Below are 112544 nucleotides of genomic sequence, written 5' to 3'. Positions count from 1 at the left end.
TTGCTGCGGTAATTGATCACTTCCGCGGCGCCGAGCGCCCGCAGTGTCTCGGCCTTTCGCGCGCTCGAGGTGGTCGCGATGACCCGGGCGCCCGACACCTTGGCCAACTGCAACGCGAAGACCGACACCCCGCCCGAACCAAGGGTCAGCACCGTCTGGCCCGCCCGCACCGGCGTGGGTCCGCCGAGCGCGTTCCACGCCGTGACCCCGGCGCAGGGCAGCGTCGCCGCCTGTTCGTCGGGAATTGCCGCGGGGATGCCGACGACCGCTTCCCGCGACACCACCTTGTATTCGGTGAGCCATCCGTCCTGCCCGCTGCCGTAGCTGTCGGAGTTGGCGGTGGCCGGCATCGGGCCGCCGAACCACCTGGGGTGGAAGGCGCTGACGACCCGGTCACCCGGGCGGTAGTCGTCGACGCCCTCACCCACCTCGACGACTTCGGCGGCGGCGTCGCTGCAGGGCACCAGACCATGCCGGGCGTCGCGCACGTAACGACCCAGGGGGATGGCGATGTCCCGGTAGTTCAGCGAGACAGCCGTGACGCGCAGCAGCAGCTCGCCCCGCTGCGGCGACGGGACGGGTTCGTCGCGTAGCGCCAACCCGTCGAGTCCTCCGGCGGCGCCATCGAACCGGTACACGTGCATCGTCGAATACCTCTCTGCCGGTTACGGTGTCAACAAAGTGTGAGTTTGTATCGGCCCTCGTCGTAGGGGATCAGCGCGTCGTTGTGTCCGGCGCGGATCTTGTTGACGAAGTCGAGGTTGGCCAGGGCGGCCCGGCCGATCGCGGCGATGTCGAACTCGCCGCGATCGAATTGGTCGACGAGTTTCTCCAGCGAGGCGATGTCGGCGTGTCCATCGGGCGTGTTACCTTGCCCTTCAATGGTTTTGGTAAGACCGATTGAGCCCACGACGATGGTGGGCCGTCCGGTGAGCTTCTTGGTCCATCCCGCCAGACTCAATTCGCCGTCTATGCCGCTACGTTCGGGGAAGGCCGGTTGGTAGTGACGGCGGGTGGACGGATGGAAGATATCGACACCGGCTTCGGCGAGCGGGTGCAGGAGCGTCTCCAATTCGTGCGGGGTCTCGACGAGTCTCGCGTCATACAGGTCGGCTTTCCATTGGGAGAACCGGAAGCTGATCGGCGTCTGCGGCCCCAGCTCCGCGCGCAGGGCCGTCACCAGTTCGGAGGCAAACCGTGTCCTGTCGGGCAACGGGCCCCCGTAGAGGTCGACGCGCCGGTTGGTGCGATCCCACAAGAACAGGTCCGGTAGGTATCCATGGGCCCCGTGCACTTCGATACCGTCGAAACCCGCCCACTGCGCATCGCGGGCGGCTCGCACGTAGTTGCCGATGATTCTTTCGATGTCGTTGACAGACAGTGCTTTCCCGACCGGCTCACAGTAGAGGTCGATCCCGGACGGACTGACGGTCGGGACATCGGGAAACCTCTCAGGGTTGGGCCCGCGGTATACCCCGGCGTGCAGCAGTTGCGAGAAGATCGCCGCACCTTCGTCGTGGACGCCGTCGACCACGGTCTTCCAGGCCGCTTTCGCCTCGTCGCGGAAGTAGCTCGCCATGTCGAAGTCCAGCGCGGTGCTCGGATCGGGGATCAGTGTCGCCTCGGTGATCAACAGGCCCATGCCGCCGGCGGCGCGCCGACGGAAATACCCCGGATACTCCGCCGTGGGCACACCGTCAGGCGTTGCGTATCTGGTCATCGGCGCGAGCGCGAACCGGTTGGGCAACCGCACCGATCGCACCGTCAGCGGGGTGAGCAAGCCGGTGATGTCGACCATATCGTCTGCCATCGGAATTCCTTCCTGAGATCGTCAGCGGCAATGTGCCGTCGCCACCGCAAGCGGCGCGAGTCACCAGGTGAGCACCAGGCGCCCGCGGAGTCCGCCGGCTTCCAGTCGCCGATGCGCGTCGGCGGCCCGCTCGGCGGGCAGGGTGTCGGCGACGCGCAGGGTCAAGGCACCGGCCTCCACGAGATCTCGCAGAGTGCTGAGCACATCGGTGCGCGTGGTGTGTCCGGTCACGGACACCACGTGCCAGCTGATGGACCGTTCACCGGCGCCAACGTGCTGGCGGGCCGAGGTGACTGCGCCCCCGTCCCGGATCGCGGGCACGATGGCGTCGGTGTACAACGCCGCATCGACGACACCGTCCACCCCCGGGGGTACCCACTCGCGGATGCGCTCGGCCAGTCCGTCACCGCGGCGTACGACGACGTCTGCCCCCAATTGTTTGACGAGTTCGTCGTCGGTCTCGGCGGCGTCGGCAACCACCCGCAGCCCTTGATGTTTCGCAAGTTCTACCGCGTAGCCCCCCAGGGCTCCGGCGGCCCCGGTCACCGCGACGGTGCCGCCGGCGGGAACGGCCAGCGCTTCGAGCATCGCGTACGCGGTCACGGCATTCATCAGAAGAGTGGACGCCGCAACGGTTGTGGCGTCGCTCGGCGCCCGCACCACCGACCTGGAATCGGTCACGACGTATTCGGCATACGCGCCGACCTTGCCCATCGGGCTCAGCGTGAGTCCGACGACTCGCTCGCCAATGCCGATCGGACCACCGTCGGGGGCCTCGTCGAGAACACCGCAGAAGTCCCAGCCCGTCACGTACGGTGGATCGGGATAGCGGCCTCCCGGGAGAGTATCTGGCGGATAGTTGCGTTTCATCCATCCCGACCGTGCCGCCGTGTCGGCGGGATTGACCGCCGCCGCATGCACGCGTACCCGGACCTGCCCGGGCCCGGCATGGGGCTCCGGTAACTGCAAGGCCCGCAGTACTTCTGGGCCACCGAAATCGGTGTAACCGATTGCTTTCATACCCACCCCCAACCACATCTGTGTGGCCGATATTCCGGCATTTCTGGAGTATTCGCGGTACCTTTACATCTAATTCATGTGGGGGAGAAGCGCATTGGTGCATCTATCACTCGCCCATCGCGTAGAGCGATAGGCGTCTTTCGAAAGCTGTTCTGGTGGAGATGCTTACGCTGGAGCCGGTGACCGCTCGGGGACATTGAGCACCTTCTCGATGGCGGCGGGAACGTTCTCGACAGCCTCGGGGCCGCCTAGGGCCAACCGCATGAGATAGCCCGGCAGCACGCACAGCAGCAAGTCGGCGACGGCGGTCGGGTCGATTCGGACACCGGACTGAGGCGGCGCATCGGTGCTCAGCTTGGCGAGCGCGGTGCCGATGGCCTCGCGCAGATGCGCGGCCAGCGTCGCGTTGCGCAGGGCTTCCGACCACACCAGCACGGCGATGGCGGCGAAGCCGTCCTCGCCGTGACGGCGGGTGACGAAGTCGAGCACGGTCGCGATGGCCGCCTGCGGGGTGGCGCCATCGTCGATGGCTTGTCCGATGACGGCGACGACCCGCTCGAGGTTGTCGGCGGCGATCGCCTCGATGACAGCGTCCTTGCTGGGGAAGTAGCGGTACACCGCACCGGAGGACATTCCCGCCTCCTCGACCAGGTCGTGCATCGAGGCGGCGTGGAACCCGTTACGGATGAAGCAACGCCGCGCGGCCGCCAGGATGTGCGCGCGCCGCTCCGCGCGGTATTCGGGCGTGACTTTCGGCATACGGCTCAGCGTAGCACAAAAAAGCATGAACGTTCGCGTTTGACATCGTCCGACTCAGGGCACACCATAAAAGTGAATGTTCGTTCGCGTTATCCGACCCCTCGACCAGCAGCGGAGGTGACGGGCAGATGAGTGAGGCAAGCGACTTCGGGACGTTCGGCCGGTTCGTGGAGACACCGGTCGACCAGATGGACCCGGCCATGAAACAGGCCTACGAGTTCACCCGCGTGCTGCGCGGGCTCGTTCCGGGCCCCCACAAGATCTGGCTGGCCAACCCGGCGTTGTCCACGACGATCGCGCCGACCGGCGCCTATTTTCAGCGGCACTCCACGTTGAGCAAAGCCGAGATCGAGATCGCCACCCTCGTGGTCACCGCGCAGTGGCGCAGCGCGTACGCCACCTATGAGCACGAGATCATCGCCGAGCGCGCCGGCCGCCTCGACCCCCGGCGGGTCGAAGCGCTCATCGCGGGATCGCCGGCATCGTTCGACGACCCGCGAGAGCAGGTGGTCTACGAGTTGGCGTCCGCATTGGTCGCGCCACGGGTGGTGCCGACGGGTTTGTACCGGCGCGCCAGGGACCTCTTGGGCGACGCGGGCATCGTCGACGTGGCGGTGCTGCTGGGCTGGTTCACCATGGTGTGCCTGACGCTGGCCGCCTTCGACGTGCCGGCCAATGCCGAGGGGCTGGAGCAGTGAGCGGCCCCGCACATGGTCTGGGCGGCCGCCTCGACCTGGCCGACCGGGCCGCTCTCGACGACACCGCGCGGGAGTTGTTCGACGACATCACGGCCAACGCGCTGGCATGGGCGCGGCGCTGCGGATTCGCGGCGGCCACCGCAGACGGGCGCCTGATCGGGCCTTTCAATCCCAGCCTGCTCAACCCGGGGCTGTCCGCGGCATTCCTGAAACTGCAAGCGGCCGAACAGCAATGCACGTCGCTGGACCAGCGCACTCGGCAGGTGGTGCTCCTCACCGTCGGTTCGGTGTGGCGCGCCCCCTACGAGCTGTACGCCCACTCCGCGGTGGCCCGCCACGTGGGATTGTCGGAGTCGGTGATCGCCGAACTGGTCGCCGGCACCGAACCCGAGGCGCTCACCGACGACCAACGCGCCGCCCATCGCCTGGCCCGGGCGCTGTCCACCGATCATCACGTCGACGACGCGCTGTATGACGAAGCGAGGCAACGGTTCGGCGCCGCAGGGGTTTTCGACATCACCGTGCTGACCGGGATCTATCACACCGTCTGCGGCATTCTCAACGCCTTCGCAATTCCCGCTCCGGACGACCACTGACCATCGAGGATCACCATGCCGCTCCCACCGCTGCCCACCGTGACGCTCACCCCCGTGGCCCACTTCCCCCAAAAGTACTTCCTGGAGAACCTCGCCGTGCGCGCCGACGGCTCGCTGCTGATCACCGCCGTCCTACAGCGCGAACTGTGGTGGGTGCCGCCACCCCGGCCCGGCGCACTCGTCGACCCGGTTCTGCTGCACACCTTCGATTGCCCGGTCACGGGGATCGTCGAGGTCGCGCCCGACGTCTTCGTCGTCAACCTGACGCTGGCCTACACCACCGGGGAATCACACCTGGCCAGAATCGATCTCACCGACTGGGCGCCCGGACGACCCATGACGCCAGAGCTCATCTACACCTTCGACGAGCGAGCCCGCGGACTCAACGGCAGCTGCCTGCTCGCGCCGGGGGTGCTGGCGGTCGCCGACTGCTTCGCCGGCCTGATCTGGCGAGTCGACCTCGACCAGGATGCGCGGCAAGCCTCCGCGCAGGTCTGGCTGGCCCACGACACGATGGCCTTCGATCCCGACAGCGAGGTGCCGCCGCCCCCGCAACCGGGGGTCAACGGCGTACGTTACGGCCCACGCACCGGCTACCTGTACTACACCTCGACCGCGCAGAAGGTGTTCATGCGCGTCCCGGTCGACCCGTCGACGCTAAGCCCGGCTGGTTCAGCGGAATTCGTCGCCGCGATCGACAACGCCGACGACTTCTGCCTCGACGAACGCGCCGGGTTCGCATACGTCACCAGGCACCGCGCCAACACTCTCGACCGGGTGCCGTTGCAGCTGCGGCACGGCAGCGAGGTCCGCCACATCGCCGGTGACCCGTTCGACGACATCCTGGTCGGGCCGTCGAGCGCCGCCTGGGGCCGGGCGGACGGGGAGCGCGGCCGAATCGCCTACGTGACCACCGACGGCGGCACCACGGCCCCTCCCGACGGAGTGGTCCGGCGCGCCGCCGTGCTTCGCGTCGAATTGGACTACGCTGCAACGGCCCCGACGGGCGGCCCGGACGCATGACCCGGCACGTCGTCACTACCGCGCAGGCGTCGATCGACACCGTCGTCGACGGACACGGACCCGCCGTCGTCGTCATCCCGTCCTATGGACGCGACGCCGGTGGCGACTTCGACGCGTTGACCGCCGCGCTCGTCGCCGCGGGATACCGGGTGCTGCGTCCGCAGCCGCGCGGGGTCGCCGGCTCCTCCGGGCCGATGAGCGATGTCACCTTCGCCGACATGGCTGGTGATATCGCCGGGGTGATCGACGACTTGGCCGACGGGCCCGCGGTGATCCTCGGGCACGCCTTCGGCAACTTCGTCGCCCGCGTCACCGCCGTGCACCATCCCGACAAGGTGGAGGCGGTGATTCTGGCCGCTGCAGCCGGGAAAACCGTGGATCCACAGATTAATTCAGCCCCGATGCGCGCCGGTGACCTCAGCCTTCCCGACGCGGCCCGGCTGGACGCGCTGCGGACCGCCTTCTTCGCGCCCGGCCACGACGCCTCGATATGGCTGACCGGCTGGTACCCCGAAACCCTTGCAATGCAAGTGGCCTGCGTACACCACACCGATGTCACGCACTACTGGGACGCGGGGAACGCGCCGGTGTTCGAGATCATCGCCGCCCTCGACCCGTTTCACCACCGCGCCGAATGGGGCGACCTGCGCGCCCGCAATGGCGACCGCGTCAGCACCACCGTCATCGACGACGCCAGCCACGCCCTGTTCCCCGAACAGCCCGGCGCCGTTGGCGCCGCGATCATCGAGTACCTTCGTCGTTGAATCCGGTGTGAGGCGGCGGTGATGACGAACGACATTCATTCGATGGTGATCGCGTCGGACTACCGCGTCCCGGACCCCAGCCGGGTATGGCCGCTGCTCGAGCGCAGAAAGGCGGCCCTGTCCGACATCGGCGCCCACCACGTCCTGGTCTACACCTCGACGCATGACTACGGCCGCGTGCTGGTGATGATCGGAGTCCACAGCCGCGAGCCGATCGTGGAGCTGCTGCGCTCGCGGGTCTTCTTCGACTGGTTCGACGCGGCCGGCGTCGACGACATTCCGGCGGTCTTCGCCGGCGAGATCGTCGACAGGTTCGTCCCGGCGCCCACCGCGACGCCCGAGGCGCCAGGCGTCGTGGTCGCCACCATCGCGTCCGTCCACGACGTGTCGGCCCTTACCGCCGAAGTCGCCTCGGCCACCGACAGATTCGTCGCGGCCGGCATCCGCAAGACATGGATATTCCAGGCCTTCGATGATGAGCACGAGGTGCTGATCATGTCGGAGCTGCCCGACGAAGAGAGCGCGCGGCGATGGATCGAGCATCCCGACGCCGCGGCCGAGTGGATGTCCGGCGCCGGAATGGGGCCCTACCCACCGATATTCGTCGGCCGATTCACCAACATGATGCGCATCGAGGCGGACTGAGCGGCCAACGCGATGTTCGTGTGCCTGTGCAACGGAGTCACCAGCCAAGCGGTGACCGAGGCGGTCGAAGCCGGGGCCTGCACCACCAAGGATGTCGCCCAGGCTTGCGGAGCAGGCGCCGACTGCGGGCGTTGCCGGCGAACCGTCCAGGCGATGCTGCGCTCGTCCGACCCGGCCGGCGGACCCACTCGCTCTGGGCCCGGATGACACGGCGCCCCTAGCGGCGAACGCTGCCGTCCGGCGATGTCGGCTGGACGAGTTCGACGAGCAGCGGCGGGATTTCGAGCCGCGGCAGGACCACCTCGACAAGCACCATGCTGTCGCGGTGCTGCGCGGCCGCGGTCAAGGCGTCATCGAGCTCGCCGTAGGTCCGCACCCGGAACGCCAGGTGATCGGCCACCCCCAGCGCGTTGGGAATGTCCGTCCACTTCCAATTCACGATGTCGTTGTAGGGCGCCGTCTCTCCGTGGATCGCTCGTTCGACGGTGTAGCCGTCGTTGTTGACAACCACGATCACCGGAGACAGCCCCTCCCTCGAGAAGGTGCCGAGCTCTTGGACGGTGAGTTGGGCGGCGCCGTCGCCGATCAGCAGCACGGTCCGGCGGTCCGGATGTGCGACCCCGGCGCCCAGTGCGGCGGGCAGCGTGTAACCGATTGAGCCCCAAAGGGGTTGGCCGATGAATGTGACGCCCTGGGGCAAGCGGTGGTCGGCCATGCCGTAGAAGGACGTGCCCTGGTCGGCGAGGACCACGTTGCCCGGTGTGAGGGCAGTGCAGAGGCGGTCCCACAGCATCTCTTGCGTCAGCGGTTGATCGCGCGGCGGGGGCGGGGGCAGATCGCCGGCGGGTGGCGCCGCCACCGGCCGCGACGTGATCGGGCGCCTGGTCAGGATGGTCGACAGCGCCTCCAGCGCGGCGCCCATCTCCAGCGGCGCGAAGACCTCGCCGGCCACACTGCTTTGGTACTGCCCGACATCGATGGTCCGCGCCGGGTCGATCCGCTGGCTGAAGAAGCCGCTGACCATGTCGGTGAATACCACGCCGGCGGTCACCAGCACCGGTGCCTCCTCGATCGCGGCGCGCACCGCCGGGACGCTGGCCGAACCGGCGTAGATCCCCAGGTAATTGGGCGAGCTTTCGTCCAGCAGGCTCTTCCCCCACATCAGCGTGGCGTAGGGAACCACGTCGGCCGTCAGCAGCGCCTCGAGTTCCTTGACCACCTGCAACCGGTGCACCAGCAAGTCGGCCAGCACGGTCAGCTGGTTGTCGGCGATGAGCTCGGACGCGGCCTCGGCGAACAGGGACAGCGCGCGCGGGCTGGTGCCACCGGCGTAGCGGGGCAGCGGATCACCGGGCGGCTCGGTGGGGAAGCGGGCCACGTCGGTGGACAGCAGGATGTATCCGGGGCGCTTCTGCTCGCGCACCTCCGAGAGCACCCGGTCGATCTCCCGGCGGGCGTTCGCGGGCATGAGGTTGGCCTGGGCACAGGTGATCTCGCGGCTGACCCGGAAGAAGTGCTCGAAGTCGCCGTCACCGAGCGAGTGGTGCAGCGCGCGCCGGGTGCCCTGCGCGTCTTTGGACGGTCCGCCGACGATGTGCACCACGGGCACCTGTTCGGCATAGCTGCCCGCGATGGCGTTGGCCGCCGACAGTTCACCGACGCCGAAAGTCGTTACCACGGCTGACATTCCGCGTAGCCGGCCGTACCCGTCGGCGGCGTAGCCGGCGTTCAGCTCGTTGGCGTTGCCCACCCACCGGATCCTGCGGTGGGCGACGATGTGGTCGAGGAATTCCAGGTTGTAGTCGCCGGGAACGCCGAAGATCTCGGTGACGCCGAGTTCGGCGAGGCGGTCCAACAGGTAGTCGCCGACGGTGTAGACGGGCTCGGTCGCTGCCTCAGGCACAAGCACGACGGTACCTCGGTCGAATCCGTTCCGGGCGGGACGCCGTTTCAGTATCGTGCGGGCCATGGCACTCAAGGAATCCCGCGACATCGTCATCGAAGCCAGTCCGGAGGAGATTTTGGACGTCATCGCCGATTTCGAGGCGATGCCCGATTGGTCCGAACCCCATCAGAGTGCGGAGGTCCTCTCGACCGGCGACGACGGGCGGCCCAGCCAAGTGAAGATGAAGGTGAAGGTCGCCGGGATCACCGACGAGCAGGTGGTGGCCTACACCTGGTCGGACGACGCGGTGAGCTGGACGCTGGTGAGCTCCTCACAGCAGAAGGCGCAAGACGGCAAGTACACCCTGATACCGCAGGGCGACGCGACCCTGGTCAAGTTCGAGCTCCTTGCGGACCCGAATGTGCCACTGCCCGGCTTCGTCCTGAAACGCGCCGTGAAGGGCACCATCGATTCGGCGACCAAGGCGCTGCGCGAGCGGGTGCTCAAGGTCAAGAAGGGCAACTAACCGCGGTGGGCGACGGCGGTCCCCTCGCCGGGGTGAAGGTGATCGAGCTCGGCGGGATCGGCCCGGGGCCGCACGCCGGGATGATGCTCGCCGACCTGGGCGCCGACGTGGTGCGCGTGCGGCGCCCGGGCGGCCTCACGATGCCGCCCGAGGACCGCGATCTGCTGCATCGCGGGAAGCGGATCGTCGACCTGGACGTCAAGGCGCACCCGCAGGCGCTGCTGGATCTCGCCGCCAAAGCCGACGTACTGCTGGACTGTTTCCGTCCGGGCACCTGCGAGCGACTCGGCATCGGTCCCGACGAATGCGCGGCGGTCAATCCGCGACTGATCTTCGCGCGGATCACCGGCTGGGGGCAGGACGGGCCGCTGGCCCAGACGGCGGGGCACGACCTCAATTACCTCTCGCGGACCGGCGCGCTGTCGGCTCTGGGCTACGCTGACCGGCCCCCGATGCCGCCGCTGAATCTGGTAGCCGACTTCGGTGGCGGTTCGATGCTGGTGCTGCTCGGCATCGCGGTCGCCCTCTACGAGCGTGAACGTTCGGGTCAGGGGCAGGTCATCGACGCGGCGATGGTGGACGGCGTCAGCCTGCTCGCCCAGATGATGTGGACGATGAAGTCGACCGGGGCGCTGCGTGACCGGCGCGAGTCGTTCCTGCTCGACGGCGGTGCCCCGTTCTATCGCTGCTACGAGACCTCCGACGGCAAATACCTGGCCGTCGGCGCCATCGAGCCGCAATTTTTCGCGGCGCTGCTGACCGGCCTCGGCCTGTCGCCCGACCAGGTGCCCGGCCAGCTCGACATCGGGTCCTACCCGCAGATGTACGAGGTCTTCGCGAAACGGTTCGGCAGCCGGACCCGTCACGAGTGGACGACCATCTTCGCCGGCACCGATGCGTGCGTCACTGCGGTGTTGACGTGGAGCGAGGCGGCGGCCGACGAACACTTGCGGGCGCGGTCCACGGTGATCACCGACCACGGCGTCGACCAGGCCGCGCCCGGTCCACGCTTCTCGCGCACCCCGGCCGCACCGGTGGGTCGGCCACCGGCGGCCACCACGCCGCTCGCCGAAATCGACTGGTAGCCAGCCTGTTACGCCGAACCATTCCGCACCGGGGCCGGCATTGCTAGGTTGAGCGCAGTGGCCGTAAAAGCATCACGGGAATTTGTCGTCGACGCGCCGCCAGAAGTGGTCATGGAGGCGCTGATCGATGTCGGCGTGCTGGCATCGTGGTCACCGCTCCACAAACACATCGAAGTAATCGACCGTTATCCCGACGGTCGGCCCCACCATGTGAAAACCACGATCAAGATTCTCGGGCTCGTCGACAAGGAGATCCTGGAATATCACTGGGGTCCCGATTGGGTCGTCTATGACGCCAAAGGGACTTCCCAGCAGCACGGTCAGCACGTCGAGTACAACCTCAAACCCGAAGGTCTCGACAAGACCCGCGTGCGCTTCGACGTGACGGTCGAGCCCGGCCGGCCGATGCCCGCCTTCATCGTCCGGCGGGCCAGCGAAAGCGTTCTTGACTCATCGGTAAAGGGCTTGTGCGAATTGGTAAAGCACTTCAAAGGTTCGACGGAGCCGGAATAGTCAGCGGCTCGCGCTTTTGCCTTCGTCTGCGGCTGAGCGGTTGCTAACTTATTAGTAGTGGCCGTTCAAGCGTCGTCGGAAATCGTCATTGACGCGCCTCCGGAAGTGATCATGGAGGCGCTGGCCGACATGGACGCCGTGCCCTCATGGTCATCGGTGCACAAGCGGGTGGAAGTCGTCGACAAGCACCCCGACGGCCGACCGCACCACGTGAAGGTCACCATCGCGGTCACCGGCATCCACGACACGGAACTGCTCGAATACCACTGGGGGCCGGACTGGATGGTGTGGGACGCGCAGAAGACTGCCCAGCAACGTGGCCAGCACGGGGAGTACACCCTGACCAGGGAGGGCTACGACAAGACCAGGGTGCGGTTCGCCATCACCGTCGAACCATTTGCGCCGCTGCCCGAGTTCTGGGTCAACCGGGCCCGCAAGAAGATCCTCGATTCCGCGCTGGAGGGGCTGCGCAAGCGCGTGGTCGGGGGCCTCGGCTCGGCCGGGTAGCCGGCCCGTCACCGCAAGGCAGCCAGCCGCCTGATCGCCTCGTCAAGGGTGTCTTCGCGTTTGCAGAAGGTGAACCGCACCAAGTGATTCCACACGTCGGGATGCGAGCCCGCCGGATCGCAGAAAGGCGACAGCGGAATGGCTGCCACCCCGACCTTTTCCGGCAGCGCCGCGCAGAACGCGGTGCTGTCGTCGTAGCCCAGGGGGCGGGGGTCGGCGCACAGGAAGTAGGTGCCGGCGCTGTCGTGCACCTCGAAGCCGATCTCGGACAGCCCGGCGGCCAGCCGATCGCGACGGGCCTGCAAAGAGCTGCAGAGCGCGGCCACCCACGCGTCCTCGGTGTTGAGCGCGAGAGCCACCGCGGGCTGGAACGGCGCGCCGCCGACGTAGCTCAGGTACTGCTTGGCCGCACGTACCCCGGCGATGAGTTCTGCTGGGCCGCAAGCCCATCCGATTTTCCAGCCGGTGCAGTTGAACATCTTGGCCGCGCTGGAGATGGTGATCGTCCGCTCGGCCATGCCGTCGAAGCCGGCCAGCGGCAGATGCCGGTGGTCCCCGAACACCAGGTGCTCGTAGACCTCGTCGGTGATCACCAAGAGGTCGGCGGCGACGGCGACCTCGGCGATGGCTGCCAGCTCGGCCGCGCTGAGCACCGTGCCGGTCGGGTTGTGCGGGGAGTTGACGATCAGCGCACGGGTCCGTGGCGTCACCGCCCGGCGCAGGGCCTCGACGTCCAAGGCAAAGCCACGACCATGGGGCACCAGGGGCACGGCCACCCGGTGCGCGCCGGCCATCGCCAGCACCGGCGAGTAGGAGTCGTAGAACGGCTCGATCAGCAGGACCTCCGAGCCGGGCTCGATCAGGCCCAGCACCGCGGACGCGATGGCCTCGGTGGCCCCGACCGTCACCAGCACTTCGGTGTCGGGGTCGTATTCGATGCCGAAATGCCGCTGCCGCTGGGCGGCGATGGCGCGCCGCAGCGGTGCGATGCCGATGCCGGGCGGGTACTGGTTTTTTCCCTCGGCGATGGCGTCTTGGGCGGCCTTCAACATGGCCGCGGGCCCGTCCTCGTCGGGGAAACCCTGGCCGAGGTTGACCGCGCCGACCCGAGCGGCCAGCGCCGACATCTCGGCGAACACCGTCGTCGCGTACGGACGCAGTCGCGACACCGTCATGCTGGTCGAGCTTAGGGGGCTTCGGTGCTCGAATGTCACGCCAGTGTGGCGCTCGCCGTCCAGCGTCACGCCAGCGTGTCCCCCGCAAGCGGGGGTTCCCCAGCTCGGCTCACTGACCAGCGGTGATCGGCCCAACCAACAGGTTGGCCGGGCACTTTGTTAGGGTGCGGTATCTGGACCTACCTTTAATACGGATCCGAAACCCACTTGCGAAGAGGAACTCGACATGTCCGAAGAAGCCTTCATCTATGAGGCCATCCGCACGCCGCGCGGCAAGCAAAAAAACGGTTCGCTGAACGAGGTCAAGCCGGTGAACCTGGTCGTCGGGCTGGTCGACGAGCTGCGCCGGCGCAACCCCGACCTCGACGAGAACCTGATCAGCGACCTGATCCTGGGCGTCGTGTCCCCGGTCGGTGACCAGGGCGGCGACATCGCCCGTACCGCGGCGCTGGTGGCCGGCCTGCCCGAGACCACCGGTGGGGTGCAGCTCAACCGGTTCTGCGCCTCGGGGCTGGAAGCTGTCAACACCGCCGCGCAAAAGGTGCGCTCCGGCTGGGACGACCTGGTGCTGGCCGGCGGTGTCGAGTCGATGAGCCGCGTCCCGATGGGCTCCGACGGCGGCGCCTGGGCACTCGACCCGGAGACCAACTACCGGATCGGCTTCGTGCCGCAGGGCATCGGCGCCGACCTGATCGCCACCATCGAGGGCTTCTCCCGCGACGACGTCGACGCCTACGCGCTGCGCTCGCAGCAGAAGGCCGCCGAGGCCTGGTCGGGCGGCTACTTCGCCAAGTCGGTCGTGCCGGTGCGCGACCAGAACGGTCTGGTCATCCTCGACCACGACGAGCACATGCGGCCCGACACCACAATGGAGGGCCTGGCCAAGCTGAAGACCGCGTTCGACGGCATCGGCGAAATGGGCGGCTTCGACGACGTGGCGCTGCAGAAGTACCACTACGTCGAGAAGATCAACCACGTCCACACCGGGGGCAACAGCTCCGGCATCGTCGACGGCGCCGCGCTGGTGCTGGTCGGCTCGGAGGCTGCCGGCAAGTCCCAGGGCCTGACCCCACGGGCGCGCATCGTCGCCACCGCGACCAGTGGTTCCGACCCGGTCATCATGCTGACCGGCCCGACCCCGGCCACCCAGAAGGTCCTCGACCGCGCGGGACTGACCGTCGACGACATCGACCTGTTCGAACTGAACGAGGCGTTCGCCTCGGTGGTGCTGAAGTTCCAGAAGGACCTCAACATTCCCGACGAGAAGCTGAACGTCAATGGTGGTGCCATCGCGATGGGCCACCCGCTGGGCGCCACCGGCGCCATGATCACCGGCACCATGGTCGACGAGCTCGAGCGCCGCAACGCGCGTCGCGCGCTGATCACGCTGTGCATCGGCGGCGGCATGGGCGTCGCCACCATCATCGAGAGGGTTTAAGACCATGGCAGAGAACACCATCCAGTGGGATAAGGATGCCGACGGCATCGTCACGCTGACGCTCGACGACCCCACCGGGTCCGCGAACGTGATGAACGACGCCTACAAGGAGTCGATGCACAAGGCCGTCGAACGCCTTGTGGCCGAGAAGGATTCGATCACCGGCGTGGTCATCACGAGCGCGAAGAAGACCTTCTTCGCCGGCGGTGACCTGAAGTCGATGATCCAAGCCGGCCCGGAGAACGCGGGCGAGATTTTCGCCGAGGTCGAGGGCATCAAGCGCGACCTGCGGGCCCTGGAGACCCTGGGCAAGCCGGTGGTCGCCGCCATCAACGGCGCGGCGCTGGGCGGCGGCCTCGAGATCTGCCTGGCTTGTCACCGCCGCATCGCGGCCGACGTCAAGGGCCTCGTCCTCGGCTTCCCCGAGGTGACGCTGGGCCTGCTGCCCGGTGCGGGTGGCGTCACTCGTTCGGTGCGGATGTTCGGCATCCAGAACGCGTTCATGAACGTGCTGTCCCAGGGCACCCGGTTCAAGCCGGACAAGGCCAAGGAGATGGGGCTGGTCGACGAGCTCGTCGGCTCGGTCGACGAACTGGTTCCGGCCGCCAAGGCGTGGATCAAGGCCAACCCCGACGCGCACACCCAGCCGTGGGATGCCAAGGGCTACAAGATGCCCGGCGGCGCCCCGTCCAGCCCCGGGCTGGCCGGCATCCTGCCGTCCTTCCCCGCGCTGTTGAAGAAGCAGCTCAAGGGCGCGCCGATGCCGGCGCCGCGGGCCATCCTGGACGCGGCCGTCGAGGGTGCCCAGGTGGACTTCGACACCGCCAGCCGCATCGAGAGCCGCTACTTCACCTCCCTGGTCACCGGCCAGGTCGCCAAGAACATGATCCAGGCCTTCTTCTTCGACCTGCAGCACATCAACGGCGGGGGCTCGCGGCCCGACGGCATCGAGCCCGTCAAGATCAACAAGATCGGTGTGCTGGGCGCGGGCATGATGGGCGCCGGCATCGCCTACGTTTCCGCCAAGGCCGGGTTCGACGTGGTGCTCAAGGACGTCAGCCTCGAGGCCGCGCAGAAGGGCAAGGGTTACTCGGAAAAGCTTGAGGCCAAGGCGCTTCAGCGCGGCAAGACCACCGAGGAGAAGAGCAAGGCGCTGCTGGATCGCATCACGCCGTCGGCCGACGCCGCGGACTTCAAGGGCGTCGACTTCGTGATCGAGGCGGTGTTCGAGAGCCAGGAACTCAAGCACAAGGTGTTCCAGGAGATCGAGGACATCGTCGAGCCGAACGCTCTGCTCGGGTCCAACACTTCGACGCTGCCGATCACCGGTCTGGCGACCGGCGTCAAGCGGCAGGAGGACTTCATCGGGATCCACTTCTTCTCACCGGTCGACAAGATGCCGCTGGTCGAAATCATCAAGGGCGAGAAGACTTCTGACGAGGCGTTGGCCCGCGTGTTCGACTACACGCTCGCCATCGGCAAGACCCCGATCGTGGTCAACGACAGCCGCGGCTTCTTCACGAGCCGCGTCATCGGTACCTTCGTCAACGAGGCCTTGGCGATGCTCGGTGAGGGCGTCGAACCCGCCAGCATCGAGCACGCCGGCTCGCAGGCCGGCTACCCGGCCCCGCCGCTGCAGCTGTCCGACGAGCTGAATCTCGAACTGATGCACAAGATCGCGGCCGCCACCCGTAAGGGCGTCGAGGACGCGGGCGGTACCTACGAGCCGCACCCGGCCGAGGCCGTCGTGGAGAAGATGATCGAGATCGGACGCCCGTCGCGGCTGAAGGGCGCGGGCTTCTACGAGTACGTCGACGGCAAGCGCACCGGGCTGTGGCCGGGCCTGCGGGAGACGTTCAAGTCCGGTTCGTCGCAGCCGCCGCTGCAGGACATGATCGACCGGATGCTGTTCGCCGAGGCGCTGGAAACGCAGAAGTGCCTCGACGAGGGCGTGTTGACGTCGACCGCAGACGCCAACATCGGGTCGATCATGGGCATCGGCTTCCCGCCGTACACCGGTGGTAGCGCGCAGTTCATCGTCGGCTACGAGGGTGCGGGCGGTACGGGCAAGGAAGCCTTCGTGGCCCGTGCCCGCGAGCTGGCCGCCAAGTACGGCGACCGCTTCCTGCCGCCCGACTCGCTGACCTAGGTCTCGCAGTCGCTTTTGCGTGCGCTGACACGCGGGACATAAAACGTTGCGACGGCGTACGGCGTGTCATCGCACCTGGTTATGTGTCTCGATGCTGGAAGAGGTAGTACCGTGCCGGCGTCTTCTCGGCGCGGTCCAGCTCGCGCTCGTCGCCGGCCGACAGCATCGTCCAGGTGGGCGCGAAGCGTCGTTCCATCTCGGTGTGGTCGATGCCGCGCACTCCCACCCTGCCGCCGGGAACGAATGCGACGATCAGCAGTCGCGCATCGGGGCCCGCCACCGCGCTGATCTCCCGGACATAGGCCTCACGATCGTCGTCGCTCATGTTGTGCAGGCAACCGTTGTCGACAATCAACTCGAAGTTCGAACCGACGCCGGTCCGGCTCAGCTGTGTGACGTCGGCCTGGACGAAGTCGACCGCCGCGCCGGCGGCCCCGGCCTTGGCGCGTGCCCGCTCGAGGGGCTTGGCGACGAAGTCGACCGCGGTGACCTTCCAACCGTGCTGGGCGAGATAGATCGAGCAGTCACCGGTTCCGCACCCGACTTCGAGGGCCGAGCCCCGCGGGAGCGCAGGCGTGTCGGCCGTCCCCTCGACCAGGTTCCGCACGCTCTGCGCGAGCGGGTGACCGTCCCAGGGAGTGAAGCCGATGCGGTAGAAAATCCGAAACAGCGTCTGCTTGGAAGCCATACCCCACCCTAAGCGTGATCGCCGCGGGGTTACTTGGAGGCGGCGGCGATTCGGCGCCATTGCTCGCGCGGGAACACCTTCGGGTCGGCCAGCAGCACCTGGACGCACACATGGTCGGCGCCGGCCGAACGATGCTCGGCGACCCTGCGCATGATCGCCTCCTCGTCACCCCACGCGATGATGGCGTCGAAGAGCCGATCGCTGACCTGGGTGAGGTCCTCTTCGGCGAACCCGGTGCGCAGCAGGTTGTTGGCGTAGTTGGGCAACGCCAAATACGCCCGCAGCCAGTCGGTTCCGATGCGTCGCGCCTCGTCGGCGCTGTCGGTCAGGATCACCGTCTGCTCCGGCAGCAGCAGGGGGCCCTCGCCCAAAGTCGAACGGGCCGAGGCGGTGTGGTCGGGGGTGACCAGGTAAGGGTGGGCCCCGCGGGCGCGGGTTGCGGCCAGGGTGAGCATCTTTGGACCGAGCGCGGCGAGGACCCGACTTTCGGCCGGTACGGGACGTGGGGCAGCATCCAGCCCGTCCAGGAACGCCGCCGTGGCCGCCAGCGGTTTGCGGTACCGCCCGGGCTGGCCCGCGTCGATCAGCGGTGCGTGGCTGACCCCGATGCCGAGTAGGAAGCGGTCCCCATGTTCGGCGGTCAAGGTCGCATAGGAGTCAGCGACATCGCTCGGCGCATGCATCCACAGGTTGAGGATCCCGGTTGCGATCACGGTCCGCTTGGTGGCGGCGAGCAAGTTGCCGACCGCGTCGAACACCGGCCCGCCAACGTCGGGTATCCACAGCGCCGGAAAACCCAATTCGTCCAATTCCGCTGCCGCCTCAGCGGATTCAGACGGATTACCGTATCGCAGTTGGCTGCTCCAGATTCCCACACCGGCTAGTTCCATCGGCGGTCTTTCCTTTCGTTCGCTTGTAGGTCGGTCGCGCTGTAGTCGGGCACCGCCATCGAATCGTGCATCCGGACGCCGTTGGCGTTCAGCTTCGCCAGCGACCGCGAAAGCGACCCGGGCAACAGCGAAATCAGTCGGGCGCCATGGGTCAACGCCCACACTCCGAGTCGCGAGCCGGGGATGATGCCCTTGGCGGCGCCGCGCGCAAAGGCCCGGCTGCGGTGCACCGGTTCACGCATCTGCAATTCGTAGGCCGCGAACGCGCGCAGGTGGTCGCCGTTCGCCCCGGCGAGCTCTCCGGCCAGTACGTAGGCGCCAAGCACGGCAAGGCTGGTGCTGCCGCCCACCGCGGGTCCGGGGCAGTATCCCGCGTCGCCGACGAGGGTCACCCGCCGCCGGGACCATCGGTCCAGCCGCAGTTGGCTGATCGAATCGAAGTAGAACGTGGCCGTGCGGTCGACTTCGCCGAGCCAATCGTCCACCTGCTCGTGCATGTCGGCGAAAGTGTCGCGCAGGATTGCCTTCTGCCGCAGCGCATCCCGATGGTCATAGTCGAGCTCTTGTTTGGTGCGGAACAGGAAGACGGCGCGCGCGTCGTCCAGGTGCTCGGCGGTGTAGATTGCCGCGAGGCGGCCCACGCCGACGTGGCAGGTCATCTCGCCCTGGCCGGCCAGTGCCTTGGGCGCCGATACCACCGCCAGATAGCCGCCGAGGAATCGGGTGAGGTTGGCTTCGTCGCCGAAGGTCAGCTGTCGGACGTTGGAGTGCAGCCCGTCTGCGCCGACGACGACGTCGAACCGGCGGGCCGGGGCATCCTCGAACGTCACCTCGCCGTCGTGGTCGATCGAGGTGATCGAGTCCCCGAATAGGTACTCGACGTCGTCGCGACCGGCGGCGTAATAGATTTCGCTGAGGTCGTCGCGCATGATCTCCACGTGCCGGTCGGACGTGGCGGCGTAGATCTTGGTGAGGTCGATCTCGATGGGCCGGGGCCGGCCTTCCCGATGCATGGTCATGCGGTTCGTTCCGGTGGCGAGCGCCTCGATCTGAGGCAGGACACCCATCTCCGCCGAAATCTCCATCGCGGGACGGAACAGGTCGACGGCGTGGCCGCCGGTCTTGCGCAGGGTGGGCGCGCGCTCGACGACGGTGACGTCGAAGCCGCGACGGTTCAGCCAGTAGGCCAGCACCGGGCCGGCGATGCTGGCGCCGGAGACCAGTACGCGCACGCCGACCTCCCGCTTGCTTGTCGATGGGTAAGCCTAGCGGGGGCCTGGGGAGGGCTGCCCGCGGCAGCGGAGGGAATTGCCTTCTGCGCTGTGGCGGTGGGCGGCGGGTTAGAGTCCGTTGCTATGCGCTTCGGTCTCTTCATCCCGCAAGGTTGGCGAATGGATCTGGTCGACATCGAACCGGAGAAGCACTGGGCGGTGATGCGCGACCTGGCTGTCTACGCCGACAGCAGCGCGTGGGACTCGCTGTGGGTCTACGACCATTTCCACACCGTCCCACTGCCGACGGGTGAGGCCACGCACGAGGCGTGGTCGCTGATGGCCGCGTACGGGGCGGTCACGTCGCGGATCAAACTCGGCCAGATGTGCACCGCGATGAGCTACCGCAATCCGGTGTACCTGGCCAAGGTCGCGGCGACCGCCGACATCATCTCCGGTGGGCGGATCCAGATGGGCATCGGCGGTGGCTGGTACGAACATGAGTGGCGCGCTTACGGTTACGGATTCCCGTCGGCCGGCGTGCGGCTGGCCCGGCTGGACGAGGGCGTACAGATCATGCGTGCTGCCTGGCGCGACGGCAAGGTCAGCTTCGACGGCAAGCACTACCAGGTGGACGGCGCAATCGTTTCCCCTAAGCCGCTGCAGGACAACGGGATTCCGCTGTGGATCGCCGGTGGCGGTGAGAAGGTGACTTTGCGCATCGCCGCGAAATACGCGCAGTACACCAACTTCGCGCCCGAGCCCGAGGCGTTCGCGCACAAGTCCGAAGTGCTGGCGCAGCACTGTCAGCAGGTGGGCAGCGACTTCGAGGCCATCGTGCGGTCGGCCAACTTCAACGCGGTCGTCGGGACCTCCGACGCCGACGTCAAGGACAGGCTGCGGCGCGTCCGCGACCGGGTCGTCCGGTACGTGCCCGAGGCGGCCGCCGACGCGATGCTGGCCGCCGGCAGCGGACCCGATTCGGCGACGGGCACACCGGAACAGGTGATCGAGCGGATCGCCAAGCTCCGCGACCTCGGGTGCGAATACGCCATCTGCTATTTCCCGGAGGCCGCGTACGACCGCTCCGGCATCGAGTTGTTCGAGCGCGAGGTGATTCCCGCGCTCAGCTAGCCGTCAGATGTCGGAGGTGACATACCTCTTCTTGACGGGAGGCTCGGCCAGCAGCGGCGGCAGGTCGGTGAGGCGGCCTTCGCCGGCGCGAAACGCGCGATAGGCCTCGTCCTGCTCGACCGTGTCCCACAGTTCGTAGATCAGCCAGTGGGTTTCGTCGTCCTCGTCGACGAGCACGTCGGTACCGAGGTTCCCGGGAAACGCCCGGGTGTCTTGTAGAGCCCGGCCCATGACGTCGCGCGCCTGCGGCACGGCGTCGGGCTTGAATTTCAGTTCGAGTATCACCGTGACTGGCATGGTCGTCTCCTCGGTTGCGGCGGCGATCCCAACCTATCTGCCCGGCGCGGCCAAGAATGAGAATGCGGTTTCCACTTATCGGAAAGCTGTTATACGGTTCAGTGAGCAACATTCTGTCGGCACACCGTGGACGCTTCTGGAGGATCCCCGATGCAAAAAGCGCTCGCCCCCGAGATCTCGACCTGGCCCGACGAGAGCCCACAGCTGATCGGCAGCCGGTGCGGCAGCTGCGGCGCCACCACCTTTCCGGTGCAGCAGTGGTGCCCGCGCTGCAGCCTTGGCGAGATGACCGACGTGTTGCTGCCGCGCCGCGGAACCCTCGTCGCGTGGACCACGCAGGGCTTCCCGCCCGGGGCGCCCTATGCCGGCCCGACCGGCAAGGACTTCGTTCCGTTCGGCGTCGGGTTGGTCCAGCTTGATGACGTCATCCGGGTCGAGGGGCGGTTGACGGAGAACGACCCGGCCAAGCTGGAGTTCGGCCAGGAGGTCGAGCTCACCATGATTCCGCTGACCACCGACGAAGAGGGCGCCGAAATCATGACGTTCGCGTTCCAGCCGGTCTAGTGGCGATCGCAAGCGCGGCCCACCATCTACCCAGGAGAAGGTTGAGATGACCAACGATGTCGCCATCATCGGCGTGGGCCTGCATCCGTTCGGCAGGTTCGACAAGACTGCGATGCAGATGGGCGCCGAGGCGATTCAGTCGGCGCTGAGCGACGCCGGCGTGGACTGGAAGGACATCCAGTTCGGTTTCGGCGGCAGCCACGAGGTGTCCAACCCCGACGCGGTGACTCGCCTGGTCGGTCTCACTGGCATCACGTTCACCAACGTGTTCAACGCGTGCGCCACCGCGGCCAGCGCCATCCAGCAGACCGCCGACACCATCCGGCTGGGCAAGTACGACATCGGCATCGCCATCGGGCTGGACAAGCATCCGCGCGGCGCGTTCACCGACGACCCCGCCAAGCTGGCGCTGCCGCAGTGGTACGCCCAGAACGGGCAGTTCGTCACCACCAAGTTCTTCGGGATGAAGGCCAACAAGTACCTGCACGACCACAACATTTCGCAGGCCACCCTGGCGAAGGTGGCGGCAAAGAACTTTCGCAACGGTGCGCTGAACCCGAATGCGTTCCGGCGCAAGCCGATTGCCGAGGAAGAGATTCTCAATTCGGCCGTGCTCAACTACCCCTTGACCCAATACATGTTCTGTGCGCCCGACGAGGGGGCCGCGGCGGTGATCATGTGCCGCGCCGACATGGCGCACAAGTTCACCGACAAGCCGGTGTACGTGCGAGCCTGCGAGATCCGCACCCGCCGCTACGGTGCCTATGAAGTACATGCCACCTTCGCGCCGCTCGACGAGGACGTCTCCCCGACCGTCTACGCGGCCAACGCGGCCTACGAGGCGGCCGGCATCGGCCCCGAGGACGTCGACGTCGCCCAGCTCCAGGACACTGACGCCGGCAACGAGGTCATCCATATGGCCGAGACGGGCCTCTGCGCCGACGGCGAGCAGGAGAAGCTGCTGGCCGACGGCGCCACCGAGATCCACGGCTCGATGCCGGTCAACACCGACGGGGGGTTGATCGCGAACGGCGAGCCGATCGGCGCGTCGGGGCTGCGGCAGATGCACGAACTGGTGCGCCAGCTGCGCGGTGAGGCGGGCGAGCGCCAGGTGCCCGGCAGCCCGCGCGTCGGCCTGGCCCAGGTCTACGGCGCGCCCGGAACCGCCTCGGCGACCATCTTGTCGCTCTAGTAGCTGGCGGGCGCAGACGCAGCAAGCGGGGCGAGTTCAGCTCGCCGGGCCTAAATCGCCGGGCCCAGAAGGTCGTCGGCGTCCCGGATGATGTAGCCGTAGCCCTGCTCGGCCAGGAAACGCTGCCGGTGCGCCGCGTACTCGGCGTCCAGGCTGTCGCGCGCCACCACGGAGTAGAAGATGGCGCCACCACCGTCGGCCTTGGGTCGCAGCAGCCGCCCTAGCCGCTGCGCTTCCTCTTGGCGTGAGCCGAACGTACCCGAAACCTGCACCGCCACAGAGGCTTCCGGCAAATCGATGGAGAAGTTGGCGACCTTGGACACCACCAGCGTCGACACCTCACCGCGGCGGAACGCGTCGAACAGCTCTTCGCGTTCCTTGGTTCGGGTGGACCCTTGGATCACCGGGGCGTTCAGCTCGGCACCCAGCTCGTCGAGCTGGTCGAGGTAGGCGCCGATCACCAGCGTCTGCTCGCCGGGATGCTTGTCCAGGATCGACTTCACCACGGCGATTTTCGAATGCGCGGTTGAGCAAACCTTGTATCGCTCTTCGGGTTCCGACGTGGCATAGATCATGCGCTCGTTGTCGGTCATGGTGACGCGCACCTCGACGCACTCGGCCGGGGCGATCCAACCCTGGGCCTCGATGTCCTTCCACGGCGCGTCATAGCGCTTGGGGCCGATCAGCGAGAACACGTCGCCCTCGCGGCCGTCTTCCCGGACCAGCGTGGCGGTCAGCCCGAGGCGGCGCTTGGACTGCAGGTCGGCGGTCATCCGGAACACCGGCGCCGGCAGCAGGTGGACCTCGTCGTAGATGATCAGCCCCCAGTCGCGGCTGTCGAAGAGTTCCAGATGCCGGTACTCGCCCTTGGTGCGGCGGGTGATCATTTGATACGTCGAGATGGTGACGGGCCGAATCTCCTTGCGTTCTCCCGAATATTCGCCGACCTCGTCCTCGGTCAGTGAGGTGCGCGCCACCAGTTCGCGCTTCCACTGCCGCGCCGCGACGATGTTGGTGACCAGGATCAGGGTCGTCGCGCTGGCTTTCGCCATCGCGGCCGCGCCAACTAGCGTCTTGCCGGCCCCGCACGGAAGGACCACCACGCCGGACCCGCCGGACCAGAACGAATCGGTGGCCATCTGCTGGTAGTCACGCAGGTGCCAGCCCTCCTGCGCCAGGCTGATCGCGTGCGCCTCGCCGTCGACGTAGCCCGCGAGATCCTCTGCGGGCCAACCAATCTTGAGCAGCATCTGCTTGACGCGGCCACGCTCGCTGGGGTGAACGACGACGGTGTCATCGTCGATCCGGGCGCCGAGCATGGGTGCGATCTTCTTGTTGCGCAGCACTTCCTCGAGCACGGCCCGGTCCAGGCTCAGCAGCGTCAGGCCGTGCGCCGGGTGTTTGACCAATTGCAGCCGGCCGTAGCGGGCCATGGTGTCGACGATGTCGACCAGCAGCGGCTGGGGCACCGCGTAGCGCGAGAAGCTGACCAGCGCGTCGACGACCTGTTCGGCGTCGTGGCCGGCGGCGCGTGCGTTCCACAGCGCCAACGGTGTGATGCGGTAGGTGTGCACGTGCTCGGGCGCGCGCTCCAGCTCCGCGAACGGCGCGATGGCGGCGCGCGCCGCACCGGCCTGCTCGTGGTCGACCTCGAGCAGCACCGTCTTATCGGACTGCACAATCAACGGGCCGTCAGTCAATGGCGCGGCTCCTTTTCATTTCTCGGGTGATCCATTATCGGCCGTCGGCCGACACCACCGACGTGATGCGGTGGATGGCAAAGTCGCGCAGTCGCCCCGACGCCGAGTCGAAGGCCGTCAGCTGACCGCCCCGAACGGTGATCGGCGACACAACCCGCTGAGTGGCGACACCCGCGGCATCCAAATAACCGATCACCAAGGTGTCTTGTTCCCTGGCCGCGCGCTGCAACAACGCCATGGTGACCGCCGGGTCGGCGCGATTGTTGCCGAACGGCGCGGCGGTCACCTTCCGCAGCACCGCCACCACCGCGTTCAGGCTCTCGCTGTTGGGCCGCGGCATCGGTCGGTAGGGCCGCCGCTGTTGCGGCGTGGCCACCCGGGCGCCCCGGGGACGGACGTCGACGATGGCGCCGGTGGAGTCCTCGGCCGCCGGCGCGAAGCCCGCCGCACGCAGCGCGACGAGCACCTCGCTGATCGGCGCGGGGGACACCGCGACCGTCGGGGCCAGGGCACGCAGTTGCACCCCTTCGGTGGCGGGCGCGGACACGGCCTGGGCCAGCAGCACCGGGTCCTCGCACCGCACAAACGAGGAGGCCATGCCGATCCGCAGCTGGCCATGCCGGCGTGCGACATCGTCGATGAGGTAAGTAAGGCCCTGTGGGACAGGTGTTTTGGAGTGCTTGGCGAACAGGGCATGCATCCAGTCGCGGGTCTTCCCGACGTCAAGCGCGTGCCGGATCGTCTGCTCGCTGACGCGGTACACCATCGCGGTACCGGCCGACTCGACGGTGGCCACCGCGGCCAGCTGCTCGGCGAGGTCGCGCTGTAGTGGCCCCGGCACCACCACGGTCAGGTCGGCTTGGACCAGGAAATAATCGATCGGTCTGGGCAGGGCCCGCGCCATGGCGTCGATAGCGGCCTGGGAGTCGGCGCCCTCGTCCAGCAGGGCGCGGCCGGGGGTGCTCAGTGCCCCCCGCCCCACCAGGCCCAGCGCGTGGCTCTCGGCCAGCAGATCACCCACCGGCCCGGGCTGCAGCCGCTTCGCCCAGCGGGGGCGTCGCCAGATGAGTGCCGCCGCCGCTTCGACCGCGCTGACACCGGCGCCCGGCGGCAACTGGGCCAGCGTGCTCAGCAACAGCCGGCGATCCAGCGGCGCCGCCGTCGAGTACAGCGCATCCGTGAGCGCGCCATAGGGTTTGGCGTCGGGTCCCCGGGTTCCGATCAGAGCCGGCCGGCTGGGCAGGTCCAGCCAGCTAGTGGCCAGCAACTGCCAGCGCTCGGCGGTGGACAGCGCGGCGAACCGGTCGACGGCCACCGTCGGTGCCCAGTACGGTCCGTCACCCGTCGCCGGTTCCGGATCGGGCATCCCGCTGGCGATCAAGCCTGCCGCGGCCGCCACCTCGAGAATCAGGCCCAGCCGCGACTCGTCGATGCCGGTCACCTTGCTGAGCCGTTTGACCTCACGAATTCCCAGCCCACCGCTGCGCAGCTCGGAAATCGGTGTGGCGGCGAGCGTTCCGAGCAGCACGTCGAGTTCCCGCAGCAGATCGATGGTGGCCCCGGCCGCCGCCGCGTCAACGTCGTCGGTGGTGGTCGTCGACCTCACCGGATCGGGCGCCGTCAGCCGCATGGGACCGGGCTGTTCGCCGCGCAGCACCTGCCCGACGTGGCGGGGCAAGATCACCGTCTCGGCGTCGATGCGTCGCAGCAGCCCCATCGCCAGCAGCTGGGGCACCGGGCGGTCCGCGGGTGCGCCGGGCGCGGCGTCACGGGTGCGGCCCATCGGGGAACCCTCGAGAAGCTTTTTAAGCACGTCGAGCTGGGCCTGGCTCAGGCCGTCGATGAGGTTGGCGATCTCCTCGCCGCTTCGCGAGGTGTCCTCGAGGGTGACCTGTCCCGGGTGCCACGGCAGGGCCGTGCCGGCGTCGGGGGCCACGCGGAGCGCGGCGTCGCCCCAGACCAGGGCGCGCTCCCGGAGATCGTCCAACGCCCCGACCACGTCGGCCTCGGGGGCACGCTCACCGATCAGCGCCAGCAGTTTCGGCGTCGGCACCGGCGCGGCATCGGCCTGCAGCACCAACAGCGCGTCGAGCACCGCCAGCCGCAGGTAATCGAGGTCGTCGGTGGCGGCCTTCACCGACTGGCGTGCCTGAGCGCGCGCCGCGAGCGCGGCGATGCTGCCGGGCGGGGGCTGGGCGAGGTCCGGCCGCAGCTCTAGCAGTCGGATCAGCCGCTCGTCGGGCAAGTCGGCCAACCACGACCCCAGCGGGATATCCGGGGTGTTGTCGGTCATTGCTGACCAGCGTAAAACAGTCGGCGGGTCGCCAGCAGGCAACGAATGAGCGGTCCAACTGGCGGTCTTGCGGGACACGCGCGAGAGTGACCTGTCAGAATGGACGGCGTGGCTGACACTGCTGAGGGTAAAGCGCGCAAGACCAGGTATGTCGACAACGGCTGGCCGACGACGGACCACGACGACCACGCGGTGAGCGAACTCGCGACCGACCGGACGGGTGCGTTGTCGCCCTTCGGCGAGCTGGTGTTTCCGCTGCCCTCCACTGACCTGCCCTACCTGCACCCGGTCACCGTCGTTAACCGGTAGGCGCCAGGATGGCTAGGGCCTCTGAGGCCGCCAAGCCCGCGGCGACCTGGGCGTCGGAAGAATCCCCCTCGGGCGCGCTGTCACATCTGGACGATCGTGGGGCGGCGCACATGGTCGATGTCAGCGGCAAGGGAGCCACCAAGCGAACCGCCGTCGCCGCGGGTTCCTTGCATACGTCCCCGCACGTGGTGGAGCTGATCTCGGCCGGGGGCCTGCCCAAGGGCGACGCGTTGGCGACGGCCCGGGTGGCGGGCATTCTGGCGGCCAAGCGCACCAGTGACCTGATCCCGCTCTGCCACCAGTTGGCGCTCACCGGCGTCGACGTCGACTTCACCGTGGGGGAGTCCGACATCGAGATCACCGCGACGGTGCGTAGCACCGACCGCACGGGTGTCGAGATGGAGGCGCTGACCGCCGTGAGTGTGGCCGGTCTGACGCTCTACGACATGATCAAAGCGGTCGACCCCGCCGCGCGCCTCGATGACATTCGGGTGCTGCGCAAGGAAGGCGGCAAAACCGGAACGTGGGTGCGGTGATGAGCGCCCAATCCGCCCGCGTCATCATTGCCTCGACCCGCGCGTCGGCCGGGTTGTACGACGATCGGTGCGGGCCGATCATCGCCGAATGGCTTGGACAGCGCGGATTTTCGTGCGCCGAGCCGGAGGTGGTCGCCGATGGCGAACCGGTCGGCGCGGCCCTGCGCAAGGCAGTCGACGACGGGGTCGACGTCATCATAACGTCCGGGGGCACCGGCATCTCGCCCAGCGACAGCACGCCCGATCAGACGGTGGCGGTGCTGGACTACATGATCCCGGGGCTGGCCGACGCCATCCGCCGGTCCGGCCTGCCGAAGGTGCCGACCTCGGTGCTGTCACGCGGTGTGTGTGGCGTGGCGGGTAAGACCCTGATCGTCAACCTGCCGGGTTCGCCCGGCGGCGTGCGCGACGGCCTGGGCGTGCTCGCCGATGTGATCGATCATGCGCTCGATCAGCTCGCCGGCGGAGACCACCAGCGATGACGCTCGTCGTCCGCGCGGCCATGACCGATCATCCGATCGTGCTGGCCGAGCACGAAGAGCTCGTAGGCCACCAGTCGGCCGGCGCCATCGTCGGCTTCGTCGGCATGATTCGCGATCACGACGGCGGCCGGCGGGTGGTGCGGCTGGAGTACTCCGCGCATCCGTCGGCCGAACAGGTCATGGCGGAGGTAGTGGCCGATGTCGCCGAACAGTCGAGCGGGGTGCGCGCCGTGGCGGCGAGCCACCGGACCGGGGTGCTGCACATCGGGGAGGCGGCGCTGGTGGCCGCGGTCGCTGCCGACCATCGTCAGGAGGCCTTCGCCACCTGCGCGCTTCTGGTCGACACCATCAAGGCGCGGCTACCGGTGTGGAAGCACCAGTTCTTCGACGACGGAACCGAAGAGTGGGTCGGCTCGGCGTAACGCCGTAGCGATTGGAATGCCGGCACGCCCCGAAGCGGGAACGTTCGAGGCGTGCCGGGCAGTCTGACGGGCGGAGCTCAGGCGGACGGCTGCGCGATCGCGTCCAGCGCGTCGTTGCCCTGAATGTCCTGTGCCCGAATGGCGTCCCACAGCTGCTTCGTGTAGCCCACCGTGGAAACCTGCTGCGGCATGTCGGCCGGCACGAAACCGCGGAAGTCGTTGTCGACGACGGGCGCGTCCGCAGGAGGCGCGGGCGGCAGGTCCGCAGGAGGTGCGGGCGGCACGTCGGCGGGAGGCGCCGGCGGCATGGCGTCGGCCGGGGGTGCGGGCGGCAGGTCCGCCGGAGGCGCGGGCGGGACGTCGGCCGGGGGCGCGGGCGGCAGGTCCGCCGGAGGCGCCGCCTGGTCGAATCCCGTCAGCTGCACCGGCGCGGGGGGCGGCGGGGCGTCTGGCGGAGGCGCATCGGCGGGCGCGGGAGCCAGCGGTGCCGGCTGGCCGTTGAGTCCGGGCGCGTCCAGAGCGGCGGGCGCCGGAGCCTCGCGCGGCGTCGGGCCCGACAGCGGGCCACCGCACACGGGCCACGCGCCACGGCCCTGAGTGGCCAGCACGCGCTCGGCGACGGCGATCTGCTGGTCCTTGGTGGCCAATTCGGCCGACGGGGCGTACTGGCCGCCGCCGTGCGCGGCCCAGGTGCTCGAGCTGAACTGCACACCACCGTGGTAGCCGTTGCCGGTGTTGATTCCCCAGTTGCCGCCCGACTCACAACGGGCTACCTGGTCCCATTCGCCGTCGGTGGCCGCGGCCGCCTGGCCGGCCAGGGCGATGCTGCCGCCACCGAGGACCGCGCCGGTGACGGCGATCTTGGCGACGCTGATGTTTGACGTGCTGGGCTTACGGTGACGTCCACTCATAGGCCGTGAAGGATCCTCTCGTGTCACGCGCCTGCGAGGTCAGCTGTCGGGTTCGGGTTGGAGAGGCCACCCGGCCGTCATCGAACTCAGTGCGTATCCACTGCGAAACGACGTCGGCTTCACCCCAAGGGGCCGTATACGGCCCCGGTCCGATCACGGTGGACCGGTGGGTCCCCCGTCTCCATCCACGTAGGTCGGTGGGCCCCCGCCTATTGGATGGAGCTCGGCGCGATAGGGAGGGGAGGTCCGCCAATTCGGTTGTCTTGGCGAGCCTTCGGAGAAACGTAGCGGTTTCTGTTGGTCCCGTCACGTTCTGCGACACCCGGCGTTTCCCTCTCGGCCATGTGCGAAAACCCGAGGAACGCGCGGTATCCACGCAGGTCACCACGCCCGATATCGGAGCGTGATTGCGCCGTTATCATTCCGTTACGTGACGCATTTCACAGTTTTAGCCGCCGGCGAAGGGCGGTAGAACGTCGATCGTGTTGCCGGCGCGTAACGTTGCGGTCTCGTCGCGGACCGCGACCCCGTCGCACAGGTAGGAGCATCTGCTCAACACGTCGGCGAGGCGAGAGCCCTGCACGGCGAGGCGCCCAACCAGCTCGGCCACCGTCGTTCCCGGCCGCACCACCAGCGTCTCCGACTCGGCCCCAGCGGCCGCCCGCGCGGCCGCGAAATAGCGCACGGTCACCTGAATCCCGTCTTGCTGGACGGCGGCCTGACCCATCGGGCTAGCCACCGATCGCGCTCATCGGACGGTCGGGCTGGATGAAGTTCGGGTCGTTGATGCCGTGACCGGCCGGCTTGCCCCACATCGCGACGCGCCACGCGGTCTCGATCGCGTCGTCGGACGCACCGCTGCGCAGCAGGGTTCGCAGATCGGTTTCCACGGCCGAGAACAAGCAGCTGCGAACCTGGCCATCGGCCGTGAGACGGGTGCGATCACACGCCGAGCAGAACGCATGGGAAACCGACGCGATGACACCAAACTTCCCGCTCGGCGTGCCCGGGCCGGTGTCGACCAGCCACAGCTCGGCGGGTGCCGAGCCGCGCGGCGCCGGGTCCGGACGGAGCCGAAAGTGCGGGCGCAGCGCGTCGAGCACATCGTCGGCGCTCAGCGCCGCGCCCCGGCGCCACTGGTGGCCGGCATCCAGCGGCATCTGCTCGATGACCCGTAATTGGTAGCCGTAATCGAGGCAGAACCGCAGCAGCGCGACGACGTCCTCGCGACCGGTGACGGGGTCGAGCACGGCGTTCACCTTGACCGGCGTCAAGCCCGCGTCATGGGCGGCGGTCAGGCCGGCGAGCACCTCGTCGAGCCGGTCCCGTCGGGTGATCGCCGCGAAATGTTCGGGGTCCACAGTGTCCATCGAGACGTTGACGCGATTCAGGCCTGCCCTGGCGAGCGCGGCGGCCCGCCGCGCCAGTCCCACGCCGTTGGTGGTCAGTGAAATCTCGGGGCGCGGTCGCAGGCCGGCCGCCGCCGCGACCACCTCTTCGAGGTGCCGCACCAACAGTGGCTCGCCGCCGGTGAACCGCACGCTGGTCACACCCAAGCGGGTGACGGCGATGTGCATCAGCCGCGATAGCTCATCGGGGCGGAGCAGGTGGTCGCCTGGCAGCCAGTTCAAGCCCTCGGCCGGCATGCAGTACGTGCAACGCAGGTTGCAGCGGTCGGTCAGCGAGACGCGCAGGTCGGTGGCGACGCGCCCGTAGGTGTCCACCAATGGGCCCGCGGTCGGCGCGTCCGGCGCGTTCCCCGCGGTGCGGCCCGGCACCGACGGCACACCCAACGCGGTCGCCGTCATGCGACCACCCCCGGGTAGTGCGACGGCGAAGTGACCGGGACTATCTGCTTGCCCAGGGGCATCAATGAAACCGGGATCAGTTTGAGGTTGGCCAACGCGAGCGGGATGCCGACGATGGTGACCGCCATCGCCAGCGCGCTGACCAGGTGACCGATCGCCAGCCATAGGCCGAACAACAGCACCCAGATGACGTTGCCGATGAGGGCCCCCGTTCCAGCAGTCGGTTTGTCGACGATCGTGCGGCCGAACGGCCACAACGCGTACGAGGCGATGCGCAGCGACGCGAAGCCGAACGGGATGGTGATGATCAGCAGAAAGCTGACGAGCGCCGCAACCACGTATCCGGCGGCCATCCACAGGCCGCCGAACACGAGCCAGATGATGTTCAGGATCAGGCGCATATCTCCTCCACCGGTAATGCCCAGCGTACCGAGTAGGCAATAACGGGGGTGCTCGCGAGGCAAGCACCCGAGTAGGATCTACAGACCAAACGGCGTCCTGCGCAGGCGGGACGCTTATTGTGTTGGCCATTCTATTGATCCGTTAGACAAGCAGGTGAGACCAGTGCCGACCGGCAAGGTTAAGTGGTACGACGCCGACAAGGGGTTCGGGTTCCTGTCGCAAGAGGACGGCGAAGACGTGTACGTCCGCTCGTCGGCGTTGCCCGCTGGGGTCGAGGGGCTCAAAGCGGGCCAACGCGTGGAGTTCGGCATCGCATCCGGGCGGCGCGGGCCTCAGGCGCTGAGCCTCAAGCTGATTGAGCCGCCGCCCAGCCTCACCAAGGCCCAGGGTCGCCGTGATGTGCCCGCCGAGCACAAACACAGCCCGGACGAGCTGCACGGCATGGTCGAGGACATGATCACGCTGCTGGAGGGCGCCGTGCAGCCCGAGTTGCGCAAGGGTCGCTACCCGGACCGCAAGACGGCCCGACGGGTTTCCGAGGTGGTGCGAGCGGTCGCCCGGGAGCTCGACGCCTAGCTTCGGTCGCCGCCGCGCGCCCGAGCGCTACCCGCTTGCGTGGACGGGGTGAGGAAGTGCCGGTCACGGGGTACTCCCACCTCGCCGCGGTTGTCGAGCAAGGAGGCTGCGATGGCACAGCAAGCGCAAGTCACCGAGGAGCAAGCCAGGGCGCTGGCCGAGGAGTCTCGCGAAACCGGTTGGGATAAACCATCTTTCGCAAAAGAGCTGTTTCTCGGCCGTTTTCCGTTGGAGCTCATCCACCCTTTTCCCAAACCATCGGACGCCGACGAGGCGCGCACCCGCGCGTTTCTCGACAAGTTGCGCGACTTCCTTCGCAGCGTTGACGGCAGCGTCATCGAACGCGACGCGCAAATTCCCGACGAGTACGTGAAGGGTCTAGCCGAGCTGGGCTGTTTCGGCATGAAAATCCCGTCGGAATACGGCGGCCTGAACATGTCACAAGTGGCCTACAACCGGGCGCTGATGATGGTTTCCTCCGTTCATCCCAGCCTCGGTGCGCTGTTGTCGGCCCATCAGTCGATCGGCGTGCCGGAGCCGCTCAAACTCGCCGGAACCCCGGAGCAGAAGAAGAAGTTCTTGCCCCGGTGTGCCGCCGGCGCCGTATCGGCGTTTCTGCTGACCGAACCGGACGTGGGCTCCGATCCGGCCCGACTGGCCTCAACAGCAACACCCGTCGAAGACGGGTCCGCCTACGAGCTCGACGGCGTGAAATTGTGGACCACCAACGGTGTGGTCGCCGAACTGCTGGTCGTGATGGCCCGGGTGCCCCGCAGCGACGGGCACCGCGGTGGCATCAGCGCTTTCGTTGTCGAGGCCGATTCACCCGGGATCACCGTGGAGCGGCGCAACAAATTCATGGGGTTGCGCGGCATCGAGAATGGGGTGACCAGGCTGCACCGCGTTCGGGTGCCGAGTGAAAACCTGATCGGCCGCGAGGGCGACGGATTGAAGATCGCGCTGACCACGCTCAACGCCGGGCGGCTGTCGATTCCCGCGATCGCGACGGGTTTCGGCTAAGTGGGGTCTGAAGGTGGCGCGCGAGTGGGCAGGCGAGCGCGTGCAATGGGGCAAGCCGCTGGCCGAGCACGAAGCGGTGGCCCACAAGATCTCGTTCATCGCCGCGACCAACTATGCGCTCGACGCGGTGCTCGAGCTCTCCGGGCAGATGGCCGACGAAGGGCGCAACGACATCAGGATCGAGGCGGCCTTGGCCAAGCTGTGGTCCAGCGAGATGGCGTGCATCATCGCCGACGAGGTCATGCAGATCCGCGGTGGTCGCGGCTATGAGACGGCGGAGTCCCTGGCCGCGCGCGGCGAACGCGCGGTGCCGGTCGAACAGGTATCGCGGGACTTGCGGATCAATCGCATCTTCGAAGGATCCAGCGAGATCATGAGGCTGCTCATCGCCCGGGAGGCGGTCGATGCCCACCTGTCGGCGGCCGGCGACCTCGCGAAGCCTGACGCTGGTTTGCGGCAGAAGGCCGCGGCGGCGGTCGGTGCCAGCGGGTTCTACGCAAAGTGGTTGCCCCAGCTTGTTTTTGGGGAAGGACAGCGACCCAGGGCTTACAGCGAATTCGGACCGCTGGCGTCGCACCTGCGGTTCGTCGAACGCTCCTGCCGCAAGCTGGCCCGCAACACCTTCTATGGGATGGCGCGCTGGCAGGCCAAACTGGAGCAGCGTCAGGGATTCCTCGGGCGCATCGTCGACATCGGTGCGGAGCTGTTCGCGATGTCCGCGGCCTGTGTGCGGGCCGAGGCCCAACGCGCCGTGGACACGGCGGTCGGTCAACAGGCCTACGAGCTGGCCGATACGTTTTGCCGGCAGGCCGCCCTGCGGGTCGAGGCGCTGTTCGACGCGTTGTGGACCAATACCGACGACTGCGATGTCCGGCTGACCCGCGACGTGGTTCGGAGCCGTTACACCTGGCTCGAGGACGGCATCATCGACCAGTCCGAGGGAACCGGCCCGTGGATCGCCCACTGGGAGCAGGGCGCATCAACCGAGACGAACCTGGCTCGGCGATTTCGGGGTTCCTAGCCGACATTCGAACGAAACAAGGGAGACATGGCCGCCTACGTTGCCGGAAAAGGTGACTTCAACCGCGACACCAACTACATCACCACCCGCGTCACGGCCGACGGGCGCGACGGTTACCCGGTGGAGCCCGGCAGGTACCGGCTCATCGTCGCCCGCGCGTGTCCGTGGGCCAACCGCGCCATCATCGTCCGGCGGTTGCTGGGGCTGGAAAGCGTTCTCTCCATTGGTTTTTGCGGCCCGACCCACGACGAACGCAGTTGGACGTTCGATCTCGATCCCGGGGGCGTCGACCCCGTGCTGAAGATCCCGCGGCTACAGGACGCCTATTTCAAGCGCTTCCCCGACTACCCGAAAGGCATCACGGTCCCCGCGATCGTCGACGTCCCGTCCGGCGCGGTCGTCACGAATGATTTCGCGCAGATGACGGTGGATTTCTCGACGGAATGGACCGCCTACCACCGCGACGGTGCGCCCGAGCTGTACCCCGAGCGGCTGCGCGCCGAGATCGACGAGGTGAACAAGCGGGTCTACACCGAGATCAACAACGGCGTGTATCGATGCGGCTTCGCCGGCTCACAAAAGGCCTATGACGCGGCGTACGATCGGCTGTTCGCCGCGTTGGATTGGGTCAGCGACCGCCTGGCCGATCAGCGATATCTGGTGGGCGACACCATAACTGAAGCCGACGTGCGGCTGTTCACCACGCTCGCCCGCTTCGACCCGGTCTACCACGGGCACTTCAAGTGCAACCGAAGCAAACTGAGCGAGATGCCGGTGCTGTGGGCGTATGCGCGCGACCTGTTCCAGACGCCTGGGTTCGGCGACACCATCGATTTCGTTCAGATCAAGCAGCACTACTACATCGTGCACGCCGACATCAACCCCACCGGCATCGTGCCAAAGGGGCCGGACCTGACGGGCTGGCTGTCGCCGCATGGTCGAGAGGTATTGGGCGGCAAGCCTTTCGGGGAGGGGACGCCTCCCGGTCCGCCGGTCGAAGGGGAGCGGGTGCCCGCCGGGCATGGCGCCTGACCGGGCTGGCGCCCGGCGTCGGCGCTCAATAGTTTAGGCGCACTGACCATTCCGCGTGCGGGACGTCCCGCAGCTCACCGGCCGGGTCCACCACGAGCGTCAGCAACTGCACGACTATTCCGACCAGCCGCCCGCGATGCGGGTCGACCGGGGGGATGGTGACCGCGAAGCGGGTGTTCGGCCGAAAGATGGTGCTGGTGGTGTTGGTTGGGTCCTCGTACACCTGCAGCAATCGCCAGGGCGCCCGATAGATCGCGTCGGGCACCGAGAGCTGAACCGGGTAGCGCTCACTGACCTTCAGTTCGCCCTGGGCTTGCGGCGTGTCGCATTGGTCGAGGTTGAGCACGCTGCAGTACAGGTAGGGCCCCACCCTCGCGAGGTGGCCGTGTGAATACGCGCTGATCTCCGGGCGCTGCGGACCGGACGGGCGCGCCAACAACCAGGTGCCGACCCCGACGGCCACGCACAACAGAGTCATCAGGCCGGCGAGCAGCACGGCCACGCCGCGTTTCACTCAGGCACCACCGCCGGGCTGCCGCGGCGCACGCCCTCTTGCTCGACCATGACCGGCCTGTTACCTCCGAGGCCCGGAATGAGTGAATTCCCTTGGAAGCTGACCAGCGTCTGCGCCAACCCCAGGATGAGTATCGCAGTGACCGCGGTGAAGCCAACCCACAGCTCCGTGTAGACCAAGACGCCCACGGCGCCACCCAGCACCCAGGCCAGCTGCAGCGTCGACTCCGATCGCCCGAATCCCGAGGCCCGCGATTCCTCGGGCAGGTCGTTTTGCAGCGAGGCGTCCAGCGAGGCCTTCGCGATGGCGCTGGAGCCCGACGTGACCAGGGTGGCGATGACGGCGGCCGCCAGGGTGCCCGCCACCGACGCCGCCAGCGCGACTGCCGAGACCGCCAGCGTGCAGCGGACCACCAGCACGGCCGGCCGGCCCAACTGCAGGCGTGCGGCGGCGAAGTTTCCGGCGAAGTTGCCGATGCCGGCCGCTGCCCCGATCATGCCCAGCATGCCCAGCTGAACCCAGCCGCTGGCTTGGTGCGCTTTGGCGACGAACGCCGGGTACAAGAACAGGAAGCCGACCATGACCTTGATGGTGCAGTTGCCCCATAACGAGGTAATGATGTTGCGGCCCAGCGGTTGTCGCAGCGTTCCGCCGACCCTCTTGACTTCCTCGGGCCAGGTCCGTCGCTGCGGTTCGCTGTCCTGGCGGTAGCTCAAGGTGGCCGGCACCTCGCCCGCCGTCACCTCGACCCAGCGCGGGATGCGCATCGACAGCGCCGCCCCGGCGATGGTGACCGCGATGACGACGAACAGCGCGCCGGGCAGTTTGAACAGGTGGGTGCAGACGAACTCGACGCCGGCCGCGATGGCCCCGCCGGCGATGGTGCCGCCCAGCAGACCGAACACCGTCAGCCGCGAGTTGACCCGCACCAGGTCGATGGTCGGCGGCATGACCCGCGGCGTGACGGCGCTGCGCAGCACGCTGAACGACTTGGAGAACACCATCATGGCCAGCGCGCACGGGTAGAGCACCCACGACGGGTAGCTCCCGCTGGCGCCGTCGTAGTTCATGATCAGCACCAGCGCCAAGGCTGTCCGCAAAACGAACGATCCGGCGAGCGCGACCCGCCGACCGTGCTGCAGCCGGTCCAGCGCCGGGCCGATCAGCGGCGCGATGACCGCGAACGGCGCGATGGTGATCAGCAGATACAACGCGACCCGGCCCTTGCTTTCTCCGGTGGCCGCGGCGAAGAACAACGTGTTGGCCAGCGCCACCGCCATCGCGGCGTCCACCGCGAAGTTGGCGACCACCGGCCAGGTGAGCGCGGTCAGGCCGGATTTGTCGGCGCCGTCGGCCGTGGCGGCACGCTGCACCATCCAATACATCCGCGAACCCATCTCGCGGCTTCGCTGCGCCGCGGCGCGGGTGACGGTGACCCGCTCGCCGGCGGCGGCACGTGGTGGTGCGCTATCGCTTCGATCCGGTTCCGGGGGTTGCCCGATGGGCGGAAGGTAGCGATTGGCGCTCGGCATCGGCGGCGGGCGATGCGCTCGGCGATGGCCGGCGTCATCCGCGGGGTAATTGGCCATGCCCGGGTGCTGATTGGAAGCCCCATTGCGGGGCCGGCGGCCGGGAGTGGGGGCCACGCGGCCCGGATCGTCACGCCGCCGTCCAGACACGTTCCGATTCTCCCCTATGCCGACGACATGCGTCTGCAGGTAACGGGGCGTGGCACGCCAACCTAGTATTGGAGACGCAATGCAGGAAGGGGACAGCGTGACCGGGTCCATCGAGGAATCCGCCGTGGCTACCGTGGCCGAGTGGCACGAGGGGCTGGCGGCCGTGCTCACTGGCGCGGTGGACCAGGCCAGGGCCGCCGTCGTGGAGTTCAGCGGGGCGGAGGCGGTCGGCGATTACCTGGGCGTCAGTTACGAGGATCCGGCGGCCGCGACCCACCGGTTCCTGGCGCATCTACCCGGTTATCAGGGTTGGCAATGGGCTGTCGTCGTCGCCGCACATCCCGGTGCCGACCACGCCACGATCAGCGAGGTAGTGCTGATCCCGGGTCCGACGGCGCTGCTGGCGCCACGGTGGGTTCCGTGGGATCAGCGGGTGCGCCCGGGGGACCTGAGCCCCGGTGACCTGCTGGCGCCCGCGGCCGACGATCCGCGGCTGGTGCCCGGCTACACGGCCAGCGGTGACGCTCAGGTCGACGAGACCGCCGCCGAGATCGGGCTGGGCCGGCGCTGGGTGATGAGCGTCCTTGGCCGCGCGGAGGCGGCCGAACGGTGGCACACCGGCGACCACGGGCCCGACTCACCGATGGCGCGGTCCACCAAGCGGGTGTGCCGCGACTGCGGCTTTTTCCTGCCGCTGGCGGGATCGCTCGGCGCGATGTTCGGCGTGTGCGGCAACGAATTGTCGGCCGACGGGCAGATCGTCGACAAGCAGTACGGTTGCGGCGCGCATTCGGATACGCCTGCTCCGGCCGGTACGGGTTCGCCCGCGTACGAGCCATACGACGACGGCGTGCTCGACGTCGTCGAAGCGCCGTCCGAGCCGTCCGAGCCGGCAGAGGCATCCGAGGTACAGCCGGAGCCCACGGAGTCGCCGACCCAGCCGCCGGAATCCCACACCCCGGAGGCCCAGCCGGACGGCGGCGCGGATGTCGAAGTGTCGGCGTCAGCTCCCGAGGAGGCGGCACCCGAGGCGGCGGAGTCCGGCGCCGACACGGCGGAGTCGCAGCCCGAGGCGCCGCAGTCGCAGCAGCCCGAGGCGGAGTCGCAGCCCGAGGCGGACTAGCCCTTTTCGGCGGCGGCCTTGATCTTGGCCAACGAGGTGTTCATCCCGTCGACCAATTCGCGTTCGAAGTTGGTGGTCCCGCCGAGCAGGGCATTCACCGTCAGATTGGAAATAGCCGTCACGCCGTTCTCGGCGTGACGGCTTTCGATCACCCGGGTGCCCTCGCCGGTGGGTTGGAGCTCGTAGCTCCAGATCGTGTGGTTGGCGTTGACCCGGAACGCAAGCTTGGTCTCAGGGATGATCTCGACGACCGTGCAAGTGGTCGGCCAGTACATGCGGTTACGGCGATTGATGTTGAGGCTGCGCATGCCCTGGCGCAGCGGACCGAAGGTCTTCATCCAACGGCACTGGGGGCTCCACTCCGGCATCCGCCGCAGATCGGAAATCAGCCCCCACACCGTGGAAACCGGTGCGTCAATATCGATTTGCGCTTGCAACAGTGGGGCTACCATCGATCCTCCCGGGTCCGTGCTGGTCGCGAAATCTAGCCGTGACCGAAATAGTTTTCGAGTCCGTCTTGTGCGCCCCGTGCGCCGCGGCGGGCCGCGGCGAGTTGCAACACGAAGATGCTCGTGCCGAGCACTCCGACGCCGAGCCCGGCCAGTGTCAGGGGGCGCCAGCTCTGCAGGGCGGGCACGAGAAACGCGGCGGCCGCCGCGACCAGCCAGCCGAGCGCGCCGAATGCGACGAACGGCCAGGCGTTGAGGAGCGCGGGCGGCAGCGGCGGCGCCTCGCGGTTCTGACCGGGTTCGACAGACATCGCGATTAACATAGCCGCCGGTGCGGTCCGCCGGTACCACCGCATGCGCGGGAAGACCGAGCGAAAATGCCTGGGCCGCGGGTCAAGCGGTGCGACAACGACCGGCCCACGCAGCGCTACGGACCAAAGTCCGTCGTTCGCCGGTTCGTATCCCGATTACTGGAGGTTGCGTGTAACCTCGCGCCATGCCTGACAGCGATGCGCGGCTGGCCAGCGATCTGTCGCTGGCGGTCATGCGGCTGGCCCGCCAACTTCGGTTCCGGAACCCCTCGTCGCCGGTGTCGTTGTCCCAGCTGTCGGCGCTGGCCACGCTGGCTAACGAGGGCCCGATGACGCCCGGCGCGCTGGCGATTCGCGAACGGGTCCGGCCGCCGTCGATGACACGGGTGATCGCGTCGCTGGCCGACATGGGCCTGGTGGACCGTGCCCCGCATCCGATCGACGGCCGGCAGGTGCTGGTCTCGGTTTCGCACTCCGGCGCCGAGTTGGTCAAGGCGACCCGGCGCGCCCGCCAGGAGTGGCTGGCCAAGCGGCTGGCCACGCTGGACAGCCAGCAACGGGACACCCTGCGCAACGCGGCCGACCTGATGCTGGCCTTGGTCGACGAAGGCCCGTGAGCGACGGAACGCATGCCCTGAACGTCCAGGACGTTGACGATCCCGACGACCCCCGGCTCGACGATTTCCGCGATCTGAACAGTGTCGATCGTCGTCCCGATCTGCCGTCCGGCAAAGGCTTGGTGATCGCCGAAGGCGTGCTGGTCGTTCAGCGCATGCTCGCCTCCCGATTCATTCCGCATGCCCTGTTGGGGACGGACCGTCGGCTCGCCGAGCTCGCCGATCACCTGGCGGGTAGTGCCGTGCCGTTCTACCGGACCTCCGCCGGGGTCATGGCGCAAGTGGTGGGCTTTCACCTCAATCGCGGCGTACTCGCGGCCGCCCGCAGGGTGCCGGAACCCAGCGTGACCGAACTGGTCGAGCACGCCCGGACGGTCGCGGTGCTCGAGGGCGTCAACGATCACGAGAATCTGGGCTCGATTTTTCGCAACGCCGCCGGATTGGGCGTGGACGCGGTGGTGTTCGGCAGCGGCTGCGCCGACCCGCTATACCGTCGCGCCGTTCGCGTCTCCATGGGCCACGCCTTGCTGGTGCCGTATGCGCGGGCGACGGAGTGGCCCGCCGAGCTGGTAATGCTGAAAGAGAACGGATTTCGGCTGCTGGCGATGACCCCGGACAGCACGGCGTGCGCCCTGCCGGAGGCCATGGCGGCCGCGCACGACCAGCGCGTCGCGGTGGTCGTGGGCGCCGAGGGGCCGGGGCTTACGCCGGCGACCCTGCGCTTGAGCGATGTGCGGGTACGCATCCCGATGTCGCGCGGCACCGACTCCCTCAATGTCGCGACTGCGGCCGCTTTGGCGTTCTACGAACGGGCTAGGCTCGGCTCGTGACCGACGATTCCGTGCCCTGGGCAACGGGTTTGACGGTCGCCGGGTTCGTCGCCGCAGTGACCGGGGCCGCCATTGTGGTGCTGACTTTGGGACTGATAAGGGTGCATCCGCTCCTGGCGGTCGGTCTCAACGTCGTCGCCGCCGGCGGGCTGGCGCCCACGCTGTGGGGATGGCGGCACAAGCTGGTGCTGCGGTGGTTCCTGCTGGGCGCGGGAATCGGTGTCGCCGGCGGGTGGTTGACGCTGATCGCGCTGACGCTGCGCGGTAGCGGCTAGCGAGCGCGGCGTAGCCGGGCATGGCGGGTCGCCACCATCCGTCTAGCGCTGTCCGCCCGAGCGCACGCCGAGCAGCACGTCCTCCCAAGCCGGGATGACCGGCTTACCCCGACGGGTGTGTACCGGTTGCTCCTGCGGCGCGGGTTGCTCTTGCGGCGCGGGGGCGGCGGGCTTGGCCGGCTCCTCGAACGAGACGTGGGCGACCCGCGCAAGCGGCCGCAGCGGGCGGTCGAAGTTCGGGTCCACCAGTTCTTTGGCCGCATCGTCCACAGCCGTGATCGTTCCCCCGTGGGCGCCCGGGGCGAAGCAGAAGTGCGCGATGTTGTCGGACCGGCCGGCCTTCCACGCAAGCTGCACCGTCCAGCGGCTGTCTTCGTTGCGCCACGCGTCCCAGCTGAGCCGGTCGGGTTCCAGACCGCGCGTCACGAGCGCCGTGCTCACGGTTTCCAGGAGGGTGAGCACCGCGGGGCCGTCGGCGAGCACCGGATGCGCGGCCGTTGCCAACTCGGCGGCGCGGGCGCGTTCCAGCAGCACCGGGTGTGCGAACCGCCGGACCCGCGAGATGTCGGAGCCCGACGCCGCGGCAACCTGCTCGACGGACGCACCGGCCCGGATCTTGGCCTGAATCTCTTTGGGGCTCAGCATGTTGGTGACCTGGATGTCGAGGTGCGGTTGGTTCGGGGGCGCGGCCTCGCCGCGCACGGCGGCCTTCAGCTGATCGTCGATGGCGAGCTTGAACGGTTCGCCGGCGTCGCCGGCCTCACAGATGATGTGTTTGCCGTCCGCATCGACCTCAACCATTTTCAGTTCCCGCATGGCTTCTCCTCGCAGGCTCCGTGTGCAGGTCGACGGACCCATCTCGTGCGCACTCTAGTGCGCCAACGTCCGTAAACGGCGCTGACACGCTGGGCGGTTGCGTGCTGATTGCGGGGCGGTTACAGCCGCTCGACCACCCAGTCGACGCATTGCGTCAGAGCGCTGACGTCGTCGGGCTCGACTGCCGGGAACATCCCGACGCGCAACTGGTTGCGGCCGAGTTTGCGGTACGGCTCGATGTCGACGATGCCGTTCGCCCGCAAAACCTTCGCGACGGCCGCCGCATCAACGTCGTCGACGAAATCGATGGTGCCCACCACCTGAGACCGCAGCGCGGGGTCGGCGACGAACGGCGTGGTGTATGGCCGCTCCTCTGCCCAGGAGTACAACCGCTGCGAGGAGTCGGCCGTGCGCTTGACGGCCCAGTCCAGCCCGCCGTTGCCCAGCATCCAATCGAGCTGCTCGGCCATCAGCGCCAGGGTGCCGATGGCCGGGGTGTTGTACGTCTGGTTCTTGAGGCTGTTGTCCACGGCGATCGGCAGCGACAGAAAGTCGGGAACCCAGCGGCCGGACGCGGCGATGGACTCGACCCGCGCCAGCGCGGCCGGACTCATGACGGCAAGCCATAGGCCGCCATCGCTGGCAAAATTCTTCTGCGGCGAGAAGTAGTAGGCATCGGTGTCGGTGATCTCGACCGGCAGGCCGCCCGCGCCGGAGGTGGCGTCGATGACGACCAGGGCGTCGCCGGAGTCGGCGGGCCGGCGGATGGGCACTGCCACCCCGGTCGAGGTCTCGTTGTGGGCCCAGGCGATGACGTCAACCGAGGGATCGCTCTGCGGCTCGGGCGCGCTGCCGGCATCCGCCTTGATGACGATGGGTTCGCCGACGAAAGGGTTGTTGGCGACCGCCGAGGTGAACTTCGAACTGAACTCGCCGAAGGAGAGGTGCAACGAGCGCTTGTCGATCAACCCGAACGCCGCGGCGTCCCAGAATGCCGTCGCGCCGCCATTGCCGAGGATGACCTCGTAACCATCTGGCACGGAGAACAGCTCGGCCACCCCCGACCGGACCCGACCCACCAAATTCTTGACGGGCGCCTGCCGGTGCGATGTGCCGAACAGTGGGGCCGCGGTGGTCGCCAGGGCCTGCAACTGTTCGGGCCGGACCTTGGAAGGGCCGCATCCGAAGCGGCCATCGCGGGGTTTGATGTCAGCGGGAACCTCGAGCTGGTCAGCCATGCTCATCAGGGTAGTGAGCGGACGTGACGCGCGGCACGGCGGTCCGGCTGCCGACGCAGCGGGCCCCGGCAAAACGCCTGGCCGCGCAACTCGCTGGGTTGTGCGGGCTGTGACGCGGGACACACCAAAGCGCTGACCACTGGTCAACCCACAGTGCCGAAGAGGGGCCTAGAAGATATGCGGTACCTGCGGTACTGTCTGGACACAGCACGTCCTAATGTAAACCTCGCTGGGGAGGCTTGGATATGGCCAGGACACGCATGGTTCGGCGGTGGCGCCGCAATATGGAAGTGCGCGACGACACCGAGTACGTCAACACGCTCGCCACTCTGTCCGAGGGGTCGGTGCGTCGAAACTTCAACCCGTACACAGACATCGACTGGGATTCGGCCGAATTCGCCGTCACGGAGAACGACCCTCGGTGGATACTGCCTGCGACCGACCCGTTGGGACGGCATCCCTGGTACCTGGCGCAGTCCGACGAGCGCAAGATCAAGATCGGCATGTGGCGCCAGGCCAACGTCGCCAAGGTCGGCCTGCACTTCGAGTCGATCCTGATCCGCGGTCTGATGAACTACACGTTCTGGGTGCCGAACGGCTCCCCGGAATACCGGTACTGCCTGCACGAATCGGTCGAAGAGTGCAACCACACCATGATGTTTCAGGAGATGGTCAACCGGATCGGCACCGACGTCCCGGGCATGCCCCGGGCGCTCAAGTGGCTCTCGCCGCTGGTTCCGCTAGTGGCCGGCCCGCTGCCGGTGGCGTTCTTCATCGGGGTGCTCGCGGGCGAGGAACCGATCGACCACACGCAGAAAAACGTTCTGCGCGAAGGCAAGTCGCTGCATCCCATCATGGAGCGGGTGATGGCCATACACGTGGCCGAGGAAGCGCGCCACATCTCGTTCGCCCACGAGTTCCTACGTAGGCGGGTGCCGGAGCTGACCAAGCGCCAGCGGTTCTGGACCGCGCTGTACCTGCCGCTGACGATGAAGACCTTGTGCCGGGCAATCGTGGTGCCGCCCAAGGCGTTCTGGCAGGAGTTCGACATTCCGCGCGAGGTCAAGAAGGAACTCTTCTTCCGGTCGCCGGAGTCACGAAAGTGGCTGAGCGACATGTTCGGTGACGTTCGGATGCTGGCCCACGACACCGGGCTGATGGAGACGCGCTCGGCGCGGCTCATGTGGCGGCTCTGCAAGATCGACGGCAAGCCGTCGCGCTACCGCAGCGAGCCACAACGCCAGCACCTGGCCGCGGCGCCGGCAGCCTAGGCCCGCACGGGTAATCGTTTATGCCGCATGTTATTACCCAGTCGTGCTGTAACGACGGGTCCTGTGTTTTCGCGTGCCCGGTGAACTGCATTCACCCCACGCCCGATGAGCCCGGCTTCGCCACCTCGGAGATGCTCTACATCGACCCGGTGGCCTGTGTGGACTGCGGCGCGTGCGTGAGCGCCTGCCCCGTCGGCGCGATCGCGCCGGAGAGCCGGCTGGACACCAAGCAGCTGCCGTTCGTCGAGATCAACGCGTCCTTCTACCCCGAGCGGCCCGAGGGCGAGAAGGTGCCGCCCACATCGAAGCTGGCCCCGGTGATTCCGGCCGCCCAGGTGCGCGCCCGCCGCCGGCCGCTAACCGTGGCCATCGTGGGATCCGGGCCGGCGGCCATGTATGCCGCCGACGAACTGCTCACCCAACACGGGGTGCGGGTCAACGTCTTTGAGAAGCTGCCCACGCCCTATGGGCTGGTGCGTGCCGGAGTGGCGCCCGATCATCAGAACACCAAACGGGTCACCCGGCTGTTCGACCGGGTCACCGGTCATCGCCGCTTCCGGTTCTACCTCAACGTCGAGGTCGGCAGGCACCTGAGCCACGCCGAGCTGCTGGCCCACCACCATGCCGTGGTGTACGCCGTCGGCGCACCCGACGACCGTCGGCTGGAGATCGAGGGCATGGGCCTGCCCGGCACCGGAACCGCTACCGAATTGGTCGCGTGGATCAACGGGCATCCCGACTTCGCCGATCTCCCAGTCGATCTCAGCCACGAGCGGGTGGTGATCGTCGGCAACGGAAACGTCGCACTCGACGTGGCCCGCGTGCTCACGGCGAACCCTGACGACCTGGCCCGCACCGACATCTCCGATCGCGCATTGGCGGCGTTTCGCGCTTCCACCGTCCGCGAAGTGGTGGTCGCCGCCCGGCGCGGCCCCGCCCAGTCGGCATTCACCTTGCCCGAACTGATCGGACTCACGGGCTCCTCCGACGTCGTGCTGAGCGCGGCCGACCACGAGTTGGTGGCGGCCGACCTCGCTAGCGCCACGGACGGCTTGACGAAGCGAAAGCTGCAAATCCTGAGCACACTCGGTGACGATTCGGGGCCGGCCCGCAATTCCGGGGGCCCGCGTATCCGGCTGGCCTATCGGCTCACCCCGAAGCGTGTGCTGGGTGATCGACGCGTCACGGGGGTGGAGTTCGCCGTCACCGGAACCGGCGAGCCGTGTCGACTGGACGCGGGTCTGCTGCTGACATCGATTGGCTACCGCGGCATGCCGACTCGCGACCTGCCGTTCGATCAGTCGACCGCGGTGGTCCCCAACGACGGCGGCCGTGTGGTCGATCCCGACTCCGGGGCGCCGGTCCCGGGGGCCTACGTCGCGGGCTGGATCAAGCGGGGGCCCAGCGGTTTCATCGGAACGAACAAGTCGTGCTCCCTGCAAACCGTTCAGGCCCTGGTGGCCGATTTCAACGCCGGCAAGCTGAGCGATCCGGTGGCTGAGCCGGAGGCGCTGGCCAAGCTGGTGCACACCCGGCAGCCTGACGCCGTTGATGCCCGCGGCTGGCGAGCCATCGACGCCGCCGAGATCGCGCGCGGCAGCGCTGACGGTCGGCCGCGGAACAAGTTCACCGAGGTGGCCGACATGCTCGCCGCCGCTGCCGCCGCCGAGCCCGCGCCGCCGCCGCGACGCGGGCTGCTAGACCGGCTGCTCGGCTAGCCGGCGCCCTGCCCGGCCATCGCGGCCTGGATTTCGTCGTAGCCGACCTCGCGGACCGGCTGACCCATCGACCAGTGGTGGCCGAACGGGTCGGCGACCACGCCGTATCGGTCACCCCAAAACTGGTCGTCCAACGGAGCGACCACGGTGGCGCCCGCGTCCAGCGCCCGCTGGAACTTGGCGTCGACGTCGGTGACCGTCAGGTGGATGGTGACCGGGGTGCCGCCCAATGACTTGGGCGTCATCGATTTGCCGCCGCACACCTCGGGGAAATCGTCGTTGAGCATGACCAGAAAGCCATTGATGCGCACCGCGGCGTGGATGAGTTTTCCGTCCGGCCGGGGCACACGCCCCAGCTCCTCGGCGCCGAAAGCCTTGACGTAAAAGTCAATTGCGGCGGCGGCGTCGTCCACCACCAGGTGCGGGGACAGGGCGGGTTCGATGTTGAGCGCCATTGTGGTTCTCCTTGCTGTCGGTTCCCAGGCCCGAAACGGGCAGGCTTCGCGAGTTATGACTGCGCCCGCGACGAAAACTCATCGCGGCGACACTCATTTAATCGCCGGGAACCGACAACCGGCGCCGCCTCAGGCGTTGGTGAGGCTGCGGGTCCAACCCTCGACCGATTCCGGGCTGCGTGGGCCCGGTCCGACATAGATCGCCGACGGGCGCACCAGCTTGCCGAGCCGCTTCTGCTCGAGGATGTGCGCGCACCAGCCGGCGGTGCGTCCGCAGGTGAACATCGCCGGCATCATGTTGGCCGGTACCTGCGCGAAGTCGAGGATCACCGCCGCCCAGAACTCGACGTTGGTCTCGATGGCCCGGTCCGGACGTCGCTCGCGCAGCTCGGCGAGGGCGGCCTGCTCGAGGGCGACCGCGACCTCGTGGCGCGGAGCCTTCAGCCGCTCGGCGGTCGCACGCAGCACCCGCGCGCGCGGGTCCTCGGCGCGGTAGACGCGGTGGCCGAAGCCCATCAGCTTGTCGCCGCTGTCCAGGATCTTCTTGACCAGCCCGCGGGCGTCACCGGTGCGTTCGACCTCTTCGATCATCGGCAGGACCCGCGCCGGCGCCCCGCCGTGCAGCGGTCCGCTCATTGCCCCGATCGCCCCGGACAACGCCGCGGCCACGTCGGCGCCGGTCGAGGCGATCACCCGCGCGGTGAACGTCGAGGCGTTCATGCCGTGCTCGGCGGCCGAGACCCAGTAGGCGTCGATCGCCTCGACGTGCCTCGGGTCCGGCTCGCCCTGCCAGCGGGTCATGAAACGGGCTGTGACGGTGTCGCATTCATCGATCACCCGCTGCGGGACCGCGGGCTGGTAGATGCCGCGGGCGGACTGCGCCACGTAGGACAAGGCCATCACCGAGGCCCGGGCCAGCTGGTCGCGAGCGGTGTCGTCGTCGGTGTCGAGCAGGGGCCGGTAACCCCAGATCGGGGCCAGCATCGCCAGGCCCGCCTGCACGTCGACGCGCACGTCACCGGTGTGGATGGGCAGCGGGAACGGCTCGGCGGGCGGCAATCCGTGGCCGAACTTGCCGTCGACCAGCAGGGCCCACACGTCGCCGAAGGTGACCTGCTGATCCACCAGGTCCTGGATGTCGACACCGCGGTAGCGCAGCGCGCCGCCGTCCTTATCCGGTTCGGCGATTTCGGTGGTGAAGGCGACGACCCCTTCGAGGCCGGGGACAAAGTCTTCGGGGACCACAGTCATAGGAAAATTCTCGCACCCCACGTTCGCGCCGACGCTACCGGCCGGTAGCAAGCCCCGGTAGCGTTGGCGCGATGGCAGGACCAGACTCCGAGCGCCTGCAGAGGATGCGCGTGGAATACGGATCGGTGGAGAAGGACGGTAGTCCCGATCTCGACGCGGATTGGCTAGACGACGGTTGGGTTGCCTTGTTGCGCAAATGGATCGACGAAGCCGAGCGGTCCGGCGTCGCCGAACCGAACGCCATGGTGCTGGCCACCGTTGCCGACGGCCGGCCGACGAGCCGATCGGTGTTGTGCAAAAGCGTCGACGAGTCCGGAATCACATTTTTCACCAACTATGACTCGGCCAAGGGCGCCGACCTCGCGGCGACGCCGTACGCGTCGGTGACATTTCCCTGGTACCAGCTGGGCCGGCAGGTTCACCTCCGCGGTCCGGTGAGCAAGGTCACGCCAGAGGCCACCGAGGACTACTGGTCCAAGCGGCCCCGCGGCTCCCAGCTTGGCGCGTGGGCATCGCACCAATCCCGTCCGATCGCGTCACGCGCGGCGCTGCTCGACCAGCTGGCCGAGGTCACCGCCCGCTTCGCCGACCGGGAACAGATTCCGGTGCCGCCGGGGTGGGGCGGCTATCTGCTTGCTCCGGAGTCGGTCGAGTTCTGGCAGGGCCGGGAGAACCGGTTGCATAACCGGATCCGGGTCACCGGTGCTCACGTCGAGCGCCTCCAGCCCTAGCCCGTCCCGGGGGCCGGTGCGACGGGACAGACCCGACCCCGGGCAGGCATGCGAACGCGACAACGACTACCTTCACCTATAAGCACCTAGTCAGGGCAGCCATACCAGCCAGAGCGCAAAGGGGTTCTCGTGGCCGACACCGACGACACCGCAACTCTGAAGTACCCGGGGGGCGAGATCGACCTGGAGATCGTTCGCGCCACCGAAGGTGCTGACGGGATTGCGCTCGGTTCCCTGTTGTCCAAAACCGGGCACACCACCTTCGACAACGGCTTCGTCAACACCGCCGCCTGCAAGAGCGCCATCACCTACATCGACGGTGACGCCGGGATTCTGCGTTACCGCGGCTACCCGATCGAGCAGCTCGCCGAGAAGTCGACCTTCATCGAGGTGAGCTACCTCCTGATCTACGGCGAGCTGCCCGACAAGGACCAGCTCGCGGAGTTCACCCAGCGGATCCAGCTGCACACCATGCTGCACGAGGACCTGAAGCGCTTCTTCGACGGCTTCCCCCGCAATGCGCATCCCATGCCGGTGCTGTCCAGCGTGGTGAACGCGTTGAGCGCCTATTACCCCGACGCGCTCGACCCGATGGACAACAGGCAGGTCGAGCTGTCGACCATCCGCCTGCTCGCCAAATTGCCCACCATCGCCGCGTACGCCTACAAGAAGTCCGTCGGGCAGCCCTTCCTCTACCCGGACAACTCGCTGTCGCTGGTGGAGAACTTCCTCCGCATGACGTTCGGGCTACCGGCGGAGCCCTACCAGGCCGACCCCGAAGTCGTGCGGGCGCTGGACATGCTGCTCATCCTGCACGCCGACCACGAGCAGAACTGCTCGACGTCGACGGTTCGGCTGGTGGGCTCGTCGCGGGCCAACCTGTTCACCTCGATCTCCGGCGGCATCAACGCGCTGTGGGGGCCGCTGCACGGCGGCGCCAACCAGGCGGTGCTCGAGATGCTCGACCAGATCCGCGAAAGTGGCGACGACGTCAGCGAGTTCGTCCGCAAGGTGAAGAACCGCGAAGAGGGTGTCAAGCTGATGGGCTTCGGCCACCGCGTCTACAAGAACTACGACCCGCGCGCCCGGATCGTCAAGGAGCAGGCCGACAAGATCCTGGCCAAGCTCGGCGGCGACCCGCTGCTGGACATCGCCAAGGAGCTGGAAGAGGCGGCGCTGACCGATGACTACTTCATCGAGCGCAAGCTGTACCCGAACGTCGACTTCTACACCGGGCTGATCTACCGGGCCCTCGGCTTCCCCGTCCGGATGTTCACCGTGCTGTTCGCGCTGGGCCGGCTGCCCGGCTGGGTCGCGCACTGGCGTGAGATGCACGACGAGGGTGACAGCAAGATCGGCCGCCCGCGCCAGATCTACACCGGTTACACCGAGCGCGACTACACCACCATCGACGCGCGCTAGTGGCGATCGCGAGCGCGGCGTAGCCGGGCGCTGCGGGTCGCCACCGACGAGCTAGTGGCGATCGCGAGCGCGGCGTAGCCGGGCGAATCGGGTCGCCAGGTCGCCACCGATCGGGTCATCAGCAGAGCGAGGCCAGCACCGCCATGGCGGCGTTGTGCCCGCCGATGCCCGACACTGCGCCGCCGCGGCGGGCGCCGGAGCCGCACAGCATGATCCGCTCATGTGCGGTCGCCACCCCCCATTGCCGCGCGGGCGTGTTCAGCGGGTCGTCGTCGTCCGCGAACGGCCACGACAGGCCGCCATGGAAGATGTTGCCGGCCGTCATCCCGAGTGTGCGGTGCAAGTCCAGGGTGGTCGTCGTCTCGATGCATGGCCGGCCCTGGGCGTCGCTCATCAACACGTCCTGAATGGGTTCGGCCAGAACGGAATTCAGTGACGCCAGGACCGACTCGGTCAACCGGTCACGCAGGGCGCCGGAGTAGTTGCCGTCGAAAAGCGAGTGCGGGGTGTGCAGACCGAACACCGTCATCGTGTGCGCGCCCGATTCGCGCAGGTCGGCCGACAAGATGCTCGGGTCGGTCAGCGAATGGCAATAGGCTTCGCACGGTAGCGGTTTCGGGATATGCCCGGCCGCCGCGCGCGAATATCCGGCGTCCAGTTGGGTCCAGGTCTCGTTCACATGGAACGTCCCGGCGAAGGCCTGTTCGGGGGTGACGCCGTCGTCGCGCAATCGGGGCAGTCGTCGCAGCACCATGTTCACCTTGACCTGCGCGCCCTGGGCGGGGGTCGGCGGCCGTTCGCCGAGCAGGCCTGCCAATACCGCGGGTGTGACACCGGCGAGGACGAACCGACCCCTTATCAGGTGTTCCTCATCGCCGGTGCGGTAGCGCACCAAGCCGTCGGGTTCGACATTGTAAACCTCTGCGCCAGTGATGATTTCGGCGCCATGGCGGACGGCGGCCGTTGCCAGGGCATCGGTCAGTGCGCCCATCCCGCCGACGGGAACATCCCAGTCCCCGGTGCCGCCGCCCAGTACGTGATAGAGGAAGCAGACGTTCTGCATCAGCGACGGGTCGTCGAGGCGCGCGAACGTTCCGATCAGCGCGTCGGTCGCGACCACACCGCGGACCACGTCGTTGCCGACGGCGGCGGTGATGGCGTGCCCGATCGGCTCGTCGATCAACGCGCGCCACGCGGCCGGCGCCTCGCTGTCACCGCTTCCCGAGACATGCAGGCGGGCCTGCTCGCGGGTGCGCAGCGGTTCCAGCAGTGTCGGCCATAGCCGTTGGGTCACCAGTCGGCAGCGTCGGTAGAAGGAGGCGAACCCTTGCTCATCGGGGCCGGCGCCGATCGCGGCGAACGTGTTGCCGGCCGCACCGATCAACAGCCCGCCGCGGCCATCGGCGTCGGGGTCGGGCGTGTACGAGGAATACCGCCGCCGGGCCAGCCGCACCCCCGCACCCAGGTCGTCGACGATGCGGGCCGGCAACAAGCTGACCAGGTAGGAGTAGCGGGAGAGCCGGACGCCGACACCGTCGAAGGCCTGGGCCGAGACCGCGGCCCCGCCGATGTGACCCTGCCGCTCCAGCAACCGCACCCGAAGGCCCGCGCGAGCCAGGTACGCCGCAGCGACCAGGCCGTTGTGACCGCCACCAACCACTATGGCGTCCAAGGCCCCGCCATTTGCCGCGTGATGGCTCAGTTCAGGTAGCCCTCCACCTCGCCGGGCGGACGAACCTCGGCCTCCCGGGGGTCACCGCCGGTTTCACGCAGCGCCCGCCGCTGCCGCAGCAGGTCCCAACACTGGTCCAGCTCGACCTCCAGCCGGCGCAGGCGGTCGTGTTCCTCCGATTCGGAGATGTCGCGGTTTTGCAGCTGCTCCCGCAGGGCTTTCTCCTGTGCGACCAGCTCGCGGATGTGTGCCAGGGTTTCGTTGTCGGTCGGTTTGTTGCCGTTGGCCATCGCTCCAGTGTGCCCGACCGGGGCGTGGGCCGGATCGCTAGGTTGCCCATCGCCCACCGGGCGAGCGGCGCAGGCCAACCAACCGACGGAGGCGAAACCCTTGTGCCATAGCTGATTCGGAGCCTGCCACGACGAAGATCCCGACGGCGTCGCTCGCGCTCCGGCACCCTAAGCGCTAGCTCGGGCCGGGTAGGCGCAACACCAGGCGCGCGCCGCCCAGCGGGCTGCTTTCCAGCGCAGCGGTTCCGCCGTGCAGGTGGGCCTGCTGTGCCACCAACGCCAGCCCCAGGCCCGACCCGGAGTGTGAGGCGGTCGACCCGCGGGAGAATCGCTCGAAGACGACTTGGCGTTCGTCTTCGGGTATGCCGCTGCCGTTGTCGTCGATGGCGATCTCCACCCCGGCGCGCGAGCTGACCGCCGAGAGGCGGACGCGGGTCGCGCCGCCGTGCTTGACGGCGTTGGCGATCGCGTTGTCCACCGCCAGGCGCAATCCGGCCGGCAATCCGACGATGATGCACGTCGGCGACGGCACCAGCGACACGTCGAGGTCGGGGTAGATGCGCATCGCGTCGTGGGCGGCGCGGTCAAGCAGCTCGGTGATGTCGACCGGCACCTGATCGTCGGATGTCGACAGTTCGCCCTGGGCCAGCCGCTCGAGGGCGCTCAGGGTGGCCTCGATCCGCGACTGGGTGCGGATGACGTCGCTCAGCACCTCTTTGCGTTGGTCGTCGGGCATGTCCAGGGTGGCCAGCACCTCGAGGTTGGTGCGCATCGCCGTCAAGGGCGTGCGCAGCTCGTGCGACGACACGGCGGCGAAGTCGCGGGCCGACGCCAGCGCCTCCTTGGTCCGGATCTGCTCATCCCAGATGCGCTGCAGCATGCCCCGCATGGCCTCGGCGATCTCGACGGCCTCGGTGGCGCCGTGCACCTCCACCCGCGGCGCCTCGTCGCCGGCATCGATCGATCGCGTCTGCTGCGCGAGCTGTTTGAACGGGCGCACCGCGAATGCGGCCAGCAACCAGGCGAACACGGCCGCCGCGCCGATGGCGAAGCCACAGATCAGCAGTACTCGCCGGTGCAGATTGTTGGTTTCGGCGAGGGTCGCGTCATACGTCGCGCCCACAGCCAGCGACGTGGGCTCCGGCGCAGGGATCTCTACCGTCCGCACCCGGTACCGCACGCCTTTGACGTAGGCGTCGGCGTAATCGACGTCCAACTTGGGCAGCGTCACATCGGTGTTCGACTTGACCTGGTCGCCGCGGCGGACCGTCATGATGGCGTCGTTGTCGTTGGGGGAGCGCGGGATTTCGTCGAGGCCGCGCGGCAGGAAGGGGATCGCGAAGCCCGCGGCCTCGTCGAGGCGGCGGTCCAGCCGCTCCTTGCGGTCGTTGGTGATGCCCACCCAGACGACGATCCCGACGATGAGCACGGGAATGGCGGCGCCGATGACGGTCGCGACCACGACCCGGGCGCGCAGCGAAGGCGTACGGGTCAGGATGCGGGATAGGAAATTCATGGAGCCCGCCTGGTTACTGCATACGCAGCACGAACCCTACTCCGCGGACGGTGTGCAGCAGCCGGGGACCGCCGTTGGCCTCCAGCTTGCGGCGCAGGTACCCGATGAACACGTCGACGACGTTGGTGTCGGCGGCAAAGTCGTAACCCCACACCAGTTCCAGCAGCTGCGCGCGCGACAGCACCGCGGTCTTGTGCTCGGCCAACACCGCCAGCAGGTCGAACTCCCGCTTGGTCAGGTCGACGTCGACGCCGTTGACGCGGGCGCGCCGGCCGGGGATGTCCACCTCGAGCGGGCCCACAGTGATTGTCTCCGAGGAGGAGGTGGCGGTCGCGCCGCGACGGCGAAGCAGCGCCTTCACCCGCGCGACGAGCTCGGCCAACACGAACGGCTTGACCAAGTAGTCGTCGGCGCCGGCCTCGAGTCCGGCGACCCGGTCGTCGACCGAGCTGCGGGCGGACAGCACGCAGACCGGGACGTCGTTGTCCATCGCCCTGAGCGCGGTGACCACGCTGACGCCATCCAGCACCGGCATGTTGATGTCGAGCACGATCGCGTCCGGCCGGGTCTCGGTGGCGCTGCGCAAGGCTTCGGCGCCGTCGACCGCGGTCGACACCTCGAATCCGGACAGCCGCAGGCCGCGTTCCAGCGACGCGAGCACATCGGAGTCGTCGTCGACGACCAAGACGCGGGGTGAGATGCCACCAGTGTCCATGCCGCCCATCTTGCCTGATTGTTGACCGCGGTGGTGCCCTGGCCGGGCCGTCGATGCCTAAAAGGTTACGTTTTCGACGCCAGGCCGCGACTGCCCGTTGGTATGGGCGGGTCACCCCGAGATCGGTTGGCGTGACGCGGCATTCGCGTCCGGGGTGACCGGTTTCTGATTGATGTTGCCTCCGTGCGGGTTTGGGTCATTCCGTGGCGAGACCGCTCAGCCGCACCGCCAGTTGCCGGCGCACCGCGGGAACCCCTGCGGCCAGGCGCATTCCCGTGTTGCGCAGGGGGCGCAACGGGCGCGGTAGGGTCGCGACCCGGGTCAGCCGTCCCGTCAGTTTCAGCACCCGCTCGGCGCGGCGGCGCTGCGCGGTGCTGTACGCATCCAGCGCGGCGTCCGGGCCGCCCCCCAGAACGTCGGCGAGCGCCCCGGCCAGCGCCACCGCGTCGGTGATCCCGAGGTTCATGCCCTGGCCCCCCGCCGGGCTGTGCACGTGCGCCGCGTCGCCGGCCAGCAGCAATCGGCCGGCCCGGTACGTGTCGGCGACGCGGTGGTGGATGTGGAACCGCGACCCCCAGACCAGCTCGGTGACCACCGTCTGCCCGGGCCCGAAGCCCCGGGTGTCCAGCAGTGCCTGCACAAACTCCGCCGACGGCAGCTGCGGCGCCTCGGTGGTCGGCGCGACGACACGGAAGATGTCGCCGGGCAGCGGGGCCAGCACCGTCAGGCCGTCTTTGGCGTAGAACAGGATCACCTCGTTGCGGGGCGCTTCGCCGGTAACTCGGACGTCGGCGAGTGTGAAAGCCTCGGCGAATTGGCCACCGGTGAAGCCGATTCCGGCTTGCGTCCGGACCGTGCTGTTCATGCCGTCCGCCCCGACGGCGTAGCCGGCCCTGATGGTGTCGCCGTCGTCGAATGTGGCCGTCACGCCGGTGGCGTCCTGGCTGATGCGGCTCAGCGTCTTGGGGCGGACCACGTCACCGCCTAACTCCCGGAGTCGCTCGAGCAGCAGCCGCTCGGTGTCGGCCTGGGACAGCATCAGGGTGTAGGGATGGTCCGTCGGCAGCTCGCTGAAGTCGACGGGGATCAGGATGCGCCGGCCCTCCCGCATGGTGAATCGCGGCGCGATCAGCCCCGCTTTGACCATGCGCCGGGCCACGTCGAGCTCCTCGAGCACCTCGAGGGTGCGGGCGTTGACGGCGGCGGCGCGGGACGTGTTCGCGCCCTCGGCCAACTTGTCGACGATTACCACCCGAATTCCGCGGCTGAGCAGTGTGGCGGCGAGCGTGAGACCGGTGGGGCCCGCGCCTACCACCAGGACATCGGTGTCTTTCATGGTCCGCTCCTCTCCCTGGGAGTTAAGTCAACGCTTGTTGGCATATCTCCATGCTTGCGCGCCGCCGGCGCTATGTCAACAGTTGTTGGCCTACACTCGTTGGCATGAGAAGGTCGTCGGAGGAGACCAAGGCAGTGATTCTGGCGGCGGCCCGCGAGCGGTTCGGCGCGGCCGGTTTTCAGGGCGCGACCATCCGGGCGATAGCCGCCGACGCGGGCATCGATCCCGCGATGGTCATGCGGTACTACGGCAGCAAGGACAAGCTGTTCGCCGCGGCGGCCGAGTTCGACTTGCGGTTTCCCGACCTCGCCTCGACCGACCCGGCGCAGGTCGGGCGGTCGCTGGTCCGGCACTTTCTCGAACGCTGGGAGGGCGACGAGGCGCTGGTCATCCTGCTGCGGTCCAGCGCCACCAACGGCGAAGCGGCGCAACGGATGCAGGAGATCTTCGGAACCCAGATCCAGCCGCTGGTGGCTTCCTTCGTGCCGCCGCAAGATTCCGCTGTGCGGGCGGGGCTGATCGCGACCCAGATCCTGGGGATGGCGTTGTGCCGCTTCGTGTTACGGCTACCCCCGATCGTGGAGATGACCCGCGACGACATCGTCGACTGGCTCGGCCCGACGATCCAGCGCTACCTCGGGCTGCCGGACGGCTGACTCGCGAGACGTAAACCACCGCGGCGTTTTGCGGCGTTCGTGTGCGTGGTTTACGTGTCGTGAAGGCGCTCGGCGAAATGTCAGGGCAATCCGATGCGGCGGTAGCGCTGCAGGCGGGCCGTGAGCCGTTCGCCCGCGGGGAGCGCCCGCAGCGCGTGCAGCTCGGCGGCGACGGCGCGCGAAAGTCGCTGGCAGAACTCGACCGGCTCGTCGGCGGCGTCGGGATGCTCCGGCACGACGGCGTCGACGATACCCGACGCCAGCAGGTCGACCGACCGGATGCCTTGCGCCGCGGCAAGTTCGGCGGCGTGCGCGGTGTCCCGGAAGACGATCGCACTGGCGCCTTCGGGCGGGAGCGGCGCCAGCCACGCGTGCAGCGCGGCCAGCACCCTATCGGCGGGCACCATCGCCAGCGCCGGCCCGCCGCTGCCCTGGCCGAGCAGCACCGACACCGTCGGGGTATCGAGGGTCACCAGCTCGGCCAGGCACTGGGCGATCTGGCCGGCCAGCCCGCCCTGTTCGGCCTCGGCCGACAGCGCGGGACCGGCGGTGTCGATCACCAGCACCAGCGGAAGGCGCAGCTCGGCGGCCAGCGCCATGCCGCGCCGGGCCTCGCGCAGCGACGCGGGCCCCACCATCCCGCCCGTCACCCGCTGCTGTCCGAGCACCACCGCGGGCTGGCCGGCGAAACGGGCCAGCGCCAGCAGGGTCGTCGCCGCTTCTCCCTGGCCCGTGCCCGACAGCAGCACCCGATCGGTGGCGCCGTGGCGCAGCAGCAGCCCGACACCCGGCCGGTCGGGGCGGCGCGAGGCCACCACCGAGTCCCACGCCGGCACGTCGGGGAGCGGTTCGGGCGATGCCGCCGCAGGTAGGGGATCGGCCGGGTCGGCGATGACGGTCAGCGCGCGGTCCAGCGTCCGGCGCAGCTCGCCGACCGGGACGACCCCGTCGATCACGCCGTGGCGCTGTAGGTTCTCCGCCGTCTGGACGCCTTCGGGGAACGGTTCGCCGTAGAGCAGCTGGTACACCCGGGGCCCGAGGAAGCCGATCATGGCGTCCGGTTCGGCGACGGTGACATGGCCGAGCGAACCCCACGACGCGAACACCCCGCCGGTGGTGGGATTGCGCAGGTAGACCAGGTAGGGCAGGTGGGCTTGCTTGTGCAGGCGGACGGCGGCGGCGATCTTCACCATCTGCAGGAAGGCGACCGTGCCCTCCTGCATGCGGGTGCCCCCGGAGCTCGGCGAGGCCAGCAGCGGTAGGCCCTCGGCGGTCGCTCGCTGCACCGCGGCGGTGATCCGTTCCGCCGCGGCCACCCCGATCGAGCCGCCGAGGAAGCCGAACTCGCAGACCACCACCGCGACCCGGCGTCCGTAGATGCGGCCCTCGCCGGTCAGCACCGACTCGTCGAGGCCGGTGGCCGCCCGGGCGTCGGCCAGTTCGCGCGCGTAGGCCTCGCTGACCGGCACCGCGAGCGGCTGGCCGTCCCAGCGGATGAAGGAGCCCTCGTCCAGCACCGCGTCGCGCAGCTGAGCAGCCGTGATACGACTCACGACACGAGGCTATATAGGGTGGCTGCCATGATCGGTGTTACCCAGGCCGAAGCCGTGCTGACGATTGAGCTGCAGCGGCCCGAGCGCCGCAACGCGCTGAATTCCGAGCTCGTCGAGGAACTGCGGGAGGCGTTCCAGAAGGCGAGCGACGCCTCCGTGCGGGCCATCGTGCTGACCGGCCAGGGCACGGCGTTCTGCGCGGGCGCCGACCTGAGCGGCGACGCGTTCGCGGCCGACTATCCCGACCGGCTGATCGAGCTGCACAAGGTGATGGATACCACGCTGATCCCGGTGATCGCCGCCATCAACGGCCCCGCCATCGGCGCGGGCCTGCAGCTGGCCATGCAATGCGATCTGCGGGTCGTCGCACCGGACGCGTTCTTCCAGTTCCCGACATCGAAATACGGTCTGGCACTTGATAACTGGAGCATCCGCCGGCTGTCTTCACTGGTCGGGCACGGGCGAGCCCGCGCGATGCTGCTGGCCGCGGAGAAGCTGACCGCCGACGTCGCGCTGCAGACCGGAATGGCCAACCGCATCGGAACGCTGGCCGACGCCCAAGCCTGGGCAACCGAGATCGCCGGCCTGGCGCCGCTGGCGATTCAGCACGCCAAGCGGGTGCTGAACGACGACGGCGCCATCGAGGAGGCCGGCCCGGTGCACAAGGAACTCTTCGACAAGGCGTGGGGGAGCCAGGACGTCATCGAGGCCCAGGTCGCCCGCATCGAGAAGCGACCGCCGAAGTTCCAGGGGGCCTGACCGTCATGCTGCGGGGGGCGCTGCGACTGGCCGCCGGCACGGCATCGCTGGCGGCCGGCGGCTGGGTGGTGCGGGCGCTGCACGGCGCACCGGCGGCCCTCGGCGCCCACCCCGCCGCGATCAGGGCGGTGGCGGAGGGGTCGCCCAACTACCGCGACGGCGCATTCGTCAACCTCGACCCCGCCTCCAATTTCCTAATGGATCGCGAGGAACTGCGGCTGGTCGCGTGGGAGCTCATCGGCAGTCGGGGCGTCAGCCGTCCTTCGGCGCCAATCCCGTTGGCCGCTCCCGCGATCTTCGACGGTGACCCCGGCCGGCTCGCCGTCAGCTGGTTCGGTCACTCGACGGCGCTGCTGGAAATCGACGGTTACCGGGTGCTCACCGACCCGGTCTGGAGCGACCGGTGCTCACCGTCGGACATCGTCGGACCGCAGCGGCTGCACCCGCCGCCGGTGCAACTGGAAGGGCTGCCCGCCGTCGACGCGGTGGTGATCAGCCACGACCACTACGACCACCTCGATATGGACACGGTGACGGCGCTCGCCCACACGCAGCGGGCCCCGTTCTTCGTGCCGCTCGGTGTCGGCGCTCACCTGCGCGCGTGGGGGATACCGGAGCACCGCATCGTCGAGCTCGACTGGCATCAGAGTGGCCTGGTAGACGAGCTGACCGTGACTTGCCTGCCGGCGCGGCACTTTTCGGGTCGATTCCTGGATCGCAATACCACGCTGTGGGCGTCGTGGACATTCATCGGTCCGAATCATCGCGCCTACTTCGGCGGTGACACCGGCTACACCAAGAGCTTCGCGCAGATCGGCGCCGACCACGGGCCGTTCGACCTGACGCTGTTGCCCATCGGCGCCTACAACACCGCGTGGCCCGACGTCCACATGAACCCCGAGGAAGCGGTACGGGCACACCTCGACCTCACCGGCGACGGACTGCTGGTGCCGATTCATTGGGGCACTTTCCGGCTGGCCCCCCACCCGTGGGCCGAGCCGGTTGAACGCTTGCTCGCCGCCGCGGAACCGGAGCACGTCAAAATTGCGGTTCCCGCCCCCGGCCAGCGCATCGATCCCGGGGCGCCGCCGAAATCGAACCCCTGGTGGCGGCTCTGATTCGGGGGCCTGCCGACCTGCCCACGCTAGAGCCGATGGCCCGCCTCCTCCTCGCGCCGCAGGCGGCGCGCATCGTCACCGGGCTAAAGTTCCGCCATGACGAAACGCGCGGCCGCGGCCGTTGCCACGGTGCTGCTCGGCCTGACCGGATGTGGGCCCGCCCGACAGGTATCCGGCCCGCCCGCGCTCTCTGACGCGCCGCCCAACGAGGTGCCTGGTCTCGCGATCCCCACCGGCCGCATCGACGAGGCGGTCGCCAAGGTCGACGGCCTGGTCGGCGACCTGATGAAGAGCACCGGCGTACCGGGCATGGCCGTGGCCATCATCCACGGCGGAAAGGTGCTGTACGCCAAGGGGTTCGGCATCAAGGATGTGAGCAAGGGGCAGGGCCAGGACAATAAGGTGGACGCCGACACCGTTTTCCAGTTGGCTTCGGTGTCCAAGTCGGTCGGCTCGACAGTGCTCGCGCACGAAGTCAGCGACAACGTCGTCGCGTGGGACACCCCGGTGGCGGCGAAGCTGCCGTGGTTCACGCTGAGCGATCCCTACGTCACGGGCCACGTCACCGTCGCCGACCTGTACTCCCATCGCTCGGGGCTGCCCGACCATGCCGGTGACAAACTCGAAGACTTGGGCTACGACCGTCGGCAGACCCTCGAACGGCTGAAGTACTTGCCGTTGGCTCCGTTTCGAATCAGCTACGCCTACACCAACTATGGGGTAACCGCTGCTGCTGAGGCGGTGGCCGCCGCCGCGGGCAAGTCATGGGAGGACCTGTCCAACGAGGTGCTCTACCGCCCCCTGGGGATGACATCGACCAGCTCGCGATTCGCCGACTTCGTCGCACGACCCAACCATGCGGTCAACCACATCAAGGTCGCCGACAGGTGGGAGGCCCGATTCCAGCGCGACCCCGATCCGCAGTCACCCGCGGGCGGGGTGAGCTCCTCGGTGAACGACATGGCCCACTGGCTGATGATGTTGCTGGGCAACGGAACTTACAACGGCCAGCGGATTGCGTCGCCGGAAGCCTTGCTGGCCGCCACCAGCCCGCAGACGGTTTCGGTGCCCGCGAAGACGCCCAAGGCGCGCTCGGGTTTCTACGGATACGGCTTCAACGCTTCGGTCGACTCGTCGGGCCGCACCGAATACAGTCATTCCGGCGCTTTCGATTTGGGGGCGGCGACAAACTTTGTGGTGATGCCCTCGGAGGACTTGGGCATCATCGCGCTGACGAATGGCGCGCCCTATGGCATCCCGGAAACATTGACCGCCGAATTCATGGATCTTGTGCAGTACGGCCAGATTCGTGAGGACTGGGGGGCTCTGTACCAGAAGGCGATCGGCTGGCTGAACAACCCGGAGGGGTCGCTGGTCGGCAAGCAGCCGCCGGCCAACCCCGCGCCGGCCAGGCCGCTCAGCGACTACGCCGGCGTGTATGCCAGCGACTACTGGGGCCCGGCCGTCGTCACCGAACACGACGGCTCCCTGCAGCTGGCGATGGGCCCCAAGAACCGGACGGTCACGCTGACGCACTGGGACGGCGACACCTTCACCTTCGGTCTGACCGACGAAAACGCCCCGCCCGGAACCATTTCCAAGGCCACATTTTCTGGTTCGCGGGCCGCTACCCTCAACCTGGAGTACTACGACTCGGACAAGCTGGGAACGTTCACCCGATGATCGCCGGTCTGACCGATGCCGAGGTGTCGCAGCGGGTCGCCGACGGCAAGAGCAACGCGGTCCGCGAACGCGCCACCCGCAGCATCACCGACATCGTGCGGGCCAACGTCTTCACCCGGATCAACGCAATCCTCGGGGTGTTGCTGCTGATCGTGCTGGCGACCGGCTCGCTGATCAACGGGATGTTCGGCCTGCTCATCATCGCCAACAGCGTCATCGGCATGGTCCAGGAGATTCGTGCCAAGCGGACGCTGGATGCGCTGGCCATCGTCGGACAGGCGAAACCGTTGGTGCGCAGGCAGTCCGGGACGCGCACGCTGTCGCCCTCCGAGGTGGTGCTCGACGACATCATCGAACTCGGGCCGGGGGACCAAGTCGTCGTGGACGGTCAGATTGTCGAAGAGGCGAATCTGGAGGTCGACGAGTCACTGCTGACCGGCGAGGCCGACCCGATGGGCAAGGCTACCGGCGATGCGGTGATGTCAGGCAGCTTCGTCGTCGCCGGCACGGGCGCCTACCGCGCCACCAAGGTCGGACCGGAGGCCTATGCCGCCAAGCTCGCCGAAGAGGCCAGCAAGTTCACGTTGGTCAAATCCGAACTGCGCAACGGGATCAACCGGATCCTGCAGTTCATCACCTACCTGTTGGTGCCGGCCGGCCTGCTGACGATCTACACCCAGTTTTTCACCACCCACGCGGGCTGGCGGCAGTCCGTGCTCCGGACCGTGGGTGCGCTGGTCCCGATGGTGCCCGAAGGCCTGGTCTTGCTGACGTCGGTCGCGTTCGCCGTCGGGGTGGTGCGGCTCGGGCAGCGTCGGTGCCTCGTGCAGGAGCTGCCCGCCATCGAGGGACTCGCCCGGGTCGATGTGGTGTGCGCGGACAAGACGGGCACCCTGACCGAGAACGGCATGCGCGTCGCGGGTGTCGAGGAACTCGAACCGGCACGGCGGCACAGGGTCACCGACGCCCTGGCGGCGTTGGCCGCCGCCGACCCGCGCCCCAATGCGAGCATGCAGGCGATCGCCGAGAGCTATCAGCGCCCACCCGGCTGGATCGCCACGGCCACCGCGCCGTTCAAGTCGGCCACCAAGTGGAGCGGGGTGTCCTTCGGGGACAACGGCAACTGGGTGATCGGGGCGCCGGATGTGCTGCTCGATCCGGCGTCGGCGGCGGCCGAACAGGCCGAGCGGATCGGCGCGCAGGGTTTGCGGGTGCTGCTGGTCGGCACAGGCGACGTCGCCGTTGACCATCCGGATGCACCGGGCCGCGTCACCCCCGTCGCGCTGGTGGTGCTCGAGCAGCGGGTGCGCCCGGACGCCGCGGAAACACTGGATTATTTTGCCGAGCAAGGTGTTTCGGTCAAGGTCATTTCCGGCGACAACGCGGTGTCGGTCAGCGCGGTAGCCGGCAAGCTCGGGCTGCGCGGGGAGACGATGGACGCGCGGCGGCTGCCGGCGGAGCCCGCGCAATTGGCCGATGCGCTGGACGCCTACACCACCTTCGGCCGGGTGCGGCCTGACCAGAAGCGGGCGATGGTGCACGCCCTGCAATCGCACGGGCATACGGTCGCGATGACCGGCGACGGCGTCAACGACGTGCTGGCGCTCAAGGATGCCGACATCGGCGTCGCGATGGGCGCCGGCAGCCCGGCGTCGCGCGCCGTCGCGCAGATCGTGTTGCTGGACAACAGTTTTGCCACCCTGCCGTATGTCGTCGGCGAGGGCCGGCGGGTGATCGGCAACATCGAGCGGGTCGCCAACCTGTTCTTGACCAAGACCGTCTACTCGGTGCTGCTGGCGCTGCTGGTCGGCATCGAATGCCTGTTTTCCAAACCGCTCAAAGCCGATCCCTTGCTGTACCCGTTTCAGCCGATACACGTCACCATCGCGGCGTGGTTCACCATCGGGATCCCGTCGTTCATCCTGTCGCTCGCCCCCAATAACGAACGCGCCTACCCGGGCTTCGTACGGCGGGTGCTGAGCTCGGCGCTGCCCTCCGGGTTCATCGTCGGCACCGCGACTTTCGGGTCCTACCTGGTGGCCTATCACGGCCGGCACGCGACATTCCAGCAACAGGAGCAGGCCTCGACCGCGGCCCTGATCACGCTCCTGATGACGGCGCTGTGGGTGCTCGCGGTGGTCGCGCGCCCCTACCAGTGGTGGCGGGTCGCGCTGGTCATCGGCTCCGGCCTGGCCTACGTGGTCATCTTCAGCATCCCGCTGGCCCGACGGGCGTTCCTGCTCGATCCCTCCGATGTGGCGGTGACGTCGACCGCGGTGGGGATCGGCCTGCTGGGCGCCGGCGCCATCGAGGCGATGTGGTGGATCCGGGCACGGGTGCTGGGCGAGCAGCCACGGCTGTGGCGCTAACGGCCGCCAAGTAGGATTTCGGCGGGGAAAGGACGGGTACATGGGATTCCTGGACAAGGCCAAAGACCTTTTGTCGCAGAACGCCGACAAGGTCGGAACCGCGATCGACAAGGCCGGCGAATTCGTCGACGAGAAGACGCAGGGGAAGTACTCCGACACCATCCACAAAGTGCAAGAAGAGGCCAAAAAAGCGGCCGAGTCCGCGACTAAAGGCGACGACCAGAACTGAGCTCATGGCGAAACTCTCCGGATCCATCGACGTCCCGCTGCCACCCGAGGTGGCCTGGAAGCATGCCTCCGACCTGTCCCGCTACAAGGATTGGCTGACAATCCATCGGGTATGGCGCAGCAAACTGCCCGACGACATCGACAAGGGCACGGTCGTGGAGTCGATCGTCGAAGTCAAGGGCATGTACAACCGGATCAGGTGGACGGTCGTGCGCTACAAGCCGCCGGAAGGCATGACGCTCAACGGTGAAGGCGTCGGCGGCGTCAAGGTCAAGCTGATGGCCAAAGTTCAGCCCGCGGAAGAAGGCTCGGTCGTCAGCTTCGACGTCCACCTCGGCGGCCCCGCCCTGTTCGGACCGATCGGCATGATCGTCGCCGCCGCGCTGCGTGGCGACATCGACATGTCGCTGCAGAACTTCGTCACGGTATTCACCCGCCCCGACCCAGGGATGAACGGCTCCGGCGGTCGTCGCTGACCGCCGCCACGCGAGCATGACGGCGCCGAGGTCGGTCCCGCGTCGGCTAATCTCGCTTGCATGACTCGCCGGCTGCGCCCTGGTTGGCTGGTGGCGCTCTTCGCGTTGGTGATTTCGGCCAGCGCCTGGCTGCCGTGGTTGACGACGGCGGTCAACGGCGGAGGCTGGGCAAACGCCATTGGGGGCGCCCACGGGAAATTGGAACTGCCGCGGGGGTTCGGCGCGGGCCAGCTCATCGTGCTGCTGTCCTCCGCGCTGTTGGTTACGGGGGCGATGGTCGGCCGCGGACTGTCGGTCAGGCTCGCTTCGGTTGGCGCGCTGGTGATTTCGCTGTTGATTGTCGCGCTGACGGCGTGGTACTACAAGCTCAACGTGAATCCGCCGGTATCGGCTCAATATGGCCTGTATGTCGGCGCGGTCGCGGCGGTCTGTGCGGTGGTCTGCTCGGTTGCGGCGGTCATCGCGGCCCTGGCTTCTGGTCGGTCCGGCCGCTGAGACCTCAGGGCGAAGGGAACTCGTGCGTTCCCGAGGTCGAGCTGTCGCTCGGCTCGTTGACGCCGAACACGAAGGGCGCGAACACGATTTCGCGACCGTCGGGGTCGCGGTAGGTGACGGCGCCCGTCGCCGCCCAGTACGGATGCTGTTCGACGGGTTCGATCCCCGCCGCTTGCAGCCGGGCGATCGCCGCCTGTTGCGCCTGCTGGTCGGGGAAGTACAGGCACAACTGTTCGTGGTGGTCCACGGCGACGGGCTCGACGGATTCCACGATCTCCAGGGTCAGGTTCCAGCTGGGCAGGCCGAAGATGGCGCCGTTGCTGCCGTAGCTGTCACCGAAGGTCTCGAAGAGCGGCAAGCCCACCAGCTCGCGGTAGAACCGCACCGTCTCGTGGAAGTTCGCCGACCGGCGCGCGAAGCGAATGCCGCCGAGCGACGCCAGCTGTGCCGGCCAGTGCGTGGTGCGGCGGGGATGCTGGACGGCCATCACAACCCGACCGCGCTTGCCGCCGAATCGGTGGTATCCCAGCGCCGCAGCTGGTGGCCGGGTGCCCACGTCGAATGGGTTCCGCTCGAAATACGCTCCGGCAGTTGAAGTTTGCACACCGGGCCATCGGCGATCCGGGCGGCGTCGAAGATCACGCAATAGGAGGCGTCGGTGTTCATGTCGGTGGTGAGGCTGACCAGGTAACCGTCGTCCTCACCGGTGGCGCCGACGCGTGGCGCCATTGCCGTTTCGCTTCCATAGACGCCGTCGCCGAAGCGGAATTCCTGTTGGTTTCCGGTGCGCAGGTCGTGTTTGACCAGCCCGTCGAACAAGAACCAGCCCGGCTTGCCGGTGGCGGCATAGGCGTATCGGTAGTCGCCCGCGGCATAGTCCGGGTTGATGGTGCCGAACTCTGTGATGGACTCCGACAGCCGCTCTTCCCGCACCGCCCCGGTGGCCAGGTTGAAACGCCAACGGTGCAGCCGCGACTGGAGGCGATCGAGCCCCAGGAACCGAAACAGCTTGTCCCACTTCGACCCGCCCGTGTCCAGCGGGGAGGGATCGCCCTCGAAGAAACCGTCCAGGACGATCTCGTCACCGTCCTCGTAGGCGTTGACGAAGTGCAACACGAACGTCGGGTCCGCCTCGAACCACCGGATGTCACCAGTTCCCCCGCGGCGCGGGAGGATGGCGAACCGCGATGGAATATCGGGATAGAAGCGCGGCAGGTGCACGTCGTGCTCGAGCAGGGCGGGGTCCCAGAACAGCGGGAAGTCGTTGAGAATCACGTAGTTTTCGGTGAACGCCATGTCATGCGGCAGCCGCGGTCCGGGCAGCGGGATGTCCACGTAGTGGACCAACTCGCTGTTCTCGTCGACCACGCCGTAGCGCATGTACGGCTCCCGCTTGCTGTAGTTGAAGAACAGCAGTTCACCGGTTTTGCTGTCCACCTTCGGGTGCGCGGACACACCCCAATCGGTCGGGAAGCGCCCGTTCCAGCTCTCCTTGCCCAGGGTCTCGCCCGAGTACGGATTGACCCGGTAGAGGTCGCCGCATTGGTAGAAGCTGGTCAGTGCGACGCCCCGGTGCACGATGACGTCGGTGCTCGAGGCGTCTTTCATCCGGGTACGGGCACCCCACCCCTGCTCGCGCCTGGCCAATTGCACCGGCTCGGCCAGCCCCGGCCACAGCGGCCCCCCGGCTTCGTTCTCCGCCAGGAAGCCGTCGGTACGGATAAAGCGGTTGCGGTAGAAGGCCTTTCCGTCACGGAAGCCGACCATGTGCAGCATGCCGTCGCCGTCGAATGGGTGATACGTCTTCAGCGCCGGGTGCAGCGGATTCTCGGTGTTCCGCAGGTAGATGCCGTCCAGGTCGCGGGGGAGTTCCCCTTCCACGGCGGTGAGGTCGTCGGCGTCCCACTCGGTGGTCTGGGGACGCCACGGTCCGGTCCGGTACGGGTGGTCGTCTTCGGGCAGGGTGGACAGGAACTTGCCGACGATCTCAACGTCCATGTCACACGCTTTCTGCTGTGCTGACAACGAAACTCACCGTGGTGGCGGTGCTGCCGCCGAAGTTAAGGGTGCCGAACGTCTTGGCGCCCTCGACCTGATACTCCCCGGCAGCGCCGCTGACCTGCTTGGCCGCGTCGAGCAGCATGCGCACGCCGGACGCCCCGACCGGATGGCCGCCGCCGATCAGTCCGCCGCTGGGGTTGATCGGCAGCCGGCCGCCGATCTCGATCTCACCGTTTTCGATGGCCTTCCACGACTCACCGGGGCCGGTCAGCCCGATGTGGTCGATGGCCAGATACTCGCTGGGGGTGAAGCAGTCGTGTACCTCGTACCCGTCGAGGTGGTCCAGGGTCAGCCGGGCGCGGCGCAGCGCGTCGTGCACCGCGGCCCGTACGTGCGGAAGGACGTAGGGGTCGTCGACGGCTCGGTCCAGCTTCTGCCGCAGACCCAGCCCCACCGTTCGGTGCCCCCAGCCCTCGATGCGCCCGATCGGGCGCGCGCCGGGATGCTCGCGCAGGTAGGCGTCGCCGACCAAAACCAATCCTGCTGCGCCGTCGGTCATTTGGCTGCAGTCGAAGCGCCGCAACCGGCCCTCGGTGATCGGATTGGTGGCGTCGTCGTCCGTGATGGGGTCGGGGACCGTCCATCCACGTGTCTGGGCGTTGGGGTTACGCCGCGCGTTGGCGAAGTTCAGCTGCGCGATCGCCCGCAGGTGTGCGTCGTCCAAGCCGTAGCGCCGGTCGTATTCGTCGGCGACTTGGGCGAACATCGACGGCCACAGGTAACGCGCGTCGGCGCCCTCGTGGCCCGTCCAGGCGGCCGCACCCAGGTGCTGGGCCGCGGTGTCGCCGGGCACCGTCTTCTCGAGCTCGATCCCCACCACCAGTGCGGTGTCGTAGGCGCCCGACCGCAGGTCGGCCATCGCCGACAGCGTCGCGACGCTGCCGGACGCGCACGCCGCCTCGTGGCGGGAGGCCGGAGCGTCCCAGAGGCCGGCGCAGACAGTGGCCGGCATCGCCCCGAGGTGGCCCTGGCCGGCGAACATCTCCCCGAAGGCGTTCGCGACGTGGACCACTTGGATGTCGGCTGGGTTCACCTTGGCCGCGGCGAGCGTGCCCTGGACTACCTCCGCGGTCAGGTCGGCGAAGTCGCGGCCCTCCTTGGTGAGGTTGCGGGCGAAATCGGTTTGCCAACCGCCCAGGATCCACACACCCGCCGAGTCATCCATACGCCGCACGGTACTCCTGGAAAACCTCGTGGTTCAGGCGTATCGCGGGCGGTTGCGGTCGAAAACGTGCCCGAAATTGGGGCGGCCCCGTCGGCTCTCGGGCTGAACCGACGGGACCTAGGCGTACGCGAAGGCCGGCCGACGCGTTCGCCTCTCATGAAACATTGCCCCGTACGGCGGCAGACAAACATGCGGAACTCAACCTCATCGAGTGAGGGCGAAAACATTTTGCGGTCTTCGAGTTTGTCTCCGGCGTCTTGCACGACGGTTTGGGGGCCGCACCCGTCACTGCGAATCGGACGCGTGCGGACGCGTCCTTCGACGGCCGGGTTGGCTCGTTGCCACCGGCGGGCCAACACTTGCGGGGCGCCTGCGGCAGGCACCGCGGGTGCCGAAGGGCTACCCCGCCGAGGTGGGTTTCGACACGGTCACGGATGCGTACCTATCGCCGCATCACTAGTCACAACAGTCGCGCCAATCACTATCGTCACATGAGCCAACTACGGACGTCAATGCGGTGTCCCCGCAGCTCGAAAGGTGTTAGATGTCGGCGATTCTTCGAAGTGTGTCGCTATCGATGGCGTCGGCGGCCGCTGTCGGACTCGTCTACGTGGTCGGCCCGGCGCCAGCGGCCAATGCCACCCCGTGCGGAGCGCCCGAAGCGAATGTGGAACCGCCCGCCGCGCAGCCGGCGATGCCCGCACCGCAGCCGGTCGTCCAACCGCCCACCGGGCGCAGACCCACCCACACCAATGACCAGGCGCCGCTGCCCAGGCTGGGACCGCTGATCTCCTCATTCCTCAAGCCGGCGGTCCCTCGGCAGGCCGCGCCGATGAGACCGCAAGCGGAGGTTCTTCCGCCCGGGCCGAATCCTCCCGTCCCCGGTCTGCCGCAACCGCCCAACGCCGGTCAGCTGCAGCCCAACGCGGCCCCCGTCCCGCCGCCGCAGCCGCCGGCGGAGGCGCCGCCGGTCTCGATTGCCGGGGCGCCCACCTCGCTGGTCGACTGGGTGACCGGACCCGACGGTCCGAACAAGACGCTGCAGCGTTTCAGCATTTCCGGCACCGACCTCGGTATCGCTTGGGACAACGGGGATCCCGGGAACCGTCAGGTCCTAATGGCCTTCGGCGACACCTTCGGCTATTGCAAGGTCAAGGGTCAACAGTGGCGCTACAACACGCTGTTCCGCAGCTCGGACCGGGATCTGTCGCATGGAATCCACATCGCGGAGGGCGTCCCTAACGACCGGTACTCCGGTTCACCGGTGTGGGCGCCGAGCCTGTCCAAGCAGGTCGTCAACACCATCCACAAGGCCGCCCACGAGACGGGGATCATTCCGACCGCCGGCATCTCGATCGGCAGGACGCAGTACATGAGCTACATGTCGATCCGGCAGTGGGGCCGAGACGGCGAATGGAGCACGAACTACTCGGCGATCGCGCGGTCCAACGACAACGGCCAGAACTGGGGGATTTTCCCCACCTCGATCCGCACGGCCTCCGCGGACGCCATTCCGGGAGCCGGGTTCACCCCCGGTAACGAAAACTTCCAAATGGGCGCCTTCATGAAGGGCAACGACGGTTACCTGTATCAATTCGGGACCCCATCGGGACGTGGCGGCGCGGCGTTCCTGTCGCGGGTGCCGCCGGGGCAGTTGCCCGACCTCACCAAGTACCAGTACTGGAACGGCGACAACGGCGGCCGCTGGGTGCCCAACAACCCGGGCGCGGCGACGCCGATCTTCCCGGGCCCGGTGGGCGAAATGTCGGCCCAATACAACAGCTATCTCAAGCAATACCTGGTGCTCTACACCAACGGTGGCAGCAACGACGTGGTCGCACGCACCGCGCCGGCACCGCAGGGGCCGTGGAGCCCCGAGCAACCGCTCGTGTCGTCCTTCTCGATGCCCGGCGGCATCTATGCGCCGATGATTCATCCCTGGTCGTCGGGGCGGGACCTGTACTTCAACCTGTCGCTGTGGTCGGCATACGACGTGATGCTGATGCACACCGTCTTGCCCTAATCGTGATCGTGTCGCACCCCCAATAGTCGGTAAAGCAGGCGCACCCTGGATGAATCGGGGGCCTAGCGAGAGAGGAGATCGAGGATGATCACTTTCGAGAACCCGGCCACGTCGACCGCCGGCAAGCCGCGGCGGCCAGACATCGAGATCCGCATCGAGGGCGTGCGCCGCCGCGACGGCGCCGTCCGGCTCGGCATCATGCTCGACGGGCGGATGGCGACATAACCCAGCGCGACGGCGCCGGCCGCGACGGCCGGGGCAATATGTACGCGTGAGTTGGGCGAAGCGTGAAGCAAAGGCGCTCGCGGACGTGACACTGACGGGCGATGCGCTGCTTGCTGAGCTCGAAGACTATATCCGCGTGCACAATCCGCTTTTGACGGATGTTCGGCTGGAGCGGGCAACCGCCACCGAGGAGTACGACACCGGCGCCCAACCGCCTCGACGCTGGTACGACGTCACCTACCTGGCTGACGACGGCGAGGGTTACGGGATTAGACCCTGAGTGCCCCCGGCAGGATTCGAACCTGCGACACCGGCTTTAGGAGAGCCGTGCTCTATCCCCTGAGCTACGAGGGCGGGCCGTCTGCGAACACCCGACCGCACCCGGGTCGCGTCCGTGAAGGCGTTCAGAAGGTGCGTCCAGCGTCCTGCGCCGTGAGTGTAGCCGGTCCGCTCATGGCGACCGGTGCCCTTCCATGCCTTCGTCCACGGTAGTGGTCGCTCAGCGCGGTTGGGTGTCAGCCGGCGAAGTAGTCACGAGCTAGCCGCCGGACTCGCCCGTTCGGTCAGTCCTCGTCCTCGATGACGTGCATCGCGGCTTCCTCGGCGGACGCTGCGCCCCCGTCGAGCCCGACGTCCGAAGCGACCAATTCATCCTCGTAGTCCCCGCCGAATCCCTCGTCCGGCGCGACGAGGCGGCCGGCTCGGGCGCGGCCCACCTCGCGCTGCCGGGGGAATTCGCACTCGCGTTCGGATGCATCCGAGCGTTGCTGCTCGGCTTCGTCGAGCGCGACATTGATGCGTGCCGCCGGGTCCGGCTCTTCCTCGGCGAGGAGCTGATCCATGGTCTCGCCCGGACCGAATGCGCCTCGTCCGTAAGGCCGCTCGGGTGGCGAATACCCCTCGTCGAGGATGTCGTCCACGCCGCGGTCTATCAGGGTGTCCTCCGGTTGAAGCTGATTGTCGTCCTCGACGCTGTATTCGCCGGCCGCGGGGCCGGTCTCATAGTGAGAAGTCACGATTTGCCTGTCATGTGTTCGCCGTTCCTCGATACCTGTTCTGCCGCAATATATGTCTCGTCGAGCGGTAGGGCCAGTTCCATCCGGAACATCCTCAGCCGAGCCGCTCGATCTCGTCGGCCGCGTCGGTCAACGCCGCGGCGAGTTCGCGCGCGGCGATCCCGTCCAGCGCGTCCAGGTGGCGGGCATGCACGGCGATCCAGCGGCGCGTCGAGCCGTCGAACTGTTGTCGACCGTAGATCTGCACGCGCGCCCGCCCGCCTCGCCGAGTGGTCCCCTCAAAGTCGCGAAACCAGTTCCTGTCCAGCTGCCAGTCGAAGGTCCGAACCGCACCGTCGGGGGGCGCGATCGAGTCGAATGGCATCCCAGCGGACACATTCTTGTCCGCCCACTGCCGCGCCATTTCCAGCAGCGTCTGCGGTTCGTCGCGTTCGAGGCGCTCGAGCTGAGCGATCTGCGCAGCGGTGAGCTGGTCGGCCACGTCGCGCCAGGTTTGGGCGGTGTCGTCGGATGTGGTCATGCCCTGCAGTCTGCGCGGCTGACCCGTTGCCGGCGAGAGTCGAAAGTCATGTCTTGAGTCCACCTTTGTCGGGTGGATTCGGTCTGGCAGCGGGCCGCGCCGTGTCAGCTTGCGGTTCAATGGTTTTACCCAACTCGCGACGCCGTCTAGTCGGCCCGGGCACCGTGCACGTCCCGAATCACGCTACGCGGCAACCGATGTCCCCAAATGACAGCCCGCGAATGGCCAAGACGCGGAGAATGACAACCGGGGTCGTGACTTCGGGAAGGGAGGCAGCAATGGCCGCAGGCCCACTATGCGCCCGCTGCAAACAAACCATCGGACCGGGATGGCTCTACCTGACTGCACATCGCCGCGGCCAAGCCGCGCCGGCCGATGACGACGCGGTGCTCATCCATCTGCCCGACGAGTGCCCGCGGGCCGGGGAGCACGTGCCGCCGAGTTAGGCATCGGAGCCGTCGGACTACGGGTTCGCGGTCAGAGCAGCCGGGCTCAGGTGCTCGATGAACCAATCGCGGGCCAGCGTCGCGGCCCGCTCGAGCGTCCCGGGTTCTTCGAAGAGATGGGTGGCGCCCGGCACGACGGCCAGTTCACACTTGCCGGGGATCGCGGCGCGTGCTTGCCGATTCAAGTCCAGCACCACGTCGTCGTTGCCCCCAACGATTAGCAGCGTCGGCGCGTAAACCCTGGCCAAGAACGCGCCCGCCAGATCGGGCCGCCCGCCCCGGGACACCACAGCCGCGACGTTTACCCGCGGGTCGGTGGCGGCGACCAGGGCAGCGCCCGCGCCGGTACTGGCGCCGAAGTAACCGACCGGCAGAGCGGCGGTGTCTTGCTGGCGGCTCAGCCAGCCGGTTACGTCGACCAGTCGTCGCGCCAAAAGCTCAATGTCGAACACGTTGGCGCGATTTCGTTCTTCTTCCGGGGTCAGTAGGTCGAACAGCAGCGTGGCGAGACCCGCGCCGTTCAGCACGTCGGCCACGTAGCGGTTGCGTGGGCTGTGCCGGCTGCTCCCACTGCCGTGCGCGAACAACACCACGCCGACCGGATGTTCGGGAATCGTCAGATGTCCGGCCACCGCCACCGATCCGGTGCTGACCCTGACTTCTTCGTCGCGTAAGGGCGGGTCGTCCGCGGCGGCGCCGGCGATCGGCCCCCGAGAACGGTCGCGGGCGCGATCGAGTAGCGCGACCACCTCGTCGTCGGATGTCTGGGTGAAGTTGCGGTAGCCCTGGCCCACGGCGAAGAAGAACTCGGGCGTATGCAAACAAACCACCTCGTCGGCGTACCCGGCGAACCGTTCGAAGACGTCGCGTCCGCCGATCGGAACGGCCAGGACAACCCTGCTCGCGCCCTGTGCGCGGGCCACCTCGCAGGCGGCTCTGGCCGTCGCGCCGGTCGCGATGCCGTCATCGACGATCACCGCGGTCCGTCCCGCCAACGGGATCCGGTCACGCCCGCCGCGGAATCTTTCCGAGCGACGAGCCAACTCGGCCCGCTGCTTCGCCTCGACCGCGGCAATCTCGTCCGCGGATAACCGGGCCTCACGCACCACGGCGTCGTTGATCACCCGCACCCCGCCCTCGCCGATCGCACCGAAGGCCAATTCGGGCTGGAACGGGACCCCGAGCTTGCGCACCACCAGTACATCGAGCGGAGCATCCAGGGCTTTGGCGACCTCGAAGGCCACCGGCACACCGCCGCGTGGGAGGCCCAGCACCAAAACATCGTGACCGCGCAACGATTCCAGGCTTTTTCCCAGCTGTCGCCCGGCGTCAACACGATCGTCGAACAGTCTCGAATCGCCGCGCAGCGAAGCCAGCCGCTGCCCCAGCGGCCGCCCCCAATCGCTTCGAGTCATCTCCCGAGTGTGTCGCGGTCTGCGGGCGCGCCGAAGGGCCCTAAGGCCACTTACCGGGGGACCAACGCCTCCTTACCGCTCGCCGAGGTCACCGCGCGGCCGCAGCCAACCGGTCAGCGCAGTTCGGCGATGACCTTTGCAAAGTTGTCGACGTGGTTGTCCTGGACGGTGATGAACGTGACGCCGTACTTCTCCCGGTACTCCCGCAGCGTGTCGGCCATCTCGCGGGGCGAGCCCGTCAGCACCGAGTGCATGGCCAGGATCTCGTCGTCGGACAACCCGGCCGCGTAGCGACGGGTCATCGTCAGGTCGGGCAGGCTTTCGCCCTCGGCCGGGACCGCGGTGACGGCAAGGTTCAATTCGAGCGCGTCGAATCGGTCGCCGGCGGCGTTACGGACGAACTCGACGCGTTCGGTCAGCGGGTCGTCGGCCTCTTTCACCCTCGAACCCGTCAGCCCGATGATGTCGGCGTGCCGGGCGGCAATGGTCAGCACCCGGTCGCCGTTGCCCGCGATGAGGATCGGTGTCGTCGGGTGATGCTCCTTCAGATATTTCGTCATGTGGTTGAGGTAGTCCACCCGGGCGCCGGCACTGGGGTAGGGGAGCTCTGCTGCGTCGAACTCTTCCTTGACATACCCGGTGCCGAGCCCGATTTCGAGGCGGCCGTTACTGAGCTTGTCCAAGTCGCCCAGGTCCCGGCTGAGCAGGGCGGGCTTGTAGAAGGCGGCGTTGAGCACATACATGCTCAGCTTGAGTTTGTCGGTGACCATGGCGGCCGCGGTCAGTGCCGGAATCGGGGCAACCGCGCCGAGATGGTCTGGCACGCAAAGCACATCGAATCCGATGTCTTCCGCCTGCTTCACCTTGTCGACGAAAGTTGCGCGCGACTTGATGAAGCGCATGCTCATTCCAAAGCGAAATTCCTTGGCCACCAACAACTCCGTTCAACAGATGAGGACAACTACCAACAACGTGCCGCTTCCGCTAGCCCCTGGATCAGGGCCGTGGTGACCGGCGACAGGCCGTCGTCGCCGGGCATCGGGCTGCGCGGGCTCAGGCCGCGCACGCGGGGAGACAGCTCCAGCTGGGTCCCGCCTTCGCGCACGCGGTTCACCGGATTGCCCGGATGCAGACCGCGCAACTCCGGCGGGATGTCCTCGAGGTCGGTGATGACCCGATACCCGGTCAACTGGATGTGCTGGGCCAGGTGTGCGGCCAGCGCGCGGTTGCGGCCGCCGGCCAGCAATTGCGTGCTGCGCCCGATTCGGCCGTAGCCGTGCAGCGACACCGCAACGTCGACATGGTCGAGGAATTCGGCGAGCCGCGGCGACTCGGCCGGGTCGAACATCGCCGAGGGCAGGTGGTGCGGGTAGCGGTCGGGATGACGCAGCACGTACACCGAGGCGTGAGCGGCGTCGGCGGCACGTTCGGCGATCACGTCGGTCATCTCTTCCAGCCCGCCGCCGTGGATGGCCAGAAAGCCGAAACGCGAACGCAATTGACTGGCCTCGCTTACTCCGGGCTCGCTCAGCAACGCTGAAAGGGATTGTGGCGCAGGACCTGACGCCGACACCCTGCGAGGCCAGTGCGAGGGATCCCAGCGCCGCAAGAAGTCGATCCAGCGCTGCGGCAACCCGTGCTGCACGGCGCCGTCGACGATCTTGGACAGGTAGCCCGGTCGGGGCGGGCCCGGTGTGACCCGATGGTCGATGTACACCCAGGCCGGCGACGATCCGTCGTCGGTGTGCACGGTCAGCCGGTCTCGCCGGTAGCGCACCGGCACGCCCTCGGCGCTGTCCAGGGTGGCCAGGTCACCATCTGAGATCTGCCAGACCACGCCATGCACCTGAGTCCCCGTGCACGGTTCGACCGTGGCGACGCCGCGCTGGTTGATCAGCCAGTCGTGATCGGAGAGGACCGCCGGCCGCGGATCGGCGGCGTCCGGACACCGCAGCGCCATCTGCCTGACGCACAGGTTCGACCCGTATGCGAAGTAGGCGTGCCGGCGGGCCGGCATTCAGCCGGTCACCGTCAGCCAGATGAGCACCACGTTAAGCAGACTAATCAATACGCCGACGGCCCAGCCAACAATCGTCGTGACGGGATGATTGGTGTCGCTGCCCATCAGATCGCGGTCGCTGGTCAGCTTCACCAGCGGAAGGACCGCAAACGGTATCCCGAACGACAGCACCACCTGGGACAGCACCAGCGCCCGGGTGGGGTCGAACCCGACCGCGAGGATCACCAGGGCCGGACACACGGTGACCAAGCGGCGCACCAGCATCGGGATCCGGCGGTGCAGCAGCCCCTGCATGATCATGGCGCCCGCGTAGGCGCCCACCGACGACGACGCCAGCCCGGACGCCAGCAGCCCGATCGCGAACAGCACCGCGATGGCCGCACCGAGGGTGTGGTGAATCGCGGAGTAGGCGCCCTCGATGGACGCGTGGATGTCGCGGTGCTGCAGGTTGATCGCGGCGACCAGCAGCATCGCGGCGTTCACCGTTCCCGCGACGGCCATCGCCAGGACGACATCCAGCCGGGTGACCCGCAGCAGCAGGCGTCGCGCGGCGCCCTCGGCGGGATGCCCGTGTCGATCGAGGACCAGCCCGGAATGCATGTACACGGCGTGCGGCATCACGGTGGCGCCCAGGATGGCGGCTGCCAGCAGCACGCTTTCGGTGCCCTGGAATCTCGGCAGCAGCCCGCCCAGGACGGCGTCCGGTGGAGGCGTCTTCACGAAGAAGCTGGCCGCGAAGCCGATGGCGATGACGAGCAGCAGTCCGGTGATGACGCGCTCGAAGATGATCTGCCCGCGCCGGTCCTGGATCGCCAGCAACAGCAACGACACCAACCCGGTGATGACGCCGCCGAGCAGCAGCGGCAAATCGAACAGAATCCGCAAGGCGATTGCGCCGCCGACGATTTCGGCCATATCGGTGGCGATCGCCACCAGTTCGGCCTGGACCCAGTAGACCAGCCGGACCGGACGACTCATTCGCTTGCCGATGGCCGCGGGTAACGATCGTCCGGTGACCAGGCCGAGCTTGGCCGACAGATACTGCACCAGACCGGCGAGCGCATTGGCCACCACGATGACCCACAGCAGCAGGTATCCGAACTTTGCGCCGGAGCTGACGTTGGCGGCGACGTTGCCCGGATCGACATAGGCGATCGCGGCGACGAAGGCGGGCCCGAGCAGATACCAACTGCTTTTCAGCGAGTCCTGGCTGCTCTGCGTCAAGTGTCGCCCTCGATTCACACGTCCGAATAAGAAAGTGAGGTTAGCCGAAGACTCCAGGCATACCCGGAGGCCACCCACCATTCGGGCAGACGCGGTCACTGGCGCCGGCGCTTCCGGCCGCGCCCGGCGATCAGCCCGGCAGGTAAAGGCCCTTGCCGGTGATCAGGGGCAGGTCCAGCGTCGTCACGATTCCCGGCGGGGCGGCCACCACCGCGGGGATCGCGTTGACCACCCGCATCGCGGTGGCGACCAGCCCGGCGTGGTTGTGGTCGCCCTTGCGGCTGCTCAGGCAGACATCCATCGCGTAGGAGGGTTCGCCGGTGATCTCGATGCGGTACGACCCGCCGTGCTGGGCGGGCTGCGGCCAGTCCGGGCACAAATCCTCGCGCAGCCGCGTGACGTGTTCGAGGACGACGACGGGGTCGCCGTTGACCATGCCGAATACCTCGAACCGCAGCGCCGCGGCGCTGCCCTTGGGGATGTGCCCGGACGCGATGTCGAAGTCCTCCGGCGCCGGCACGCGCACGTACTCTTGCGCGACCGAGTCGAGCGAAATCCCCAGACCGGCCGCCAGCTGCCGAACCACCGATCCCCACGCCAGGCTGAGCACGCCCGGCTGCAGCAACATGGGGACGTCGTCGAGCGGCTTCCCGAAGCCCATCACGTCGAACATGACCGCGGCGCTGTCATAGGTGGCGTAGTCGACGATCTCCATACAGCGAATCTGCTGGATGTTCTGACAGGTGCCGGCCAGCGCCAGCGGCAGCAGGTCGTTGGCGAAGCCGGGATCGATCCCGTTGACGAATACGCTCGAATGCCCTTCGCGCGCAGCATCTTCGATGGGCTTGATGAGCTCTTCGGGAATCACCTGCCACGGATACTGCAAGAAGACCGGGCCGCTGCCGACGACGTTGATGCCGGCGGCCAGCACGCGCCGGTAGTCTTCCAGCGCCTCGGGCAACCGGTTGTCCGCCAGCGCGTTGTAAACGGCGCACTGCGGTCCGGTGGCGAGTACGGCGTCCAGGTCGGTGCTGGCCAGCACGCCGGTCGAATCGGGAAGCCCGGCAAGCTCCGCCGCGTCCTTACCGGCCTTGGCGTCCGAGGACACCCAGACGCCCCTGAGCTCGAACTCGGGATTGGTGATGAGCGCTCGCAGCGCGTGGACGCCGACATTGCCGGTGCCCAATTGAACGACGGGGATTGCCATGGCGGGCTCCTTAGCGGTCGGGGGTCACAGGTCCGGGACGGGGATGTCGAGGTTGGGGTAGGTGAGGCCGCCGTCGACCTCCAGCGTCTTGCCGGTCAGGAAGCTCCCCGCCGGAGACGCCAAATAGACTGCGGCGGCGGCGATGTCGACGGGATCACCGAGTCGGCGCATGGGCGTGGCCTTCTCCATCGGCGCGCGCAGCTCGTCGTTGGACGCGACGACGTCCAGCGCGGAGGTGAGGATCGATCCCGGTGCGATCGCATTGACCCGGATGCGTGGGCACAGGTCCAGGGCGGTCAGCCGGGTGTAGTGGGACAACGCGGCCTTGGCGGTGCCGTAGGCGGCGAAGCCGCGCCCGGCGAGCCGGCCCATGGTCGAGGTGATATTGATGACGCTGCCGCCGCCGGAGTGCTCGAGCATGAGGGGTACCGCCGCGACGGTCAGCGCGTGGGCGGTGGCGACGTTGAAGGTGAATGCGTCCTTGAGGTCCTTGGTCGAGGTGGTCAGCAGCGTGTTGGGCATGGTGCCGCCGACGTTGTTGACGACGATGTCTAGTTTCCCGAAGGCCTCGACGGCCTGCCCGGCCAGCTGCGCGGTCACCTCGGGGTGGGCCAGGTCGGCGGCGACGATGTGTGCCCGACGCCCGGCCGCACGAACCTGTGCGGCGACGCCTTCTAGTTGCGATTCCGTTCGCGAGGCGATCAGGACATCCGCACCGGCCTCGGCGAAAGCCAGGGCGATAGCCGCCCCGAGGCCGCGGCCGGCGCCGGTGATGACGGCGACTTTGTCGTCGAGACGAAATCTGTCAAGGATCATTGCGGCCTCTCTTCGCCCAAGTTGTCAGCCGACACGGTAGCAAGCCTCGCCGTCTCGGATGCGGCATTTCTGGAACAGGTTCTACTTTTGCATATCGACGGCGCGATGTAACGCCCCGCGCCCGCTTCCGGGCCCGTTGGAACGGGTCAACCTCGCCGCGTTCGCGTCCACTGCGAGAACATAAGGCCGGCGCTAGCCTTATTGCTGACCGTTTGTCGGCGCGCGGCGGCTATTGAATGGTGGCGTTCATGTTTGACCTATCCCGATGGGGATCGTATTGGGGCTGAATCGATTCGGCGCCGCGCTAAGTGTCCTGGCCGTCGTCGCCCTGGCGTTGCCGGGTTGCGGAAGCAATGACAACGGGGCGGGGCCGGGCACGCCGCCGGGCAAGGTGAGCTGCGGCGGGACGAAGACGCTGAAGGCCAGCGGGTCGACCGCCCAGGCCAACGCGATGACCCGCTTCATCAAGGCGTTCGAGCAGGCCTGCCCCGGCCAGACGCTGAACTACACGCCCAACGGGTCCGGAGCGGGTATTGGCGAATTCACCGGAAAACAAACGGATTTCGCCGGCTCGGACTCACCGTTGGCTCCCATCGAACACTTCGCGGCGCGGCAGCGCTGTGGTTCGCCGGCGTGGAATTTGCCGGTGGTGTTCGGGCCTATCGCGATCACCTACAACGTCACGGGTGTGACTTCGCTGAATCTGGACGGTCCGACGACCGCGAAAGTGTTCAAGGGTGCCATCACGTCCTGGAACGATCCGGCGATTGCGGCGCTGAACCCCGGCGTCGCGTTGCCCGCCGAGCCGATTCGGGTGATCTTCCGCAACGACCAGTCCGGTACGACGGACAATTTCCAGAAGTACCTGGACTCGGCCGCCAACGGTGCCTGGGACAAGGGCATCGGGAAGACGTTCAATGGCGGTGTCGGTGAGGGGGCCAAGGGCAACGACGGCACGTCGGCGGCGGTCAAGGCCACCGAGGGATCCATCGCCTATAACGAATGGTCGTTTGCCCAGGCGCAGAAACTGGGCATGGCCAAGATCGTCACATCGGCCGGCCCGGATGCCGTGGCGATCAGCGCCGCCTCGGTCGGCAAGACGATCGCCGGTGCCGACTTCGTCGAGGAGGGCAACGACTTGGTCGTCGACACCTTCTCCTTCTACAAGCCGACCCAACCCGGCTCGTATCCGATCGTGCTCGCCACGTATGAGATCGTCTGCTCGAAGTATCCGGATCCCCAGGTCGCCGGCGCCGTGAAGGCGTTTCTGCAGAGCACCGTCGGTGCGGGGCAGAACGGCCTGTCGGACAACGGCTACATTCCCGTTCCGGAATCCTTGAAGGCCCGGTTGTCGGCGGCGATCGACGCCATTTCGTGAGCCTCCCGGCAGCCGCGCGCGGCCGTCCGCAAGCCGTCCTGGCCAGCGACAATCGGCCGGCAGCAATTTGCCCAACGTTAACCTTCTTGCTGTTAGCTTCGTTGCTGCGAGAGACGCTGGTCGCCGCGCAGCGGCTGGAAGAACGTCGGCAATCATGTTTCATCCCTACCGTTAGGAAGTGACTTGAAACTCAACCGATTCGGTGTCGCGATGAGCGTCGTGACCGCTGGTGCGCTGGCGTTGTCGGGGTGCGGAAGTGACAACAACGCCGGTGGCGGAAGCGCCACGAGCGGTTCGTCGTCGGGCAAGGTCGCCTGTGGCGGAAAGAAGACCTTGAAGGCCAGCGGGTCGACCGCCCAGGCCAACGCGATGACGCGCTTCGTCAACGCCTTCGAGCAAGCCTGCTCCGGTCAGACGTTGAATTACACCGCCAATGGCTCGGGCGCGGGAATCAGTGAATTCAACGGCAACCAAACCGATTTCGGCGGATCGGACTCGCCGCTTGCTGCCAAGGAGTACGCGGCGGCGCAGCAGCGTTGCGGCTCACCGGCATGGAACCTGCCCGTGGTGTTCGGCCCGATCGCCATCACCTACAACGTCAAGGGCCTGACTTCGCTGAGCCTCGACGGCCCGACGGCGGCGAAAATATTCAACGGCGCCATCACGACGTGGAATGACCCGGCCATTGCGGCGCTCAACTCGGGTGTGACTTTGCCCGCCGAGCCGATTCACGTCGTGTTCCGCAACGACGAATCCGGCACCACGGACAACTTCCAGAAGTACCTCGACGCGGCCTCCAACGGTGCGTGGGGCAAGGGCGCCGGCAAGACGTTCAAGGGCGGCGTCGGTGAGGGGGCCAAGGGCAACGACGGCACGTCGGCGGCGATCAAGGCCACCGAGGGATCCATCACCTATAACGAATGGTCGTTCGCTCAGGCGCAGAAACTGGACATGGCCAAGGTCGTCACGTCCGCCGGTCCCGACGCGGTCGCGATCAGCTCCGACTCGGTCGGCAAGACGATTTCCGGGGCCAAGATCAGCGGGCAGGGCAACGACCTGGTGCTCGACACGCTCTCCTTCTACAAGCCGACCCAGCCCGGGTCGTACCCCATCGTGCTGGCGACGTATGAGATCGTTTGCTCGAAGTATCCCGATTCGCAGGTCGGCACTGCGGTGAAGGCGTTCCTGCAAAGTACGATCGGTGCGGGGCAGAGTGGCCTCGCCGACAATGGGTACATCCCCATCCCGGATTCGTTCAAGTCCAGACTGTCGGCTTCGATCAACGCCATCACGTGATTTGAGGTGGTCGTGACCCGAGGAGCGGTAGCCAGCCCGTCGACTCCGAAAAAACCCGAGCTCAAGGCGCTGGGCGCGCCGTCAGCTCGGCGGGGCGACCGGCTGTTCAAGCTGACGGCTGCCGCTGCCGGGTCGACGATCGTGGTCGCGATCCTGCTGATCGCGGTGTTCCTGCTGATCCGTGCCGTTCCGTCGTTGCGGGTCAACCACGCGAACTTCTTCACCAGCGCCCAGTTCAGCACCACGGACGCGGGGAAGCTGGCGTTCGGCATTCGTGACCTGTTGATGGTTACGGTGCTCAGTTCGCTCACCGCGCTGGTGGTGGCCGTGCCGGTCGCGGTCGGGATCGCGGTCTTCCTCACCCAATACGCGCCCAAGCGGCTGGCCCGCCCGTTCGGGGCGATCGTCGACCTGCTCGCCGCGGTGCCCTCGATCATCTTCGGGTTGTGGGGCATCTTCGTGCTGGCGCCCCGGATCGAGCCGGTCGCGGCCTTCCTGAATCGCAACCTCGGCTGGTTGTTCCTGTTCAAGCAGGGCAACGTCTCGCTGGCCGGTGGCGGCACCATCTTCACCGCGGGCATCGTGCTCTCGGCGATGATCCTGCCGATCATCACGTCGGTCTCCCGGGAAGTGTTCCGGCAGACCCCGCACATCCAGATGGAAGCGGCGCAAGCGCTGGGTGCCACCAAATGGGAGGTGGTGCGGATGACCGTGCTGCCGTTCGGCCGCAGCGGCGTTATCGCGGCGTCCATGTTGGGGTTGGGCCGGGCGCTCGGCGAGACGGTGGCGGTCCTGATCATCTTGCGTTCCGCCGCGCGCCCGGGCAATTGGTCGCTGTTCGACGGCGGCTACACGTTCGCCTCGAAGATCGCCTCCGCGGCAGCAGAATTCAGTGAACCGTTGCCCACCGGGGCCTACATCGCCGCGGGATTCGCGTTGTTCGTCTTGACGTTCGTCGTCAACGCGCTCGCGCGTGCCATCGCCGGCGGGAAGGTCAACGGATGACGGCCAGCGTGTTCGACCGGCCGGTCAAAACCCAGGCGTTCCGGCCCGTCAGCGTCCGGCGCCGGCTCACGAACAGCGCGGCGACCGTATTCTTCGTCGCCTCGTTCCTCATCGCGCTGGTGCCGCTGGTCTGGGTGCTGTCGGTCGTGGTGGCCCGGGGTTGGTACGCGGTCACCCGAACGGGTTGGTGGACCCACTCGCTGCACGGGATTTTGCCGGAGCAGGTTGCCGGCGGCATCTATCACGCGCTGTACGGGACGGTCGTGCAGGCCGGCGTCGCCGCCCTGTTGTCCGTGCCGCTGGGCCTGATGACCGCCGTCTTCCTGGTGGAATACGGCACCGGCCGGCTGGTGCGGCTGACGACGTTCATGGTCGACGTGCTCGCCGGGGTGCCCTCAATCGTGGCCGCGCTGTTCATCTTCAGCCTCTGGATCGCCACCCTGGGATTCCAGCAGAGCTCGTTCGCCGTGTCGCTGGCGCTGGTCTTGTTGATGCTGCCGGTGGTGGTGCGGTCCGCCGAGGAAATGCTCAGGCTGGTGCCCGACGATCTGCGCGAAGCCAGCTACGCGCTCGGGGTTCCCAAGTGGAAGACCATCATGCGGATCGTGTTCCCGATCGCGATGCCCGGCATCGTCTCCGGCGTCTTGCTGTCCGTCGCTCGGGTCGTCGGCGAAACCGCCCCGGTGCTGGTGCTGGTCGGCTACAGCCGGTCGATCAACCTCGACATCTTCCACGGCAACATGGCCTCGCTCCCGCTGCTGATCTACACCGAACTCACCAATCCCGAGCGCGCCGGTTTCCTGCGCATCTGGGGCGCGGCGCTGAGCCTGATCATCATCGTCGCCGTGATCAACCTGATCGCGGCGGCGACCCGGTTCCTGGCGAGCCGCCGGCGCTGACCACGCGGCGGTTCCGCGTCAGGATTTCGATGCGGCCTTCTTGGCCGGTGCCTTTTTCGCCGGTGCCTTTTTCGCGGTGGTCTTCTTGGCGGCCGTTTTCTTGGCCGGCGCCTTCTTCGCGGGAGCCTTCCCGTTACCGGAGCGCGCCTTCACGCTGGCTTCCAGCCTGGCCAGCAGGTCGGAGACGTCCTCGGTCTCGTCGAGTTCCTTCGGTTGCTCCTCGGTGGTAAAGGCTTCGCCGCCTTCGAGTTTCGCGTCGATGAGCTCCTGCAGCTGCTCCTGGTAGGTGTCGTGGTAGCGGTCCGGATTGAAGTCTTCGGCCATCGACTCCACTACCTGACCGGCCATCTTGAGCTCCGCCGGCTTGATCTCGACTTCCTTGTCCAGCACCGGGAAGTCGGGGTCGCGGATTTCGTCGGGCCACAGCAGGGTGTGCACCATCATCACGTCGCGCTTGCCGAAGTCCTTGACCCGCAACGCCGCCAGCCGCGTCTTGTTGCGCAGCGTAAAGTGCACGATCGCCATCCGATCGGTCTCGGCGAGCGTCTTTGCCAGCAACACATAGGATTTCGACGACTTGGAATCCGGCTCCAGAAAGTAGCTGCGGTCGAACAGCATGGGGTCGACCTCTTCGGCGGGCACGAACTCCAGTACCTCGATCTCGCGGCTGCGTTCTTCGGGCAGGGTGGAGATGTCGTCGTCGGTGATGATGACCATTTGCCCGTCATCGGATTCGAACGCCCGGGCGATGTCGCGGTATTCGACGACCTCGCCGTCCACCTCGCACACGCGTTGATATCGGATGCGGCCGTTGTCCTTGGCGTGCACCTGATGGAACTTGATGTCGTGGTCCTGGGTGGCGCTGTACACCTTGACCGGGACGTTGACCAGCCCGAACGCGATCGAGCCCTTCCAGATGGAGCGCATGTAAGTCAGTATGCCCATACTGTTCGCCGGCTAACAGGACGCGGGGCCGTTGCGCCGCAGCTCGTGACCGCATCGAGGCCTGCCGAGAAGCTACGGCCGGTTTGCCCGGGCCCGCAGGTCGGCGCGATAGGGGAGGGCTGCCCCGGCGCGGCCCACGGTCACGGACGACGAAAGGCTGGCCGCCTCGAGCGCTTCCGCGAGGACATTGATCGGGATGTTGCGCAGGGCGGCCCGGCGGTCGGCGCCCAACAAGTTCATTCCCCAGAGCGCATCGAGGAGCCCGACCGCGAAGGCGTCACCGGCGCCGACGGTGTCCACCACCCGCACCGGCCTGGCGGCCGCGCGCGCCTCGCCGGCCGAGCACAGGGCCAGCGAGCCACGGGCGCCCATCGTCACCGCCACGATCGCCGGTCCCGACGCCAGCCAGCTTCGAGCGGTCTGCTCCGGTTCGTGATCGGGGTCGATCCAGCGCAGGTCCTCGTCGCTGACCTTGACGACGTCGCTGAGCTCCACCAGACGCGCGATGCGGGCTCGCGCCGAGGCCGGGTCGTCGATCAGCGACGGCCGGACGTTCGGGTCGAAGGTGACCGTGGCCGAGACGCGGTAGGTGTCGATCAGCGCCGCGACCGCAAGGCAGCCCGGCTCCCGCACGGCGGCGATGGATCCGGTATGGACGAACAGTGGTGGCGGAACTTCTGGTGTGCCGGAGAGCCGCCAGTCCAGATCGAACGCGTAGTCCGCCGACCCGTCCTCGGCGAGGGTAGCTACCGCGGTCGGTGTCCGGATAGCCGCAATGCTACCCGGGACTAGCTGTGCACCAGCAGCTTTCACGTAGTCCACAATGCGCCGGCCATATGGGTCGTCGGCGATGTGGGTCAGGAAGTCGACGTCGCGGCACAGCCGGGCGAGTCCGACGGCCACGTTGAGCGGACTGCCACCGACATGCTCGTCGCCGTCGACGATGTCGATCAGTGACTCACCGATCACCAGCCCGCGGGTCATCGCACCAAAGCCTCCAACGTCGCCCGAGCTCCCTTGCTGTGCAACGAATCCAGCGCCCAGCAATACGCCTCGACGAACCGCGGTTGGTGGGCCAGATCGCAGAACACGGCGGTCACCTCAATGAACGCGGTCGGATTCTGGTGTTGCGACCGGGCGATCGGGATGAGCGAATCCGCGAGCTGGTCCACCACCTCGTACGGCTTACCCCATTCGTCGGTGCCCTCGGCGTAGCGGGCCCAGCTGGCCGCCGCCGCGGCCGCCAGTTGAACCGGTCCGTCGGTGGCCAGGTTGTCGCAGATGACGGGAAACAGCCATTTCGGGATGCGGTCCGACGAGTAGGCGCAGAGGCGCGCGATGGTGTCGCGCACGGCGGGGTTGGCGAACCGCTCGACCAGCGTGCGGCCGTACTCGTGCAGGTCGATTCCCGGCACCGGCGGCAGGGTGGGGATGGCCTCGGTGTCGAAGTAAGAGAGCAGGAATTCGGCGAAGAGGGGATCGCGCGCCGCCTCGTGGACGAACTGGAAGCCGCACAGATGGGCGAAGTAGGCCAGGCACTGATGCCCCGCGTTGAGCAGCCGCAGCTTCATCAGCTCGTATGGGCGCACGTCGTCGACCATCAACACCCCCGCTTGTTCAAGCGGTGGCCGACCATCGGCGAAGTCGTCTTCGATCACCCAGGCGGTGAAGGGTTCGGCAACCACCGGCCACCGGTCGTCGACGCCGAAGTCTCGCCGTACTTCCGCGGCCATCTCCAAAGTCGTTGCCGGAGTAATGCGGTCAACCATCGAACTAGGGAACCGAGCGTGTTCGGCCACCCACTCGGCCAGCGCGGGATCTCTGCGTTCGGCACTGGCGAGCACGGTACGCCTGGCGACTTCACCGTTGTTCTCGATGTTGTCGCAAGAGACCACGGTCGGCGCGGGGACTCCTCGATCGCGCCGCCTGGCGAGCGCCTCGGTGATCAACGCGAACGCCGGCCCATCGGGGTCGCGATACCCGCCTTCGGTGATGGTCAGCGAGATGATCCGGGTCGATGCCGCGACGAGCACCTCTAACGCCGATTCCGGATCGTCCGGGGCATAGCGGTAGTCAACGATCGACCCGATGACTTGGGCATCCCGGCTGCCGTTGGGATTCTCCAAGATCAACGTGTACAGGCCGTCCTGACCGTTGAGGACATCGCGCATCGTCCAGTCGGCGGGCATCACCCCGACGCCGCAGATGCCCCAGTCGTGTGCCAGGCCCTGCTGCATCAGCAGGTTGAGGTACGCAGCCTGATGCGCCCGGTGGAAATGACCGGCGCCGATATGCGCAATACCGACGGTCACGCTGCCGCGGTCATAGTTCGGCGCGTCGATCGGCAGTTCGGAAAGCGACGCATTATTCAGGTTGATCGCGCGAGCCACCATTGGCCAACTCCTCACCGGGCCACAGACCGGATCGTTACCGGGCTCGCAGCCACTCTCGACGATATGACGGCCCGAGGGCCGAGGCCCGGTCGGCGGACCAGTCCCGGACCAGGTGATGTCCTACGCGGGGGGAGGACCTCCGGCCGGCACAGCCGACAACAGCAGGACATCGGCAAGCGCACGCCACGAATCGGTTATTGCGACTGCGCCGGCATCGATCAATTCCGTTCGGCGGCAATCCCGTTCGTCGGGTAACACGAACATCAGGTTGCCCACGGTGGCGAAGCCGGCCGCGACCGCGGAACTCACGCCGGCCACGGAGTCCTCGATGGCCAGCCCCTGTTCCGCTGCGACACCCATGACCTCACCGGAGTGCAGATACACCGCCGGGTCGGGTTTGCTTGTCGGCACTGGAAGCGAGTCCTCCGCACTGAAAGTCACGGCCTCCGGTATCAGCGAGTCGATGCCGGTGGCGGCGAAGCAGGCGCGCAGACGCTTGGTGGCGCTGGAGCTGACGGCCGCCAGCGCGTAGTGCGGTGCGAGGTCTCGCAGCGGTTGCAGCACATGCGGGTCGGGGGTCAGGGTGACCGCCAGATGCGCGGTGACCCGTTCGCGCTCTTCGCGCACCCACTGCTCGAGTTCGTCGGCGGACAACGCGTTGCCGCTCGCCAAGTCGCCGGCTGAGGCGACCAGTGCCCCAGGCAGGCCGTCGGCCAACGTGGGGTCGAGTGGCAGTTGGCACTGGACCGCCAGGCCCAGAGCCATGGCGCGGAAGTTCTTCCCGACGGCCCGCTTACGCAACTCCTCCGAGTCGAGCGGAGCGGTCACCCCGAACCTGGCCAGGAAGCGATTCATTACCTCGGTCGACGCTTCGAACGCCGGCCGCTCCGAAGCGAACAGGTTGTCATCGGCGTCACATAGCAAAGTCGTGATCGGCGCCGGGTCGAACGTGCGCACAATGGTCAGCCCATCGGTCATCGTGCCACCAACTCTCGTTCGTCGTTGCGCATCGCGTCACGCAGCGTGGGCACCACGCCGCGCGTGTCGATCTGCGCAATCATCTCGCCGAGGCGCTCCGCAAAGCCGGGAACTGCGCGCAGCTCGGCGAACATCGCATGCCGCAGCAGCGGATCTGGGTTGTTGCCCGCCATGTTGGCCAACTTAGCCACCGGTATCGCCTGCGAGTCGTCCAGGCGCAGCTTGCGGCCCTTCAGGTCGTGGCCGCGCATATACCTGGCCCATCCGGCAACGGCCAACATCAGCAGCGTGTGCGGTCGACCCTGCGCGATCGCCTCCTGCAGGGAGGGCAGCACAAACGAGGTGATTTTGCTCGTTCCCCGCCGGGCCAGCCGCGACAATTGGTCGCTCATGCGGGGATTGCCCAGCCGATCGAGCAAGGTGGCCCGGTATTCGGGGGTGTTCATTCCGGGGATTGCGGGCAGCAGCGGTTGAATCTCGTCGCGCAGCAGCTTCTCGACGTAATCGAAGATGACGCGGTCGCGCATCGCTTCGTCGGTGCGCTGGTAGCCGGCCAGCGTGGCCAGGCACGCGAGCGCGATGTGGGTACCGTTGAGAAGACGTGTCTTGATCAGCTTGTGGTCGCTGACATCGGCAACGAATTCGGCGCCGACCTCCTCGAGCGGCGGCCGCCCGTTGCTGAACGAATCCTCGATCACCCATTGGCGATACGGCTCGGTCACGACCGGACACCTGTCGGCGACGCCGAACGTCTGCTCGACGAATTTGCGCTCCGAGTTCGAGGTTTGCGGGGTGATGCGATCGACCATGGTCGACGGGAACGCGACATGCTTTTCGATCCAGCGGGCAAGCCCCGGATCCTTGCACGCGGCGAACGACACCAGCGCGGTTCTCGCCGGCCGGGTGTCGCCCGGAATGTTGTCGCAGCAGAGCACGGTGAATGGCGCGAAGCCCGCGCGGCGGCGCCGATCGAGAGCTTCTGCCAGATATCCCCACGCGGTGGCGTAGCCATCGGACGCGACCAGGTCGGCGCGCACGTCGGGGTGGTTCGCGTCGAACTCGTCGGTGACTGGATTCAGGAAGTATCCGTTGTCGGTGATGGTCAGGCTGACGATTCGGGTTTGGGGATCGGCCAGGGCGGCACGGACCGCGGCGCCGTCATGCGGTGCGTAATGGACGGAGCCGATCGATCCGACCACGCGGGCGGTCTGGCCGTCATGGCCGCGCTGCACGACGGTGTAGAGCCCGTCCTGTGCGGACAGCAAGTCTTTGGCACCCGGGGAGTGCAGGCTGACGCCGGTAACACCCCAACGATGCGAAATGCCCGAGCGGGCAAGGTCGTCGAAGTAAACGGCCTGATGTGCGCGGTGGAAGTTGCCCGCACCGATGTGAACGACACCGCGTTGCAGGGCCGACCTCTCGTAAGTGGGTATTGCGATTCGCTGAGAATGCAGTTGCAGGGTGGCATTGCTGAGGGGGACGCCGCCTTCTGGACGCCGGGACATTATGCGCATCGGTACTCCGTGCCCGGGCTGCCCGCGGGTCTAACGCCTTCGTAATCGACGTCACACAAATTTACGTTTGAGACATAATCCGTGGTGGGAAGCCATGATCGCTGCTCAAACGCGTAAGTTGACACCATGGCACCGCGGGTGAAGCTCACCAACGCCGACAAGGTGCTCTACCCCGCCACCGGCACCACCAAGCGGGACGTCTTCGACTACTACACCCGGATCGCCGAGGTGATGATCCCGCACATCGCGGGGCGCCCGGCCACCCGCAAACGCTGGCCCAATGGCGTCGAACAGGATTCGTTCTTCGAGAAGCAACTGGCCTCGTCGGCGCCGGACTGGCTGCCGCGCGCGAGCGTCACGCACCGGTCCGGAACCACGACGTATCCGATCATCGACAGCCCCGAAGGGCTGGCCTGGATCGCGCAACAAGCGGCGCTGGAAGTACACGTGCCGCAATGGCGGTTCGTCGCCGAGTGGACCCGAAGCAAAGCGGAAGAGCTCAAGCCCGGTCCCGCCACCCGATTGGTGTTCGACCTCGACCCCGGTGAAGGCGTGACCATGGCCCAGCTCGCCGAGGTGGCCCATGCCGTGCGCGATCTCATCGGCGGAATCGGGCTGACCCTGTTTCCGCTCACCAGCGGCAGCAAAGGCCTGCACCTCTACGCACCGCTGGCGGAGCCGGTGAGCAGCAAGGGGGCGACGGTGTTGGCGAAACGGGTTGCCCAGCAACTGGAAAAGTCGATGCCGAAGCTGGTCACGTCGACCATGACCCGGAGCCTGCGCGCGGGAAAGGTGTTTTTGGACTGGAGCCAGAACAACGGGGCGAAGACGACCATCGCGCCGTATTCGTTGCGCGGGCGCGAACATCCGACGGTGGCGGCGCCGCGCACTTGGGAGGAACTCGCCGCTCCGGGGTCGCTGCGTCAATTGCGCTACGACGAGGTGCTGGACCGGGTGGCGCGCGACGGCGATCTGCTGGCGGCGCTGGACAACGACGTCGCCGTCTCGGACCGGTTGACCAAGTACCGCAGCATGCGGGACGCGTCGAAAACTCCGGAGCCGGTCCCCCGGACGAAACCGACCACGGGCCAGGGCAATTCCTTCGTCATCCAGGAACACCATGCCCGTCGGCTGCACTACGACTTCCGGCTGGAGCGCGACGGCGTGCTGGTGTCGTGGGCGGTGCCGAAGAACCTGCCCGAAACCACCTCGGTGAACCACCTGGCGGTGCACACCGAGGATCATCCGCTGGAGTACGGCAGCTTCGAGGGCAACATCCCCAAGGGGGAGTACGGGGCCGGCAAGGTGATCATCTGGGACTCCGGGACTTATGAGACGGAGAAGTTTAATGACTCCGCCGAAAAGGGTGAGGTCATCGTCAATCTGCATGGCAGCAAGGTTTCCGGCCGCTATGCGCTGATCCAGACCAACGGTGACCAGTGGCTGGCGCACCGGATGAAAGACCAGAAGGTCTTCGACTTCGACGGGATAGCGCCCATGCTCGCCACCCACGGCTCGGTGTCGGCGCGCAAGGCGAGCCAGTGGGCCTTCGAAGGCAAGTGGGACGGCTACCGGCTGCTGGTCGAAATCGACCACGGCGCCCTGCGGGTGAGGTCGCGGCGCGGACGCGAGGTCACCAACGAATACCCTCAATTAGGTTCGCTAGCAGCAGATCTCGCCGATCATCACGTGGTGCTCGACGGCGAGGCCGTCGTCTTGGACGCCGCAGGAGTGCCGAGCTTTCACGCGATGCAGAACCGCGGACGCGGCAGCCGAGTGGAATTCTGGGCATTCGATGTGCTGTATCTCGACGGCCGTTCCCTGCTGAGGGCCCGCTACCAGGACCGCCGAAAGTTGTTGGAAACGCTCGCGAGCGGCAGCGACCTCATCGTCCCGGAGTTGTTGCCGGGCGATGGGAAACAGGCGCTGGAGCACTCTGCCAAGCACGGCTGGGAGGGCGTGGTCGCCAAGAAGCGCGACTCCACCTATCAGCCGGGTCGACGCTCGGCGTCCTGGATCAAGGACAAGCATTGGAACACCCAGGAAGTCGTCATCGGCGGCTGGAAGGCGGGAGAGGGCGGCCGCAGCAGCGGCATCGGCTCGCTGCTGATGGGCATTCCGACCGACGGCGGACTGCACTTCGCCGGACGGGTCGGCACCGGGTTCACCGAACGTGACCTGGCGAACCTGAAGAAGACCCTGGCGCCGCTGCACACCGACCGATCCCCCTTCACCCCACCGCTTCCCCGCGGCGAGGCCAGGGGCGTGACCTACGTCGAGGCGGTGCTGGTGGGGGAGGTGCGCTACAGCGAGTGGACCCCCGATGACCGGCTACGCCAATCGAGCTGGCGCGGCCTGCGACCGGATAAGGAACCGAGTGAGGTGGTGCGCGAATGAAATGGGTGACCTACCTGGACGCCGACGGTGAACGCACCGGGGTGCTCTCCGGTGACGCCATCCACGCGATGCCCGCCGGCGTGACGCTGCTCGGCCTGATCGGCCGTGGCGCCGACGGGTTGCGCGCGGCCGGCGAGGAGGCGCTGCGCGCACCGGCGGCCACCGTGCCCCTGGCCGCGGTGCGGCTCTTGCCACCGATCCCGCGGCCGCCGTCCATCCGGGACTCGCTGTGCTTTCTGGACCACATGCGCAACTGCCAGGCCGCGCTGGGCGCCGGGCGAACGCTCGCCGACAGTTGGTACCGGATACCGGCGTTTTATTTCGCCTGCCCAGCAACGGTTCTGGGACCCTACGACGACGCCCCCACCGCGCCCGGGAGTGCTTGGCAGGACTTCGAACTGGAGATCGCCGCGGTCATCGGAACGGGTGGGCGGGACCTCTCGGTCGAGGAAGCCGAACGCGCCATCATCGGCTACACCATCTTCAACGACTGGTCCGCGCGTGACCTGCAGCAAATGGAAAGCCAACTCGGCATTGGGCAGGGCAAGGGCAAAGACAGCGGCGTCACCCTGGGCCCATACTTGGTGACGCCCGACGAGCTCGAGCCCTACCGGCGGGACGGCAGGCTCGACCTGCGGGTTACCGCCCTGGTCAACGACACCGTGATCGGGTCCGGATCGACCGCCCAAATGGATTGGACCTTCGGCGAAGTCATCTCCTACGCGTCGCGCGGCGTGTCGCTCGTCCCCGGCGACGTCATCGGCTCCGGCACCGTGCCGACCTGCACGCTGGTCGAGCACCTGAACCCGACGGCGCTGGACTCGTTCCCCGGCTGGCTGCACGACGGCGACGTCGTCACCCTCCAGGTTCAGGGGCTCGGCGAGACCCGGCAAACCGTGCGCGCCAGCGGCGCACCGCATCCCCTGGCGGCTCGGCCCAATCCGGACGCGGCGCCCGCCCCGCGGCGGGTGAACCGGGCGCCCGCGAAGGTGCCCTACACGCGCGGCCTGCACCAGGTCGCCGACCGGGTGTGGGCGTGGACGCTGCCGGACGGGGGCTATGGGTGGAGCAACGCCGGGCTGGTCGCCGGCGAGGGGGCGTCCCTGCTCGTCGACACCCTGTTCGACCTGGCGCTGACGCGCGAAATGCTCACCGCGATGCGGGATATCACCTCGTCGGCACCTATCACCGACGCCCTGATCACCCACTCGAACGGGGACCACACCCACGGCAACCAGCTGCTCGACGCCTCGGTGCGGATCATCGCCGCGCAGGGCACCGCCGAGGAGATCGCGCACGGGATGGCGCCCGAAATGCTGGCGATGGCGCAGACCGCGAACCTCGGGCCGGTTGCCACCCCCTACACGCGAGACCGATTCGGGCACTTCGACTTCAGCGGCATTACGGTGCGCAACGCGGATCGGACGTTCGACCGTGAGCTGACCATCGAGGTGGGTGGGCGGCGCGTCGAACTGCTGAACCTGGGGCCCGCGCACACCGCCGCGGATTCGGTGGTCCATGTGCCCGACGCGGGGGTCCTCTTCGGTGGCGACCTGTTGTTCATCGGCTGCACCCCGATCGTGTGGGCCGGCCCGATCGCCAACTGGATCGCCGCGTGCGACGCGATGATCGCGCTCGACGCGCCGACAGTGGTGCCAGGCCATGGCCCGGTCAGCGACCCGGACGGAATCCGCGGTGTCCGTGGGTATCTCGCGCACGTCTCCGAACAAGCTGAGGCCGCCTACCGCCGGGGGCAGTCGTGGTCCGAAGCGGCGGACACCATCGACCTCGGTGAGTATGCGACCTGGCTGGACGCGGAGCGGGTGGTCGTCAACGTCTACCAGCGCTACCGCGAACTCGACCCCGACACCCCGCAGCTGGAGGTCATGGCCCTGCTGGTGATGCAGGCCGAGTGGCTGGCCAAGCGGGGCTAAAGCCGCACGGCCCGCACGAATTTGATCGTGGTGGCCGGAACCCGCTGCGCGGCCTGTCCCAACTCCGGTAACCCGGCGGCGGAGAACAGATCGGTGAGCCGGGATTCGGTGATGTCCCAACCGTTCTCGTGAAGATGCGCGGCGACGTCGGTGTGCTCGCCCGGGTAGGACAGCTTGCCGAGGTCCATGTCGAGCCCCCACCGTCGCCAGCCTTCGTTCATGACCCGGGCCTGTTCCTGGGCCTCCGGCGAAGTTCCGGTCACCGTTCCGTAGTCGGCGGCGAACCTGCTGCCCTCGGCGGACAGCGGGATGATGGAGTCCAGCAGCCGAACCTCGGCCTCGGGGGGCAGCCATCCGATGAGCACCCCCTCGGCGAGCCAGGCCGTGGGATGGGCCGGATCGAAACCGGCCTCCTGCAGCGCCGCCGGCCAGTCGTCACGCAGATCGATCCCCACCTCGCGAAGCTTCGCGGTGGGCGCCGCCCCGATCTCGGACATCGTCGCCGCCTTGAACGCGATCACCTCGGGCTGATCGATCTCGTACACCGTCGTGCCGATCGGCCAGCGCAGCCGGTAGGCGCGGGAATCCAGTCCCGAAGCCACGATCACCACCTGCAGCAGCCCCGCCTGGCCGGCCGCCGCGAAATAGTCATCGAAGTACCGGGCGCGGGCGGCGAAAGTGTCGACCATCCGGTGGAACCCGACGCTCCGCTCGAGCTCGTCGGAATCCAGTTCGCCGCTGGCCAGCTTGCTGAACACGTCCAACCCGACGGCACGTACCAGCGGTTCGGCGAAGTCGTCGGTGATGACCGGCTGCGGACGCTTGCTCGCGGCGGCCCTGGCCGCGGCGACCATAGTGGCCGTCGCTCCCACGCTGTTGGCCAGGTCCCAGCTGTCACCTTCGGTTCGTGCCATGGTTTCTCCTTCGATGTGGCGGCCAAACCACGGTATGCCCCGTCGGTGAATAGCGCGTCGCTTACGGTTTCTCGTATGCCCGCAGTGGAATTGGAAAACCTCGAAGGCGACATCGCCCGCATCGTCTTGAACCGCCCGGAGCGCCTGAACGCCATCGACGGATCGCTGATCGATGGCGTGGAGCGTGCCTTGGACGCCCTCAGCGGCGGCGAGTTCAGGGCCGCGATCCTGACCGGCGCCGGACGCGGATTCTGCGCCGGGGCCGACTTGAGCGGCACCGGGGAGCCGTGGACCAGCCCAAGGCCCTCGACCCCGCCGTTCAAGGTCAACTACGACTCCCAGGTCCGCCTGGCCGAACTGTTCACCCGGATCTACGAGCTGCCCATCCCGGTGATCGCCGCCGTCAACGGCGTCGCCGTCGGGGGAGGGCTGGCGTTCGCACTGGTCTCCGACATCCGTGTCGCTTCCGACCAGGCCCGGTTCTCCTCGGCGTTCATCAAGGCGGGCTTCTCGTCGATGGACATGGGCACCAGCTATCTGCTGCCGAAGATCGTCGGCGCGGGAGTGGCTCGCGAACTCATGCTGACCGGCCGCATCATCGACGCGGCCGAGGCCTACCGCATCAAGCTGGTGCACGAGGTGGTTGCCCCCGACCAGCTGATGACGGCCGCGCTGAAGGTCGCCCGGTCGATCGCGGAGAACAACGCCTACGGCGTGTGGCAGACCAAGATCGGGCTCAACGCGGCACTGGACGCGCCTAGCTTGCGGCATGCCATCGAGATCGAGAACCGCACCCAGATCCTCAGCGGTTTCACCAACAACCCGGCCGAGGCGGCCAAGGCGCACCGGGAGAAGCGGGCTCCGAAGTGGGATCCGCTGTGACCGTTGGCTAGACCTTCGCGATGACGTTCTCGGCGAACATCTCGAGGTTGCGGATCTTGTTCTCCAGCGGCTCGGTGTCGTTGCCCTTGATGTAGGGGATGCGGAATCCGACGATGGCGTCGGTGACGCCCTTGTCTTCGAGCCGTTTGATGCCATCCACGGTGTACGCGTCGGCCGAGATGACGTGGATCTGGAACGGCCCGGTCTTGCCGGCTTCTTCGCGGTATCGCTTGAGCTTGGCAATGAGACCGTCGAGTTCTTCCGGGTCACCGCCGCCGTGCATCCAGCCGTCCAGCCGGGCCGCGCGCCGCAGCGCGGCGTCGGCATGCCCGCCGATCAGCACCGGTATGGGCTCGGTGGGGGCCGGCGTCATCTTGGTCTTCGGGATGTCGTAGAACTCGCCGTGGAATTCGAAGTAGTCGCCGCTGGTAAGCCCCTGAATGATTTCGATGCATTCGTCCATGCGCTTGCCGCGCTTGGCGAACGGGACGCCCAGCAGTTCGTAGTCCTCCGGCCATGGGCTGGTGCCGACACCGAAGCCCACCCGGTTGTTGGTCAGCGCGGCCAACGATCCGATCTGCTTGGCCACCAGCGCCGGCGGCCGGATGGGCAGCTTGAGGACGAAGAAGTTGAAGTGCAGCTTCGTCGTCACCGCCCCCAATGCCGCTGTCAGCACAAAGGTTTCGATGAACTCCTTGCCGTCCAAAAACTCGCGATCGCCGTCGGGGGTGTACGGGTACTTCGAGTCGGATTCGAAGGGGTAGGCGATGCTGTCGGCGATCGTCATGGCGTGGTACCCGGCAGCCTCGGCCGCCTGGGCCAGCGGGATGTAATACCTGTGGTCGGTCATCGCCTCCGCGTAGGTGAACCGCACGTCATCTGCCTTCCTGGAAACGGGTCGTCACACGAGATTAGAACGTGTTCTAGTTCTACCCGTGCCCGGGTTCCCAGCACAATAAGGCGTCAGAGCTGGTTTTCGGGCCCGATGACCGCCCACACCGTCTTGCCGGACGCGGTGGGCGTGCTGCCCCACGCGCGCGACAACGCGTCGACGATGGCCAGGCCGGACACGTCGATGCCGTTCGCCGGCGACGGCAGCCGCACCGCCGGGGCGTGGCTGCCGTCGGATACCGCGATGGTGGCCGTCGCGCCATGGCTCTCGATCCGCACTACGGGGAAGCTCGCGGTGTGTTCCAGCACGTTCTCGACGAACACGTTGACCACAACCAACGCGACCGGGATGAGTGTGGATTGCGACCAGGCGGTGAGCCATTCGCGGACCAGGCGACGCGATTCGCGCAGGCTGGTCAGGTCGGCGGGCAGCTGGGCGTCGGCACGGCGCACGGCGCGCCGGCTCTGCTGACCGAGCGCCTTCATCGCCGCCTTCTCGGTCGAGTAGACCGGCATGAAGTAGGCGACGCCGCTGCGGGTGATCGCCTCGCGTGTCCCGCGGTGCGCGCATACCAGCACGATCGGAACGTTGGGGTTGCCGCGAACCTGCCAGTGCGCGCCGATGAAGGTCGACCACGCCAATTCGGCGAGCACCTTGAGCGCGGAGATGTTGACGATGACGGCGACAGGCTCGCCCTGCGTGGCCTGCAGGATGTGGTCGCGGAGCGCCGACGAGTTGGTGGTGTCGAGCACGCCGTCGACGGTCAAAATCGCCACCGATTGATCCGTCCGCGTCGCGACGGCCAGCGAGCTGGGGGACTCAGCTACCGAGCTCACCACCGCAACCCCTTCGCCTTCGCGGGCCCGGCAAGTCGAGGCGCACACGGTGTCCGAAACGGAGGCGACGTCGCAATCCGGCTTTCCAGCTGGGTCTTGTCGTCCGGTTTCATCGCTGCTCCTCGAATTTCTGCCGGGCCAACTGCTTGAGTATCCGCCCTCGGCGGCAAAAGTCTAATTCGGGTCGACCGGGTTGGACGCCGCCAGAAATCGCGGCCCACCGGGGGCGCGGCCGGGGCACACGCCACGGGCGGCCCGGTATGAGTGAGGCGCGTGCTAGTCCCCACCCGTTCGAGGCCCCCGCCTCTACCGCGCCGAACACATTGTTCGACTTCGCTGCGCTGCGCGCGCACCCCCCGGGTTTACCACCTACCGGCTGCCCCCAAACGCGGCCTTGTGTTCGAAGAAATAGCGCGATGAGCAGCGGAAAGCAGTCGATCAGTTGGGGGCGTAGGGCGGGGCGCCCACTCCGGCGACCGAGTGCGTCCCCCACGGCGTCTGCTCGACGATGCGCGCGGGGGCGCGGCGCCGGCCCACCGTCAACGTCGCGGTCCGCGCTTGCCTGAGCGCCTCGTCCGGCAGTGGCCGCGATGGCGAACCGAATACCGTTCCCTGCCAGTGGTAGCGGCCGTCGATCGGGTCGAGGTGCCCGGTGAGCCGGACCCGCACCGGATGGCTGGCGCCGCCGATTTCCAGCGTTGCCGCGCCGTCATAGGTGTCGCCGCGCTCGGGCGCGCTGGCCGACAGGTCGAAGGCGGATGCCACCGGAGGAGCCTGGTCGGCTGTGAGCTGGGCCCGCTCGTTGAACACCCCCAGGCTGCTGGCGCGCACCTCGATGCGGGTGCTGCCCGTGCGGTCCATCAGTCGCAGGCAGTCGGCGATGTAGCGTACCCGCGCGTCGGTGTCGGGCCCGGTGATGAAGAAGTAGTTGGGGAAGCCGCGAGCCGCCACGCCGTAGAAGGGCTCCATGCCGTCGTGCCAGGCCTGCCGGATGGTCAGCCCGCCGGCACCGATCAGCGTGCGATCGGACGGCTCTTCGGGGATCGAGAAGCCGGTGCCGTAGACGATGGCGTCGACGCGGTGCTCGGCGCCATCGCCGGCGCGGATGCCTGATGCGGTCACCGCCTCGATCGCCGACCCGGCCAGCTTGACGCGGGGGCCTGCGGCGGGTGGCCGGATGCGGCGACGCAGCCAGCGCGTGGCCCGGGTTGGCCACAGCGGGAGTTCGGTGACCACCCGGCGGGGCGAGTGGGCGAAGACGGTGACGGACGCCGCCACCTCGATCAGCCGGCCGAGGTGGTGACCGGCGGCGGTGTCGGTGCCGACCACCGCGATGCGCTTACTGGACGGATCGAAGTCGGGGTCCCAGGCGGCGGCGTGAAACGACGCGCCCAGGAAGTGGTCGCGGCCCGCGATGTCCGGGAGCCAGGGGGCGAAGGGCGTCCCATCGGCGGCGATCACGGCACGCGCCCGCACATCCTCGCCCGCGGACGTCGTCAGCAGCCAGCTATCCGTGACGTCGTCGAACCTTGCCTGTACCGCCGACGCCGGCCCGTCCAGGACCACATAGTCGGTGACGCCGGCCGCCGACAATGCCGCGCTTGCGACGGGGTGTGCGCCCAAGATGGCTACGGGATGGCGGGGCTCATCGAGGCCGCGCGGCCGCGTCACAGAAACCTGCTGCGCTTCCAGCCACGGCGGGCGATGGGACCCAGCAGACCCACCTCGGACAGGAACGCCGCCAGCGGGGCGAAACCAGCGACCTGCATCTCACGGCGATGCGGGCTGGTCCGCGCGATTCGTCGCGCCCGCTTCGGGTCCAGGCCCGTGCGCGCGTACGGGATCGGATTGCTGAACAGGTAGTTGAAGAAGTATCCGCCCAGCCCGTTGATGTTGGCCATGAACCAGCGGTTCATCCGGGGCATTTCGGCCACGCGTTTGCGGGCGCCGTCGCGGGCGAACTGGATGTGGCGCGCCTCCTCGGTGACGTGAATCCGCATGAGCCGCTGGATGATCGGCTGCAATTCCGGGTCGTCCATCATCTGCCGCTGCAATGAGTCGAAGATTTCCTCGCCGATCAGCGCCGCCACCCACAGCATCGAGCCGCGCTGAAACGCCAGCGGAAGCGCGTTGATGATCATCCGGTGAAACAGCCTGGGCCGCACCGGCTTTGCGCCGATGCGCTCGATGGCCTTGCCGAACATGACCATGTGGCGGGTCTCGTCGCCCAGCTCGGTCAGCTTGTAATGGGTCGACCGGCTCGTGGGGTCCTCGTGCAGGATGGTCCGCAGCAACGATTGATTGAGCATGTTCTCGAACCAGATGCCCGCCGAGAGCGTGTTGACCAGCTCCTGGCGGGACAGCTCGATCTGCTGCTCGCGGGTCATCTCGTCCCACATCGGGGTGCCGTACAGCGACACCAGCCGCGGCGGCAGGTAGAACTTGTCCGGATCCAGCGGGGCGTCCCAGTCGATGTCGACGATCGGTTCGTAGGACTTTTTCACCGAGCCCCTGAGCAGCCGCTCCGAGAACTCTTCACGACTCGGCCCACCTGGTTTCACCGCGGAAGTCATGGTGCTGGCGTCCCTTCATTGGGTGCTTCAGACGGTACCCATGGTACTGGGTACTTTTGGTCCCGACTAGGCCCTTGAGGTTTCGATTCGGCAATCTGAAGCAAGCAACGAGGAGGTTTCTTGGGCCGGCACATCCACGTCATCGGCATCGGCGCCGGCGACCCCGACTACGTGACCGTTCAGGCGATCGAGGCGCTCAACGACACCCAGGTGTTCTTCGCGATGGACAAGGGCGAGGCGAAGAGCGACCTGGTGGCGCTGCGGCGCGAGATCTGCGCCCGGTTCATCCGCGAGCCGGGCTACCGCTTCGTCGAGCTGCCCGACCCCAAACGGTCGGCCGACTCCGACTACCGCGAAGCCGTCTCGGACTGGCACGCGGCGCGGGCGCGGGTCTGGGCGGCAGCCATCGCCGCCGAGCTGGAGCCCGATGGCGTCGGCGCCTTCCTGGCCTGGGGCGACCCGTCGCTGTACGACAGCACGCTGCGCATCCTGGAGGCCATCAAGGCCGAAGCCGCCGAGCTCGAGTTCACCTTCGACGTCATCCCCGGCATCACCGCGGTCCAGGCGCTGACGGCCCGGCACCGCATCCCGCTCAACGAGGTCGGGGAACCGGTGCTCATCACGACCGGTCGACAGTTGCGCGCGCACGGGTTGACCGGGTCGGCGGTGGTCATGCTCGACGCCGAGTGCTCCTTTCGGGTGTGCCCGCCCGACACCCGCATCTGGTGGGGCGCCTACCTGGGCACCGACGACGAGCTGCTGGTGGCGGGCACCGTCGGAGAGGTCGCCACGCGCATCGCGGCGCTGCGGGCCGAGGCGCGCGCGCGGCACGGCTGGATCATGGACACCTATTTACTCAGACCGGCAGACTGAAGGGCGTGCCCGAACTCCCCGAGGTCGAAGCCCTCGCCGACCATCTGCGCCGCCATGCCGTCGGCCTGTCGATCGGGCGCGTCGACGTCGGCGCGCTCTCTGTGCTGAAAACCTTCGACCCGCCGCTCGGCGCGCTGCACGGCCAGCCCGTGACAGGGGCCCACCGGTGGGGCAAATATGTCGGGCTGCAGGCCGGAGAGCTGTACTTGATCACCCACCTGTCCCGGGCGGGGTGGTTGCGGTGGTCGGACAAGCTGGCCGCGGCGCCGCTGCGCCCCGGCAAGGGCCCGATCGCCTTGCGCGTGCACCTGGGTACGCCCGGCGAGGCGCCCGGCTTCGACCTGACCGAGGCCGGCACCCAGAAGCGGCTGGCCGTCTGGCTCGTCGCCGACCCGCAATCCGTGCCCGGCATCGCCGCCCTCGGCCCCGACGCGCTGGAGCTCGGCGTCGACGATCTCGCCGGCCTGCTGGCCGGCAACACCGGGCGGATCAAGACGGTCATCACCGATCAAAAGGTGATCGCCGGCATCGGCAACGCGTACAGCGACGAAATACTGCACGTCGCGAAGATCTCGCCGTTCGCCACCGCGGGCAAGCTGACCGATGAGCAGCTCACCACGCTGCACGACGCGATGGTGTCCGTCCTGCGCGACGCGGTGAGCCGGTCCGTGGGCCAGGGGGCGGCCACGCTCAAAGGCGAGAAGCGCTCCGGCCTACGGGTGCATGCCCGCACCGGCCTGCCCTGCCCGGTATGCGGGGACACCGTGCGTGAAGTTTCCTTCGCGGACAAGTCTTTTCAATACTGTCCGACGTGCCAGACCGGCGGCAAGGTGCTGGCCGACCGGCGGATGTCACGGCTGCTCAAGTAGGCGACGGCCCGCGACTTGACACCTGTCGATATGCTGCCCGGATGACTCGTCAGAAGATCCTCATCACGGGTGCCAGTTCCGGCCTGGGCGCCGGCATGGCGCGAGCGTTCGCCGCCAAGGGCCGCGACCTGGCATTGTGCGCGCGCCGCACCGACCGGCTGGACGAGCTGAAAGCCGAACTGTCGCAACAGTACCCGGGCATCAAGATCGCTGTGGCGGCACTGGACGTCAACGATCACGAGCAGGTGCCGAAGGTGTTCGGCGAACTCAGCGACGAGCTCGGCGGCATCGACCGGGTCATCGTCAACGCCGGCATCGGCAAGGGCGCGAAGCTGGGCTCGGGCAAGTTGTGGGCCAACAAGGCGACCCTCGAGACCAACCTGGTGGCCGCACTGGTGCAGATCGAGACCGCGCTGGAGATGTTCAACAACGCCGGTTCGGGCCACCTCGTGCTCATCTCGTCGGTGCTCGGCAACAGGGGAGTGCCCGGGGTCAAGGCCGCGTACGCCGCGAGCAAGGCCGGGTTGAGTTCGCTGGGTGAATCGCTGCGCGCCGAATATGCCAAGGGCCCCATCAAGGTTTCGGTCATCGAGCCCGGCTATATCGAGTCTGAGATGACGGCCAAGTCGAACAGCACAATGTTGATGGTGGACAACGAGACCGGCGTCAACGCACTCGTCGCCGCCATGGAGCGTGAGCCCGGCCGGGCGGCGGTCCCGTGGTGGCCGTGGGCGCCGCTGGTGCAGGTGATGCGGGTGCTGCCGCCCCCGCTCACCAAGTGGTTCGCCTGAGTGGGTGCGGTACCGGCGTGTAATGCGCTGCGTCGCTGGTGAATTCGGGCTTCCCGTAGGTCGCCAGCCGTAGCTTGAGGAGCCCGATGACGTAGGCGTCGGTGATGTCCCGAAGCACCGGGATGCGGCTGGCGTGGCTCACGGCGGTGAAACGCCCGATGATGAAGGGCGCGGTGAGGGCGACGCGCACGAGGTCAGTCGGCCCCATTGAGACGCCCATGGCCTCGGCGATCTCACGATTTCCATTGCAGAAGGTGCGAACGAAAGTGAGCTTGCTGAAACTCTTTTCGACCGCTTCGGCGCAACGGTCGAACAGGGTGGTATCGGGGCGCAGGTAGGCCGCCATCGTGCCGCGGACGAGTTCTTGGCAGATGCTGTCGAATCCGTCGCGCAGCAGTGCCGAGCGCGCGTGCATGACGTGGATGATGTCGGCCGGTTCGGCCGGCAACAGTTCCGCCGGCAGGCCGAGCAAAAAGCAGCGGTACCTGGCGAATTCGACGACGGCGCGCTCTTCGGCGGTGAACTCCGTCCGGCCCTGTTGGCGCGCCTTGCGCGCCAACAGGTACTGGCCGATCATGCCGGCCGGCATCTGGTCGACCTGCGGCACGGGCATGCCGTACACGGCGGCATCCCACTTGTCGGATTTCTTCAGGGCGTTGTAGCGGACCATCGAGTGCATCAGCCGGACCATCGCGGCCGCCTCGAAACCGGGGCCGAAACGGTCCAGCGCACCGGGCAGGGTGGTGACCGCGAAGAAACTGGCAGTCTCGTTTACCCGCCGGGCGGCCCGCTTGCCCGAGAGTGCGCCGGTGAGGGCCATCGGCAGCGCGGCGTAGGTGTTGGTGAACGTCGCGATGAAGGCCCCCCGTGTGATGAAGGGGGCCAGCAGCGCTGCGGGGATCCGCTCTTGGCGGGCGCCCTCACGGACCAGATCGAAGTCGATCCACTCCGGGGTGGCCTCCATGGCGGCGATGAACGAAACCAGCTCCGGGGGCGCGTCGGGCACCGCCTCGATTCCCTCTCGGCAGGCCGTCTTGAGCATGTCGATCAGCTGAACGACGCTGTGCGAAGCCATCAGTGCCGCATAGGGATCGGCGACGACGTCGCCGAGCAGGGTGGCCGTGCTCATCAGCTCCACCACGCGGTCGTCTTCCAGGATCGGTGCGCGGTCGGCGATCCAGGCGGGCAGGGCCGACTCGACGTCGGGCTCCGTGGCCAGACGATCGGGCCGCCGGTCGAAGTCGAAGTCTCCATACAGGGCGGGCTGCAATTCGCGCTGGCTGCGGACTCGCTCGGCGAGTTCGGGGTAGTACGTGACCATCGCTGCCTCCCAGTAACTAACACTTCGTGAGTAAATACTCACAAGTTGTTAGTTATGCTGTCAAGCATGAGCGCGGGCAACCCGAAGCGGCGCATGACCGCCGAAGGCCGGCGCGAGCAGATCCTCGACGTCACCCACGCGATCGTCGATGCCGAGGGGTTTCACGCGGCCACGCCCAACCGCATCGCCGAGGCGGCCGGCATCAACCGGTCGTTGATCTATCAGCTGTTCGGCGACCCGGCGGGACTGTTCATCGCGCTGATCGACCGTGAGGCGGCCCGGGCCGGCGCCCAGTTCGCCGAGGCGGTCTCCGGGCTGGACGCCGTCGCCGGGGACCAGTCGCTGGTGGTTGCGTTCGACGGCGTGCTGGCCGCGGTTGACGCCCACCCGGCAACGTGGCGGCTGTTCCTGTTCCCGCCGCAGGGCGCTCCTCCGGAGTTGTATGCGCGGCTGGCCCAATCGCAGGCCGTCGTGTTGGAGTTCTTCGTCACCGAACTGCTGCGCACCAATCCCCACGTGCACGACCCCGAATACACCGCGCGGATCCTGCACGCCGCCGGACGCGAACTGCTGCAGCTGCACCTCAGTGAGCCGCAGACCGCGACCGTGGAACGCTTGCGCACCTTCGTGCGGCGGCTCGGCTCGGACGTCATGAGCCGAACGGGCTGAGGGCTGCTAGCTGGTGCGCCCGCGTTCGGTCCGGTAGCGGCGCACCAGCGCGTCGGTCGAGCTGTCGGACTGCGGCTCCGGCGAGCCGTCGGACGTGATCACCGGGAGCAGCGCTTTCGCCTGCGTCTTGCCCAGCTCCACGCCCCACTGGTCGAACGAGTCGATGCCCCAGATGACGCCCTCGGTGAAGACCTGATGCTCGTAGAGCGCGATCAGCTGGCCCAGCACCGACGGCGTGAGCCGGTCGGCCAGGATCGAGGTCGACGGGCGGTTGCCGGGCATCACCTTGTGCGGCACGATGTCGGCCGGCGTGCCTTCGGCGGCGATCTCCTCGGCGGTCTTACCGAACGCCAGCACCTGGGTCTGGGCGAAGAAGTTGCTCATCAGCAAGTCGTGCATGCTGCCGGTGCCCTCGACGGTGGGCAGGTCGTCCAGAGGCTGGCTGAAGCCGATGAAGTCGGCCGGCACCAGCCGGGTGCCCTGATGCAGCAATTGGTAGAAGGCATGCTGGCCGTTGGTTCCCGGCTCGCCCCAAAAGATTTCGCCGGTGTCGGTGGTGACCGGAGTGCCGTCGGCGCGCGTCGACTTACCGTTCGATTCCATCGTCAGCTGTTGTAGATACGCCGCAAATCGCGCCAAGTCGTTGGAGTAGGGCAGCACCGCGCGCGACTGGGCGCCCATGAAGTTGGAGTACCACAGCCCGATCAGCCCGAGCAGCGCCGGCGCATTGGACTCCAGCGGGGCGGTCTTGAAATGCCGGTCCACGATGTGGAATCCGGACAGGAAATCGGCGAAGGCCTCCTTGCCGATCGCGGCCATCACCGAGAGGCCGATCGCCGAATCGACGGAGTACCGTCCTCCGACCCAGTCCCAGAAGCCGAACATGTTGTCGGTGTTGATGCCGAAGTCGTCGACCAGGCGCTTGTTGGTGGAGACCGCCACGAAATGTTTGGACACCGCGGCGTCGCCGAGCGCGTCGGTCAGCCAGCGGCGGGCTGCGGTCGCGTTGGTCAGGGTTTCCAGCGTGGAGAACGTTTTCGAAGCGACGATGAAAAGCGTTGTGGCGGGGTCTAAGTCGGCCAAGGTGGCGATGAGGTCGGCCGGGTCGACATTGGAGACGAAGCGGGCCGAAATCCCGGCGTCGGCGTAGTGGCGCAGCGCCTGATAGACCATCACCGGACCCAGATCCGATCCCCCGATGCCGATGTTGACCACCGTGCTGATTCTTTTCCCGGTCGCCCCGGTCCATTCACCGCTGCGTAACCGGTCGGTGAAGTCGCCCATCCGGTCGAGCACGGCGTGCACGTCCTCGACGACGTTGTGGCCGTCGACGATCAGTTCGGCGTCCCGGGGCAGTCGCAGCGCGGTGTGCAATACCGCGCGGTCCTCGGAGACGTTGATGTGCGCGCCGGCGAACATCAGGTCGCGGCGCTCTTCGAGGTTAGCCGCGCGTGCCAGATCGAACAGCAGCCGCAGCGTCTCTCGGGTGATGCGGTGTTTGCTGTAGTCGATATAGAGGTCGCCGACCGAGACGGTGAGTTCCCGGCCGCGGTCGGGATCCTCGTCGAAGAACTCGCGCAGATGGGTTGCGCCGATTTGTTCGTGATGCCTGCGCAGGGCGTCCCACGCTGGGGTGGCGGTGATGTCGGGGAGGCTTTGCACGGAGGTCATAGTTCGACCCTAGTGACGGTCGCAAGCGCGGCGAAGCCGGGCGCTGCGGGCCGTCACCATCGGGCGCCGTGACTGGCGACCTCAGTGACCGAGCCGGCCCCTGCCCAACCTCAACAACAGGATCGCCAGGTCCTTGCCGTCGGGACCGAGCTCGCTGTACCGCTCGATCACCTTCATCTCGCGGCTGTGCACGAGCCGCGTGCCGCCGGATGCCATCCGGACCTTGCCGATCGCCTGAGAGACCTCGGTGCGGCGCTTCACCGCGGCCAGGATCTCGGCGTCCAACCGGTCGATCTCGTGGCGCAAATCGTCGATGTTCAACTCTTCGGCGTCGGCCGTCTGTGGGGTTTCCACCGTCTCAACCTTCATCTCTGCTGACTCCGCATTCTCGGGATGTGGGGGTTGTGGTCTCATCCGGTTTCGGGCCTCACAAAAAGAGACGAGCCCCGGTCTTGAGGAAGCGGACCACGGGGCTCTGACGAAAGCAGCTAGACCACGGGGACCGCTAACCGGTACCCGTAGAAAAATCGGCGGCAGTTCGGGGTGCAAGGCCGCCGACGGCACTGCGTGTTGAGCACCAAACGAGTGTGCCACTTAAATCGGCTCTCGCGCAAAAAGGCGTTCGTGAGCTGGCCATTACCCGGTCGACGTCCGCGTGGGGCTAGCCCGTGTTCGGTTGCGATGACCGTCCACCCCGGCTTGGCTTGCCGGGTACGGAATCCATTAACACGGCACGAAATTCGGTGTTATAGGAGATTGTGCGAGATTGACGGCGACGCAAAGTCGGGCCGCGAATATTCGCAGCTTTTATACTCGAGTCTAATTAATCGCAATTTGAAATCCGGCCGCATTTGATTGCGAAACACGCCTTTCGCCGCCCCGCTTTTGCCCGGCGGAGAACGGCCGGGGCACTAGCCTGGTGTCACGCCTGGGCGCGTTGCGTCGGTGGGCGGCGGTACGTTTGGACCAACATGAGTGTGTACGCAACCGATGCCAACCTGGCCTCCGAAGCAGATCAGTTGCTCGAAGGCCTCAACCCGCAACAGCGCCAGGCGGTGGTGCACGAGGGCTCGCCGCTGCTGATCGTGGCGGGGGCGGGCTCCGGCAAGACCGCGGTGTTGACCCGCCGCATCGCCTATCTGATCGCGGCGCGCGGCGTGGGGGTCGGCCAGATCCTGGCCATCACCTTCACCAACAAGGCCGCGGCCGAGATGCGCGAACGGGTGGTGCGGCTGGTCGGCAACCGGGCCCGCGCCATGTGGGTGTCCACCTTTCACTCAACGTGCGTGCGGATCCTGCGCAACCAGGCGTCGTTGATCGAAGGCCTCAATTCCAACTTCTCGATCTACGACGCCGACGATTCCCGCCGCCTGCTGCAGATGATCGGGCGCGACATGGGGCTCGACATCAAGCGCTACTCGCCGCGGCTGCTGGCCAACGCCATCTCCAACCTGAAGAACGAGCTGATCGATCCCGCTGAGGCGGTGGCGAAACTGACGGACGACTCCGACGACCTGACGCGCACCGTGGCGTCGGTGTACGGCGAATACCAGCGTCGGCTGCGCGCGGCCAACGCGCTGGACTTCGACGACCTGATCGGCGAGACCGTCGCGGTGCTACGGGCCTTTCCGCAGATCGCCCAGCACTACCGGCGGCGGTTCCGTCACGTCCTGGTCGATGAGTATCAGGACACCAACCATGCGCAGTACGTGCTGGTGCGGGAATTGGTCGGTCACGACGCGACGGGATCGCCCGACGATGTGGCGCCGGCGGAATTGTGCGTGGTGGGTGATGCCGATCAGTCGATCTATGCGTTCCGCGGCGCCACCATCCGCAACATCGAGGACTTCGAGCGCGACTATCCGGACGCGATAACCATTCTGCTGGAACAGAATTACCGCTCCACGCAGAACATCTTGTCGGCGGCCAACTCGGTGATCGCGCGCAACTCCGGGCGCCGGGACAAACGGCTGTGGACCGACGCCGGCGCGGGCGAATTGATCGTCGGCTACGTCGCGGACAACGAGCATGACGAGGCCAGGTTCGTGGCCGAGGAGATCGACGCGCTCGCCGACCGTGGCGAGATCACCTACAACGACGTGGCCGTGTTCTATCGCACCAACAACTCGTCTCGGTCGTTCGAAGAGGTGTTCATCCGCGCCGGCATTCCTTACAAAGTCGTTGGGGGAGTGCGGTTCTACGAGCGCAAAGAAATTCGTGACATCGTCGCCTATCTGCGGGTGCTGGACAACCCCGGCGACGCGGTCAGCATGCGGCGCATCCTCAACACCCCGCGCCGGGGCATCGGCGATCGGGCCGAGGCGTGCGTGGCGGTGTACGCGGAGAACACCGGCGCGAGTTTCGCCGACGCGCTGGTGGCCGCGGCCGAAGGCAAAGTGCCGATGCTCAATTCGCGCGCGGAGAAGGCGATCGCCGGTTTCGTCGAGCTGCTCGACGAGCTCAGGGGCCGCCTCGACGAGGATCTCGGCGATCTGGTCGAGTCGGTGCTCGAACGTACCGGATACCGGCGGGAGCTGGAATCCTCCACCGATCCGCAAGATCTGGCCCGCTTGGACAACCTCAACGAACTCGTCAGTGTGGCACACGAATTCAGCACCGACCGGGCCAACGCCGCCGCGCTGGGCGAGTCGTTGCAGGCCCCGGACGACGAAGACGTGCCGGACACCGGCGTGCTCGCGGAATTCCTGGAACGCGTCTCGCTGGTTTCCGACAGCGACGAGATCCCCGAGAACGACGCCGGCATGGTCACTTTGATGACGCTGCACACCGCGAAGGGGCTGGAGTTTCCGGTGGTGTTCGTCACCGGCTGGGAGGACGGCATGTTCCCGCACATGCGGGCGCTGGACGACCCGACCGAACTGTCCGAGGAGCGGCGGCTGGCCTACGTCGGCATCACCCGCGCCCGTCAGCGGCTGTATCTGAGCAGGGCCATCGTCCGGTCCTCCTGGGGGCAGCCGATGCTCAACCCGGAATCGCGCTTTCTGCGCGAGGTTCCGCAGGAACTCATCGAGTGGCGGCGCACGGCGCCGGCCCCGTCGTTCAGCGCGCCGGTCAGCGGCGCCGGCCGGTTCGGTGCGCCGCGCGCGGCCCCGACGCGCTCGGGTGCCGGCAAGCGCCCGCTGCTGGTGCTCGAGCCCGGCGACCGGGTGACTCACGACAAGTACGGGCTTGGCCGCGTCGAAGAGGTGTCCGGCGTCGGCGAATCGGCCATGTCTCTAATCGACTTCGGCAGCGCGGGGCGGGTGAAGCTGATGCACAACCACGCCCCGATCAGCAAACTCTAACCGCAGGGCGTCTACGAACCATTAGGCGACTCGGAATTTTGATATCGCTGGTGATATCGGGTTTGAAAGTCGCCTAATGGTCGGGCGCCGGGCCGGCAACCGCTTCGGCGCGGGTCAGGCTTCCAGCCAGCGTTTGGTTCGCGGGTGCATCGCCAGCACCACGCTGGCGATCGGGAGCAGCGGCAGCAGGTGCACTATCCACGCGACGCGGGCACCGGCGATGAACACGCCCAGGTAGGTCAGCACGGCGACCACGGCACCGGCGACGATGAGGTAGCGCCCAAAAGGCCGGTGCTGCAGCAACATGATCACGCCGGAAACGGTAGTCGTCGCGAACACCAGGGCCAGGAACGCGACGGCGATGCAAAACAGGCGGTCGGTTCGCCACCAGCCGGCGATCAGGTCCGTCGCCACCACCGACGTGGCCCACCCGCTGACGATGCTGACGGCGCAGGCGGCGACGGCCGTCCGGCCGCTCGGCTCACCCGAAGTGGCTTGGCGTCCCGCGCGAGCGGCGCCCGGGTACGGCGGTGGCTGCGGTGGGATGAAGCTCGTCGGCGATTCCGGTGTTATCGGGATCGGCCCGGTCGGTGCGCGGCGGATGATCCGCGTCTTGGAGTCCGACGGCGGAGTGGACTCGGGCGGCTGCGGACCGGGAGATGGTTGATTCGGCGCGGTCACCTCAACCAGCGTAGTTACCGACCATAAGACCCCGCTTAGCCAGCCACGGGACGGGGTCGATCCGTTCGGTGCCGCCCTGCAGCACCTCGAAATGCAGGTGCGGGCCGGTGGAATTGCCGCGGTTGCCCATGGTGGCGATCTGGTCCCCGGCCATCACGCGCTGGCCGACGCTGACCAGCGTCGTGTTGACGTGGCCGTAGAGCGTGACCGTGCCATCGGCGTGGCGGAGCTTGACCAACGCCCCGTAGCCGGCGGCCGGCCCGGAGTCGATGACGACGCCGTCGGACACCGCGTAGATCGGTGTGCCGATCGAGTTGGCCAGGTCGATGCCGGCATGCAGCACGCCCCAGCGGTAACCGAAATTCGACGTGAAGATGCCCTTCGTCGGCATCACGTAGAGCGGCTGCTGCAATCGCGCCTCACGCTGAGCGCGATCGTTGGCGTAGGCGACGCCCTTGGCGAGCTCCTGGTTGTGCAGGGCGGCGGTCGCCGCCGGCTCGAGCGCGACCACCTGGGGGCCCCGGACGGTATTGCTGTTGCCCGATCCACCGGTGAGCGCCGACGCGTTCGCGGTCAGCACGGCCTCGGTCTTGGGGGTGTCGGCATGGCTGGTGGCGGTGTGGGCCGCCGCGGCGGCCGCGCCGGCCGCCATCGCCGAGATCAGCAGGCGGCCGCGGGCCGCGCTCGTCGGCTCCTTGCGATGCTGCCCTCCGCGTCGTGCCACACCGACGACGTCGTGCGCGCGAGCGATGCGGGACTCGGCGGCGGACCTGACGATCACCCGCGGCAGCACCTCGGTGACCGGGGCGGCCAGCCACAGCGGGGCCGGGTCGTCGGCCTCGTTCAGGTCGTCGAGTTCGGGGGCCAGCAAGACCTGCGCTTCGTTGTCGAAGGTTGAGTCGTTGCTGCAGTCGAGTTCGCCGAGATCGCTGACCTCTTCGCGCCAATCCAGGTCATCGAAGTCGAAGCCGTCGAGCGGGAGGATCTCGGTGACTTCGTTGCGATGGGGCTCAATCCCTCGGCCACCGGCCGCGCGACCAACCCGCACCACACCTGCTGTTTCAGCAGTAGAAGGAGCCAAACGATGCTGGGGCAAGCTGAAATGTCCTCGTATCGTGACCATACCGTTATCTGGACCCTAGGACGGTATCCGCTGACGTGCGGAACTGGCAACCTCGTCGCGCAATCCGATTGAAATTGTGATTTGGGTCACGAACGGGGTACGCCGGGACGCGGTGAGCTGTGCCACATCGCCGGACGCGCCGGTAAAGGCCGGTAGGAGGGTCGATACAGTTCGTCCGTGCGAGTTGCCGAACGCGGCACCGCCCATCAAGAGGCCTAGTAGTTGAGTCGAGCGAAGACAGAGAGTCCATGGACCTTTTCGAGTATCAAGCAAAAGAATTGTTCGCCAAGCACAACGTACCGACTACGCCGGGGCGGGTGACGGACACCGCCGAGGGCGCTCGGGAGATCGCGACCGAAATCGGCCGTCCGGTGATGGTCAAGGCGCAGGTGAAGGTCGGCGGGCGCGGCAAGGCTGGTGGCGTCAAATACGCGGCGACGCCCGAGGACGCCTACGAACACGCCAAGAACATCCTCGGCCTCGACATCAAGGGTCACGTCGTCAAGAAGCTGCTGGTCGCCGAGGCCAGCGACATCGCCGAGGAGTACTACATCTCCTTCCTGCTGGATCGGGCCAACCGGACCTACCTGGCCATGTGCTCGGTCGAGGGCGGCATGGAAATCGAGGAGGTCGCCGCCACCAAGCCCGAGCGGCTGGCCAAGGTCCCGGTGGACGCCGTCAACGGGGTCGACCTGGAGACCGCGCGTTCCATCGCCGAGCAGGGCCACTTGCCGGCCGAGGTGCTCGATGCGGCCGCGGTGACCATCAACAAGCTGTGGGAGCTCTTCGTCGCCGAGGACGCCACGCTGGTCGAGGTCAACCCGCTGGTGCGCGACCCGAAAGATCAAATCCTGGCGCTGGACGGCAAAATCACGCTCGACGCGAACGCCGACTTCCGCCACCCCGAGCACGCGGAATTCGAAGACCGTGCCTCTACCGACCCGCTGGAGCTCAAGGCCAAAGAGCACGACCTCAATTACGTGAAGCTGGACGGCCAGGTCGGCATCATCGGTAACGGCGCGGGCCTGGTGATGTCCACGCTCGACGTCGTCGCGTACGCGGGCGAGAAGCACAACGGCGTCAAGCCGGCCAACTTCCTGGACATCGGCGGTGGCGCGTCGGCCGAAGTCATGGCCGCGGGCCTCGACGTCATCCTGAACGACAAGCAGGTCAAGAGCGTCTTCGTGAACGTGTTCGGGGGCATCACCTCGTGCGACGCCGTCGCCAACGGAATCGTGACGGCGCTCAACATGCTCGGTGACGAGGCGAACAAGCCGCTCGTCGTCCGGCTCGACGGCAACAACGTCGACGAGGGGCGCCGCATCCTGGCCCAAGCCAACCACCCGCTGGTGATCCAGGCCGAGACCATGGACGCCGGTGCCGACAAAGCCGCCGAGCTGGCGAACAAGTAAGGGAGCCAAGCAATGTCGATCTTCCTGAACAAAGATTCCAAGGTCATCGTCCAGGGCATCACCGGCGGCGAGGGCACCAAGCACACCGCGCTCATGCTCAAAGCGGGCACTCAGGTGGTGGGCGGGGTGAACGCCCGCAAGGCGGGCACCACCGTCTCGCACGTCGACCCCGTCGGCAAGGACGTCGAACTTCCCGTGTTCGGCACGG

Annotated in this window: 110 protein-coding genes, 1 tRNA gene, 3 pseudogenes and 1 riboswitch (2 of these 115 cut by a window edge); of the genes and pseudogenes, 57 read left to right on the top strand and 57 right to left on the bottom strand. The window is 67.5% G+C overall.

Features of this window, described 5'->3' with window-relative positions:
- From A5750_RS21485 to A5750_RS21470, 4 genes are all read right to left on the bottom strand, one after another.
- A protein-coding gene (locus A5750_RS21485) for an NAD(P)-dependent alcohol dehydrogenase (protein WP_067265520.1) crosses the window boundary here: on the bottom strand, window positions 1-644 show its 5' portion. It extends 373 nt beyond the left edge of the window; the window shows 644 of its 1017 coding nt (coding positions 1-644); the start codon lies at window positions 642-644; its stop codon lies beyond the left edge, outside the window.
- Between the two features lie 29 nt (window positions 645-673).
- Entirely contained in the window at window positions 674-1810 is a 1137-nt protein-coding gene (locus A5750_RS21480; RefSeq protein ID WP_156664380.1) for a 12-oxophytodienoate reductase, read from the bottom strand.
- Between the two features lie 60 nt (window positions 1811-1870).
- On the bottom strand, window positions 1871-2830 hold the full coding sequence (locus A5750_RS21475; protein ID WP_067265517.1) for an NADP-dependent oxidoreductase: 960 nt from the start codon (window positions 2828-2830) through the stop codon (window positions 1871-1873).
- A gap of 165 nt (window positions 2831-2995) precedes the next feature.
- Window positions 2996-3589, bottom strand: a complete 594-nt coding sequence (locus A5750_RS21470; protein ID WP_066957669.1) for a TetR/AcrR family transcriptional regulator — start codon at window positions 3587-3589, stop codon at window positions 2996-2998.
- A gap of 128 nt (window positions 3590-3717) precedes the next feature.
- On the opposite strand from A5750_RS21470, the gene A5750_RS21465 reads away from it, so the two are divergent.
- The 6 genes from A5750_RS21465 to A5750_RS25560 are packed head-to-tail and all read left to right on the top strand — an operon-like array spanning window position 3718 to window position 7522.
- Window positions 3718-4287, top strand: coding sequence for a carboxymuconolactone decarboxylase family protein (locus tag A5750_RS21465; protein WP_066957666.1), 570 nt, complete (start codon window positions 3718-3720; stop codon window positions 4285-4287).
- Window positions 4284-4883 (top strand): carboxymuconolactone decarboxylase family protein, encoded by a 600-nt coding sequence (locus A5750_RS21460; RefSeq protein ID WP_066957664.1) that lies wholly within the window; start codon window positions 4284-4286, stop codon window positions 4881-4883. The genes A5750_RS21465 and A5750_RS21460 overlap by 4 nt, the downstream gene beginning before the upstream one ends.
- Before the next feature lie 15 nt (window positions 4884-4898).
- A complete protein-coding gene (locus tag A5750_RS21455) occupies window positions 4899-5906 on the top strand; it encodes a hypothetical protein (protein ID WP_066957662.1) in 1008 nt (335 codons plus the stop codon).
- Complete coding sequence (locus A5750_RS21450) at window positions 5903-6670, top strand: alpha/beta fold hydrolase (protein ID WP_066957661.1); 768 nt, start codon at window positions 5903-5905, stop codon at window positions 6668-6670. Before A5750_RS21455 ends, A5750_RS21450 begins: the two co-directional genes overlap by 4 nt.
- Before the next feature lie 18 nt (window positions 6671-6688).
- The gene (locus tag A5750_RS21445) at window positions 6689-7315 is read left to right on the top strand and encodes a fatty-acid--CoA ligase (RefSeq protein ID WP_197505491.1); all 627 of its coding nucleotides are present in this window, start codon (window positions 6689-6691) and stop codon (window positions 7313-7315) included.
- Window positions 7316-7327: 12 nt separating this feature from the next.
- The gene (locus A5750_RS25560; RefSeq protein WP_067791454.1) at window positions 7328-7522 is read left to right on the top strand and encodes a bacterioferritin-associated ferredoxin; all 195 of its coding nucleotides are present in this window, start codon (window positions 7328-7330) and stop codon (window positions 7520-7522) included.
- A 10-nt stretch (window positions 7523-7532) separates the two neighbouring features.
- Here the strand turns inward: A5750_RS25560 and A5750_RS21440 are convergent, their stop codons facing one another.
- On the bottom strand, window positions 7533-9218 hold the full coding sequence (locus A5750_RS21440) for an alpha-keto acid decarboxylase family protein (protein ID WP_066957828.1): 1686 nt from the start codon (window positions 9216-9218) through the stop codon (window positions 7533-7535).
- A 64-nt stretch (window positions 9219-9282) separates the two neighbouring features.
- Between A5750_RS21440 and A5750_RS21435 the strand changes: the two genes are divergently transcribed.
- From A5750_RS21435 to A5750_RS21420, 4 genes are read left to right on the top strand one after another with little or no spacing between them, the layout of a single operon-like run.
- A complete protein-coding gene (locus A5750_RS21435; RefSeq protein WP_067265512.1) occupies window positions 9283-9726 on the top strand; it encodes an SRPBCC family protein in 444 nt (147 codons plus the stop codon).
- A 5-nt stretch (window positions 9727-9731) separates the two neighbouring features.
- Entirely contained in the window at window positions 9732-10811 is a 1080-nt protein-coding gene (locus A5750_RS21430; RefSeq protein ID WP_082959164.1) for a CaiB/BaiF CoA-transferase family protein, read from the top strand.
- Window positions 10812-10868: 57 nt separating this feature from the next.
- Complete coding sequence (locus A5750_RS21425; protein ID WP_082948249.1) at window positions 10869-11324, top strand: SRPBCC family protein; 456 nt, start codon at window positions 10869-10871, stop codon at window positions 11322-11324.
- A gap of 57 nt (window positions 11325-11381) precedes the next feature.
- Complete coding sequence (locus A5750_RS21420) at window positions 11382-11831, top strand: SRPBCC family protein (RefSeq protein ID WP_066957654.1); 450 nt, start codon at window positions 11382-11384, stop codon at window positions 11829-11831.
- Window positions 11832-11839: 8 nt separating this feature from the next.
- On the opposite strand, the gene A5750_RS21415 is transcribed toward A5750_RS21420, so the two are convergent.
- A complete protein-coding gene (locus A5750_RS21415) occupies window positions 11840-13006 on the bottom strand; it encodes a pyridoxal phosphate-dependent aminotransferase (protein ID WP_067265509.1) in 1167 nt (388 codons plus the stop codon).
- A 226-nt stretch (window positions 13007-13232) separates the two neighbouring features.
- Here A5750_RS21415 and A5750_RS21410 point away from each other — a divergent pair, with 226 nt between their 5' ends.
- The gene (locus A5750_RS21410; RefSeq protein ID WP_067265506.1) at window positions 13233-14444 is read left to right on the top strand and encodes an acetyl-CoA C-acetyltransferase; all 1212 of its coding nucleotides are present in this window, start codon (window positions 13233-13235) and stop codon (window positions 14442-14444) included.
- A gap of 4 nt (window positions 14445-14448) precedes the next feature.
- Window positions 14449-16593 carry a 3-hydroxyacyl-CoA dehydrogenase NAD-binding domain-containing protein gene (locus tag A5750_RS21405; RefSeq protein WP_067265503.1) on the top strand — a complete coding sequence of 715 codons (2145 nt, stop codon included), beginning with the start codon at window positions 14449-14451 and terminating at the stop codon, window positions 16591-16593.
- Between the two features lie 79 nt (window positions 16594-16672).
- Here A5750_RS21405 and A5750_RS21400 read toward each other — a convergent pair whose 3' ends face one another.
- The 3 genes from A5750_RS21400 to A5750_RS21390 are packed head-to-tail and all read right to left on the bottom strand — an operon-like array spanning window position 16673 to window position 19403.
- Complete coding sequence (locus A5750_RS21400) at window positions 16673-17281, bottom strand: class I SAM-dependent methyltransferase (RefSeq protein WP_066957645.1); 609 nt, start codon at window positions 17279-17281, stop codon at window positions 16673-16675.
- Window positions 17282-17310: 29 nt separating this feature from the next.
- Complete coding sequence (locus A5750_RS21395; RefSeq protein ID WP_066957643.1) at window positions 17311-18171, bottom strand: LLM class F420-dependent oxidoreductase; 861 nt, start codon at window positions 18169-18171, stop codon at window positions 17311-17313.
- On the bottom strand, window positions 18162-19403 hold the full coding sequence (locus A5750_RS21390; protein ID WP_066957641.1) for an FAD-dependent monooxygenase: 1242 nt from the start codon (window positions 19401-19403) through the stop codon (window positions 18162-18164). The genes A5750_RS21395 and A5750_RS21390 overlap by 10 nt, the downstream gene beginning before the upstream one ends.
- Before the next feature lie 123 nt (window positions 19404-19526).
- Between A5750_RS21390 and A5750_RS21385 the strand changes: the two genes are divergently transcribed.
- Window positions 19527-20516: an LLM class F420-dependent oxidoreductase gene (locus A5750_RS21385; RefSeq protein WP_066957634.1), complete on the top strand. Its 990-nt coding sequence runs from the start codon at window positions 19527-19529 to the stop codon at window positions 20514-20516.
- Window positions 20517-20519: 3 nt separating this feature from the next.
- On the opposite strand, the gene A5750_RS21380 is transcribed toward A5750_RS21385, so the two are convergent.
- Window positions 20520-20813: a putative quinol monooxygenase gene (locus A5750_RS21380; protein ID WP_066957632.1), complete on the bottom strand. Its 294-nt coding sequence runs from the start codon at window positions 20811-20813 to the stop codon at window positions 20520-20522.
- Window positions 20814-20963: 150 nt separating this feature from the next.
- On the opposite strand from A5750_RS21380, the gene A5750_RS21375 reads away from it, so the two are divergent.
- Together A5750_RS21375 and A5750_RS21370 are read left to right on the top strand one after the other, a co-directional pair.
- The gene (locus A5750_RS21375; protein WP_066957630.1) at window positions 20964-21377 is read left to right on the top strand and encodes a Zn-ribbon domain-containing OB-fold protein; all 414 of its coding nucleotides are present in this window, start codon (window positions 20964-20966) and stop codon (window positions 21375-21377) included.
- A gap of 46 nt (window positions 21378-21423) precedes the next feature.
- Window positions 21424-22569, top strand: a complete 1146-nt coding sequence (locus tag A5750_RS21370) for a thiolase family protein (RefSeq protein WP_066957628.1) — start codon at window positions 21424-21426, stop codon at window positions 22567-22569.
- A 50-nt stretch (window positions 22570-22619) separates the two neighbouring features.
- Here A5750_RS21370 and A5750_RS21365 read toward each other — a convergent pair whose 3' ends face one another.
- Entirely contained in the window at window positions 22620-24269 is a 1650-nt protein-coding gene (locus tag A5750_RS21365; RefSeq protein WP_066957626.1) for a DNA repair helicase XPB, read from the bottom strand.
- Between the two features lie 34 nt (window positions 24270-24303).
- Window positions 24304-26562: a helicase-associated domain-containing protein gene (locus A5750_RS21360; protein WP_067265500.1), complete on the bottom strand. Its 2259-nt coding sequence runs from the start codon at window positions 26560-26562 to the stop codon at window positions 24304-24306.
- Window positions 26563-26670: 108 nt separating this feature from the next.
- Between A5750_RS21360 and A5750_RS21355 the strand changes: the two genes are divergently transcribed.
- The 4 genes from A5750_RS21355 to A5750_RS21340 are packed head-to-tail and all read left to right on the top strand — an operon-like array spanning window position 26671 to window position 28311.
- Window positions 26671-26871 carry a hypothetical protein gene (locus tag A5750_RS21355; protein WP_156744849.1) on the top strand — a complete coding sequence of 67 codons (201 nt, stop codon included), beginning with the start codon at window positions 26671-26673 and terminating at the stop codon, window positions 26869-26871.
- Window positions 26872-26879: 8 nt separating this feature from the next.
- Window positions 26880-27407, top strand: coding sequence for a cyclic pyranopterin monophosphate synthase MoaC (gene moaC / locus A5750_RS21350; protein WP_082948248.1), 528 nt, complete (start codon window positions 26880-26882; stop codon window positions 27405-27407).
- Window positions 27407-27889, top strand: a complete 483-nt coding sequence (locus A5750_RS21345; RefSeq protein ID WP_066957822.1) for a molybdenum cofactor biosynthesis protein B — start codon at window positions 27407-27409, stop codon at window positions 27887-27889. Before moaC ends, A5750_RS21345 begins: the two co-directional genes overlap by 1 nt.
- Window positions 27886-28311 (top strand): molybdenum cofactor biosynthesis protein MoaE, encoded by a 426-nt coding sequence (locus A5750_RS21340; RefSeq protein WP_067265497.1) that lies wholly within the window; start codon window positions 27886-27888, stop codon window positions 28309-28311. Before A5750_RS21345 ends, A5750_RS21340 begins: the two co-directional genes overlap by 4 nt.
- Window positions 28312-28388: 77 nt before the next feature.
- Here A5750_RS21340 and A5750_RS21335 read toward each other — a convergent pair whose 3' ends face one another.
- The 4 genes from A5750_RS21335 to A5750_RS21320 form a co-directional block, all read right to left on the bottom strand.
- A complete protein-coding gene (locus tag A5750_RS21335; RefSeq protein ID WP_067265495.1) occupies window positions 28389-29222 on the bottom strand; it encodes a transglycosylase family protein in 834 nt (277 codons plus the stop codon).
- Window positions 29223-29234: 12 nt separating this feature from the next.
- Window positions 29235-29461, bottom strand: a riboswitch (cyclic di-AMP (ydaO/yuaA leader).
- 209 nt (window positions 29462-29670) lie between these two features.
- Entirely contained in the window at window positions 29671-29949 is a 279-nt protein-coding gene (locus A5750_RS21330; protein WP_067265491.1) for a MoaD/ThiS family protein, read from the bottom strand.
- Window positions 29950-29953: 4 nt separating this feature from the next.
- Window positions 29954-31030 (bottom strand): GTP 3',8-cyclase MoaA, encoded by a 1077-nt coding sequence (gene moaA, locus A5750_RS21325; RefSeq protein ID WP_067265488.1) that lies wholly within the window; start codon window positions 31028-31030, stop codon window positions 29954-29956.
- Window positions 31027-31431, bottom strand: a complete 405-nt coding sequence (locus A5750_RS21320) for a YccF domain-containing protein (protein ID WP_066957610.1) — start codon at window positions 31429-31431, stop codon at window positions 31027-31029. Before A5750_RS21320 ends, moaA begins: the two co-directional genes overlap by 4 nt.
- Before the next feature lie 163 nt (window positions 31432-31594).
- Between A5750_RS21320 and A5750_RS21315 the strand changes: the two genes are divergently transcribed.
- From A5750_RS21315 to A5750_RS21305, 3 genes and pseudogenes are all read left to right on the top strand, one after another.
- Entirely contained in the window at window positions 31595-32008 is a 414-nt protein-coding gene (locus A5750_RS21315) for a cold-shock protein (protein WP_066957608.1), read from the top strand.
- A gap of 111 nt (window positions 32009-32119) precedes the next feature.
- Window positions 32120-34049: pseudogene (locus A5750_RS21310) on the top strand (acyl-CoA dehydrogenase family protein).
- 27 nt (window positions 34050-34076) lie between these two features.
- Complete coding sequence (locus A5750_RS21305; protein ID WP_067265485.1) at window positions 34077-35081, top strand: glutathione S-transferase family protein; 1005 nt, start codon at window positions 34077-34079, stop codon at window positions 35079-35081.
- A 25-nt stretch (window positions 35082-35106) separates the two neighbouring features.
- On the opposite strand, the gene A5750_RS21300 is transcribed toward A5750_RS21305, so the two are convergent.
- The gene (locus A5750_RS21300) at window positions 35107-35595 is read right to left on the bottom strand and encodes a DUF2771 domain-containing protein (RefSeq protein WP_082948247.1); all 489 of its coding nucleotides are present in this window, start codon (window positions 35593-35595) and stop codon (window positions 35107-35109) included.
- Window positions 35592-37241, bottom strand: coding sequence for an MFS transporter (locus A5750_RS21295; RefSeq protein WP_156659773.1), 1650 nt, complete (start codon window positions 37239-37241; stop codon window positions 35592-35594). The genes A5750_RS21300 and A5750_RS21295 overlap by 4 nt, the downstream gene beginning before the upstream one ends.
- A gap of 130 nt (window positions 37242-37371) precedes the next feature.
- Here A5750_RS21295 and A5750_RS21290 point away from each other — a divergent pair.
- Window positions 37372-38154, top strand: a pseudogene (locus tag A5750_RS21290) (DUF3027 domain-containing protein); the annotation flags it as partial.
- A 239-nt stretch (window positions 38155-38393) separates the two neighbouring features.
- Here A5750_RS21290 and A5750_RS21285 read toward each other — a convergent pair.
- On the bottom strand, window positions 38394-38849 hold the full coding sequence (locus A5750_RS21285) for an SRPBCC family protein (protein WP_066957598.1): 456 nt from the start codon (window positions 38847-38849) through the stop codon (window positions 38394-38396).
- A gap of 32 nt (window positions 38850-38881) precedes the next feature.
- Entirely contained in the window at window positions 38882-39157 is a 276-nt protein-coding gene (locus tag A5750_RS21280) for a DUF2530 domain-containing protein (protein ID WP_066957818.1), read from the bottom strand.
- 185 nt (window positions 39158-39342) lie between these two features.
- On the opposite strand from A5750_RS21280, the gene A5750_RS21275 reads away from it, so the two are divergent.
- The 3 genes from A5750_RS21275 to A5750_RS21265 are packed head-to-tail and all read left to right on the top strand — an operon-like array spanning window position 39343 to window position 40879.
- The gene (locus A5750_RS21275) at window positions 39343-39774 is read left to right on the top strand and encodes a MarR family transcriptional regulator (protein WP_066957597.1); all 432 of its coding nucleotides are present in this window, start codon (window positions 39343-39345) and stop codon (window positions 39772-39774) included.
- Window positions 39771-40604, top strand: coding sequence for an RNA methyltransferase (locus A5750_RS21270; protein WP_067265482.1), 834 nt, complete (start codon window positions 39771-39773; stop codon window positions 40602-40604). Before A5750_RS21275 ends, A5750_RS21270 begins: the two co-directional genes overlap by 4 nt.
- Window positions 40601-40879, top strand: a complete 279-nt coding sequence (locus tag A5750_RS21265) for a DUF2537 domain-containing protein (RefSeq protein WP_066957593.1) — start codon at window positions 40601-40603, stop codon at window positions 40877-40879. Before A5750_RS21270 ends, A5750_RS21265 begins: the two co-directional genes overlap by 4 nt.
- Window positions 40880-40921: 42 nt before the next feature.
- Here the strand turns inward: A5750_RS21265 and sepH are convergent, their stop codons facing one another.
- A complete protein-coding gene (gene sepH / locus A5750_RS21260; RefSeq protein WP_066957591.1) occupies window positions 40922-41695 on the bottom strand; it encodes a septation protein SepH in 774 nt (257 codons plus the stop codon).
- A 119-nt stretch (window positions 41696-41814) separates the two neighbouring features.
- On the bottom strand, window positions 41815-42933 hold the full coding sequence (gene serC, locus A5750_RS21255; protein WP_067265562.1) for a phosphoserine transaminase: 1119 nt from the start codon (window positions 42931-42933) through the stop codon (window positions 41815-41817).
- A gap of 245 nt (window positions 42934-43178) precedes the next feature.
- Between serC and A5750_RS21250 the strand changes: the two genes are divergently transcribed.
- Window positions 43179-44204 carry a diiron oxygenase gene (locus A5750_RS21250; RefSeq protein WP_066957589.1) on the top strand — a complete coding sequence of 342 codons (1026 nt, stop codon included), beginning with the start codon at window positions 43179-43181 and terminating at the stop codon, window positions 44202-44204.
- Between the two features lie 20 nt (window positions 44205-44224).
- Entirely contained in the window at window positions 44225-45922 is a 1698-nt protein-coding gene (locus tag A5750_RS21245; RefSeq protein WP_067265479.1) for an FAD-dependent oxidoreductase, read from the top strand.
- Here the strand turns inward: A5750_RS21245 and A5750_RS21240 are convergent.
- On the bottom strand, window positions 45919-46377 hold the full coding sequence (locus A5750_RS21240; RefSeq protein WP_066957585.1) for a VOC family protein: 459 nt from the start codon (window positions 46375-46377) through the stop codon (window positions 45919-45921). The genes A5750_RS21245 and A5750_RS21240 overlap by 4 nt on opposite strands.
- A 129-nt stretch (window positions 46378-46506) precedes the next feature.
- Complete coding sequence (locus tag A5750_RS21235; protein WP_066957583.1) at window positions 46507-47628, bottom strand: citrate synthase 2; 1122 nt, start codon at window positions 47626-47628, stop codon at window positions 46507-46509.
- Window positions 47629-47699: 71 nt separating this feature from the next.
- Here A5750_RS21235 and pdxH point away from each other — a divergent pair, with 71 nt between their 5' ends.
- Complete coding sequence (gene pdxH / locus A5750_RS21230; protein WP_066957581.1) at window positions 47700-48359, top strand: pyridoxamine 5'-phosphate oxidase; 660 nt, start codon at window positions 47700-47702, stop codon at window positions 48357-48359.
- A 129-nt stretch (window positions 48360-48488) separates the two neighbouring features.
- Window positions 48489-49781 carry a citrate synthase gene (locus A5750_RS21225; RefSeq protein WP_066957580.1) on the top strand — a complete coding sequence of 431 codons (1293 nt, stop codon included), beginning with the start codon at window positions 48489-48491 and terminating at the stop codon, window positions 49779-49781.
- A 118-nt stretch (window positions 49782-49899) separates the two neighbouring features.
- Here the strand turns inward: A5750_RS21225 and A5750_RS21220 are convergent, their stop codons facing one another.
- The 5 genes from A5750_RS21220 to A5750_RS21200 form a co-directional block, all read right to left on the bottom strand.
- A complete protein-coding gene (locus A5750_RS21220; protein WP_066957578.1) occupies window positions 49900-51453 on the bottom strand; it encodes an NAD(P)/FAD-dependent oxidoreductase in 1554 nt (517 codons plus the stop codon).
- A gap of 26 nt (window positions 51454-51479) precedes the next feature.
- Window positions 51480-51743 (bottom strand): DUF2630 family protein, encoded by a 264-nt coding sequence (locus tag A5750_RS21215; protein WP_066957576.1) that lies wholly within the window; start codon window positions 51741-51743, stop codon window positions 51480-51482.
- A gap of 175 nt (window positions 51744-51918) precedes the next feature.
- A complete protein-coding gene (locus tag A5750_RS21210) occupies window positions 51919-53259 on the bottom strand; it encodes a HAMP domain-containing sensor histidine kinase (protein ID WP_066957574.1) in 1341 nt (446 codons plus the stop codon).
- Between the two features lie 13 nt (window positions 53260-53272).
- On the bottom strand, window positions 53273-53983 hold the full coding sequence (gene prrA / locus A5750_RS21205; RefSeq protein ID WP_156349628.1) for a two-component system response regulator PrrA: 711 nt from the start codon (window positions 53981-53983) through the stop codon (window positions 53273-53275).
- Between the two features lie 187 nt (window positions 53984-54170).
- Entirely contained in the window at window positions 54171-55310 is a 1140-nt protein-coding gene (locus A5750_RS21200) for an NAD(P)/FAD-dependent oxidoreductase (RefSeq protein WP_066957572.1), read from the bottom strand.
- Between the two features lie 104 nt (window positions 55311-55414).
- Between A5750_RS21200 and A5750_RS21195 the strand changes: the two genes are divergently transcribed.
- Window positions 55415-55966: a TetR/AcrR family transcriptional regulator gene (locus A5750_RS21195; protein WP_066957571.1), complete on the top strand. Its 552-nt coding sequence runs from the start codon at window positions 55415-55417 to the stop codon at window positions 55964-55966.
- Window positions 55967-56046: 80 nt separating this feature from the next.
- Here A5750_RS21195 and A5750_RS21190 read toward each other — a convergent pair whose 3' ends face one another.
- On the bottom strand, window positions 56047-57519 hold the full coding sequence (locus A5750_RS21190) for a carboxyl transferase domain-containing protein (protein WP_067265477.1): 1473 nt from the start codon (window positions 57517-57519) through the stop codon (window positions 56047-56049).
- A 27-nt stretch (window positions 57520-57546) separates the two neighbouring features.
- Here A5750_RS21190 and A5750_RS21185 point away from each other — a divergent pair, with 27 nt between their 5' ends.
- From A5750_RS21185 to A5750_RS21155, 7 genes are all read left to right on the top strand, one after another.
- Window positions 57547-58278 (top strand): enoyl-CoA hydratase, encoded by a 732-nt coding sequence (locus A5750_RS21185; protein ID WP_067265475.1) that lies wholly within the window; start codon window positions 57547-57549, stop codon window positions 58276-58278.
- Between the two features lie 5 nt (window positions 58279-58283).
- On the top strand, window positions 58284-59396 hold the full coding sequence (locus tag A5750_RS21180; protein WP_066957565.1) for an MBL fold metallo-hydrolase: 1113 nt from the start codon (window positions 58284-58286) through the stop codon (window positions 59394-59396).
- A gap of 96 nt (window positions 59397-59492) precedes the next feature.
- The gene (locus A5750_RS21175) at window positions 59493-61079 is read left to right on the top strand and encodes a serine hydrolase (RefSeq protein WP_066957563.1); all 1587 of its coding nucleotides are present in this window, start codon (window positions 59493-59495) and stop codon (window positions 61077-61079) included.
- A complete protein-coding gene (locus A5750_RS21170; RefSeq protein WP_067265472.1) occupies window positions 61076-63448 on the top strand; it encodes a cation-translocating P-type ATPase in 2373 nt (790 codons plus the stop codon). Before A5750_RS21175 ends, A5750_RS21170 begins: the two co-directional genes overlap by 4 nt.
- A gap of 40 nt (window positions 63449-63488) precedes the next feature.
- Window positions 63489-63677, top strand: coding sequence for an antitoxin (locus tag A5750_RS21165; RefSeq protein WP_066957559.1), 189 nt, complete (start codon window positions 63489-63491; stop codon window positions 63675-63677).
- Between the two features lie 4 nt (window positions 63678-63681).
- The gene (locus A5750_RS21160) at window positions 63682-64152 is read left to right on the top strand and encodes an SRPBCC family protein (RefSeq protein WP_066957557.1); all 471 of its coding nucleotides are present in this window, start codon (window positions 63682-63684) and stop codon (window positions 64150-64152) included.
- A 60-nt stretch (window positions 64153-64212) separates the two neighbouring features.
- Entirely contained in the window at window positions 64213-64647 is a 435-nt protein-coding gene (locus A5750_RS21155; protein WP_067265469.1) for a hypothetical protein, read from the top strand.
- Window positions 64648-64651: 4 nt separating this feature from the next.
- Here the strand turns inward: A5750_RS21155 and A5750_RS21150 are convergent, their stop codons facing one another.
- From A5750_RS21150 to A5750_RS21140, 3 genes are read right to left on the bottom strand one after another with little or no spacing between them, the layout of a single operon-like run.
- The gene (locus A5750_RS21150) at window positions 64652-65134 is read right to left on the bottom strand and encodes a VOC family protein (protein WP_067265465.1); all 483 of its coding nucleotides are present in this window, start codon (window positions 65132-65134) and stop codon (window positions 64652-64654) included.
- Entirely contained in the window at window positions 65134-66645 is a 1512-nt protein-coding gene (locus tag A5750_RS21145; protein WP_067265462.1) for a carotenoid oxygenase family protein, read from the bottom strand. Before A5750_RS21145 ends, A5750_RS21150 begins: the two co-directional genes overlap by 1 nt.
- Before the next feature lies 1 nt (window position 66646).
- Window positions 66647-67873, bottom strand: a complete 1227-nt coding sequence (locus A5750_RS21140) for an acetyl-CoA acetyltransferase (RefSeq protein WP_066957549.1) — start codon at window positions 67871-67873, stop codon at window positions 66647-66649.
- A 544-nt stretch (window positions 67874-68417) separates the two neighbouring features.
- Between A5750_RS21140 and A5750_RS21135 the strand changes: the two genes are divergently transcribed.
- The 3 genes from A5750_RS21135 (at window position 68418) to A5750_RS21130 (ending at window position 70401) form a co-directional block, all read left to right on the top strand.
- Window positions 68418-69896: a DUF4185 domain-containing protein gene (locus tag A5750_RS21135; protein ID WP_066957548.1), complete on the top strand. Its 1479-nt coding sequence runs from the start codon at window positions 68418-68420 to the stop codon at window positions 69894-69896.
- Between the two features lie 84 nt (window positions 69897-69980).
- Window positions 69981-70121 (top strand): hypothetical protein, encoded by a 141-nt coding sequence (locus A5750_RS25980; protein ID WP_156659761.1) that lies wholly within the window; start codon window positions 69981-69983, stop codon window positions 70119-70121.
- Between the two features lie 46 nt (window positions 70122-70167).
- Complete coding sequence (locus A5750_RS21130) at window positions 70168-70401, top strand: hypothetical protein (RefSeq protein WP_066957546.1); 234 nt, start codon at window positions 70168-70170, stop codon at window positions 70399-70401.
- 1 nt (window position 70402) lies between these two features.
- Here A5750_RS21130 and A5750_RS21125 read toward each other — a convergent pair.
- The 3 genes from A5750_RS21125 to A5750_RS21115 form a co-directional block, all read right to left on the bottom strand.
- Window positions 70403-70475, bottom strand: a tRNA-Arg gene (locus A5750_RS21125).
- A 209-nt stretch (window positions 70476-70684) separates the two neighbouring features.
- Window positions 70685-71137, bottom strand: a complete 453-nt coding sequence (locus A5750_RS21120; RefSeq protein ID WP_067265458.1) for a DUF5709 domain-containing protein — start codon at window positions 71135-71137, stop codon at window positions 70685-70687.
- Between the two features lie 94 nt (window positions 71138-71231).
- Window positions 71232-71657, bottom strand: coding sequence for a hypothetical protein (locus A5750_RS21115; protein ID WP_067265455.1), 426 nt, complete (start codon window positions 71655-71657; stop codon window positions 71232-71234).
- Between the two features lie 278 nt (window positions 71658-71935).
- Between A5750_RS21115 and A5750_RS26170 the strand changes: the two genes are divergently transcribed.
- Window positions 71936-72103, top strand: a complete 168-nt coding sequence (locus tag A5750_RS26170) for a hypothetical protein (RefSeq protein ID WP_197505490.1) — start codon at window positions 71936-71938, stop codon at window positions 72101-72103.
- Window positions 72104-72120: 17 nt separating this feature from the next.
- Here A5750_RS26170 and A5750_RS21110 read toward each other — a convergent pair whose 3' ends face one another.
- From A5750_RS21110 to A5750_RS21085, 6 genes are all read right to left on the bottom strand, one after another.
- Window positions 72121-73518, bottom strand: coding sequence for a phosphoribosyltransferase family protein (locus tag A5750_RS21110; RefSeq protein WP_082959163.1), 1398 nt, complete (start codon window positions 73516-73518; stop codon window positions 72121-72123).
- Window positions 73519-73631: 113 nt separating this feature from the next.
- On the bottom strand, window positions 73632-74456 hold the full coding sequence (locus A5750_RS21105; protein ID WP_082948243.1) for an LLM class F420-dependent oxidoreductase: 825 nt from the start codon (window positions 74454-74456) through the stop codon (window positions 73632-73634).
- 23 nt (window positions 74457-74479) lie between these two features.
- Window positions 74480-75535, bottom strand: coding sequence for a poly-gamma-glutamate hydrolase family protein (locus A5750_RS21100; RefSeq protein ID WP_066957541.1), 1056 nt, complete (start codon window positions 75533-75535; stop codon window positions 74480-74482).
- Window positions 75536-76843 (bottom strand): Nramp family divalent metal transporter, encoded by a 1308-nt coding sequence (locus A5750_RS21095; protein WP_369817365.1) that lies wholly within the window; start codon window positions 76841-76843, stop codon window positions 75536-75538. It abuts the gene before it with no gap.
- Between the two features lie 49 nt (window positions 76844-76892).
- Window positions 76893-77969 carry a diacylglycerol kinase gene (locus tag A5750_RS21090; protein ID WP_066957537.1) on the bottom strand — a complete coding sequence of 359 codons (1077 nt, stop codon included), beginning with the start codon at window positions 77967-77969 and terminating at the stop codon, window positions 76893-76895.
- Window positions 77970-77993: 24 nt separating this feature from the next.
- Complete coding sequence (locus A5750_RS21085) at window positions 77994-78785, bottom strand: SDR family oxidoreductase (RefSeq protein ID WP_066957535.1); 792 nt, start codon at window positions 78783-78785, stop codon at window positions 77994-77996.
- A 277-nt stretch (window positions 78786-79062) separates the two neighbouring features.
- Between A5750_RS21085 and pstS (A5750_RS21080) the strand changes: the two genes are divergently transcribed.
- The 4 genes from pstS (A5750_RS21080) to pstA all read left to right on the top strand — a co-directional run bounded on the left by pstS (A5750_RS21080) (window position 79063) and on the right by pstA (window position 83363).
- On the top strand, window positions 79063-80163 hold the full coding sequence (gene pstS, locus A5750_RS21080; RefSeq protein ID WP_067265559.1) for a phosphate ABC transporter substrate-binding protein PstS: 1101 nt from the start codon (window positions 79063-79065) through the stop codon (window positions 80161-80163).
- Between the two features lie 183 nt (window positions 80164-80346).
- Window positions 80347-81459 carry a phosphate ABC transporter substrate-binding protein PstS gene (gene pstS / locus A5750_RS21075; RefSeq protein ID WP_066957533.1) on the top strand — a complete coding sequence of 371 codons (1113 nt, stop codon included), beginning with the start codon at window positions 80347-80349 and terminating at the stop codon, window positions 81457-81459.
- A 6-nt stretch (window positions 81460-81465) separates the two neighbouring features.
- A complete protein-coding gene (gene pstC, locus A5750_RS21070; RefSeq protein WP_066957531.1) occupies window positions 81466-82464 on the top strand; it encodes a phosphate ABC transporter permease subunit PstC in 999 nt (332 codons plus the stop codon).
- On the top strand, window positions 82461-83363 hold the full coding sequence (gene pstA / locus A5750_RS21065; protein ID WP_066957530.1) for a phosphate ABC transporter permease PstA: 903 nt from the start codon (window positions 82461-82463) through the stop codon (window positions 83361-83363). The genes pstC and pstA overlap by 4 nt, the downstream gene beginning before the upstream one ends.
- Before the next feature lie 18 nt (window positions 83364-83381).
- On the opposite strand, the gene A5750_RS21060 is transcribed toward pstA, so the two are convergent.
- From A5750_RS21060 to A5750_RS21040, 5 genes are all read right to left on the bottom strand, one after another.
- Window positions 83382-84290, bottom strand: a complete 909-nt coding sequence (locus A5750_RS21060) for a Ku protein (protein ID WP_066957527.1) — start codon at window positions 84288-84290, stop codon at window positions 83382-83384.
- A 90-nt stretch (window positions 84291-84380) separates the two neighbouring features.
- Window positions 84381-85292, bottom strand: coding sequence for a carbohydrate kinase (locus A5750_RS21055; protein ID WP_067265451.1), 912 nt, complete (start codon window positions 85290-85292; stop codon window positions 84381-84383).
- Window positions 85289-86701, bottom strand: a complete 1413-nt coding sequence (locus tag A5750_RS21050; protein WP_066957523.1) for a mannitol dehydrogenase family protein — start codon at window positions 86699-86701, stop codon at window positions 85289-85291. Before A5750_RS21050 ends, A5750_RS21055 begins: the two co-directional genes overlap by 4 nt.
- Window positions 86702-86821: 120 nt before the next feature.
- On the bottom strand, window positions 86822-87679 hold the full coding sequence (locus A5750_RS21045) for an HAD family phosphatase (RefSeq protein ID WP_066957521.1): 858 nt from the start codon (window positions 87677-87679) through the stop codon (window positions 86822-86824).
- Window positions 87676-89184: a mannitol dehydrogenase family protein gene (locus A5750_RS21040; RefSeq protein ID WP_197505489.1), complete on the bottom strand. Its 1509-nt coding sequence runs from the start codon at window positions 89182-89184 to the stop codon at window positions 87676-87678. Before A5750_RS21040 ends, A5750_RS21045 begins: the two co-directional genes overlap by 4 nt.
- Window positions 89185-89319: 135 nt before the next feature.
- On the opposite strand from A5750_RS21040, the gene A5750_RS21035 reads away from it, so the two are divergent.
- On the top strand, window positions 89320-91590 hold the full coding sequence (locus A5750_RS21035) for an ATP-dependent DNA ligase (RefSeq protein ID WP_067265448.1): 2271 nt from the start codon (window positions 89320-89322) through the stop codon (window positions 91588-91590).
- Window positions 91587-93524, top strand: coding sequence for a fumarylacetoacetate hydrolase family protein (locus A5750_RS21030; RefSeq protein ID WP_066957514.1), 1938 nt, complete (start codon window positions 91587-91589; stop codon window positions 93522-93524). The genes A5750_RS21035 and A5750_RS21030 overlap by 4 nt, the downstream gene beginning before the upstream one ends.
- Here the strand turns inward: A5750_RS21030 and A5750_RS21025 are convergent.
- Window positions 93521-94438, bottom strand: a complete 918-nt coding sequence (locus A5750_RS21025) for an SAM-dependent methyltransferase (protein WP_066957512.1) — start codon at window positions 94436-94438, stop codon at window positions 93521-93523. The genes A5750_RS21030 and A5750_RS21025 overlap by 4 nt on opposite strands.
- A 75-nt stretch (window positions 94439-94513) precedes the next feature.
- Here A5750_RS21025 and A5750_RS21020 point away from each other — a divergent pair, with 75 nt between their 5' ends.
- A complete protein-coding gene (locus A5750_RS21020) occupies window positions 94514-95320 on the top strand; it encodes an enoyl-CoA hydratase/isomerase family protein (RefSeq protein ID WP_066957510.1) in 807 nt (268 codons plus the stop codon).
- 7 nt (window positions 95321-95327) lie between these two features.
- Here A5750_RS21020 and A5750_RS21015 read toward each other — a convergent pair whose 3' ends face one another.
- The 4 genes from A5750_RS21015 to A5750_RS21000 form a co-directional block, all read right to left on the bottom strand.
- Window positions 95328-96194, bottom strand: coding sequence for an LLM class flavin-dependent oxidoreductase (locus A5750_RS21015; protein ID WP_067265444.1), 867 nt, complete (start codon window positions 96192-96194; stop codon window positions 95328-95330).
- An 89-nt stretch (window positions 96195-96283) separates the two neighbouring features.
- A complete protein-coding gene (locus A5750_RS21010; RefSeq protein ID WP_066957808.1) occupies window positions 96284-97048 on the bottom strand; it encodes an STAS domain-containing protein in 765 nt (254 codons plus the stop codon).
- Window positions 97049-97486: 438 nt separating this feature from the next.
- Complete coding sequence (locus A5750_RS21005; protein WP_231989272.1) at window positions 97487-98464, bottom strand: DUF4873 domain-containing protein; 978 nt, start codon at window positions 98462-98464, stop codon at window positions 97487-97489.
- Between the two features lie 251 nt (window positions 98465-98715).
- Window positions 98716-99621 carry a diiron oxygenase gene (locus A5750_RS21000; RefSeq protein ID WP_066957506.1) on the bottom strand — a complete coding sequence of 302 codons (906 nt, stop codon included), beginning with the start codon at window positions 99619-99621 and terminating at the stop codon, window positions 98716-98718.
- Window positions 99622-99741: 120 nt separating this feature from the next.
- Here A5750_RS21000 and cobF point away from each other — a divergent pair, with 120 nt between their 5' ends.
- The 4 genes and pseudogenes from cobF to A5750_RS20985 all read left to right on the top strand — a co-directional run bounded on the left by cobF (window position 99742) and on the right by A5750_RS20985 (window position 102154).
- Entirely contained in the window at window positions 99742-100494 is a 753-nt protein-coding gene (gene cobF / locus A5750_RS20995; RefSeq protein WP_066957504.1) for a precorrin-6A synthase (deacetylating), read from the top strand.
- Between the two features lie 5 nt (window positions 100495-100499).
- A pseudogene (locus A5750_RS26445) lies at window positions 100500-100742 on the top strand (DNA-formamidopyrimidine glycosylase family protein); the annotation flags it as partial.
- Between the two features lie 153 nt (window positions 100743-100895).
- Window positions 100896-101363 (top strand): zinc finger domain-containing protein, encoded by a 468-nt coding sequence (locus tag A5750_RS26440; RefSeq protein ID WP_231989271.1) that lies wholly within the window; start codon window positions 100896-100898, stop codon window positions 101361-101363.
- A gap of 41 nt (window positions 101364-101404) precedes the next feature.
- The gene (locus A5750_RS20985) at window positions 101405-102154 is read left to right on the top strand and encodes an SDR family oxidoreductase (RefSeq protein WP_066957500.1); all 750 of its coding nucleotides are present in this window, start codon (window positions 101405-101407) and stop codon (window positions 102152-102154) included.
- Here A5750_RS20985 and A5750_RS20980 read toward each other — a convergent pair.
- The gene (locus A5750_RS20980) at window positions 102135-103475 is read right to left on the bottom strand and encodes an oxygenase MpaB family protein (protein WP_066957498.1); all 1341 of its coding nucleotides are present in this window, start codon (window positions 103473-103475) and stop codon (window positions 102135-102137) included. The two genes, A5750_RS20985 and A5750_RS20980, sit on opposite strands and share 20 nt — an antisense overlap.
- A 93-nt stretch (window positions 103476-103568) precedes the next feature.
- Here A5750_RS20980 and A5750_RS20975 point away from each other — a divergent pair, with 93 nt between their 5' ends.
- Entirely contained in the window at window positions 103569-104144 is a 576-nt protein-coding gene (locus tag A5750_RS20975) for a TetR/AcrR family transcriptional regulator (protein WP_066957804.1), read from the top strand.
- A gap of 6 nt (window positions 104145-104150) precedes the next feature.
- On the opposite strand, the gene pgi is transcribed toward A5750_RS20975, so the two are convergent.
- Together pgi and A5750_RS20965 are read right to left on the bottom strand one after the other, a co-directional pair.
- A complete protein-coding gene (gene pgi, locus A5750_RS20970; protein WP_067265441.1) occupies window positions 104151-105815 on the bottom strand; it encodes a glucose-6-phosphate isomerase in 1665 nt (554 codons plus the stop codon).
- 81 nt (window positions 105816-105896) lie between these two features.
- The gene (locus A5750_RS20965) at window positions 105897-106229 is read right to left on the bottom strand and encodes a chorismate mutase (RefSeq protein WP_082948241.1); all 333 of its coding nucleotides are present in this window, start codon (window positions 106227-106229) and stop codon (window positions 105897-105899) included.
- A 557-nt stretch (window positions 106230-106786) separates the two neighbouring features.
- On the opposite strand from A5750_RS20965, the gene pcrA reads away from it, so the two are divergent.
- Window positions 106787-109120, top strand: coding sequence for a DNA helicase PcrA (pcrA, locus tag A5750_RS20960; RefSeq protein ID WP_066957492.1), 2334 nt, complete (start codon window positions 106787-106789; stop codon window positions 109118-109120).
- Window positions 109121-109234: 114 nt separating this feature from the next.
- On the opposite strand, the gene A5750_RS20955 is transcribed toward pcrA, so the two are convergent.
- Window positions 109235-109801 (bottom strand): hypothetical protein, encoded by a 567-nt coding sequence (locus A5750_RS20955; protein WP_066957488.1) that lies wholly within the window; start codon window positions 109799-109801, stop codon window positions 109235-109237.
- A 1-nt stretch (window position 109802) separates the two neighbouring features.
- Window positions 109803-110849, bottom strand: coding sequence for a M23 family metallopeptidase (locus A5750_RS20950; RefSeq protein WP_066957802.1), 1047 nt, complete (start codon window positions 110847-110849; stop codon window positions 109803-109805).
- 323 nt (window positions 110850-111172) lie between these two features.
- Here A5750_RS20950 and sucC point away from each other — a divergent pair, with 323 nt between their 5' ends.
- Window positions 111173-112336, top strand: coding sequence for an ADP-forming succinate--CoA ligase subunit beta (sucC, locus tag A5750_RS20945; RefSeq protein WP_067265438.1), 1164 nt, complete (start codon window positions 111173-111175; stop codon window positions 112334-112336).
- Window positions 112337-112348: 12 nt separating this feature from the next.
- Window positions 112349-112544: the start of a succinate--CoA ligase subunit alpha gene (gene sucD / locus A5750_RS20940; RefSeq protein ID WP_066957483.1), read on the top strand. The gene runs 707 nt beyond the window's last position; only the first 196 of its 903 coding nucleotides appear in the window; the start codon lies at window positions 112349-112351; its stop codon lies off the right edge, out of view.

Origin of the sequence: Mycobacterium sp. 852002-51613_SCH5001154 (genome assembly GCF_001667425.1) — a bacterium.
Lineage (GTDB): Bacteria > Actinomycetota > Actinomycetes > Mycobacteriales > Mycobacteriaceae > Mycobacterium.
The sequence above is the reverse complement of the archived record's forward strand: the minus strand, read 5'-3'. Positions and strand labels throughout refer to the sequence as shown.

Excerpts from the sequence above, each read along its gene's own strand:
- serC (WP_067265562.1), bottom strand. The coding sequence starts at position 42,933 with ATGGCTGACCAGCTCGAGGTTCCCGCTGACATCAAACCCCGCGATGGC.
- A5750_RS21320 (WP_066957610.1), bottom strand. The coding sequence starts at position 31,431 with ATGCGCCTGATCCTGAACATCATCTGGCTCGTGTTCGGCGGCCTGTGG.
- A5750_RS21275 (WP_066957597.1), top strand. The coding sequence starts at position 39,343 with ATGCCTGACAGCGATGCGCGGCTGGCCAGCGATCTGTCGCTGGCGGTC.
- A5750_RS21450 (WP_066957661.1), top strand. The coding sequence starts at position 5,903 with ATGACCCGGCACGTCGTCACTACCGCGCAGGCGTCGATCGACACCGTC.
- A5750_RS21215 (WP_066957576.1), bottom strand. The coding sequence starts at position 51,743 with ATGGCCAACGGCAACAAACCGACCGACAACGAAACCCTGGCACACATC.
- A5750_RS21455 (WP_066957662.1), top strand. The coding sequence starts at position 4,899 with ATGCCGCTCCCACCGCTGCCCACCGTGACGCTCACCCCCGTGGCCCAC.
- A5750_RS21330 (WP_067265491.1), bottom strand. The coding sequence starts at position 29,949 with ATGGGTCAGGCCGCCGTCCAGCAAGACGGGATTCAGGTGACCGTGCGC.
- A5750_RS21115 (WP_067265455.1), bottom strand. The coding sequence starts at position 71,657 with ATGACCACATCCGACGACACCGCCCAAACCTGGCGCGACGTGGCCGAC.
- sucC (WP_067265438.1), top strand. The coding sequence starts at position 111,173 with ATGGACCTTTTCGAGTATCAAGCAAAAGAATTGTTCGCCAAGCACAAC.
- A5750_RS20985 (WP_066957500.1), top strand. The coding sequence starts at position 101,405 with ATGACTCGTCAGAAGATCCTCATCACGGGTGCCAGTTCCGGCCTGGGC.
- A5750_RS21385 (WP_066957634.1), top strand. The coding sequence starts at position 19,527 with ATGCGCTTCGGTCTCTTCATCCCGCAAGGTTGGCGAATGGATCTGGTC.
- A5750_RS21185 (WP_067265475.1), top strand. The coding sequence starts at position 57,547 with ATGATCGGTGTTACCCAGGCCGAAGCCGTGCTGACGATTGAGCTGCAG.
- A5750_RS21155 (WP_067265469.1), top strand. The coding sequence starts at position 64,213 with ATGACTCGCCGGCTGCGCCCTGGTTGGCTGGTGGCGCTCTTCGCGTTG.
- A5750_RS21150 (WP_067265465.1), bottom strand. The coding sequence starts at position 65,134 with ATGGCCGTCCAGCATCCCCGCCGCACCACGCACTGGCCGGCACAGCTG.
- A5750_RS21090 (WP_066957537.1), bottom strand. The coding sequence starts at position 77,969 with ATGGCAATCCCCGTCGTTCAATTGGGCACCGGCAATGTCGGCGTCCAC.
- A5750_RS21035 (WP_067265448.1), top strand. The coding sequence starts at position 89,320 with ATGGCACCGCGGGTGAAGCTCACCAACGCCGACAAGGTGCTCTACCCC.
- A5750_RS21095 (WP_369817365.1), bottom strand. The coding sequence starts at position 76,843 with ATGGTGGGTGGCCTCCGGGTATGCCTGGAGTCTTCGGCTAACCTCACT.
- A5750_RS21405 (WP_067265503.1), top strand. The coding sequence starts at position 14,449 with ATGGCAGAGAACACCATCCAGTGGGATAAGGATGCCGACGGCATCGTC.
- A5750_RS21045 (WP_066957521.1), bottom strand. The coding sequence starts at position 87,679 with ATGACCGATGGGCTGACCATTGTGCGCACGTTCGACCCGGCGCCGATC.
- A5750_RS21180 (WP_066957565.1), top strand. The coding sequence starts at position 58,284 with ATGCTGCGGGGGGCGCTGCGACTGGCCGCCGGCACGGCATCGCTGGCG.
- A5750_RS21395 (WP_066957643.1), bottom strand. The coding sequence starts at position 18,171 with ATGGAACTAGCCGGTGTGGGAATCTGGAGCAGCCAACTGCGATACGGT.
- A5750_RS21340 (WP_067265497.1), top strand. The coding sequence starts at position 27,886 with ATGACGCTCGTCGTCCGCGCGGCCATGACCGATCATCCGATCGTGCTG.
- A5750_RS21285 (WP_066957598.1), bottom strand. The coding sequence starts at position 38,849 with ATGGTAGCCCCACTGTTGCAAGCGCAAATCGATATTGACGCACCGGTT.
- A5750_RS21480 (WP_156664380.1), bottom strand. The coding sequence starts at position 1,810 with ATGGCAGACGATATGGTCGACATCACCGGCTTGCTCACCCCGCTGACG.
- moaA (WP_067265488.1), bottom strand. The coding sequence starts at position 31,030 with ATGACGGCGACCGCGTTGGGTGTGCCGTCGGTGCCGGGCCGCACCGCG.
- A5750_RS21055 (WP_067265451.1), bottom strand. The coding sequence starts at position 85,292 with ATGACCCGCGGGCTGGTGATCGGTGAGTCACTGATCGACATCGTCGAC.
- A5750_RS21245 (WP_067265479.1), top strand. The coding sequence starts at position 44,225 with ATGCCGCATGTTATTACCCAGTCGTGCTGTAACGACGGGTCCTGTGTT.
- A5750_RS21370 (WP_066957628.1), top strand. The coding sequence starts at position 21,424 with ATGACCAACGATGTCGCCATCATCGGCGTGGGCCTGCATCCGTTCGGC.
- A5750_RS21470 (WP_066957669.1), bottom strand. The coding sequence starts at position 3,589 with ATGCCGAAAGTCACGCCCGAATACCGCGCGGAGCGGCGCGCGCACATC.
- A5750_RS21135 (WP_066957548.1), top strand. The coding sequence starts at position 68,418 with ATGTCGGCGATTCTTCGAAGTGTGTCGCTATCGATGGCGTCGGCGGCC.
- A5750_RS21020 (WP_066957510.1), top strand. The coding sequence starts at position 94,514 with ATGCCCGCAGTGGAATTGGAAAACCTCGAAGGCGACATCGCCCGCATC.
- pdxH (WP_066957581.1), top strand. The coding sequence starts at position 47,700 with ATGGCAGGACCAGACTCCGAGCGCCTGCAGAGGATGCGCGTGGAATAC.
- A5750_RS21030 (WP_066957514.1), top strand. The coding sequence starts at position 91,587 with ATGAAATGGGTGACCTACCTGGACGCCGACGGTGAACGCACCGGGGTG.
- A5750_RS21375 (WP_066957630.1), top strand. The coding sequence starts at position 20,964 with ATGCAAAAAGCGCTCGCCCCCGAGATCTCGACCTGGCCCGACGAGAGC.
- A5750_RS20980 (WP_066957498.1), bottom strand. The coding sequence starts at position 103,475 with ATGGTCACGTACTACCCCGAACTCGCCGAGCGAGTCCGCAGCCAGCGC.
- A5750_RS21250 (WP_066957589.1), top strand. The coding sequence starts at position 43,179 with ATGGCCAGGACACGCATGGTTCGGCGGTGGCGCCGCAATATGGAAGTG.
- A5750_RS21145 (WP_067265462.1), bottom strand. The coding sequence starts at position 66,645 with ATGGACGTTGAGATCGTCGGCAAGTTCCTGTCCACCCTGCCCGAAGAC.
- A5750_RS21040 (WP_197505489.1), bottom strand. The coding sequence starts at position 89,184 with ATGTCCCGGCGTCCAGAAGGCGGCGTCCCCCTCAGCAATGCCACCCTG.
- A5750_RS21175 (WP_066957563.1), top strand. The coding sequence starts at position 59,493 with ATGACGAAACGCGCGGCCGCGGCCGTTGCCACGGTGCTGCTCGGCCTG.
- A5750_RS21195 (WP_066957571.1), top strand. The coding sequence starts at position 55,415 with ATGAGAAGGTCGTCGGAGGAGACCAAGGCAGTGATTCTGGCGGCGGCC.
- A5750_RS25560 (WP_067791454.1), top strand. The coding sequence starts at position 7,328 with ATGTTCGTGTGCCTGTGCAACGGAGTCACCAGCCAAGCGGTGACCGAG.
- sepH (WP_066957591.1), bottom strand. The coding sequence starts at position 41,695 with ATGCGGGAACTGAAAATGGTTGAGGTCGATGCGGACGGCAAACACATC.
- A5750_RS21465 (WP_066957666.1), top strand. The coding sequence starts at position 3,718 with ATGAGTGAGGCAAGCGACTTCGGGACGTTCGGCCGGTTCGTGGAGACA.
- A5750_RS21000 (WP_066957506.1), bottom strand. The coding sequence starts at position 99,621 with ATGACTTCCGCGGTGAAACCAGGTGGGCCGAGTCGTGAAGAGTTCTCG.
- A5750_RS20975 (WP_066957804.1), top strand. The coding sequence starts at position 103,569 with ATGACCGCCGAAGGCCGGCGCGAGCAGATCCTCGACGTCACCCACGCG.
- pstA (WP_066957530.1), top strand. The coding sequence starts at position 82,461 with ATGACGGCCAGCGTGTTCGACCGGCCGGTCAAAACCCAGGCGTTCCGG.
- prrA (WP_156349628.1), bottom strand. The coding sequence starts at position 53,983 with ATGGGCGGCATGGACACTGGTGGCATCTCACCCCGCGTCTTGGTCGTC.
- A5750_RS21085 (WP_066957535.1), bottom strand. The coding sequence starts at position 78,785 with ATGATCCTTGACAGATTTCGTCTCGACGACAAAGTCGCCGTCATCACC.
- A5750_RS25980 (WP_156659761.1), top strand. The coding sequence starts at position 69,981 with ATGATCACTTTCGAGAACCCGGCCACGTCGACCGCCGGCAAGCCGCGG.
- A5750_RS21360 (WP_067265500.1), bottom strand. The coding sequence starts at position 26,562 with ATGACCGACAACACCCCGGATATCCCGCTGGGGTCGTGGTTGGCCGAC.
- A5750_RS20965 (WP_082948241.1), bottom strand. The coding sequence starts at position 106,229 with ATGAGACCACAACCCCCACATCCCGAGAATGCGGAGTCAGCAGAGATG.
- A5750_RS21170 (WP_067265472.1), top strand. The coding sequence starts at position 61,076 with ATGATCGCCGGTCTGACCGATGCCGAGGTGTCGCAGCGGGTCGCCGAC.
- A5750_RS21305 (WP_067265485.1), top strand. The coding sequence starts at position 34,077 with ATGGCCGCCTACGTTGCCGGAAAAGGTGACTTCAACCGCGACACCAAC.
- A5750_RS21380 (WP_066957632.1), bottom strand. The coding sequence starts at position 20,813 with ATGCCAGTCACGGTGATACTCGAACTGAAATTCAAGCCCGACGCCGTG.
- A5750_RS21140 (WP_066957549.1), bottom strand. The coding sequence starts at position 67,873 with ATGGATGACTCGGCGGGTGTGTGGATCCTGGGCGGTTGGCAAACCGAT.
- A5750_RS21280 (WP_066957818.1), bottom strand. The coding sequence starts at position 39,157 with ATGTCTGTCGAACCCGGTCAGAACCGCGAGGCGCCGCCGCTGCCGCCC.
- A5750_RS21110 (WP_082959163.1), bottom strand. The coding sequence starts at position 73,518 with ATGACTCGAAGCGATTGGGGGCGGCCGCTGGGGCAGCGGCTGGCTTCG.
- A5750_RS21235 (WP_066957583.1), bottom strand. The coding sequence starts at position 47,628 with ATGACTGTGGTCCCCGAAGACTTTGTCCCCGGCCTCGAAGGGGTCGTC.
- A5750_RS21050 (WP_066957523.1), bottom strand. The coding sequence starts at position 86,701 with ATGGTGGCTCGCGCGATCAACCTGAATAATGCGTCGCTTTCCGAACTG.
- A5750_RS21160 (WP_066957557.1), top strand. The coding sequence starts at position 63,682 with ATGGCGAAACTCTCCGGATCCATCGACGTCCCGCTGCCACCCGAGGTG.
- A5750_RS21400 (WP_066957645.1), bottom strand. The coding sequence starts at position 17,281 with ATGGCTTCCAAGCAGACGCTGTTTCGGATTTTCTACCGCATCGGCTTC.
- pcrA (WP_066957492.1), top strand. The coding sequence starts at position 106,787 with ATGAGTGTGTACGCAACCGATGCCAACCTGGCCTCCGAAGCAGATCAG.
- A5750_RS21100 (WP_066957541.1), bottom strand. The coding sequence starts at position 75,535 with ATGCCGGCCCGCCGGCACGCCTACTTCGCATACGGGTCGAACCTGTGC.
- A5750_RS26170 (WP_197505490.1), top strand. The coding sequence starts at position 71,936 with ATGGCCGCAGGCCCACTATGCGCCCGCTGCAAACAAACCATCGGACCG.
- A5750_RS21335 (WP_067265495.1), bottom strand. The coding sequence starts at position 29,222 with ATGAGTGGACGTCACCGTAAGCCCAGCACGTCAAACATCAGCGTCGCC.
- A5750_RS21060 (WP_066957527.1), bottom strand. The coding sequence starts at position 84,290 with ATGCGCTCCATCTGGAAGGGCTCGATCGCGTTCGGGCTGGTCAACGTC.
- A5750_RS21165 (WP_066957559.1), top strand. The coding sequence starts at position 63,489 with ATGGGATTCCTGGACAAGGCCAAAGACCTTTTGTCGCAGAACGCCGAC.
- A5750_RS21415 (WP_067265509.1), bottom strand. The coding sequence starts at position 13,006 with ATGACGGTGTCGCGACTGCGTCCGTACGCGACGACGGTGTTCGCCGAG.
- moaC (WP_082948248.1), top strand. The coding sequence starts at position 26,880 with ATGGCTAGGGCCTCTGAGGCCGCCAAGCCCGCGGCGACCTGGGCGTCG.
- A5750_RS21435 (WP_067265512.1), top strand. The coding sequence starts at position 9,283 with ATGGCACTCAAGGAATCCCGCGACATCGTCATCGAAGCCAGTCCGGAG.
- A5750_RS21475 (WP_067265517.1), bottom strand. The coding sequence starts at position 2,830 with ATGAAAGCAATCGGTTACACCGATTTCGGTGGCCCAGAAGTACTGCGG.
- A5750_RS21240 (WP_066957585.1), bottom strand. The coding sequence starts at position 46,377 with ATGGCGCTCAACATCGAACCCGCCCTGTCCCCGCACCTGGTGGTGGAC.
- A5750_RS21200 (WP_066957572.1), bottom strand. The coding sequence starts at position 55,310 with ATGAAAGACACCGATGTCCTGGTGGTAGGCGCGGGCCCCACCGGTCTC.
- A5750_RS21410 (WP_067265506.1), top strand. The coding sequence starts at position 13,233 with ATGTCCGAAGAAGCCTTCATCTATGAGGCCATCCGCACGCCGCGCGGC.
- pgi (WP_067265441.1), bottom strand. The coding sequence starts at position 105,815 with ATGACCTCCGTGCAAAGCCTCCCCGACATCACCGCCACCCCAGCGTGG.
- A5750_RS21025 (WP_066957512.1), bottom strand. The coding sequence starts at position 94,438 with ATGGCACGAACCGAAGGTGACAGCTGGGACCTGGCCAACAGCGTGGGA.
- A5750_RS21210 (WP_066957574.1), bottom strand. The coding sequence starts at position 53,259 with ATGAATTTCCTATCCCGCATCCTGACCCGTACGCCTTCGCTGCGCGCC.
- A5750_RS21345 (WP_066957822.1), top strand. The coding sequence starts at position 27,407 with ATGAGCGCCCAATCCGCCCGCGTCATCATTGCCTCGACCCGCGCGTCG.